Origin of the sequence: Halomonas sp. KM072 (assembly GCF_050710315.1) — a bacterium.
In the GTDB taxonomy this organism is placed as follows: Bacteria; Pseudomonadota; Gammaproteobacteria; order Pseudomonadales; family Halomonadaceae; genus Vreelandella; species Vreelandella hamiltonii.
On sequence record NZ_CP136132.1, the window covers coordinates 1930937 to 2043160 of the forward strand.

The window sequence follows — 112224 nt, forward strand, 5'->3', positions numbered from 1 at the left end:
CCGATGCCCTGAATGCGCTGGGCTATACCCTGGCCGACCTGAACATCACCGAGCGCCTGGAAGAAGCCCGGGACCTGATCGAGCGCGCCTATGAAGTCGATCCCGACAACCCGGCCATCATGGATAGCCTGGGCTGGGTATACTTCCGACTGGGCAAACTGGATGACGCCCTGGCGTGGCTGGAAAGCGCCTATTCGCGACTCCCCGATCAGGAAGTATCCGCCCACTTGGCCGAAGTGCTGCATGCCTTGGGGCGCAGCGACGAAGCGCGTCAAGCCATCGCCCGAGCCATGCGGCGTGCCGACCATCACCCCCAAATAGACGAACTGCTGGAACGGCATCCTGAACTAACGCCCGCCAGCACGCCCTAATAGTGCACTCTTCTGGATCCAGACCCTACTGACATGGAGCTTCTAATGTTGACTACGTCATTTCCCTCTGCTCGTCCGACACGCCGCCGCTTGCCTGGTGTACTGCCCACTACTCGCCTATGGGTGGCCGCCCTCGCCCTCTTGACCCTGGCAGGCTGTGCCAGCCAGGCGCCAGTCGACGAAAGCGGTCGCCAGGCAGGCCAGTGGGAACGCCAGCAGGCGCAGGTCGAAGACTTCGACAGCTGGACGCTGGTGGGCAAAGCGGGCTTGCGCACCCCCCAGGAAAACATCAGTGCCAACCTCGACTGGAACCAGACACCGTTCTACTTCCGGATGCTGATCAGCGGTCCCTTTGGCGGCGGACGCAGCGTACTGGAAGGCCGCGAGGGTCGCTTCTCACTGACCACCAGTGAAGGCCGTTTTGAAGCAGAAACCCCGGAAGCCTTAATGGAAGAGCAGCTTGGCTGGTCGTTGCCAGTGCGCGCCATGCCTGACTGGGTGCGCGGCCTGCCCGGCGACCACGCCAGCTACCAGCTCGAAACTGACGAACTCGGCTTCCCGAGCCACCTTCAACAAGACGGCTGGGAAATTGACTACCGTGACTGGGAGCAGGCTGAAGGTATGTGGCTACCGCGCCGCTTGGTCATGAACTACGGCGATGTACGCATTACCCTGGTAGTTAATCAGTGGCAGGCCTCCGAATAGAGCGCTCGGGCTGGCAAGCGCCGGCCCTCTTTCATACGTTTAGCCAATAGAGAACCGGCATGCCCGCAACACCCCGCACACTCACTCTACCCGCCCCAGCCAAGTTAAACCGCATGCTGCATATTGTGGGCCGCCGTCAAGACGGCTACCACGAACTGCAGACGCTGTTTCAGATTATCGACCTCTGCGATTATCTAAGCTTCAACCTGCGCCAAGACGGCGTTATCGAACTGACCACATCGATGGATGGTGTAGCGCACGATGACAACCTTATTGTGCGTGCAGCAAAGCGGTTGCAGCAGGCCAGCGGCACCCACCTTGGTGCTTCTATATCAATTGAGAAGCACCTGCCCATGGGCGGCGGCCTGGGTGGCGGCAGCTCCAACGCGGCCACCGTACTTAAAGGACTCAATCAGCTCTGGCAGCTTGGGCTCAGCGATGCCACCCTAGCAGAGCTGGGCTTAGCGCTAGGTGCCGATGTACCCGTCTTCGTTTTAGGCAAAAGCGCCTGGGCCGAAGGCGTGGGCGAGAAATTAACGCCCGCGACCCTCGACACCCCGTGGTTTGTGGTCATCCACCCAGGCATTAGCGTCTCAACCCCCGCAATCTTCCAAGACCCGGAATTGACACGCGACAGCCTCCCCATTACTATGGCGCGCGCACTGCAGGGGGGAGTGGCCGAGTGGCGTAATGACTGCGAAGCTACCGTCAAAAAACGCTACCCGCGTATCGCGGAAGCACTTGACTGGCTCGCGCAGCACGCACCTAGTCGGCTGACGGGCACTGGCGCCTGTTTGTTTGCAGCTTTTGAGTCACAAGAGGCTGCGCAAACGGTGGCTGAACTGGCTAATCAGCGCTGGCAAGCATGGGTCGCGCGCGGACTTAACACCTCTCCCCTACAAGATGCTCTGGGCTGCTGAAAGCGCCCGGTCATCGCATTAGGTTATTGCTGGGGTATCGCCAAGTGGTAAGGCACCGGTTTTTGGTATCGGCATTCCCAGGTTCGAATCCTGGTACCCCAGCCAATTCTAATGTTGATCTGCGTTTTCTCCCCTGATCCCCAACACTGCAAAGGTGGCTGCGCGTGTCAAAATTGATGGTTTTCACCGGGAACGCCAATCCCGAACTCGCTCAAAAGATTGCCGAGAGCTTAGACAGCCGTATGGGTAACGCCACGGTGGGTCAATTTAGCGACGGCGAAATCGCGGTCGAGATCAATGAGAACGTGCGTGGTAAGGATGTCTTCATCCTGCAATCCACCTGTGCCCCCACGAACGACAACCTGATGGAACTGATCCTGATGGTCGACGCTCTGCGTCGCGCCTCGGCTGCCCGTATTACGGCAGTGGTTCCCTACTTTGGTTATGCCCGCCAGGACCGTCGTGTACGCTCCGCCCGCGTTCCCATCTCAGCAAAAGTTGTGGCGGATATGATGGTGAAAGCAGGCGTTGATCGCGTAATGACCATGGACCTGCACGCCGACCAAATTCAAGGTTTCTTCGACGTACCGGTTGATAACGTGTACGGCTCACCGATCCTGCTGGACGACATCGAGCGTCAAAACTACGACGATCTCGTGGTTGTTTCCCCCGATGTTGGCGGCGTTGTGCGTGCCCGTGCCATCGCCAAACAGCTGAATGCTGATTTGGCTATCATTGACAAGCGTCGCCCCCAGGCCAACCAGGCGCAGGTGATGCACATTATCGGTGAAATCGAAGGCCGCACTTGTGTGGTCGTCGATGACATGATTGATACCGCTGGCACACTGTGTAAAGCCGGTGAAGCGCTGAAAGACCACGGCGCTGCGCGCGTCGTCGCGTATGCTACGCATCCGATTTTGTCCGGCCCTGCGGTCGACAACATCACCAACTCTGTACTGGACGAGGTTGTCGTGACCGACACCATTCCGCTCGCCGACCATGCGCGTCGTAGCGGAAAGATTCGCCAGTTGAGCGTTGCTGGCTTGATTGCGGAAGCGATTCGCCGCGTCAGCAACGAAGAATCCGTCAGCGCGATGTTCCACTAACGCCTGACGTTATAAGCCCCCAACTGGGGCCCTGGAAACGTCGTCGTCTGGTCGCGGACGGCGGCGTTTCCTTACTTAAACCAAGAGGCAAATTCCATGTCTGATTTTATCCTGCAAGCCAGCGTTCGTAACGACCTGGGGAAAGGTGCGAGCCGCCGCCTGCGTCGTGCGAACCAACAAGTACCGGCCGTTGTATACGGTGGTGAGAAAGGCGCTCAGTCTATCTCTGTAGAAAAAACTGCGTTCTACAAAGCGATTGAAGACGAGGCCTTCTTCTCCTCTGTCATCAAACTGGTGATCGACGGTAAAGAAGAGCAAGTGGTTGTTCGTGACCTGCAACGTCACCCGTTCAAGCCGCTGCTGACCCACGCTGACTTCCTGCGTGTTGATGCTACTCACGAAATCACCATGAACGTGCCGCTGCACGTGGTGAACGAAGAGAAGTGTGTAGGTATCAAAGACCAAGGCGGCGAACTGCACGTCCTGGCTAACGAAGTCGCCATCAGCTGCTTGCCGAAAGACCTTCCGGACTTCCTGGAAGTGGACATCAGCAACGTTGAGCTGGGTACTACCCTGCACCTGTCTGACCTGACCCTGCCGGCTGGCGTCACTTCTGTTGACCTGGCCCACGGTGAAGAGCACGACAACGCCATTCTGAGCATCACCAAAGTGAAAGTACGTGGCGGTGACGAAGAAGAAGGCGAAGGCGACGCAGAAGCCAGCGCCGAGTAAGCCTTGCTAAAGGTGCTGCCAGCGTATGCTGACCAGTGCCGCCTGGGCCATGCCCGCATGGCCCAAGGATGTTAAAATCAAGCGCTTCGGCGCTTGATTTTTTTTTGCAGCGTGGCGCTACCCTGCTTATCTGCAAAGCAGCTGCCAGTGAGTCAACGACATATCTTCCAGAACCGTTGGAGGTGGGTAAATGAGCCAGGTAACGGCCATTATAGGACTGGGCAACCCAGGCGCAGAATACGACGCCACCCGCCATAATGCGGGCTTTTGGCTAGTGGACGCCATTGCACACAGCGCCCACACCGAACTGCGTCCTGAGAAAAAGTTTTTAGGGCTATACGCCAAAGCCCGCGTGGGTGACCATGAGCTGCACCTGCTCAACCCCACCACCTTCATGAACCGCAGCGGCGCTGCGGTGGCTGCGCTGACCCAGTTCTTCAAGCTCACTCCAGAGAACCTGCTGGTCGCTCACGATGAGCTTGACCTCCCCCCTGGGCAGTCACGCTATAAAACCGGCGGCGGGCACGGCGGCCACAACGGGCTGCGGGATATTATCAGCGCCCTTGGCAACCAAAATCAGTTTCATCGGCTGCGGATTGGCATCGGCCATCCCGGCGAGGCGCGCCAAGTAGTGAACTATGTACTAGGCCGCCCTGGCAAAGCCGAGCAAGAAGCCATTGAGCGCTCGTTGGATGAGTGCCTAGCCACGCTTCCGCTTGCGCTTTCCGGCGACTGGGCTAAAGCCATGAACCGCCTACATAGCGTAAAATAGCAGCACGTTTTCAGCACATATTCCCTACGCGTTACGCACGCGCTTTTTTTCACACTTGGCAGGCGCTTTATTGGTAGCGCCGCCCTAGCGGCCAGGAAGTTACTTATGGGCTTTAACTGCGGTATTGTCGGCCTACCCAACGTAGGCAAATCCACGCTGTTCAATGCGTTGACGAAGTCAGGGATTGATGCAGAGAACTTCCCGTTCTGCACCATCGAACCCAACGTTGGCATCGTCCCGATGCCAGACCCACGCCTGGATGCGCTAGCGGCCATCGTAAAGCCTGAGAAAGTGCTGCCCACCACCATGGAGTTTGTGGATATCGCAGGCCTCGTGGCGGGTGCCTCCAAAGGTGAAGGCCTGGGCAATAAGTTCCTGGCCAACATTCGTGAAACCCAAGCCATTGCCCACGTGGTGCGCTGCTTCGATAACGACAACGTGATCCACGTCGCCAACCAAGTAGATCCCCGCGCCGACATCGAGACCATCAATCTTGAGCTCGCCTTGGCCGACCTAGACACCGTCGAGAAAGCCAGCCAGCGCCTACTGCGCTCAGTGAAAGGCGGTGATAAAGACGCCATTGCCACCAAAGCCGTGCTGGACAAAATCCTGCCGCATCTTGCCGAAGGCCAGCCGCTGCGCAGCTTTGGCCTGGATGACGACGAAAAACGTCAGGTAAAAAGCTTTGGCTTTTTGACCCTCAAGCCCACTATGTACATTGCTAACGTCAATGAAGATGGCTTTGAGAACAACCCCTACCTGGATATCGTCAAAGAGATCGCCGCCGAAGAAGGTGCAGTCGTCGTACCGGTGTGCAACCAGTTAGAAGCCGAAATTGCCGAGCTCGAAGACGAAGAGCGCAGCATGTTCCTCTCCGAAATGGGCATGGAAGAGCCGGGCTTAGACCGCGTAATTCGCGCGGGCTACGCCCTGCTTGGCCTGCAAACCTACTTCACCGCCGGTGTGAAAGAGGTGCGCGCCTGGACCGTGAAACAGGGCGCTAGCGCACCCGAGGCCGCCGGTGTGATTCACACCGATTTCCAGAAAGGCTTTATCCGCGCTGAAGTCATCGCCTATGACGACTACATCACGCTGGGCGGCGAGCAAGGTGCCAAAGATAACGGCAAATGGCGCTTGGAAGGTAAAGACTACATCGTCAAAGATGGCGACGTGATCCACTTCCGCTTCAATGTATAAGCGAGAAAAGAAACAAATGCTTGACGGGCGGCGTACCCCTGGGTAATATTCGCACCCGTTGAACGGCTACGTAGCTCAGCTGGTTAGAGCACATCACTCATAATGATGGGGTCCCCTGTTCAAATCAGGGCGTAGCCACCAACACCGAATACCGCTAGCAATAGCAGAAGCCCGCTGACTCAGTCAGCGGGCTTTTTCGTTTCTAGACTTTTCTTGGTTAGCTCAGGAGAGCGTCGGGCGGTTCAGGAACACCGTCAGCGCCCGCGTCAGGTAATCCACATCTCGCGTACCGGACGTTTCACGAATCGAGTGCATCGCCCACTGGGGCAACCCGACGTCGATAGTCGGCACGCCCACTTCCGTGGCGGTAATCGGCCCTATGGTGCTGCCACAGCCCATATCCGCCCGTGTGACGAACGACTGTACGGGCACATCTGCTTCGCGACACACGTCCCGGAACAGCGCGCCGGTGACGCTATTGGTAGCGTAGCGCTGGCTGGCGTTCACCTTGATCACCGGGCCGCCGTTAATGGCCGGACCGTGGCGTTCATCGTGTTTGTCGCGGAAGTTTGGATGCAGCGCGTGGGCGTTATCGCAGGAAATCATCAGCGACGATTGAATCAGCTGGATCAACGACTCCTCGCTGCCACCGCCCACCTGGGCATTCAAGCGTTTCAGCACGTCGCTCAAGAACGGCCCCTGGGCACCGCACGCGCTGGCACTACCCACCTCCTCATGGTCATTCGCCACCAGCAGCGCGCCCTGGCTACCATCGCTTTCCAGCAGCGCTTCCAGGCCCACGAAGCACGACAGTAGGTTATCCAGCCGCGCGCTGGCCAGCAGCTCCTTGCGCAGCCCGACCAGTGATGGCGGCTGAACGTCGTAAAAACCCAACTCGAAATCCACCACCTCGACCGCGCGTAGGCCATGCTGCTCTTCCAGCCACTGCCCCAGCAGTTCGTGCAGCTTGGCGGTATCGCTCTGCATCAGCACCGGCGCCATCTGTGTTTGCGGATTGATCGAGCGCCCCGCATTTACATCGCGGTCCATATGGATCGCCAAGCTCGGAATCATCGCAATCGGACGCGCCACGTTGAGCAGCACGCTCTCCAAGCGACCATCGGCATGGCGCACGTGAACGCGGCCCGCCAAGCCCAAATCTCGGTCAAACCAGGGGGCCAACAGCACGCCGCCGTAAACCTGCACGCCCAACTGCAGCCAACCTGCTGAATATTGGGTGGCGTTGGGCTTCAAGCGCAGCCCTGGACTATCGGTGTGAGCACCCAGCATGCGCAGGCTGGTCACCTTGCCAGCGGGCAGCTGAAACGCGATCACCGACGAGTCGTTGCGCGTCACGTAGTAACGCTTTCCTGGCGACAACTGCCAGTTCGCGGTCTCTTCCAGGCGCGCAAAGCCCGCCTGCTCCAAACGCTCGACCATGCGTTGAGTCGCATGCCATGGCGTGGGCGACTGCTGCAGAAAATCGCACAGCCGCGTTAAACGTTCCGCGTTGAAAGCCTCGGACATGGAATTCCTCATAACAGTAATGATTGAGTCTCACAGGGGAAATGACCTGCTACAATGCTCCCTCGGCCTACGCAACTCATGGGCTAACTGCGTGTCTAGGGAAGAATGAGTGTACACAAATCCGGGAGAGCTTGACTGATGAGCTTGTTTGCAACGCTTTCGCGCTCGGTCGCCCTTGCTGTCATGCTGGTGATGACCAGCCCGGCAGCGATGGCGCAACTGGCGCCGACAGACGAACAACGCCAAGCGGCCGTAGAAATTGCGGATTCGCTCCGCTATGGCCACTACGCGAACATTAATTTTGACCAGCAGTGGTCCGAGGAGGCTTTCCAGCGCTACCTGGACATACTCGATGGTCAGCGTGCCTATTTGCTCAACCGTGATATTGAACCCTATCGTCATCTGGAAAACGATATGGCCGAGGCGCTGTTCGAAGGAGAACTCGACGATGCCTTTGCACTCTACAACCGCCTGAGCGAGCGCCACACTTCTCGCCTGGAGTGGCTGCTGGCACGCCTGGACGAAGGCCTCTCGCTGGAGTTCGAAAGCGACGAACGCCTGGAAGTGGATCGTGAAAGCGCCCCCTGGGCCAGTCGTGAAAGTGAACTCGATGAACTGTGGCGCAAGCGCCTCAAGAACGACGCCTTGACCCTGGCACTCACCGGTCAAGACGACGAGCAGATCGAGAATAACCTGCGCCAGCGCTACGAAGGCCAATTGACCCGCCTGGGCCAGACCGAATCGGAAGACGTTTTCGGCCTGCTGATGGCCGCAGTGTCCAGCACCATCGACCCGCACACAGGCTACCTGTCGCCCCGCCAGGGCGAGTCCTTCGACATTCAGATGAGCCTTTCGCTGGAAGGCATTGGTGCCCTGCTGCAAGCCGACGGTGAATACGTCAAGGTCTCCAGCCTGGTACCCGGCGGCCCCGCCGACCGCGCCGGAGTGCTGGAGCCCGCTGACCGCATCATTGCGGTAGGCCAGGAAGATGGCGAGATGGTCAACGTGGTGGGCATGCGCCTGGACAACGTGGTCGATTTGATTCGCGGCCCCAAAGGCTCGGTGGTTCGCCTGGACGTCGTGCCTGCTCAGGCGGTGGACATGACCCGCTCGCAAATCGTGGAAATCACCCGCGACACCGTTAGCCTGGAAGACCAGGCCGCCAAGGGCGAAGTTATTGAAGTCATGCGCGATGGCGAGCCGCACCGTATCGGCGTCATCACCGTACCGACCTTCTACGTCGACTTCGATGCCTGGCAGGCAGGAGAAGAAGAGTACCGCAGCACCACCCGTGACGTAGCCCGAGAGATCGACAACCTCAAGAAAGAGGGTGTGGAAGGCATCGTGCTCGACCTGCGCAATAACGGCGGCGGCGCCCTCCAGGAAGCCAACTCGCTGATCGGCCTGTTCATCGATCGCGGCCCCACGGTACAAGTGCGTGACGCCCAGGGCCGCATCCAGCTCTACGGCGACACCGAAGCAGGCACGGTCTACGACGGCCCCCTGACCGTTCTGGTCAACCGCCTGTCGGCATCGGCCTCCGAGATCTTCGCGGGCGCCATTCAGGACTATGGCCGCGGCATCGTGGTGGGCGCCTCTACCTTTGGCAAAGGCACGGTACAGACCCTCAACGACCTGAGCCACGGCCAGATCAAGCTGACACGCGCCAAGTTCTACCGCATCTCTGGCGACAGCACCCAGAATCGCGGCGTAGAGCCGGACATCGCCTTCCCCAGCCTGATCGACCCCGAGCGCATTGGGGAGAGCAGCCTGGACAACGCCCTTCCCTGGGACACCGTGCAGAACGTTCAGTATCGTCGCTACGGCTCGCCGGAAACGGTCCTGCCTACCCTCATCTCGCTACATGAGGAGCGCGCCAAGGGTAACCCCAATTTCCGCTACCTGGAGCGCCAGTCCACCCTGGCCCGCCAATTGCGTGAACAGCACACCAGCGTCAGCCTGAACCGGGAGCAGCGCCAACGCGAGCTAGAAGCCCAAGAAGCCGAACAGCTCTCACTGGAAAACCAGCGCCGCCGCGCACTGGGTCTCCCAGAGCTGGAAGAGTGGATGGATGCCCGCAGCGACGGCACACAGGATGACGAGGCCGACACCGAGAGCGACGAATCCGTTCCCGTCGACCGCGCTCATGTGCTGGAAGCTGCCGAAGTACTACTCGATTACGCACACCTGGAAAAAGCCCAGCGCATGGCCCGCCGCTGAGCAGCCCCTGCCCCGACGCCTGACGGCGATGGGGCTGCCTGTCCAAGCAAAACGACCCGCACAGAACGCTCCATGCAAAACGCCAGCCCTTGGGCTGGCGTTTTGCCATATGAACGAATCGATAACACCACCGTTGATGGAGCCACCCACCCCGTCAGCACAAGGCCGCACGCCGAGCTGGCCGATCGCCCATCTTCAACAGACGCTTCGTCAAGCCAGCCAGCTGCACTTCGCTGCCTTTTGCCCCCGCCTCGATGATGGCCATGGCCCATGCAGGCAGCCGTGGCGCAAGATGATAGTACACCCACTGCCCTTCACGCTGGTCGATCAGCAGACCACACTGGCGCAACTGGGCCAAGTGACGCGACACCTTGGGCTGCGACTCCTCGAGCGCATACGTCATTTCACATACGCACAGCGACCGCTCCTGGGCGATCATCAGTACCAGCATCAAGCGTGTCTCGTCGCTCAAACATTTAAAGACCTGCAGCGCCTGCAAGCCAGTTGCATCCTTCACGCACTTCTCCAACGTTCGTTATCGTTCTGATGCTCATGCTACCGAAAAAGCTGGCGACAGGGCATCATTAAACGCCCCGAGCCAACGCAACGGACGCAACAAGGCCTTGAATGCACTAGCGCTTGATAGGCATTAGAGATAGAGAAAGAGGGAATACTGCGGACTACGGAAGGGAGGAGAATTGATCGGCTAGATCGACAATACGCGAAGAAATGAAATGGCTCCCCGAGCAGGACTCGAACCTGCGACCCAATGATTAACAGTCATTTGCTCTACCAACTGAGCTATCGGGGAACGTTTACCTCAACGGCAATAATAGCAGAACAGCGATGTGGCTCCTCGAGCAGGACTCGAACCTGCGACCCAATGATTAACAGTCATTTGCTCTACCAACTGAGCTATCGAGGAACATCTGCATCGCTATTGCGCTTGAGCGAGAACCCTTGCCAACCTGTTAACTTTTCAGTCATTTGCCGAGAGTTCGGGTTGGTGTTTGGCTCCTCGAGCAGGACTCGAACCTGCGACCCAATGATTAACAGTCATTTGCTCTACCAACTGAGCTATCGAGGAACTGCTCAAACACGGTGCGTAGTATACTGATAGAAACGCGCGGGTCAAGTCTCGATTACAAGTGCAGTGCTAGCCGCTGGTTCGGTGTGTCCGTATAATGCAGCCATTCAGCGGCAGGCGACTGCCCAACGATTTTTTCATTCATCCCTCGTCTCTTCAGAAAGACGACCCATAGACGACAGGTACCGATGGCGAAGAAGCTCTTCATCAAAACGCACGGCTGCCAAATGAACGAGTACGACTCCTCTCGGATGGCAGACCTACTCGGCGAATCCCATCAGCTGGAACTCACCGACAACGAGAAGGAAGCGGACGTCATTCTGCTGAACACCTGCTCGATTCGTGAAAAGGCACAGGACAAGGTCTACCATCAACTGGGCCGTTGGAAGAAGCTCAAGGACGCCAACCCGGAACTGGTCATTGGCGTAGGTGGCTGCGTGGCCAGCCAGGAAGGCGAAGCGCTGCGCAAGCGCGCACCTTACGTGGACATGATCTTCGGGCCGCAAACCCTGCATCGTGTTCCCCAGATGCTCGACGCCCGCAAGAACAACCAGATTGCGGCAGTGGATGTCACCTTCCCGGAAATCGAGAAGTTCGACCACCTGCCCCAGCCCAAGTCGGATGGCGCCACGGCGTTCGTATCGGTGATGGAAGGCTGCTCCAAGTACTGCACTTTCTGCGTGGTGCCCTACACCCGCGGCGAAGAGGTCTCGCGCCCCTTCGAAGACGTCATGGATGAGGTCATCCACCTGGCCGACCAGGGCGTACGGGAAATCAACCTGCTGGGCCAGAACGTCAACGCCTATCGCGGCGACAATGAGGATGGCGACGAGATCGACCTGGCCGAACTGATCGCCTGCATTGCCGCCGTGGACGGTATCGACCGTATCCGCTTCACCACTTCGCACCCGGTGGAGTTCACCGATAGCCTGGTCGATGCCTTTGCCGACATCCCGGAGCTGGTGAGCCACCTGCACCTGCCGGTACAGTCTGGTTCCGACCGCATCCTGAGCGCCATGAAGCGCGGCCATACGGCGGAAGAGTACATCGAGAAGATGGAGCGCATCCGCGCCAACCGACCGGACATCAGCTTCTCCTCCGACTTCATCATCGGCTTCCCCGGCGAGACCGAAGAGGATTTCGAAGCCACCATGGACTTGATCCATCGCATTGGCTTCGACCACTCCTTCAGCTTCGTCTACTCGGCACGCCCTGGCACCCCCGCCTCGGGCCTGCCCGACGACACGCCGGAAAGCGTCAAGAAGCAGCGCCTGGCCATTCTGCAGGAGCGCATCCTGCAGCAGGCGGCGCAAATCAGCCGCCGTATGGTGGGCTCTACCCAGCGCATTCTGGTGACCGGGTTCTCGCCCAAGGACCCCGGCCAACTCTCCGGGCGCACCGAGAACAACCGGGTCGTCAATTTCCGTGCTGCCAACCCCACCGAGCTGATTGGCTACTTCGTCGATGTCGAGATCACCGAAGCGCTGCCCAACTCGCTGCGTGGTGAACTGGCCTCCGCCGAGCGTTATTGAGCCTTCTCTTATCCTGGGTAATTGCCCCGACCCCGTCGGGGCATTAAGCTGAAACGTACACACACCAACGAAAGGGTTTCCTACTCTTGAGCCAGCCATCACCTCAGGCCAATCGCATCATTACCCTAAGCCTTGAACCCAATGACCCGCAGCGCCTTGCCAGCCTCTGCGGCCAGCAGGACGAGCACCTAAAGCTGATCGAGAGCCGCCTGGACGTAACGTTGCGCAACCGTGGCAACGTTTTTCAGCTGGCCGGTGCAGCCAACCGCATCAAGGCGGCTGCCAATGTCCTTGAGCACCTGTACCGCGAAACGGCGGCCGCCGAGCTATCGGCAGATACCGTCCACCTGTTCTTGCAGGAGTCCGGACTAGAGGCTCTGGAGGAAGAGGAGGACGGTGAAGGCGGCAGCGACGAGGTGATCATGCGCACCCCCCGTGCCATGATCAAACCCCGCGGCCTGAACCAGCAGCGCTACGTGCAGAGCATCCGCGAACACGACATCAACTTCGGCATTGGGCCTGCGGGTACCGGCAAGACCTACCTGGCAGTGGCCGCGGCGGTCGAAGCGCTCAACCAGCAGGAAGTGCGCCGCATCCTGCTGGTGCGCCCGGCCGTCGAAGCAGGCGAGAAGCTGGGCTTCTTGCCCGGCGACCTGGCGCAGAAGATCGACCCTTACCTGCGCCCGCTGTACGACGCGCTCTATGAGATGATCGGCTTCGAGCAGGTGGCCAAGCTGATCGAGCGTCAGGTGATCGAAATCGCGCCGCTGGCGTACATGCGTGGCCGTACGCTGAACAACTCCTATATCATTCTCGATGAGAGCCAGAACACCACGCCGGAGCAGATGAAAATGTTCCTGACGCGGATCGGCTTTGGCTCGACGGCGGTGATTACCGGCGACATCACCCAGGTGGACCTGCCGCGCGGCCAGCGCTCGGGGCTTTCCCAGGTGCTGGACGTGCTCAAGGAGACCCCCGGCATCGGCGTGACCCACTTTGCCGCCAAGGACGTGGTGCGTCACCCGCTGGTGCAGCGCATCATCGAAGCCTATGACGAGTTCGAGTCGCAGCAGGAAGTGGCCGAACGCGCCCGCCGCGAGGCGCGTCAGCAAGAGCGCGAAGCGCGCATGCTGGCCCTCGAACGTCAGGGTCATCGCACTGGAGACGGCGACCAATGAACGAGCCGATGATCGATCGGCAAGCGGCCATCGACGAAACGCTGCTGCCCTCTCTCGACCAGCTCACCCAATGGGTGAGCTGCGTGTTTGCTCGCCATCCAGACGACGACCGCCAGGAGCTGACCATCCGGTTCGTGGATGAAGCCGAGAGCCAGGCGCTGAACCGCGACTACCGAGGCAAGGACAAGCCCACCAACGTGCTGTCGTTCCCTTTCGAGAACCCGCCTGGCATCACGCTGCCTCTGCTGGGTGATCTGGTCATCTGCCATGCGGTGGTGGCCCGAGAAGCCCAGGAGCAGCACAAACTGCTGGAGCACCATTACGCACACATGGTGGTTCACGGCACCCTGCACCTGATGGGCTATGACCATATCGAAGAGCAGGAAGCCGAAGAGATGGAGCAGCTCGAGCGGGAGCTGCTGGCGACCCTGAAGATCGATGACCCTTATCAGGCGTGAGCGGTTTTGTTGCAGAAAGCTGCCGCTAGCGGTGGTGTCTGCCGCCACTCAGTGATACAACGATGAGCGGTCATCATCCCCTTTATCGAACTACCTTGCCCGTAACTGAGAGAACTGACGCAATGAGCGAAGACCGATCGAGCAATCCCAATCAAAAATCATGGCTCGAGAAACTCTTTGGCGCCCTTTCCGGAGACAGCGACGAACCCAGCTCACGAGATGAGCTAATGACGTTTCTACGCCACACGGCCGGCAAGCTGAAACTGGATCAGGACGCTATCATGATCATTGAAGGCGCCCTCGACATCAGTGCCCAGCAGGTTCGCGAAATCCTCATCCCGCGCTCTCAGGTCACCGCCATCGCCCTGGACCAGACCAGTGACGACTACCTACCGCTGATCCAGGAGACCGGCCACTCCCGCTACCCGGTGGTGGGTGAAAATCTCGACGACGTCAAAGGCATTCTGCTGGTCAAGGACCTGCTGCCGCTGCTCTCCCAGACCCAGGCACAGCGCGACGCCTTCAAGCTGGAAGACGTGCTGCGTCCGGCCATGTTCATTCCCGAATCCAAGCGCCTCAACAGCCTGCTCAAGGAGTTCCGCGACACCCATAACCACATGGCCATCGTCGTGGACGAGTATGGCGGCACCGCGGGCATCATCACCATCGAAGATATCCTCGAACAGATCGTCGGGGATATCGAGGACGAGCACGATACCGACGAAGAGGACGATATCCGCACGCTGGAAAACGGCCACTTCGCCATCCGTGCCTTGACGCCCATCGAAGACTTCAATGAACGCTTTGGCACGGCCTTTTCCGATGATGAGTTCGACACCGTGGGGGGGCTGGTCATGCAGCAATTCGGCCACCTGCCCGGCCGTGGCGAGCACACTACGCTAGGCGGTTGGCGCTTTATCATTCTGAATGCCGATAACCGGCGCATCCGCCTGCTCGAGGCCTATCGTGAACGCGATGCCGACGACGAGACCGACGCTGACTAGCCGCCACTGGCGCTGCGTTACCGTTGCACCCTGCTGAGAGGATATTGCTATGGGGTTGACTCCCACATTACCACTTCAACTGCTGGCCGCCCTGGTGGCCGGTGGTTTTACCACGCTCACCGCCTCCCCTTTCGAACTCTGGTGGCTGGGGCCTGTCGCCATTGGCCTGCTCTTTCTGGGCCTGCATCAGCTGAGCCCGGCTCAGGCCGCGCTGAAGGGGTGGCTGTACGGGGTGGCACTGTTTGCCAGCGGCACCTCCTGGGTATACGTCTCGATCCATGATTACGGCTATACCGGCATGCCCTTGGCGGTCTTTCTCACCGCGCTGTTCGTGACCGTACTGGCGCTGTTTTTCGCGGGTACGTTCTGGCTCTATCGACGCTTCGTCGGCCCCCGTTGGGCAGTGGTAACCTTCGCCGGAGCCTGGGTGCTGGGTGAAGTACTGCGCACCTATCTGTTTACCGGGTTTCCCTGGCTGCTGGTCGGGTCGAGCTACGTCGACTCGCCCCTGGCCAGCTGGGCCCCCGTTGGCGGCGTCTATTGGCTCTCGTTGCTGGTCGTTCTGAGCGGCACCCTGGGTGTGGCCTTCCTGCGCCGCCAGTGGTGGGCAGCGCTGCCGCTGGCGGCCATCTGGCTCACGCCTCTGGCACTGCCCCAGCACTGGACCACGCCGGTGGACGAACCCACTCGCGTGGCCCTGCTGCAGGGCAACCTTCCGCAGCTCCTGAAATGGACACCGGAAGGCCAGCGCAGCGCTGCCAATATCTACAGCGACCTGACCCGTCAGGTCGCAGACGATGTCGACCTGATCCTGTGGCCAGAGACCGCCCTGCCCATGATCGACAGCCAGGCGCGCCCAGTACTGGAGCGCGTGCAAAGCAACCTGCCGCCTGAAACGGCGCTGCTCACCGGCATCGTGCAACTGGACGAGGCTAATCGCTACTTCAACAGTGTGATTGGTGTCGGCAACGTGGAAGGCAGCTACCAGAAAGAGCATCTGGTGCCGTTCGGTGAGTACTTGCCGCTGGAAAGCGTGCTGCGCGGGGCGATCAACTTCTTCGACCTGCCCATGTCCAGCTTTAGCAAGGGGGCATCTCATCAGGTGCCCATGCAGGCCGCCGGGGTCACCATCGGTAACGCGATCTGTTACGAGATCATCTATCCGCAGCTGGTGGCACGCCGCGCCATGGATAGCGATGTCATCGTCACGGTCTCCAACGACACCTGGTTCGGCGCCTCCATCGGCCCACACCAGCACCTGCAAATGGCGCGCCTGCGTGCGTTGGAAAATGGCCGCTACGTGGTGCGTGCCACCAGCAATGGCATTACCGCTATCATCGACCCCCGCGGCAGGCTCGTCGACCGTGCACCGCAGTTCGAAACCACCTACCTGACCGGCGAGTTCCACGCCATGCAGGGGCTCACGCCCTTCACCCGCATGGGTAGCTGGCCCACCTGGCTGCTGGCAGGCCTGCTGTTGCTGCCTGGGGTTGTACGTCGCCGCGCAGGATAACGCACCTTACCAGCCCTGCCTGCTGCCTGGCCCCCGCATTGACGCCGTTGACCGGCGAGCGGGGGCCTTGCTTTTAGCGGGCCGAGGGGGTTTCCCCCAGCACTTCTGGAATGGTCATTTTCACATAGCGGCCTGGGGCGGGCTCGATCACCTTTAACTGCCCCTCTCCGGGCTGACGGGCTGGCACCATTTTCTTCGGGTCGGCATCCGCGTAGCCGTTTTCCGTCACCCAGGCCTGCCAGTGCGGCCACCAGGAGCCTTCGTTGAAGGTCGCCCCTTGCTGCCATGCATCGTGGGAGTCCGGCAGCTCGTCGTTCGTCCAGTAGCCGTACTTGTTCTTGTGCGGCGGGTTAACGATCCCGGCGATATGCCCGGAGCCCCCTAACACGAAGGTCACTGGCCCCTTGGGCAGCAGCGCACCGTAGTAAGTACTGTTCCACTTGGCAATGTGGTCTTCCTTGGTCGAGACGAAATAGCTGGGCGCCGAGATCTTGCGCAGGTCGATCTTGACGTCGTCCAGCTCGATGCCACCGGGCTCTACCAGGCGATTTTCCAGATACATGTGGCGCAGGTACCAGGCGTGGGTACCTGCGGTCAGGTTGGTGCCATCGGTGTTCCAGTAGAGCAGATCGAACGCCGCAGGCTCGTCACCTTTCAGGTAGTTGTTGATGTAGAACGACCAGAACAGGTCGTTTTCCCGCAGCAGGTTGAAGGTGTACGCCATGGAGCGACCGTCCAGGTAGCCCTTGAGCTGCATGCTCTGCTCCAGCCCTTGAATGACGCGCTCGCTGAGAAAGACGCCAATGTCGCCCGGGTCGCGGAAGTCCTGCAGCGTCGCCATGTAGGTCACCGACTTGACCTTGCGGCCACGACGCGTACTGGTCAGGTAGGCCACCGTGGACGCCGTGAGCGTTCCTCCCACGCAGTAGCTGACCAGGTTGACCGACTTTTCGCCGCAGGCCTGCTCGATGGCCTCCATGGCACTGATCGGCCCCAGCTGCATGTAGTCGGCCCAGGTGATGTCGCGTTGAGCAGGGCCAGGGTTGCGCCAGGAGATCAGAAACACCGTGTGCCCCTGCTCTACCAGCCACTTGACCAGCGAGTTGTCATCGCGCAGGTCGAGAATGTAATACTTGTTGATCCATGGCGGCACGATCAACAGCGGCGTCTTGAAGGTTTTCTCGGTGGTCGGGGCGTACTGAATCAGCTGAATCAGCTCGTTTTCGTATACCACAGAGCCCGGCGTCACGGCGATGTTGTCGCCGACCCCGAAGGCGCTACGGTCGGTCATGCGTACGTTGATCCCTTCGGCCGAGTTGGCCAGGTCTTCGCGCAGGCGGGTCAGGCCGTCCACCAGGTTCTGCCCCTTGGTCTCCAGCGTACGCCGCATGACTTCCGGGTTGGTGGATACGAAGTTGGTGGGCGACATGGCGCTGACCAGCTGACGCGCATAGAACGCCAGGTTGCGCTTGTGGGTGGGGTCCAGCCCGTTCAGGCCGTCGATCAGCTCCTCGACCATCTGCGAAAACAGCAGGTACTGCTGCATGATCGCCATGTAGTAGGGGTCCTGGCGCCAGGCCTCGTCGCTGAAGCGGCGGTCATGCTTGGGGGGCGTGATCAGCGGCGTGACCTGCTCGCCCGCCATGGCGCGAAGGCCCTGCTGCCACAGCAGCCACTGGTCCTGGATCAGCCGCGATTGGGTTTGCCACAGCAGGTTGGGGTTGCTCATCAGCGACTGGGCTGCCGCCTCGAAGCTTTCACGCATGTCACGGTAGACCGAGTCTGCGGCTTCACTGGGCACGATGCGCTGTAGCAGGTCTTCGAGCAGCCCCTTGTACTGCTCGGCGACGTCGTCCAATTGAGCTTTCCAGGCCTCCATTTCCGGCTGGGTTAGCGGTTGAGACGGTATTTTCCACCCTGACTGCATACGAGTTCCCCCTCGCGTGCCGAGCATTGTTCGCTCTGACAGCTCATCCAAAAGAACGCGGCGCCTCATCGGCGCCGCGAACAGTACGTGATATCAGCTCTTGCGTGACGACTGGCTGGAGGCCTTGGCCGAGGACTCGCCTTTCGCGGTTGCCGTGGCCTGTTCGCTCATTTTTTGCCCGGCTTCGCTGAACAGCTTCTCCATTTCTGTCTTGAACTGCAGGGTCATCTCGCCCATGGCGCGGGCATCTTCCTGCATCTGCTGGGAAAGCTCGTTCATCATTTCCGCTTGCCGGGTGCCGAAGTCACGCAGGCTTTCGGCATCGTTGATTTCGGTGGCGCTGCGAATACGCTCGGTCCCCATCTGGCTGTAGCGCTTCATGGCTTCCAGCTGATACTGGGTCATCTTTTCCATGTTGTTGAGCATCAGCGAGTTCATCTTGCGCATCGGCTCGAACATCTGGCGGGTCTGGGCGCTGAACGCCTCCATCATCTTGTCTTGCATTGTGGTAGCTCCTGTCTCTCATTCCCTGGCATGAGCCTGGAGTGGCTCATTCACATCGCAATTATTGTGCATCGCACAAAGAGTAATCGCTGGCTTGCCGCTTGACAACTCTGCTTTGGCGGCAGCCCTACCCTTTAGCGCGGGTTCGTGACGAGGCGGCTTTCGCCTTGGTGCCTCGACTGCTGGCCGTGCTGGGTGCCTCCTGCTCCTCGCGGGACTGACTGCTGCTGGTGGCACTGGAACCCGCCTGCCGCAGCATATCCAGCATCATCTGCTGGTAGGTACCGAAGTTGGCCAGCCCCTGCGATAGCCCTTGTTGCATCATCGGCTGCTGCAGGAACGGGCGCATCAGGCTCATGGGGTCGTAACCCTCCACCCCAGACTCCATCTGGCGCTGGATGTTGTCCAGCAGGCTTTGCTGAAACGCCTCGACATCCGGTAGCCCCAGCGAACGCCGAAACTCGTCCGGCGTCAGGTCAAACTCAACGTTGATCTTCATAGGCGACTCCTTGACCGTCATGCTTGAGTGTAGCAGCGAACCCCGAGGCGTACCGTGGCGTTATCGCTGGCCGATGGCCGGTGTATCAACGTTGACATCGGCATTCTGCCCACGGTGGCGCAGCCAGTGGTCCAACAGCGTCATGGCCATCATGGCTTCGGCAATCGGCGTGGCACGAATGCCCACACAGGGGTCATGACGCCCCTTGGTAATCACCTCCACCGGCTCGCCGTGCACGTCGATCGAGCGGCCCGGCGTGGTGATGCTGGAGGTCGGTTTCAGCGCCAGCCGTGCCACGATGGGCTGGCCACTGGAAATACCGCCCAGCACGCCTCCGGCATGGTTGGAGAGGAACCCCTCAGGGGTCAGCTCATCGCGGTGCTCGCTGCCCCGCTGTGCCACGCAGCCAAAACCGGCACCAATCTCGATGCCTTTTACCGCATTGATGCTCATCAGACCATGCGCCAGATCAGCATCCAGACGATCGAACACCGGTTCGCCAAGCCCCACCGGCACGCCTTCCGCAACCACGGTGATCTCTGCCCCCACCGAGTCCTGGTCACGGCGCAGCTGATCCATGTAGCTTTCCAGCTCAGGCACTTTGTCCGGATCGGGGCAGAAGAAGGCATTCTGCTCGACGCTGTCCCAGCCTTTGAAGTCGATCTTGATCGGCCCCAGCTGGCTCATGTAGCCACGAATCTGAATGCCCTGCGCCGCCAGCACCTTTTTGGCAATGGCTCCGGCCGCCACGCGCATGGCGGTTTCACGGGCGCTGGAGCGCCCACCGCCCCGGTAGTCACGATGCCCATACTTGTGATGGTAGGTGTAGTCGGCGTGGGCGGGCCGGAACTGATCCTTGATCTTCGAGTAGTCCTTGGAGCGCTGGTCGGTATTCTCGATCAGCAGGCCAATGGAGGTACCCGTGGTCTTGCCTTCGAACACGCCAGAGAGAATGCGGACCTGATCCGGCTCCTTGCGCTGGGTAGTATGCCGGGAGCTGCCGGGACGACGGCGATCCAGGTCACCCTGCAGGTCGGCTTCGCTAATCTCGATACCGGGCGGGCAGCCATCGACGATGGCTCCCAGCGCAGGGCCGTGGCTTTCGCCAAAGGTGGTCACGGTAAACAGTTTGCCAAAGGTGTTGCCAGACATGGGCGTTATTTCCTCACGCAAAAGACGCCGCATGGGCGTCGAGTTCAGCGGCGCTCAGGGCAAACACGCCCTGGCCGCCACGCTCGAAGTCAAGCCACATAAAGGGCACGTCGGGGAAAGCGGCCTCTACATGACGGTCGGAGTTGCCCACCTCGACGATCAGCCAGCCGTCGTCGCTCAAATGGCGGCGCGCGTCACGCAGAATACGCCGGACGATATCCAGCCCATCGCTGCCAGCGCCCAGCGCCAGGGCTGGCTCATGGCGAAATTCGGCGGGCATGGTGGCCAGGTCGCGGGCGTCCACGTAGGGCGGGTTCGAGACGATCAGGTCAAATGTCTGCCCCTGAAGGCCGCTGAACACGTCCGACTCCCAGGCACGCACTCGGTCACCGACATCGTGACGGGTGATGTTCTGACGCGCCACGGCCAGGGCATCCTGGCTGATATCCGCCAGCGCGACGTCACAGGTGGGCAGCACCAGCGCCGTGGCGATGCCGATACAGCCGGAGCCGGTACACAGATCCAGCACCCGAGCGGGGGGCTCTTCGGGGAACCAGGCAGCAAAGCCATCTTCGATCAGCTCGGCAATGGGCGAGCGCGGAATCAGCACGCGCTCATCTACCGAGAAGGGGTAACCCGCGAAAAAGGCCTCACCCAGCAGGTAGGGCAACGGACGACGAGTAGTGATACGCTCGCGGGCGAGCTTGATGATGCGCGAACGCTCCATGGGGAGCAGCCGCGCATCGAGCACGGCGGGGTCGACGTTCCAGGGCAAGTGCAGCGCGCCCAGGCTCAAGGCGACCGCTTCGTCCCAGGGGGACTGCGTGCCGTGGCCATAATGCAGGCCCGCCAGGTAGAACTCGCTGGAGACCCAGCGCAGGTAATCGCGCAGCGTTATCAGCTCGTGTGCCAGCGTCGAATCGGGCAGTGAAAGCGTAGAAGTGGACAGCTCTTCAGGGGAGTGCGTGGTCACAGGGGCTCCTGGCAACATGACATCATGGGAGGATTGTACCTTTGGCGCCGCTCGGTTCACAGCCACGAGGTTCACAGCGACGCCTGGCTCGCTATACTGTGCATCTTTATCACCGTGTACTTTCACCGATGCCGAGCCGACCATGACGCGACACCTGCCCAACGATGACGATATCAGTGCCTTTCGCCAAGCGCTGCAGGCGGCAGGCGTACGCCGTATTGCCACCAACCAGGCGAACCCCGGCAAACCCAAACGGCAACCCGACAATCGCGAGGCCCGCCGCCGCGCCGCCGTGGAAAGCAATACGCTGCAGGCCAGCGGCCGCACTTCCGACGGGCGTGTCGAAGCCGTGCGCCCCTCCGAGTATCTGGAGTTCAGCGTGCCGGACCTGCCCTGGCGCACCTTCAGCCAGCTCAAGCGGGGGCAAACCGCCTGGCAAGCAGGGCTCGACCTGCATGGCTACACGCTGGAAGAGGCCCGCCTGGAGCTGGAGAGTTTTCTGGGCGATGCCGCAGCCCAGGGGCTGCGCTGCGTGCTGGTGGTACACGGCAAGGCGTGGGGCAGCAGCGCGGATTTCCCTGTCTTGAAGAGCCACACCAACGCCTGGTTGCGAGAGTGGCCTGGCGTGCTGGCGTTTTGCTCCGCCACCGACGTGGATGGCGGCACAGGGGCGGTCTATATTTTGCTGCGCAAACGCAGCCAGTAGCTCACTCGGTAGCGTCCGAGGCAATACTGGGCATGCGCCGCTCCAGCGCCTGATCCGCCAGATGGCGCCCCAGGCGAATCAACTCGTTGGCGCGGTGGAACTCATAGGTACTGCAAACGGTTTTGGGCACTTCGATCAGCACATCCGGCGGATATCCGGCCACCTTGTACTTGGCCAGCGCCGCCTGGGTGATATCGAACGACTCCAGAATCATGTCCAGTTTGCCCCACTCCCGCTTGCCGCGCAGGTCGACGGTTTCATCGTCATCGTTCTCTTCTTCACCGCCGCCCAGGCCGCCCCACAGTCGGCGCGTGGTGGCGCGCACGTCGCGCATCCAACCGCCAATGTTGGCCTCTCGCTCGCGCTCCGAGGGGGTCTGCGGCGGGGCAGACTCGTCACGGGGCAGCAACTCTTCCAGGGTCACCGGCTGCGGGCTATGGGCCGTCACGTTCACCGCCACCACAAAATCCGCTTCATGGGCGGCCAGAATGGGCATCATCGGCAGCGGGTTGAGCAGCCCGCCATCCACCAGCACCTGCTCGCCCAGGTTCACCGGAGTAATCACGCCAGGCACCGCAATGGAGGCGCGTATGGCGCGTAGCAGCGGGCCGTTTTGAAACCACACTTCGCGCTGGCGTACCAGATCGGTGGCCACCGTGGTCACGGGGATCGGCAGATCCTCGATCAGTACGTCACCCACCAGCTCTTCCAGCTTGCTCATGACCTTGTTGGCCCGCATGGCCCCCATGGGGCTCCAGGTCACATCGACCAGCTTCAGCACGTCCAGATAGTCGAGATGGCACACCCAATCCCGGTACTGAGGCAGCTTGCCCGATGCGTAGATACCGCCAATCAGAGCGCCCATGGAACAGCCCGCTATCGAGATGATCTCGAAGCCCCGCGCTTCCAGCGCCTCGATCACACCGATATGCGCATAGCCTCTGGCCCCGCCGCTGCCCAGCACCAAGGCCACCTTGTTTCCCTCACCCAGCGCTCTCCCTGCCAACAGACTCACCAAGGCACACCCTCCTTTTTACTTTTCACCTCTTTATTTTTCACCGCTCTACTCTTCACCACTGGGGCTACGGCAAATCACCTCGGCGACCTGGGCTACGGCCTGCGGCTCCAGATGAAGATGGTGGCCCCCGGCCAGCACATGACGAGTGAGGCGGGGTACCGCCTGCCGAGCGGCCACCGCCCACTGGCGCTCGCCGAGAATACCGCGCTCTCCTTCTATCAATAGCACGGGGGCTTGAATCTCTGCCAGTATGGCCAGCACCTGCTGTGGCGTCAGGCGGACCAGGGAAGGCTTCAGCAGGCGGCTGTCGGTGCGCATGGCGACCTTGCCATCCGCCGTGGCCTGGGTGTTACGTTCGACCAGCGGCCTGGCCGTGATGGCATCCAGCGGCGTCACGCCGCCTGCCACCCGGGCGGCAACGGCCTGTTCGATATCCGCATACCGGGGCGTGCGCGAAGCGACGCGGCGGTGGGCGGTGAGGCCCTTGCGCAGCTGGCTGGCCGTCTCCTCTGCGGGCGTATTCAGTGCCCCCAGGCCATCCAGCAGCACCAGCCGTGCGACACGCTCGGGCAGCGCCGCTGCCAGCAGGCAGGAGACCGCCGCCCCCATCGAGTGCGCCAGCAACGTGGCCTGCTCGATCTCCAGCGCCTCCATGGCATCCAGCACATCGTGAAGGTAGTCCCACAGCGCATAGTCGCTGCCGAAGGGCGTATGGGCCGAGTGGCCGTGCCCGCGAAAATCGAGGGCAACGATACGAATGTTCAGTCGCTTGACCAACAAGGGGGCCAGCCGTGAGAAGCTCGCCGCGTTATCCAGCCAGCCGTGCAGGGCGACCCATACCGGGGCATCGTGGCGCCCCCAGCTCAGGGCCGCCAGGCGCCCATTGACCAACGACAGCGGCGTACTGCCGCTAAACTCGGAACCTTTCATCAGCCCTCTCTCTTCACGAAAAACCCTGCGCCGGATGACGCTTCGAGCACCAAACGTTACCATGCCTGGCGCAGCCTATGCGCTGCTTTCGAGCGGCCCATGGTGGGCCACCCTTGCCTATCTGCTGGAGACAACCCGATGAAACCTCGTCGCGACACCCGCGCTCGCAATCTCGTGTTCTGGATCACGGTCATCAGTGCGCTGGTGGTTGGCCTCTGGCTGGCCCGTTAGCCTCCTCGTACCCTTACCTTCGCCCCGGCACCTTGCATTTTTTTCCGCATGAATGAATACTGGCTACAAATACTGTATATAAACACACCATCCATTCGTGAGGAGCCCGACGATGCCGTCTCAACCCACTGCCGTTGCGACCGCCTTGCCGTCAACGCCCTTGCCTCTTCCGTTTGCCTCGCTGAGTGGTCGCGCGGGTTTTAGCGGCTTTCCTTCCCCCGCGCAGGATTACGAGCCGCGCACGCTGGACCTCAACACCCGGCTGATCAAGCACCCGACACAGACGTTCTACCTGACCGCCCGCGGCGACAGCATGGAGGGATGGGGCATCTTCGACGGCGACCTGCTGGTGGTAGACCGCAGCGTGCCGCCTCGGCTGGGCCACATCGTAGTCGCCCTGTTCGACCAGGAGCTGTTGATCAAGCGCTACGCGCTGTATCGCGGTACGCCGCATTTGTGCTCGTCTCATCCGCACTACCCTCCGCTGCCGCTGGAAGAGGCCGAGTGCCAGCTATGGGGGGTAGTGCGCGCCGTCATTCATGAGTATTTGCCATGATCGGTCTGGTGGATGCCAACAACTTTTACGTTTCCTGCGAGCGGGTATTCCAGCCCACGCTGGAAGGCAAGGCCGTGGGCGTCATGTCCAACAACGATGGCTGCGTGATTGCGCGCTCTGCCGAGCTGAAAGCCATGGGCATTGCCATGGGGACGCCAGCGTTCCAGCTGGAAGGGCTGCGGCGTCGGGGCCAGATCCATTTGTGCTCTTCCAACTACGAGCTGTACGGCGACATGTCGGCGCGGTTGGCACAGCTGCTGCGCGAAGCCTGCCCAGAGGTCGCCCCCTACTCCATCGATGAGATGTTCATTTACCTGGATGGCTTCGATGACGCCCAATGCCAAGCCATGGGCGTGGCGCTACGCCGCCGTGTTCGCCGTTACCTGGGATTGCCCGTCTGCGTTGGGCTGGCGGCCACGCATACGCTGGCCAAGCTGGCCAATCACGTGGCCAAGCAGCAGTCCCACTATCAAGGGGTATGCCTGCTGGCTGCCCACACCGCCACCACCCAGGCACTGCTCAAACAGCTTCCGGTGAGCGAGGTATGGGGAGTCGGCCGACGGCTTGCCGAGCAGCTCGCCGTGAGCGGTATTCGTACCGCCTGGCAGCTACGCGAGAGCGACCCCAGGCAGTTGCGCAAGCGCTTTTCGGTAGTGTTGGCGCGAACCGCCCTCGAGCTGCGCGGCACGCCTTGCCTGGAGATGAATGCCGTCGAACAGCCCCGCCAACGCATCATGACTTCGCGCTCTTTCGGGCGTGCCACGGGGCGCAAGGAGGAGCTGCACGATGCATTGCGCCAGCACGCCCAGCGCAGCGCCGAGAAACTGCGCCAGCAGGGTAGTCTGGCCCGTGCGGTGCTGATGTTTCTGACCACCAGCCGCCATCGCAAGGACCTGCCCCAGCTGGCCCCCCGCGCCATGATTCCCCTCGATGCTCCCACCGACGACACGCGGCTCATTCTGCAGGCCGTCAAGGAAGGGATGGAGCAGATGTACCGCCCCGGCTACGTGTTCATGAAAGCAGGCGTCATGCTGGTGGACCTGGTAGACGCCCAGCAGTACCAGCTCTCGCTGCTGGCACCGCCTGCCAAGGCGCACCCCCACGTGATGCGGGCGGTGGATGCCATCAACCAGCGGATGGGGCAAGGCACCATCCACTTTGGCATGCGCGACCCGGACGCCGCCTGGCAGCTGCGCTGCGGGCACCGTTCGCGCCGCTACACCACGCGTTGGAACGAGTTGCTGGAAGCCGGTACCCACCCGGGAGCCATCGCGGCGTTTACTTCTCACCGATAGCCGCTAGCGTTGAGGTGGCCGGCACAGCTGCCCTACTGGGCAGGCTACATGCTGTTTGCTGGCGTCGTCACCGTGCTGGAAATCGGCTTTCTCTACTGGAACTCTCTGCGCGGCGTGGCGCAGGTCAGCCGCCTGGCAGGCTTGCCCTACCCCAGCGCCTCCCCGACACCGCCCGCCGTGCAGCTGACCATCCACGGCGTAGATTGGCCGACGACCTTGCGTGCTTATGCGCAGTTGACCGGCCAGCCGCAACAGGCGGTGCTGGCGGCTCTGAGCCAGGCCACACTGTTGAGCGGCCCTTTGCGAGGCGCCCGCCAGCGCTTTCTTGACGACGTATTCGCTACCTGCCAGACGCCGCTACCCCACCGCCAGCTCAACGACCTTCAGCGCCGCTTGAACACCGGGCAGGATTGGCCTTCCTAGGCAGCTTTCAGGGCCTTGCGCAAGCGTGGGCTCAAGGTTTCACCCGCTGCCATCATGGCCACCAGAATCGCCAGCAGCCACGGCCAGTGCTGGGCAAATGAGACCTGATAGAGGCCCAGGGCATCGACGAAGATGACCAGGATGCCCAGCGGGCTGACATAACGCACCATGGTCAGCCACAGCGTATAGGGCAGCGGAGCCAGCCCCAGTTCGTCGCGGAACGTCTCGCTCTTGAGCACGAACCCGGCCAGCAGCACCATGCCCAACCCACCCAACGGCATCATCCAACGGGACGTCAGGTAGTCCAGCCAGTCGAAGAAGTGCCTGCCCGCCAGCGTCCAATCAGCGCCCAGGTTGAACGACAGCATCGCCAGCGTGCTGATCAGCCACAGCACAATACCGGTGGCCCACGAGGCGGATTTACGGCTCATGCCTTTGTTATCGCACAACCAAGAGACCGTTGCTTCCACCATGGAAATTGAGGAGGTTAGTGCGGCCATGGAGAGCATTAAGAAGAACAGCGCTCCGAACAGCGTGCCCAGCGGCATCGCCTGGAACGCTAACGGCAGGCTCATAAACAGTAACCCTGGGCCTTCACCGGGGTCCATGCCGTTGGCAAAAATCACTGGAAAAATTGCTAACCCTGCCATCAGTGCTACCACGGTATCCGCCACGGCCACGCTCAGCGTCGTGCGGCCAATGGAGGCATCTTTAGGCAAGTAGCTGCCGTAAGTCAGGATGGCACCCGACGCCAATGAGAGCGTAAAGAAAGCGTGACCCAAGGCCGCCAACATCCCTTCACTAGAGAGGCTGCCCGCCTTAAAAGAGAACAGGAAATCAACCGCGTCGCCGAAACCGCCGGAAAACATGCCGAATCCAATCAGCAACACCAGCATGAGCACCAGCCCCGGCATCATCCAGCTAACGCTTTTCTCGATGCCTTCCTGAACGCCTTTGCCGACAATGATCATGGTCAGCAGCGTGACCAGGGTACTCCAGCCACCCAGCGTGATGGGGTTAGCGTTATTGGCACCAAACACGGCCGCCATCTCGTCCACACTGGTGCCCGCCAAGCCGCCGGTGAGCATTTTCCATAAATAGGAGAAGGACCAGCCGGCCACCACGACGTAAAACGATAGCACCATAAAGCCACACAGCATGGCCATCCAGCCAATCAGCGACCACATAGAGGAGCGGCCAGACTCATTCACTACACGGCGAATAGCATCAATGGGGCTACCACGCCCCCGGCGACCAAACGCAATTTCGGTCATCATTACCGGTACGCCCACCGCTAAGATGCACGCTAAATAGACCAGTACGAAGGCGCCGCCGCCATACTCCCCAGTGATATAAGGGAATTTCCAAATATTGCCTAGCCCCACCGCCGAGCCGGTAGCTGCCAACATAAAGCCCCAGCGGCCTAGCCACTGAATGCGAGGTTGCCCAGAAGACGCCATGACCTTCCACCCTGTCAGAAAAAAGCGCCTATCCTAGAGGATTTTGCTGCGAAAGCCCACGTATCACGGCGTGGCATAGCTTGCTTTTGCCTCGGCATCTAGCCGCTGGGCGGTTTGATCCACTCTGCGCAACCACGCCAACAGCAGCGCCCCGGCCCCTACAAAGCCACCAGCCAGCCATAGGCCCACATAATAATGACCAGAGGCTTCCGCAAGCATGCCGGTGAGCGCAGGGGCCACAATCTGCGCTGCGCCGTAGGCCAACGTCATTTGTCCCATCAAGCGGGCGGGGCTGGCGGGGTACAGCCTACCCGCCATGGTCAGCACTAAACTGACGCAACCCAGGAACGTGCCGCCGTAGAGCACTGCGCTAATCAACACGCCCGGTAACGTTGGGCTGATCGCAGGCAGCACAATGCCTACTACCTGCACCAGCATGGCCACAATCAGCGCGCCTAAGTAACCAATCCGCCGCGCGATTAAATCCCACAGCATCACGGCGGGTGCTGCGGCCAGCCCCACCAACGCAAAGGCCCAGTTCCCGGCCCCGGCCAGCAGCGGTTCGCGCTCCACAATCGCGACCAAAAACGTTGCGCTGATCACATAGCCATAGCCCGCACAAAAGTAGGCGGGCAGCATAAGACGCATAAAGGTGCGGCTAGGCGGCGTTGCAGGTGCTTGATGACTGGCAGCGCTGCCTACCACCGGTTTTACCGGGCGCGGTAACCAGCACCAGGCAGGCACCAGCAGCACCGCCCCCAACGCGCTAAAGCCCCACCACTGGGCTTGCCAGTTCAATGCCAGCGCCAGCATCAATTCTACGGCTAAAGCCGCCACCACAATGCCAATGCCGACACCTGCAAAGTGGATGCCCAGCTCGCCCCGCTGACGGTGCTGAATCAGCCAGTGCAAAATCAGCCCTGACGCCAACAGCATCGAGCCACTGCTGGAGAGCCCCGCCAAAAAGCGCAGCCCCGCCCATACCCAAAAGTGTTCGGTCAGCGCCATACCGGCGGTGGTTAATACGGCCAGCACTAAGCCAATGCGAAACAGCGTGTCTTTGAGATAAATCGTGCGAATAGAGGCCGCCAGCACCGCTCCTAGCATATAGCCTGCGTAGTTCAACGCCGCTAGCCAGCCGCCATCGGCGTCGCTAACCCAGCTCTGTTGCTGCATCACCGGCAGTAGCGGCGTATAGGCAAACCGCGCAATGCCGATACATAAAATTTGGCTAAATACCCCCGCCAACAGCACTTTAAAGCGCTGGGCCTGAACGCTTGCAGTAGGCATGGACACTCCCTCGTCGTCACTATTTTTGTTGTGGTAGTGTGGCTTCAATGGATAGCCAGCTATCTTCCATCATACGCGGAAACCAGCGCCGTACTATCGGCTAAACGTGGCATGTGGAAGCAGCGCATTAGTGCTCGGAATCTGGCAGACTAACTCTCACGTTTCACCACCGTCATAAGCGAGTAAGCACGATGAGCGACACTGCAAAACCCTGGACGCAACCGATGCCCGACGCGCAGTTCAAACTGATGCGCGATATTTTGGCGGCCCCCAGCCCTGTTGGCCTGGAAGGCGCGATGACCTACGGCGTGCTGAAGCCCTACTTCGAGAGCTTCGCTCCCAGCGACTGGCATTTGCACCAGTTTAAAGGCAATGCGGGTGTGGTGCTGGATACCCACCCAGGCCGCGATGATATGTTCAAGCTGATGATCATCGGCCATGCGGACAAAATCCGCATGCAGGTTCGCTCGATTGGGGAAGACGGCAAGATCTGGATCAATACCGACTCTTTCCTGCCGGGCGTGCTGATCGGCCATGAAGTCACCCTGTTCAGTGAAGACCCAGAGGCCCCAGGCAGCTACCGCCGCATCGACGGCGGCACGGTGGAAGCCCTGGGCGCAATTCACTTCTCCGACCCGGCCCAGCGTGATGGCAGCAAGGGCATCAAGAAAGAGCAGATTTACCTGGACCTGCAAATTCACGGAGAGCACAAGAAGCAGCAGGTCCTCAACCTGGGCGTGCGCCCCGGCGACTCGATCATCTTCAATCGCCCCATCCGTCCGGGGTTCAGCCCGAATACCTTTTACGGCGCCTACCTGGATAACGGACTGGGCTGCTTTGTCGCCGCCGAAGCCGCTCGGCTCGTTGCCGAAGCCGGTGGCACCGACAAGGTTCGCGTCATGTTTGCGATTGCCAGCTACGAAGAGATCGGCCGCTTCGGCAGCCGCGTGATGGCGGGCGAGCTGAAGCCCGATGCCATCATCGGCGTGGACGTCAACCACGATTACGTGGGCGCACCCGGCATTGGCGACAAGCGCATGCAGCCGCTGGAAATGGGCAAGGGGTTCACGCTGTCAGTGGGCTCGATTGCCAGTGAGCAGTTGAATCGCATCATTGCCACCGCCGCCAGGGAGCACGACATTCCCATGCAGCGGGATATCGTCGGGGTAGATACCGGCACCGACGGCATGGCAGGCGTACTGGCCTCCATCGACAGCGCGGCCACCTCCATGGGCTTTCCCATCCGCAACATGCACACCATTTCGGAAACCGGCAATACCCAGGACGTATTGGCAGCCGTGCACGCCCTGACGCACACCATCCAGGCCATGGATGCCATGCCCGACCTGCATCAGGCTTTCAAGGACAACCACCCGCGCCTGGACGAAGCCAGCCCGCTTGCCCACCAGGGCAGCAGCAAACCGGAAAGCGATGCTGACAGCACCGACTGACCCCAGCACTTCCCCCGGCCTGCGCTGGCCGGGGGTTCTCTCTCCTCTCTCCTCTCTCCGGCCTTCTGCTGGCACTCGGTTTTCAAACCTCCCCCGTGGCTTATGCCGCGTCCATCGGCGGTCTGGCGACGATTATCGGCTCGGTGCCCAACGCCATCGTGGTCGCCATGATTCCGCAGTTCTTCGACATCGAAATCAGCTTTTTGCAGTGGATGATCTTTGCCCTACCGCTGACCCTGCTGCTGGTCGCGCTGTATGTCTATCTCACCCGTATCTATTCCCGGGTGCCCAATACGCGCCTGGAAGTCAACTTCGTGGCTCAGGAGCTGGAGAAGCTCGGCCCACAGTGAAAAACGCAGCCTGCTGATCTGGGACGACATGAAAAATCTGCCCTGGGGGCTATTCATATTGTGGGGCGGCGGCATGTCGCTGGCCGCAGCGTTCAGCGCCAGTGACCTGACGGGCTGGATCAGCCAGCAATTGCAGCTGCTGGATGGCGTCAATTACTTCTTGCTGCTGCTGTTCATGGTCCTGCTGATGCTGTTCCTGACCGAGATCATCTCCAATACGGCCACTGCCAACATGGCCCTGCCGATTACCGCAGGCCTGGCAGCCGCCATCACCACGGGCAACCCGCTGGGCCTGATGGTGGCCGTGGCACTCGCCACCACGTGTGCCTTCATGCTGCCCATTTCGACGCCGCCCAACGCGGCCGTGTTCTCTAGCGGTCGTATCACGATCAAGCAGATGGCCAAGGCGGGGATTGCCATGAATCTGGTCAGCGCCCTCGTGATTACCCTGTTCGTCTATTTCATCATGCCACTGTTGCTGCCCACGCCTTGAGCCACGATGGGCGAATAGGCAAAAAAAACCCCGGCCATGGCTGGCCGGGGTTGTACTGATTCCTCCCTGATCCTTCTTCATGAACCTCCTGTTCATGCGTCCCTGGTGCTCAAGCGCTCCTTGCCTGATAGTACTCCCTGAAGGCACGTTTCCTTATGCCACTGCCTACTCTGCAGCTTCTATGTGACAACTGCATTAACCTGAGATAAAAAAACCCCGACCATCGCTGGCCGAGGCTTTATCAGGTCCTCCCTGATCCCACTTCACGAACGTCCTGTCCATGCATCCTTGTGCGCCGCAAGCACTCCCTGCTTGCACTTCCTTGTAACGCTGTCCCTGCGTCATGGGCACACAGTGCGCCTTATAGACGTCGAGTTATCTAACCTGGGATATGAAAGGTCAAAAAGTTTTTATGGGCGGGCCGTGATAAATATCAAGCGCTGGCTTGCGATTGGTTTTAAACCAAACATACAATCATGCACGTTTCTCTCACATTCTGGATGCTCCCATGCCGACTCGCTCCCTGATTTCAAGCCGTTACTCTCGCTCCCACTTACGCCCCCTGGGCTGCCTGGTAACGCTCGCCTGCATGGCCCTGGCCCCCATGGCGCTGGCCGACCAATGGAGCGGCAGCGTGGGCGCGGGGGTTGCTTACGCCCCTGATTATGCCGGTAGCGACGACTACGAAGCCCGCGCACGGCCCGTACTGAACCTGGCCTATGGCGACCAGCTTTCCATCAATCTGCGCGATGGCATCGAGTGGCACGCCTTGCGCCAGGGCAACTGGAGCGCCTCGCCCTTTATCGGCTACACCTTCGGCCGCGATAACAAGGGTGACCTTGGCGCCTTCGAAAAAATCGATGGTGGCGCCACGCTGGGCTTGCGGGTCAGTTACCAGGATGGGCCCTGGCGCTACAGCGTGGCTGGCAGCCGCGCAGTGACCGGCGACATGGAAGGCGCCACGTTCTCGGCGAGCGCCACCCTGCGCACCCCGCTCAGCGAGCGTTTGCTGCTGGTGCTATCCCCCAGCGTCAACTACTCCAACGAGCGCTGGACTCAATCTCTGTATGGCGTTTCCGACCAGGATAGCGCCCGCAGCGGAGTGGCCACCTACGCACCGGATGGCGGCTATTGGCGGCTGGGCGCAAACGCCAGCCTGAGTTACGCCTTGACCCCTGAGTGGACAGCCACCGGCTTCGTCGGCGCTACCCGACTGACCGGCAACGCCGCCGACAGCCCGATCGTCGATGAGCTGGGAAGCCCCTGGCAGGCGCTGAGTGGGGTATCACTGACCTACCGTTTCTAATACGGTAGCGTCTGGAACCCACTCGCCAAATGGATTGCCCTCGAACCAGGCCATGAAAAACGTTATGGAAAACCGTCTCGAGCACTTTCGCATGAGGCCCTTGCTGAACCGCTTGTCGGGCACGGGTCTACTGCTTGCCACGCTCTTTTTTGCCTTTTCACTCACCCCAAGCCTGGTGCCCCGCCCCTTGCTGGCCCAAGGAATCGTCTCCGGGCTCAGCGTCACGGCGGGGTATGCCCTGGGCGTCATTGCGCGCACGCTGTGGCACTACCTGCACCTGCCAGAGCCCAAAGCCGCCCTGGAGCGCACGCTCAAGCAGCTGGCCGCCCTGGTCGCGTTGGTGGTGTCGGTGATTTTTCTATGGCGCGCGGCCGAGTGGCAAAACAGCATTCGCGAACTGATGGAGATGGAACCCACCAGCGGCACACGCCCGCTGGCCGTAGCACTGATCACCATGGGGGTCTTTCTGAGCCTGCTGCTGGTCGCGCGGCTGTTCAAGCGCACCTTCAAGCTGCTCTCGTACAAGCTTGCCCATGTGCTGCCCCATCGCACGGCCCAGGTGCTGGGCATCGTCTCCGCTGTGGCGCTGTTCTGGCTGATCATCGAGGGCGTCATCTTTTCTTACGCACTACAGGTGGCTGACCGCTCCTACCAGCAGGTGGACGAGCTGATGCAGGATGACCTGAGCCCCCCGCAAGCGGCCAATGTGCCCGGCAGCGCCGAGTCGCTGATCAGTTGGGAAGCGCTGGGCAGCCGGGGCAGGCGCTTCGTCACCCAGGGCCCTACGGCCGAGGATATGGAGGCGTTTTTGGGTGAGCCCGCGCTCGACCCCATTCGCGTCTATGTCGGGCTCAACGCCGCCGAAACCGCCACTCAGCGCGCCGAGCTGGCCCTCGAAGAGCTGATCAGAACCGGCGGGTTCGAACGCTCGGTCATGGTCATCGCGACCCCCACTGGCCGCGGCTGGATCGACCCTCGCTCCCAGCACAGCGTGGAGTATCTTCATCGCGGCGATATTGCCACGGTGGCCGCCCAGTACTCGTATCTACCCAGCCACCTGTCGCTGATCTCCGAAGCAGAGTACGGCGTCGAAAGTGCCCGCGCGCTGTTTTCGGCCATTTACCGCTACTGGAGCCAGCTGCCCAGCGATGAGCGACCGCAGCTTTACCTCTTTGGCCTGAGCCTGGGCGCGCTCAACTCGGATCTATCCTTCGATCTTTACGATATCATCGACGACCCCTTTCAAGGCGTGCTGTGGAGCGGCCCTCCCTTTCGCAGCGACACCTGGCGCGCCGTGACCGCCGACCGCGATCCGGGCTCCCCCGCATGGCTACCCACGTTTCGCGAGGGAGCGGTTGTAAGGTTCATGAACCAGACCCAAAGGCTGGAGGAAGCCGCTGCCCCATGGGGAGATTTCCGCATTGCGTTTCTGCAATATGCCAGCGACCCCATCACCTTTTTCGAGCCTGCGGCGTTCTGGCGAGAACCCGAGTGGATGCGCGCACCTCGTGGGCCAGATGTTTCTCCAGCGCTACGCTGGTACCCCGTGGTGACCATGCTACAGCTGCTGGTCGACCTGACCGTGGGCAGCGCCCCCGACGGCTATGGGCATGAAATCGCCGCCGAGCACTACATCGATGCCTGGGCAGCCCTCACCGAACCCGACGGCTGGGATGCTGAGCAATTGCAGCGCCTGCGCGATCATCTGGCGCGCTGACGATAACCCTTTTCACCGGCAGGCTATTTAGCCTGCTATTTTTCTTGCCAACTGTAAAACTATAAATATTTGTTAAATATGAACTTTATGATCGGACAGCAGCATTTATGTACTATTCAAGTACAATAAAAATACAATTTCATCTTGTACATTAATTGTCACTCACCTATAGTTCAAAACGTTCGCGGCAGGGATACCGCGTGACAAGGGAATATGCGCTTAGGATGAGCGAAGACGATTCAAGGACCGAGCAAGCTCAGGAAGAGCTTTCGACAATCAGGGAAGAAGAAGTACCGCAGTACACCGGCTGATCCTTCAGGACGCTCTGTACCGCGATGAAAAAAGCGTCCTCATTCGTGAGGGCGCTTTTTTTATGTATCCTCCCCATGCCCCTTTCAGCAGGTACCCGGGTGATGCTCGATACCAGACAGTTTTTTCGCCAAGGGCCCGTGCATCGGCCCGAAGGTAGCAGCGACTTTGTCGCGATCCGCCGCCAGTTCGACTTTCGCGCCATCGAAATTGGCCGCTGGGTCACCCCCGCCGAGCGCGACCACGCCGCTACGCTGTTTCATGATGCGCTCTGCGATCTCATGTTGATCCTGCACGGCAACGAAGCGCTCATTTCCCTGCGTGGCACGCTTGCTCTGCAGTACGGTACCGGCGGAAGACCCGGCGTCTCGGCGCATTACAGCCCCGCTGAGCGAAGCTTTGCCCTGGCCAAGAACGCTGGGCCTGGCAGCATTGCCCATGAATGGTTTCACGCCTTCGACCACTACATCGCCCGCAAATGTTTTCAGCAGTTACCTGCCAGTGCCTTTGCCTCCAGCGCCTGGCTGCAAAACGCCGTGCCCATCGCGCACCCGCTCAACCAGCGCCTGCTGGCCTGTTTTCAGGCCATCCTGCTGCAACCGAATGGTCAGCAGCCCAGCGAGCTGTTCCGCCACTCGGCCGAGGTCGACCGCGCCATGGGCCAGCTCTACTACAGCAAGCCAGAAGAGCTATGCGCACGAGCCTTCGAAGCCTTTGTACAAGATGCCCCCATCAAGAACCACTTTCTGGTCAAAGGCACACGCCGCTCTCCGGAAGCCGCACGCGGCCTGTACCCGCAAGGCGAACAGCGCGAACGCATCAACCAGCGCTTTCATGACTACTTCCTTGCGCTAGGCAGCGCCCTGGCGCGCTCGACGCCATGACAGCAGCCATCATCAGCAAAAAACCTCACAACGCAATTACATAACACCCAGGGTGCGCACTACGCTTGAAGAGACAACCCACAGGAGGTTCTACCATGTCTCAGCAACAGTGCGCATGCCCGAAGTGTCATTGCAAGGTGGACAGCCACTCCATCGAAAAAGAGGGGCAACTCTTCTGCTCGACGGCCTGTGCGACGGGCCATGCCGATGGCTCTACCGATTGTGGCCATGACTGCAAGTGCGGTTGAACCCATCCGATAACCGCCCACCCCACTGCGATGCCCGGCCAAACACCGGGCATCGGCCTATCAAAGCGTGCGAAACCGCCCATCACCGACTAGGCTTACTTTTCAACCATTCTCAAAGTAAGCGTTCATTCCAAGACGTAGTTGACCTACTTCACGTCACGGAGGGGCCTTAATAACTCCGGCGAGACCTTGTATTGCTTCCTGCCATCCTCCCCCAGCACGATCACACTCTTGCGGTTGATCTTGGTGACGATCCCCAATACCGGGCCTTCCCGGCCCTCGAAGGTCACTTTCAGACCAACCCGCAACCGACTCAAGGCTTGCAGGGTTTCCTGTTCTTGCAGTTCATCAATGCGCTGGCAGATATACTGGTTCAGTTCCAGCAACTGGTCGATGCTCATGTCTTCAATGCGCATGAACGGTGGCCTCCGGCTGTGGGTTCTGGCGATCAGGATGACGTGGATCGATCAGAGCCCGTAGCGGATTCTCGGCGAACCGGATTTTCCAGAGCCGCGGAGTCAGATTCGCCACTTCACTGGCGGGATGCTGACTGACACGCTGCAGCACGTCCACCAGATATGTGTACGGGGTAATATCGTGCAGCTTGCAGGTGCTGATCAGGCTCTGGATGATACCCAGGTGTTCCGCACCCAGTTCAGTCCAGCAGAACATCCAGTTTTTCTTGCCCATGGGAATGGGCCGCAAAGCCCGTTCCAGGTGGTTGGTGTCTGGCTGCACGTCCGGGTTTTCCAGGAACACGGTCAGGCTGGCTTCCCGGCTGAGAACGTAGTTCAGGGCCTTGGTCAGTGGGTCGCTGGGCACGAGGCCGCCTTGTGCCAACTGATCCCGGCACCACTGGAAGAAGTCGCTGACCACCGGCTTCGAGTGATCCAACCGGTACTGGCGTTTCTTCTCGCCAGTTAGCCCCTGAGCTTTGATGGCCTCTTCATTCCGATACAGCATCGCGATCCGTTGCAGGGCCTCGGTGACGGTCTCAGGATGATCTTTCTGTGCTTCGATAAAATAGCGGCGACCATGCACCCAACATTGGGCATGGGTGACGTTCTCCTGGGCCGCGGCATAACGGGCATAGGCCGCATAGCCGTCACTGATCAGGGTGCCGCTGAACGATTCGCTGAGTACCTGCTCAATGTGGGCGCGACCACGGCTGTTCGAGTAGGTGAACACCACCTCGTCGGCATCGCCGTATAACGGCCAGAACCAGCCAGTTTTCATCTTGCCCTTTTGCGGGCCGGCGCGCCCCTGGTGGCCGGCCTTGATGGGCGTTTCATCCATCGCCAGCACCCGGCTGCGCAACACGTTGTCGGTCTGGGCATCCACGATGGGTCGCAGCAGGTCGATGGCACGCTTGACCAGGTTGGTCAGGGTGCTGCGACTGACGGTGATACCGGCTTGCCGGATGCGTTGGTGCTGACGATACAGCGGCAAGTGGAACTGGAACTTGTCGACCAGCAGCCCGGCCAGCAGGCTGACATCGGCCAGGCTGTTATCCAGTACGTTGAACGGGGCTGGTGTGGTAATGGGCTTGTCGCTGCCCTTACGCCGGAACACCGGGCGTTCGCACTTGAGCACCACATAACTGGAGGCCCGCTGGGCCAGCCGGAAGGTAGTCTTGCTGCCAATCACTTCGTACTGATCGGCCTCCGGGCCGGTCAGCTCCGGTGGCAGGTGCTCAACCACTTCTACCGGCACATCGGCAGTAAAGCGCAGGCCGGTGTCGTTCAGGCAGTCGTCATCCCGCTGTTTCTTGCCAGTGCCGCGCTGATAGGCTTTAACCGTGCGCTTCTCATTTTTCGGCGGCTGCGCCGGAACCGGGGCGTCATCCGACGCGAACAGGCTATCCTGCCCAGGCAGGTCAAACACCTGCTTCTCGGACTTGGGACCGAACAGCTGCTTCTTGAACCAGTCCAACTGCCGCTGCATGACCTGAAGTTGTTCACGCAGCAATGCATTCTCCTCGGCCAGAGCCGAGTAAGAAGGCGTGTTGGAAGAGGTAGTGGAAGTCGTTGAACTCATGGCCGATATTATACCGGAAGTCCGTCTCCTATACCCCTCGAAAACGCTTGAACTGGCGGTATTTATGCACCTCAATGCCATCGATCAGCAGTTGCAGATCCGTCAGGGTCAGGGCTCGCTGCCCCGAGGCAGATAATGGCACCCGGAACTGCCCTTGTTCCAGGCGCTTGGCCCACAGGCAGTAACCGGTGGTCGTAAAATACAGCATCTTCATCTGGGTCTTGCGCCGATTGACGAAGACGAAATACTGACCGCTGAGCGGGTCGTGCTTCAACTGATTCCGAACCAGGGCACTCAGGCCCCGGAACGATTTGCGCATGTCGGTGGGCTCGGTGCACAGCCAGATGCGGGCCTGGCTATCGAGTCCGATCATCCGTGCTGGCTCAGCCGGAGTTCAACGCCGTTGCCCAGGCTGAGCACAATGTGCCAGCCTGGGCCGGAGGATGGGGAGTTGCCCATCAACGACGAGAGATCCAGAAAACCGGCTTGACTGGATCCTGCCGAATCATTGGTCGACGGATCGGACAGACGCTTGCGCCAGTTACAGAAACTGGCGTAACCAATGTTCTCTTGTTTGCAAAATTGCGAAGCCGAGAGGCCGCTGTCACGCTGCTGATCAACCAGGGCCTGCCACTGTTCGGGTGTGCGGTGCTTTCTCATGGGGGTAACCTCGTGTTGGAAAGTGTGAGGTTACTTTAGGGCGATTTTCAGCAGGTTGGCAGAACGTCGTGGAATGAACGCTTACTTCTCAAAGGAAGAGATCATGCCCTCTACTACTACCATCGTCGTCATTGTCGTCGTCATCGTAGCGATTTTCGGATTCAGCGGCGGCCTGCGTTTCTAGGATAGCGGCACGTCTCAACAGTGGTGTGTGATGGCCCTGCCCGGTCTACGCCTCACCAACGAAAACGCCCCGCCGTGAAAGGCGGGGCGTATCATGGAATCGTTGATCGTCTTACGATGATTCAGCATGTAACGTAAAGCCCAAGGCTTTTGTCACCTTCATAATCGTTGCAAAACTTGGGTTTCCATCAGCAGAAAGCGCTTTGTACAACCCTTCGCGAGTCAACCCCGTATCACGAGCAAGCTGTGCCATACCACGGGCGCGGGCAATATCGCCAAGCGCTGCCGCCACCAGGGCAGCGTCGCCCTCTTCAAGGCAGGCTTCAAAGTACAACACCATTTCCTCTTCGGTATTCAAGTGGTCAACGACATCCCATTTACGCAGTGTGCTCATGGTGCCTCCTTCAAATCGCGTGCCAATTGCTTCGCGATATCAATATCTTTTGCCTGGCTGGATTTATCACCGCCCGCCAACAAAATAATCAGCTCATACCTAGCACTCTAGAGAGCACTAGGGGCTAGTCCGTTAAAGGGCCTTCACTAACTCGCCATAATCTCCGTCCACGCGCAAGACAATGGTCACATCGTTGTCATTGCGGTTACGGAAGAACCAGCCATGATTGCCAGGAGGAACAGAGCGAGAAACCTGAATATTTTGGCGATCATGATTTAGTAACTGGCCGGTTGCTTGCTAGCTTATGCCCATGCAATTTGGGTAGTAGGGCAATGGTTATTTCCTTCCTGTTAAATTAAGTATTTGTTTTTATTTGTTTTTATTTTTTCTATCTATATTCAAATCCAGGATATTGAGTAGTACCTATGCTAGTCCAGCAAAATCTATATATTTAAATAGCAGGTGGTCACTACTTGGCCACCTGTCTCTTTAAGGAAGACTGAAGCTAGTACTGGCTATATTTGATGCCGAAGACATCGATTTCATGAACGCAATGACGCTGGCTCACTTCTCATCCTTATTTCTTTGATGATGACCGAAATGGCGATGCATGAGGAAATGCATGCCAAGACAGAGTGTCAGGGGAAGCAACAGCCAGGCCCCAGTGCCCAGTGACTGGCCGCGCCACATTAGAAAGAACATGGCCACGCCCATAATTACTAAGCAAGCAGTCATCATCCAGTGGTGAATGCGGTTCATTTGGCGTCTCCTTGTGGGTTGTTTGTGGCGAAGCGCCGCTTGAGTAGCAGCGAGTTGCCAATGACGGAGAGAGAGCTTGCGGTCATGGCGATGACGCCGATCATCGGGTGCAGCAGACCAATCGAGGCGATGGGAATGGCTGCCACGTTATAAGCGCTGGCCCAGATCAGGTTTTGGACGATTTTGCCGAAGGTGGCGCGAGATAGGTGCATGGCATCCACCACGGCGGTCAGTTCGCCGCGCACCAGGGTCACATCGGCGGCCTCAATGGCCACATCTGCCCCCGCGCCGATGGCTATGCCAACGTTGGCTTGCTTCAACGCCGCGGCATCATTGATGCCATCGCCGACCATGGCCACGTGGTTGCCATGTTTCTCCTGAAGTTTACGGATGGCATCGACCTTACCTTCCGGCAACACCCCGGCCTGAACCTCGTCGATGCCCACCTCGTCTGCTACGGCACAGGCGGCGCGCTCGTTGTCGCCGGTGATCATCACCACGTGCAGGCCCAGGTCATGCATGCCGCGGATGGCCTCTACGGATTTTTCCTTGAGGGTATCGGCCACTGCCACCAGGCCCAGGGCCTGACCGTCGGCGGCGACGATCACAACGGTGCGCCCCTTGCCCTCGAGCTCTGCCATGGCGTCATCAAGAGCCTCAAGGCCTGTCACGCCTTCCTCTTCCAGCAGTCGACGATTGCCGATCAGCACGGTTTCATCGCCCACCTTGCCCGAGACGCCCCGCGCTCCGGTGGAGCGAAAATCGCTGACTTCACCGGGCTTCACATCGCGTTCCTTGGCACCATCCACGATGGCCCGGGCGATGGGGTGCTCCGAGGCGTTCTCCACGCTCGCGGCGAGGGTCAGCAGGCGCGTTTCCTCGACTCCTTCGGCGGTGACGGCATCGGTGAGCTTCGGCTCGCCGCGGGTAATGGTGCCGGTCTTGTCGAGCACCATCACTTTGACGTCCTTGAAGGTCTGGATCGCTTCGCCGGAGCGGATCAGGATGCCGCGCTCGGCACCGATACCGGAGCCCACCATCAGCGCGGTGGGGGTGGCTAGGCCGAGGGCGCAGGGACAGGCGATGACAAGCACGGCGACGGCGGCAATCAGGGCTAGCGTTGGTGTGCTGGCATCTGGATTCACCCAAGGCAGGAAGGTCGCGCCCCAGTCCAGAATCGGCCGCAGGACGTCTGGAAACAGCGCCCATGCAATCAGGCTAGCCAGTGAAATAGCCAGTACCGCTGGCACGAAGCGGCCGGTCATACGGTCGGCGAATTCTTGGATTGGCACCCGTGAGCCCTGAGCCTGGTCGATCAGACGCACCACTTGGGAGAGAAAAGTATCGGCGCCGACGCGGGTCGCCTTGACCCGCAATCGGCCCTCCTTGTTGATGGTGGCGCCGATCACGCTGTCGCCGGTGCTCTTGTAGACCGGTATCGACTCGCCGGTAGCGAGGGACTCGTCGAGATGGCTCTCACCCTCGACCACTTCGCCGTCGGTGGGGATTTTATCGCCGGGGCGCACGATCATGATGTCACCGGGCGTGAGCTCTTTCACCGGCACTTCAATTTCCTCGCCGTCGCGCTCCACCCGCGCTGTCTTGGCGCCCAGCGTCATCAGGCGACGAATAGCCTGGGAGGCGCGCCCTTTGGCTAGTGCCTCCAAATAACGGCCCAGCAAGTGGAAGGTCATGATGGTGGCAGCCATCTCAATGAACGAGGTCATGGTGTAGAAAAAGCCGACCAGGCCAATCAGGTAGGGCGGCAGGCTGCCCATGGAGATCAGCACATCCATATTAAAGGTTCCGTTTTTCAACGAGCGCCAGGTCGACTTGTGGGTGGCTGCCCCGCCATAGAGGAATACCACCGGGAAGGCTAGCAGTGCCACGATGGCCAGATAGCCGGGAATTGGCTGCCAGAACATGTGCGGAATCATTAGCAGCATGATCAGGGTGGTGGGTATCGCGGCGATGATCAGTCGCCTGCGAGCCTGACTTAGATAGGCCTCCTCGATCTCGGTGTCACTCTCGGCTTCCTCATCGTTGGTTTGCACGGCGGCTACGTCATAGCCAGCGCCCTCAACGGCTTTCTTCAAGGTATCGCCATCGGGTCCGCTTGCTTCGATGGTCACACTGACATGGTGATTGGCGATATTGGTCTGGATCGTGCCCACGCCATCAAGGCGTTCGAGCGTTTTGCGCACGATGCCGGCGCAGTGGTCGCTGCCCATGCCGGGCACCGTCAGGGTGATTGTGTTCGGGGTCGAATCGGACATCGTGTACCTCCTGCTGGTGTTGATGAGAGAACGGCCAGGGTTGGCCGTCCGTCCTAATGCCTACGCAGTGACATCTCGGTCAGTGGTGGGCGTCATGGTCGTCAGGATCGACGCCGCCCTCGGGTGTGGCCTGCTCAAGCTGTTGGCGCTGCTCGTCGCTCATCAGGTCATGCATGGCATTTCGCATGCGCACCATCTCGGCCATCATCTCACCGTGCAACTCGGCCATCTGTCCGTGTAGCGCCTGAACCTCATCAGGGTCTGGGCGATCGCCGTGCATCTCCGCCATCAGGTCGTCGCGTAGGTTCATCATCCGCCCCATGCGTTCGAACTGGGCAGGTCGGTGCTCCTGCATCAGCTCACGCATCTCGCTGCGTTGATCATCATCGAGCATCAACATCATGTCCATGCCGGCGCCGCCCATCATCGGGCAGGGCATCATGCCGCCGCCCATCATTTCCCCCATCATGCCGGGCCCCATTCCGCCTTGGCCGCCGCCCATCATGCCGGAACCCATGCCGCCCTCCATCATGGAGCGTCCCTGGCCCGCTTGGTCACCCATCATTCCCTGGGCGAAAGCAATGCCGGTACCACTGGCTGCGAGGGCCAGGGTGAGTCCGAAGGCGAGAGTGTGCTTGCGAATATCCATGGTCGTTCTCCTTAGCGACAGGCCTATATCAAAGGCCGATGCCTGAAGTATTGAGGCTATGTGTCGCACCTAGGTCAATTCTCAATATGGCATTCAGGCATGCCTAAGGCATCTCAGGGCGTGAAAGTAGGCAGTTTGTTGACCTGTATCAATTTTGGTAATTCGGCAACCTGCCTGCTGCACTTGGGTTGCGTGTGTCTGTGAAGCCATGAAATACTCTTAATATCCTCCACTCGATAGTGATTACTTCTTTGTCATGAATTGCTCCACTTTTAAATGGCTGCTTTGTTTGCTGATAAGCCTTGCCTTGGCGCAGCCATTGATAGTCGTGGCGATGGATCATCATGAAGATGAACCTTGTCTGTTCACTGACATTGATCTAGCCAGTGGAGCGATCGAAGTTGTTGGGTCGGTCAGCATTGGCGACCACGATGCCTCCCATATGGCAGAGTGCTGTATGCCCTGTGCTCAGTGTGCGGTAAATCTTGCGTTGCTTATCGAAGACGCAACCTCCGCCACGTCGACCTTGCCTCGTTATCTGGTCAACTGGTCGCCAGCTCCGCGCGCGCTCTTTGATCGCCCTCCTCGCGTTTAAACCTTCATCGCTGAACGTTCAGCTCGCCTATGGCGGGCCAAGATGATGATTTTAATCACGAGGAATAGCCATGAAACGTCGCGAATTTCTTCGCTACACCACCCTGGGTGGTATTGCCCTATCTGGGTCTGGCCTATTGGTTCACGCTTTGGCCGGACGGCATACACAGGCGTCACCAACAGCTCTGCTAGATAACGCTAGCATCCCTGCAGGACAACCCCTTCAACCATTGCCTCGGATTGCAAACTTGAGTGATCAGGTTGGGCGCTTTCAAAGTGTGTTAACCCCCGCTGCCCATGCGCTGCCAGTGAGCGATGGGCTGGAGGCAAAGTTGTGGCTCTACAACGGTAAAGTGTTGCCATTGATTGAGGTGCGAGAGGGGGATGAGTTAGACATTACGCTGATAAATGAGCTTGAGCAGGAAACGACGCTGCACTGGCATGGGGTACCGGTGCCCCAGTCGCAAGATGGGGCACCCTGGGAAGCCGTATTACCAGGAGAGTCACGACATTATCGTTATGTTTTTCATAGGGGGAGTGCAGGGTTACACTGGTTTCACCCCCACCCACATGAAGGTACTGCGCGTCAGGTAGCTCATGGTTTAGCGGGTGCATTGTTGGTCAGGCCCCGATTAGGCGTGTTGCCCGCGGAGGTGGAAGAGCATTTGCTAGTGGTCAGCGACCTGCGCCTGAATATGAATGGCGAAGTGGCGCCCCATACCAGCGAAGATTGGATGAATGGACGCGAGGGGGAGCTTCTGTTGGTCAACGGCCAACGCGAGCCACGTCTTGATGTGGCGCCGGGCACTACTCTGCGGCTGCGGCTGGTCAACGCCTGTGCTGGCCGGTACTTGCGTTTACGCTTGGAAGATCACGAGTTGACCCTGATCGGTACCGATGGCGGGCTGATCGAGCGACCACAACCACTCGAAGAGTTGCTGCTCACCCCGGGTGAGCGGGTCGATCTGCTAGTACGCATCAGCGAGAAATCTGAAAGGAGTTTTGAGCTGGCGAGTCATCCCTATACACGTGGTTGGATGGGGGCTAAGCCGGCACATCTGGACGAGATTGCTTCGCTATTATCGATTCATACCCTAAATACTGGCGTATACCCCGCCGTCGCGTTACCTGACCCCTTGTCCCATATCGAACCCCTGGGCGAACCAGTGGTGAGACGTCAAGTGGAACTGACCGAGGTGATGCCAGACCATGACAATCACGGTGCGGTGAATGCCGATCCGCATGCCGGCCACGGCGGCAGTGACAGCCATCACGGAACCCATGGGCCGGGGCATGGGGCGAGTCACGCTAGCGACGATGATAGAGCGGTTCGACCCAAGGTGGATTTTCTGATCAACGGCCGTGCCTTTGCCATGAACGACGTCCTGTTTGAGGGGCAGGTTGGCGAGGTAGAGGAGTGGGAAGTCTTCAATAACTCCCATATGGATCACCCCTTCCATGTGCATGGCACCCACTTTCAGGTGATCGCTACCCGCGATGCTGACAGGGAATGGCGAGACGCGCCCTGGCTGGCCTGGAAGGACACCGTCAACCTGGCTCCTTATCAGCGTCTCAGGCTGCGCATGGTGTTCCTCAAGCCCGGCGATTGGCTGTTCCACTGCCACATCATCGAACACGAAGAGCTAGGCATGATGGCAACGATCCGTGTGAGTTGAGCTTGCCTTGCCTTGCCTTGCCTTGCCTTGCCTTGTTTTGTTTTGCTTTGGCGTTGCGCGTTGGCTTTGCGTGGTGCTTGTCCACCTGACGACTGATAAGGACGTGATGTCATGACCTATTATCGCTGGCCACTCGCCGTGGCCTTCCTGCTTACCTTGCTTTCAGGTTGCTCCCGAGAACCGAGTAGTATCAGTCTTGAGCAACTGCGAGAGCAGACCCATATTCACGGCCTGGCCGTCGATCGAGCGGATAGCGAACGACTATGGTTGGCCACCCATCATGGCTTCTATGCCGTTGGTAGTGATGGAATGGCCCGCCGGGTCTCGGAGGAGACCCATGACTTCATGGGTTTTGCTCCTCACCCGGAAGAAGCCGAGACCTTCTTTGCCAGCGGCCACCCGGCCAGGGGAGGCAACCTCGGCGTGGTTAAGTCCCGGGATTCAGGCCGCAGCTGGTCACAATTAGCTATCGGCGTTGATGGCCCGGTGGACTTTCATCAGATGACCATCAGTGAGGCCAGTCCCGACGTGCTCTATGGGGCTAACGGTGGCCAGCTCCAAGTCAGCCAGGATGGTGGAGCCAATTGGCAGATTCGCGCCCAGGCGCCGGCCGGGCTGATTTCACTGGCTGCCTCGAGCCGTGATCCCGAACAACTCTATGCCGCCACCCAAACCGGGCTATTGATGAGTCCTGACGGAGGCGAACGATGGCGACAAGTATACCCTGAGCGTCGCCCTACGAGCCTGGTGGTGGCCAGCCAAGGAGAGCTTTACGCCTTCATGATAGGGGTAGGCTTGCTGAGAGTTGGGGAGGGCAGCCGGGATTGGGAAGTAGTCAAGCGTGGCTGGGAAGAGCGCTATCTGATGCATCTGGCGCTGGATCCGCACGACTCCCAGCGTTTGGTGGCGGTTGATGACCTCAATCAACTGCTGATCAGTAATAACGGTGGGCGCGATTGGTCGCACCTCTAATGAATTGGGAGATACCACATGTTGCAATATCCCCAGATTGATCCAGTGGCCATCAGCCTCGGCCCGTTCGCGATTCACTGGTATGGCCTGATGTATGTGGTGGGCTTCGGCGCCGCCTGGTGGCTTGGGCGCCTTAGAGCTAATCGGCTTAAGCTAACCCACGATGACATTAGCGACCTGATCTTTTACTCCGCGGTAGGCGTAGTGGTTGGTGGCCGGTTGGGCTATGTCCTGTTCTATGGAATAGAACAGTTTATGGCCAACCCCTTATGGCTGTTCAAAGTTTGGGAAGGCGGTATGAGCTTTCATGGTGGACTGCTCGGGGTGCTGGCGGCGACGCTATGGTTTGCGCGAAAGCATCGGCTCGGCTTCTTTGCCCTAACCGACTTCATCGCACCACTGGTGCCGATCGGTCTTGGTGCAGGGCGAATCGGCAATTTCATCAATCACGAGCTGCCGGGGCGCGTCAGCAACCTGCCCTGGGCGATGCCGTTTCCCCACATGGGCCCAGAGCCACGACACCCCTCTGCGCTTTATGAATTCGCCCTGGAAGGGGTGGTGCTGTTCGTGCTGCTGTGGTGGCTTTCCGCTGAACCGAGGCGGCGAGGTCTGATCTCTGGTCTTTTTTTGCTGCTGTACGGCGTGTTTCGCTTCACAGTTGAATTCGTGAGGTTGCCGGATGAACACATCGGCTTCCTCGCGTTTGGCTGGGTCACCATGGGAATGCTGCTGACTGCCCCTATGATACTGGTCGGCATGGCGCTGATCACCTGGTCGCGCCAACAACCGGTGGATAATCATAGCCAACCCGGTTTATATCTGCGCCGCCGAGAGAGGAGGACACAATGATACTATCGCTTGGGCACTCCAACACCATTACTGCCATTATTATTAAAACGGGGCTAGGGGCGTTGCTTATCGCTACGCTGCTGAGCACTTCGCCTGTGCTTGCTGAAGACGTGGGGGAGTGGCCGCAGGGCCACTACAGGTTGCCTGAGTACGGTGACCTGATTGGTGAGGCCTATAAGGTAGTGGTAGACAACGAGGCGGATACGCTCCTCGATATCGCCCGTACCCATAACCTGGGCTACGAGGAAATCCGTCGGGCTAATCCGAACGTCAGTCTTTGGGTGCCGGGCGTCGGAACAGAAGTGCTCGTGCCAGCCCAGTATATCCTGCCCGATGCCGAGAGGACTGGCATTGTAATTAACATCGCCGAGTTACGTCTCTACTATTTTCCGGAGATAGGCGAAGGTGAGGTGCCGCGAGTCGAGACCTATCCGATCGGTATCGGTCGAGATGGCTATAACACCCCACTGGGAATTACCACCACTACCATGCGGCTTGAGGATCCTGCCTGGTATCCGCCACGTTCCATGCGTGAAGAAGCGGCGGCGCGAGGCGAACCGGCACCCTCAGTGGTGCCGCCGGGTCCCGATAACCCGCTCGGCAAGCATGCCATCCTGCTCGATATTCCTGGTTATCTAATTCACGGTACCAATGATCCGGACGGCATTGGCATGCGCGCCAGCCGTGGCTGCATACGCATGTTTCCGGAAGATGTTAAAGCAATATTCGGTGCTGTGCCTTTAGGCACTCAGGTTAATATCGTCGATCAGCCCGTCAAGATCGGCTGGGACGATGGCACTGCGTTCGTGCAGGTATATCAGTTTCTTGAAAATCAGAACCACGGCAGACAAGCACTGCTTGAGATGCAGCCGAAGCTCAATCAGTACATCTTGGATCAATCGGTAAATTATGCACAACTCCAAGAACTGCTGGAGAGATCCGACGGTCAAGTAGTGCCCATCGATACGCCAACTCAGGATGAGCTTCTAGAAGAACAAGCACAACCCTTGATATTGCTTTATGAGGTGGGTCTTTAACGCTTTCATAAGGGTGTTTGGGATGCTGAGAAAAGTCAGCCAAGCTTCCCAGGCACCCGAATAAAGTCGATATTAATCATATGTGAAATAGGGTTAGCCTTGCGATGAAGTGGTGTCTAGGTATGAAAAAATATGAACCATCACGTTATAGCTAAAAAAGTCAGTATGTCGACTAGGCGTCATAGAATTGGAAGACATTTCGTTGTTGTACTGATTGGTGCCATGACAGCTTATCTTTTTTGGTTGAGCCGAATGGAGTGGGACGCTGAGATGCGCACTTGGCGCGCTTTAGGGAAACACTGCATAAATACGACCGTTGCTGCCTAAGTGCCACCGGCAGGGCAAAATACAGTTTTCCACTACCCGCCAGAGTTCTCGATGAAACAGATCTCGTTTGCTCAGGCTGAGCACCAGAACAATAAGAAGGTCACCCGCCGGGAACGGTTCCTGGCCCAGATGTTGCGGATCTACTTCCTTCAGCAATGGTATGCACTGGTCGACGAAGCGCTTGAAGATGCCATCTATGACAGCCAGGCCATGCGCGACTTCATCTGTATCGATTTGGTCATCAAAAGTGTTCCCGACGCGACTGATCTTTCTTATTCAGTTTAGTGACAGTGGTATTGTGGGTCGCCTGTTCGATCAGGCCCCACATGAAGTGACGAAGAACCATAAAAAAGCTTGGGCATACGCCCAAGCAATCGATCAAAACAGCTTCTCTGCTATGCTACTAACTCACCCTAGAAACTATACTGGGCAGCCACCATCACACGGCTCGCATCTTCTTCACGGCCATCGGCCAACTCCGTTTCGAAATAGCCGTACTCAATTCCGTACATCAAGCGTTCGTTGGGAGTCCACATCAGATTAAGAAATGTATTCTTGTTCTTTCTACCTGCATTCCCACCTACGGTAGGGTCGCCCAATTCGACATCGGTATAGCCATGGGACGCGTTCAGTGAATACTGTGGTGATATTTGATAAGAAAGACCAAGGGCTCCGCCATCGCCAGATAGCGTTTGCAGCTTACCGTTGGTATCGACGTAGGCATCGGCACCGTTGAAGTAATCGCCAGACAGATAGAGGTAACTGTTCGCCCCCTCGCTGGCGTTCACGATCGCTCTCAAGGTCACCGGTCCGGCATGGTAGGCACCTGCGGCGAAGGCCCCATAGCCCATTTCCGTATCCTTTTCGCTTCCGGTATCGTACTTCAGCTGCCGGGCGATGCCGGCGATTGAGTAGGAAAAGTCACCCATACTATCTTCATAGCGCAGGCTCAACGCGGGCATCGATGATACGGCATCGTCATTATCCGGTAGCAAATCCTCTTCTGGCACGGAGCCATCGATGTTCTCCGCCAGCTGTGCCTTTGGATCCTCCGCAGCTATCGAGAATCCTCCCATGGTGTAGCGCAACTGGGCTAGGCGCGACCCATAGCCATTGCTTCCCGCCGTGCCGAGGAAATCCAGTGTGGGCGTGGCGGCGACGAAGGTGTTATAATTCGACCAGGTTTGCCCTGCCAGAATGCCATTCCAGGACCCATAGGCATGCCGTAGTCTGAAGCGCGTATTATCATCGTTGTAGGACCAGAAATCCCCTTCGATAACGGTGTCTAGCGTGCCCCCCTCGACAGGCGTACTGGTCCGAAAGCCGATGCGGCTTTGTGTCGCGGTGACTTGAAACTGATCCCCGACATCCCTCTCATCTTCCGATCCTGCGACTTCAGCAAAGTAACCTTCGTTAGCTGATCCGGCATCCCGGATCGAAGTTGTAAGCCATGTTCAGCCTGGCGTAGCCATAAAGCCCCACGGTGGTCTCTCCCACTTGGGTTTCCAGGGCCGAAACATACGTCGAGCCGATTGCCAAGGCCATAACCGTCATGCTGACCAAGGGAATCTTCTTGTTATTCCACATGATGACACCTCTTTATGAATTGTCTTGTTTTTACGCCGATTGCGGCACTATAAAGTTAGCGAAAATTCCTGAATTAAAGCTGAATTTGTTTGCCGAGATACTAGTTTTTCATAAAAAAGGTCAGCTCATGGCTGACCTTCTTAATTCATGTCAAGACTAAAGGATATCAATAGGCGACATGTAGTTCATAACGGTTACTGTCACTTTGGTTATTACCTCCCAATGAGCTACCACTCACCTCAAGCTGATAATTTCCAGGTTGCAGCTGACGAATAAGTTCGAAGTGCCCCCGTGGGCTGGAAGCTTCTGCTACCTGCTGTCCCGCCTCATTATAAAGAACAGCTGAAATGCGGTTGCCAGTGCTTGTAATGCCCGGAAAATGTTCACTTGTCACTTGGAGGGTAGTCGCTTGTTCAATATTAATATTGAAACGCTTCGAGTGCCCTTGTGCAAGAATCAGCGTAGAAGATACGCCTCTTTCAAGCGTCGGAGCGCCTTGAGAGGTGTTACCTAAGCTAGCCAAGACAGGTGTAGATAGTATAGTTGCTACCGTTGCGCCAAAAATAATTGCTTTAAATTTCATGGTGGTTTACTCCGCTGGTTATTTACAATTTAATAATAACCTTAGAGTATGAATTGAAGCTGAATTTAGTGGTTTTTTAGCAAAAAAAACGCCACCTTCCGGTGGCGCAAGTTATAGAGTGCTTAACGATTTAAAACATTAACCTGACACCTGCCACCACGCCGGTATCTTCGGTATTATTCCCACCAGCACGAGATAGGTCGGCGGTATCGCCATACTCTTTTACCCAGTAAGCGCCCACGTAAGGCGCAAAGCGTCTGGTCACTTCGTAGCCCAGGCGCATGCCGACACGCACTGAGTTAAGGCCCTCACCCACACCAAACTCCTCGACTTCGCTAGCAGCAACGGCAATTTCGGTGCGCGGCTGTAGGTAGAGCCGCTGAGTCAGGCGCAGATCGTATTCGCCTTCAAAACTGGCGGCCACGTCGCCATCTTCACTCACTCGTAATGCCACGTCGGTTTCAATGCCGTAGGGCATTATGCCTTGCAGGCCGACAACCCCATAGGTGCGTTCGGCGTGATCATCGGAGAAAACACCGCCTTGATAACCGATCCCCCCCTGTAACTCCCAAAAATCAGCCACTAAACGACTATAGAGTAGTTCCAAAGACTCAAACTCAGCATCTTCGCCGTCGCCCTGGACATTTTCGCCTTCTGACTTTAGGTAAATGCGGTTGATATCGCCGCCGTACCAACCTTGAAAGTCCCATACCACGGCTTCTGGGCCTTTATCAGGCACGCTATATTCGAGCCGATCAAACAGTGCCATACCCATATTATGTTCCTCAGTGGGCGCTGGCCAACTGTCTGGTGCCGCATAGCCATCTTCGGCTTGAGCGGTCGTGGCGGCGGCCATGCCAAGGGCGGCGCTGGCAAGGGTTAAGTAGCGCTTAATTTTCATACTGTCTCCTTAAGAAACTTGAACAACGCGGAACATGCCAGCATCCATGTGATAGAGAAGGTGGCAGTGGAACGCCCAACTGCCCTCTGCATCTGCGGTGATCAACGCAGATACGCGCTCACCGGGCTTCACATCTATGGTGTGTTTGCGTGGTATCAATTCCCCTTGGCCGTTTTCTAGCTCCATCCACATACCGTGGAGGTGAATGGGGTGTTCCATCATGGTGTCGTTGACGAGGATGAGGCGCAGCCGCTCGTCTTTCACAAAATGAATGGGGCCGGTTACTTCGCTGAATTTCTTGCCGTCGAACGACCACATGTAACGTTCCATGTTGCCTGTCAGGTGCAGTTCAAGCTCACGGCCTGGTTCGCGGCGGTCGGGCCATGGAGTGATCGCTTTGAGATCCCGGTAAACCAATACGCGTCTTTCGTCAGGATCAATGCCGATTCCCGCCTGGTTATAGCGAGAGCCCGGCTGGGCTTCACCAGCGAGAAGCAAACCGTTTGCGCCTATTTTGGCCTGCTCGGCTGCCATGCCTCCCATAGTAGAGTGATCCATGCCTTGCATGTTGGACATGCCGGAGTGGTCCATCCCCGCCATGCTGGAATGATCCATGCCTTCCATATTCGACATGCCTGAATGATCCATGCCCTCCATATTCGACATGCCTGAGTGGTCCATCCCCGACATGTTGGAATGATCCATGCCGCCCATACCGTGGGCACCCATGGCTTCCATACCGCGGTCGGCAATTTGGCGGCGCTTGGGAATCTCCGCCTGCATGCCTTCACGCGGGGCTAGAGTCGCGCGAGCATAGCCGCTCCGATCCATGGCTTCGGCGAAGATGGTATAAGCTCGATCATCTTCCGGTGAAACAAGCACATCGTAGGTTTCAGCCACGCCAATACGGAACTCATCAACGGGAACAGGTTGCACTGGCTGGCCATCAGCGGCCACCACGGTCATCTTCAGGCCGGGTATACGGACATCGAAGTATGACATGGCCGAACCGTTAATCACGCGTAGCCGTACCCGCTCACCGGCCTTGAACAGCGCGTTCCAGTTTTCCTGGGGGGAGTGGCCGTTGAGCAGGTAGGTATAAGTACTGCCGGTAACATCGGCGATATCCCGCGAACTCATGCGCATTTTGGCCCACATGCCGCGCATCTCGGCGGTTTGAGAGAAACCGTTATTACGAACATCGGCAAAGAAGTCAGCAATCGTGCGCTCTTGGAAGTTGTAGTACCCTTCCATCGTTTTCAGATTACGGAACACCGACATGGGATCTTCAAAGGTCCAGTCGGTGAGCAGCAATACGTGCTCACGGTCGTAGCGGATAGGCTCACGCTCGGCAGCGTCGATAATCAGCGGCCCGGCATGGCCTAGCTGCTCCTGCATACCGGAGTGGCTGTGATACCAGTAGGTGCCGTTCTGCCTGACAGGGAAACGATAGGTAAAAGTTTCACCAGGGGCGATACCGGCAAAGCTGACACCAGGCACACCATCCATTTCCGGCGGTAGAATGAGACCATGCCAGTGGATGGAGGTGGACTCGTCCAGCAGGTTGGTGACACGCAGTACGGCGTCTTGACCTTCTTTCAAACGAATCAGCGGGCCAGGACTGGTACCGTTAATGGTAATTGGTTGGGCTTCTTGTCCGTCAATAGGCAACGATTCACGGCGGATCGCCAGCGATACCTCGGGCCCTTCTTCAACGCCCTGCGCGTAGACATTGCTGCGGCCCCAGGGGTTTGCCCAGGCGGGGGTTAATCCCATTGCGGCAGCGGAACCTATTCCTAGGGCAGCGCCGCCTTTTAGGACCTGCCGGCGAGAAAGCGGGTGAGAAATGATGCTTGAGCGTGCCATGTGTAACTCCCATCAATGATGAATGGCACCATCTTGATGGAAGAAGCTGAATCAAAGCTGAATAGTGATTAATTAATCACTTCAACTGCAAGAGGCAACGTAACCGTAACGCGCAGTCCACCCAGTGGACTACGCTCAAAGCGCGAGTGCCCTGAGTAGCGGGCAATTAACTGCGCAAGAATCGACAGGCCTAAGCCGTAGCCGGGACGGCGTTCATCCAATCGTGTGCCACGCTCTCCCAAGCGCGAAAGATCTTCTTCTGCAACGCCGAAACCGTCATCATCAGTGGTGAGCGTGAGTGTGGTAGTGGAGACGGCAATATCGCAATTAATGCACCTATTCGACCATTTGCCAGCGTTATCGAGCACGATGCCTAATATTTCAGAAAAGTCGTGAGCCTCAATAGGCACTTGGTCTTTCTCGTGTGCCGAGTGGGTAAGGTTGAAAATGCGCTCAGGGTAAAGACTACGGAACATCTCGATGAGCCGTGAACTATCTCGCGTGACGTTCGCCATTCGACCCGCGTTAGGCCCTGCAATACGCGAACGACGCAGCTCTGCAGCTAACTGAGCGTTAATATCTTCAATACGACTGAGCAGTTTATGCCGTCGGTTTTCATCAATGGGCCGATTGCCGCGCAGTACTTGGGTAATTGCTGCCAGCGGGGTTTTTAATGCGTGTGATAGGTTGGCGACCGATTCTCGCGAGCGCTTCAGACGAAGATCAATGTCGTCCATGAACCAGTTCAACTGGTCGACTAATTCATCTAGCTCCGAAGGGGCTACTAATGACAAGCGATCACGTTTGCCTGATCGCAATGCTTCAAGTTGTTGGCGCAGTTGCCAGAGTGGTATGAGTCCACGGTTAACCGCTAGCATGTTGAGTATGATGAGCATCCCTAAAAGCACGGCGGCGATCCCACCAACCCACCAGTGCAAAGCTGCAAGCCCTGCTTCTACTTGGGAAAAATCCTCGCCCACCAATAGCACACCCTGCGTGCCCTGCCACTCAAAATGGCGGCGATAGACGAGCATGTGCTGTGTTCCGCGATTCACATCTATTAGGGCATCGCCGCTCTCATCTAGCAACGGAGCCAGCTGTTGCTGCCATTGCGGGTCAGAAGCGCTGACCGAGCCATTGAAACGGAGTACGTAGAGATGATGAAAGACTTGATAGCCTTGGCTAACCGAGTCGAGCGCAATCGGTACAGCCGTTTGGTCTTGCTCTAGCTGCGCGACCGCGTGGTTTGCTTCACGTTGTAAGCGTTCACCTAAAAAATCCCTTGCCAGGCTCTGTAAAAAGATCCCGTGCAATAGCCACGTGGTGACCACCACCAGTAGCGCGACGCCGCCTAGCCATGCGAGTAGCCGAATGCGTAAACTACGTCTATCAATGTGAAGCAAAGAAATACCCCTGACCGCGTCGCGTTTGAATGACTGATTTACCGAGATAACGGCGCAGACGAGCGATGTAGACTTCCACCAAGTTAGGCGCGGCGGCATCCTGATCCAATGCATAGAGCTGCTCTAGTAGCTGCTCTTTCGAGTGAATGCGATCAGGATGCAGCATTAAGTAGCGCAGTAATCGAAACTCCGTTGCTGTTAGCGAACGCCACGTTTCTCCTTCTAAGCACACGCGTTGACCCGCCTCATCCAACGAGACACCGTTAAGCGTAATCACCGGAGATAACTGACCAGACTGCCTACGCAACAAGGCCTTCAGGCGAGCCATAAGTTCGGCTTCGTGGAAAGGCTTGGTGAGATAGTCATCGGCTCCGGTTTCAAGTCCGATAACTTTATCTTCCCAGGTATCGCGCGCCGTCAGGATCAAAATAGGCGTGTCGCGTTTTTGCCTGCGCCACTGGGCGAGCAGATCCAGCCCTGAGCCGTCGGGCAAACCGACATCTAAGATCGCCAGTTCATAATGCTCGGTTGCCATCAGCGACTTGGCCGCTTTCAATGAAGCGGCCAAGTCGACAAGGTAACCGTTGTCCTTGAGACTCTCTGCCAAGCTTTCTGCCAGCAAATCATCATCTTCGAGTAGCAACAGTTTCATGGGTCTGCGTCAGATTAGAGAGAAAAATTACCGTACATGCCGGATTCATAATGGCCGGGAATGTTACAGGCATACTCTAGCTCGTTAACATTATCAGGAACACGCCATAATAGAGACCCAGTCTCGCCAGGTGCAATGGTCACCCCTGCCATGCTCATATTGGCCATATCGTGACCATCGCCGTTTGACATATTGGACATATCGTGGCCTTCACCGTGTGCCATATTTGACATGTCATGGCCTCCGCCATTGGCCATGTTTAGCATCATCTGGCGATGTTCTTCTTGGGCTTCTTTGCTACCAATCACAAATTCATGCTCTAAATTGCCGGTGTTGGTGATTTCAAATTTAACCACCTCCCCAGCCGCCAGTTCTAGCTCTTCAGGGTCGAACCACATATCGCCAGCCTCAAGGCTGATCGTGCGGTCAACGTCAGCCTCGGTTAGGTTATTGCCACCACCGCCGTGGCCGGGTGCAGCCCATGCCGCGCTTGTTACTAGGCTTAGTGAAAGAGCAAGCAAAGGAGTTGTTAAAATGGTGTTGCGCATGGTCATTTACCTCAAAAGGGTTGTTGTCACTGCTTATTTATACGGTGTTAGCCTGAAACGAGTCTGAACCTAACGTAAAAATATGGCCTGCTACCCAAAAGCATTTCTAACATGATGATGGATCCTGCCCCCCTGATTAGAGTCAACGCTGCAGCAATGACTTTTCGTCTTGTTGGTGCAATTGCCTATGGCAGCCTCCGCCTAAACCTCAGCAAAAACCCGCGTGAACCCTCGCCCACTCGGGCGGGGAGGTAAGCGGGGGCCGCACAAGCGGCCCTATTCTGGTGTCTTCTGTCCCTGCACATAAGCCTTGAGCGTCTCGATAGTGGCTCCGCCTGCGCTACAAGCGAAATACGATCTCGACCACAGCACGGCGCTCTTGCTGAGGCGCGGAATATGGGCATTCAAGAACCGCACCCGTCGGGACGACGTGGATTTCAAATTGTTGACCAGCACACTGATCGACAGCTTCGGCGGATACTCCACGAGCAGGTGAACATGGTCTTCTTCACCATCGAACTCAAGGATGCGGCAGTCGAGTTTTTCGCAAGCTGATTCAAATGCCTCTCGGAGCTGCCCTATCATGTAGCCGTCGAACACTTTGCGCCGATACTTCGTCGTAAAAACAAGGTGGACGACTAGCCGAGTGACGCTATGCCGCCCTCGCCGATAACTTTCATACACACTCACTTTACATTCCTCGTTATAGTCCTTAATCTCTGGCTATTATAGCAGTGAGCACTGACATGCTGAAGGCCACCAAGGTACGCATCTATCCCACGACCGAGCAGGCGGAGTTCCTGAACCGCCAGTTCGGTGCGGTACGTTTCTGCTACAACACCGGCCTTCGCATCATGTCGCATCGCTACAAGCGTCACGGGCAGTCGCTGAGCGCCAAGCACGACATCAAGAAGCTGCTGCCGGTGGCCAAGAAATCGCGCAAGTACGGCTGGCTGAAAGAGGCGGATTCCATGGCGCTCCAGCAGTCTTGCATCAACCTTGATCATGCCTTCCAGCGCTTCTTCGACCCCAAGCAGAAGGCCGGCTATCCGCGCTTCAAGAGCAAGCGGGGCAAGCAGTCCAGCTATCACTGCGTCGGCGTCAAGGCCGGCGACAACTGGATCAAGGTGCCCAAACTGGGGCCGATCAAGGCCAAAGTTCACCGGCCTGTTGACGGCAAGCTCAAGAGCATCACGCTGTCGCGCACGGTCACCGGCAAGCACTACGCCTCGCTGCTCTTTGATACCGACCAGGCGACCCCCGTGCCGACCATGGACGTTGATACCTCTCGCGTCGTCGGACTGGACATGGGGCTATCCCATCTTGCTATCGACTCAAATGGCCGCAAGGTCGCCAATCCGCGCTTCCTCAAGCAGGCGCAGAAGAACCTCAAGCGCAAACAGCAGGCATTGTCACGCACGAAGAAGGGCAGCGCCCGCCGGGCCAAGGCACGGTTACTCGTCGCCAAGGCGTATGAGCGGGTCGCCAATGCCCGCAACGACTTCCAGCACAAGCTCTCTCGACAGATCGTTGACGATAATCAAGCGGTGATCGTCGAGACGCTGAAGGTCCGCAACATGATGAAAAACACCTGCCTCGCCAAGCACATCGGCGATGCGTCCTGGCATGCCTTGATGACCAAGCTGGACTACAAGGCCAGGGAGCAGGGCAAGCATCTGGTCAAGATTGACCCGTGGTTTGCCAGCTCCAAGACCTGCCATGTCTGCCAGCACAAGATGGACGCCATGCCGTTGAACGTCCGGTCGTGGGAGTGCCCCGCCTGCCACACACAGCACGACCGGGACATCAACGCGGCGCTGAACATCAAGCATCAAGGCATTATCGAGCTGAAGGCGGAAGGGCTGTCCGTCTCTGCCCATGGAGGCTTGCGTAAGTCCGGCACATCGTCGGCAGCTGCCTGAGAAGTGGGAAGCCTCGCCCGTGGCGCGTCAGCGCTTAGGGCGGGGAGCAGTCACCGTAAGGCCCATAAGAAGGAGACCGTTAATTTCGAGCTCTGGAACGGCTCAACAAGGTGGTTGACCTGTTAGTCACCCATTCGGTGATGACACTCTTGTCAGCACTGCCGTGATCAACAAGATAACCGCGACCAGCACCATCTCCAGTGCAATACTTCTCTGTAACCGTCCTGGGGCTGTTGCGTCGCCGCTCTCAAAGGCCGGCACAAGCCGCCACTTGTTCGCGGCAGCAAATAACAGTAGCGCCGCCACAATCAATACCTTGCCGATCAAGAACTGTCCATATGCCGTGGTGAGCAGGGGTGTGAGACCGCCTGTTAGCAGCGTGGCCAAAGTGACGCCCGCCAGTACCAACACGCCAACTCCGCCCATGGCGATTTTCCCGAAACGGGTCAGAATGTGGGCGGTATTGTCCTGTTTGTGACCCCGTCCTACTAAATGGAACAGCGGCCAAAGCGAGGCCACCCAAAATGCTGCCGCCATCAGGTGAACGATCAGCAAGCCAGCCAGAACGAGGCGTGGGGTGTTTACTGTATGCCCCACCTGCACGAATGCCAGCATCACCAATAAAACGCCTACTAGGCTCACGCTGTTGGCTGTTTTCGAGAGCGCTAAGTTATTAAGCTGAATCGCCTGAACCAGCAGCAAGCCAGCTACCGCCAGCATTAGCCGGCCCCCGGACGCACCCTCAAACACGATTCCGAGCAGCATTGGGTTGGTTGCAGCAGATATATTGCCGCCCCCAAGGTAACCAGCTTCTAAAGGCCACTGGAACAGAATCAGAATGACCCCCGCCCAGGCAGCAAAGACGCCCATGCGGGCGACGCGCCTCCGGTCGTGATCAGGGAGTCGGGGAAACGCTAGACGAAACAACACGGCCCCCGTCGCGACTAGGGCACTAAGGTAAACCCCAGCCGCCACGAGAATCATCGCGACGGTCCAGACGTCGAGGCTATTTACGGAGAACCACCAGGCCACTGGTCAGGGCTCGACCGAGAAGTTAAAACCGTCAGACATCATGTGCCCGTCATCCGATAGGCCACGCCAGCGCACCTGGTAATCCCCAGCCGAAAGAGTGTCACTGGGCTTTACGAAGTAGCGATCGACCTGTTCACTGCCTGGCTGACCATCAAGAGGAACGGGGCCGTCCGGGCCTGCCACTTCAAACTGGGTGATGCGCATCATGCCACCAAACTCGATGCCAATCTCTGCTGGGGAATCCTGAATGGTGACGCCATCCTTAGGCGAAGTGCTTACGGCCCCTTCATGGGCCAGCACTGGGATTGCTAGCGACAGCAACAGCGTTGCTAAGGAAGCGTGAATGATAGGGAGCGAACTCGTCTTCTTTTGCATACCGTATCCTTATGTTTTTCAGGGTTGAATGGATATTGTTACTTCATCGCGGAGGCGCTAAAACTGATTCGGTTGAGCCTTCTTACATCGTTCATTTTCCCTGTTTGGCGAACAAGGCGCATGGCGTCGTATGAATCTTCAAAGAAATGTGTAGGTGTTATAGCGTGCCAACCTGAAGCAGGGCTGAAAATGGCGGAAAAAATGATCTGTGACAACACTTAGGTATTGGGATCGGTTTCTCCTTTACCTTTGGGCCACCTATAGGTTGTAGGCTTATAACGAAAGCTAACTCCGCCTTCTTCCATTTTTAATGGATAAGGCGATGTCTCGACCAGCAACATGATAAGAGGAAATATCATGGTTAAGCACAAGATGATCTTTGCCATTGGTCTGGCTGCAAGCCTCAGTGTCCCCAGCAGCGCCATCTTCGCTCAAGGTATGAGCCAAGGCGCCCAAGGTCAGGGCAATATGATGGACGGCCAAGTCGGTATGGGTTCGGGCATGATGATGGGCAGTCAAGAAGGCATGTACCCAGGAATGATGATGGGAGGGCAAAGCGGGATGATGCCTTGTCCAATGATGGAAGGCATGGGGAGTATGTTCGGCATTGGCGGTATGCTCGACGAGCAGCAGATGAGTACCATGCGTGAGATGCGCCAAGAACACCGCGCGGCCCAGCTTGAGCGGATGGGCGAATTGATGAACCTGCGCGACGACATGATGCAAACCATGCAGACTGAACGCCCTGAACCAGAGGAAATAAAGGCGCTGCATGCTCAAATGGCCAACCTTCATGGCGATATGATGGCTGATAACGTGCGCATGCATAATCAGATGCAGGACTTACTGACCGATGAGCAGCGTGAACAGATGAGAGGAAGCATGCCCAGCCACCATGGCCCGCAATAAGCCTTGGCGATTGCCTCTTTTTTTAGGAGTGATGGCATGATGAACGCGGAATGTTTTGCTTTTATGGGGTCAATGGGGTGGCTAGGCTGGTTGATGCCCCTGGCCATGCTGTTATTAATTGGCTTGGCGATCGCTTCGCTGGCCAAATACCTCTTCAGTCGTTCACGCTAAGGAGTTGAAAATAATGCAACATATGAGCACCAAGCTTTTACTCTCTGGTTCCATGCTGCTTGGGGCGGTCTCCGCCCAGGCGGCGTTACCGCCAGAGGCAACATTGTATAAAAACCCCCAGTGCGGCTGCTGTGACGCTTATGCACGCCATCTTGAAGAGCTCGGCGTAGAAGTGACGATTATTGACGATGTAGAGCTGGGTGATATTAAGCAGCAGGCAGGCGTGCCCTATGGCCTGGGTTCATGCCATACCATTGAGATGGGCGAGTATTGGATCGAAGGCCACGTTCCAATGGAAGCCGTGCAGGCGCTGTTTGAGGAACAACCCGATATTGACGGTATCGGTTTGGCGGGTATGCCCATTGGCACACCGGGTATGCCGGGGCCACAAGAAAGCCCTTACAATGTGTACACGTTTACAGGCCAGGAAGATGAGCCATTTATGACCCTTTAGTAGGGTGATAAAAGCTCGCCTGCTGTCTGCACGCCGTTCTAACGGACTCTTGTAGTACAGCAGGCGCATTCAAGTCATACATTACTAAAACGAAAGCGCTGTATTAAACTTAGGATTTACTTTGCTAGTGCGTTACGGGTCGATTCGTTACGGTAAGCTAAAAATAAGATTGCGTCGTTTTCTTTACACCTACACATTGCCACACTAGCAAGCCTGTTAAAGCTTACTTTGCGCAAAAACCTCCTATTAATATTACGCCTTAATAAAAGGTGAGCATGTTGTATACCCGCGTTAGTAAGATTGGCAGTTCGCATCCCACGTTTATTTCCCAAGCCCGCGTCCTTACTCGTTTTACGATGGCCAATGGGAATGGTGGTCATCGATAACAAAGACGTGCCCGTGTGAGCCTGGGGAATGATGGTGGGAATGGCGATGAGGTTCCGGCCCCTCCCATCCCTCATGTTCGTGCTGATGATGTTCATCGTGGTAGTGCAGGTGGGTGTGACTTTGGGCAGCGTGCTCGTGCTCAAGAGCCATCGGGTCATGTGCGTGCCAGATAAGGGCCGCGAGCCCCGTTGCCGCCAGGGCCACCGTTCCCAGCAAAGCGATCGTACCCGTCAGTCCCAGGTTCACTCCCAGCCAGCCTGCCAACGGATAGGTGACTAGCCAACAGCTGTGTGACAACGAGAACTGGGCAGCAAACAGCGCTGGACGCTCCTCCGGCTGGCATGAACGTTTGAGCAGGCGCCCGGTGGGGGTCATGACCAACGAGGCCCCAGCGCCCAGCAGTAACCATAGCCCGACAAGCCCCGCAAACGATGGGCCCAGCCAGCCCAGGTAGAGGCTGAGTGCCATCATAACGCCACCCAGCAGCATGACTGGCCGCTCGGACACCCGTTCCAGCACCTTGGGCAGCAGTAAGGCTATTAGCATGGAGCCCCCGCCTGCGGCGGCAAAGGCCAGTGCGACTTCTTTCTCGCCCAAATTCAACACCGAGCGTACGAGTACCACCGTGTTGACGATCTGCATGGTCCCGGCGGCTGAAACAGCCAGGTTCAACGCCAGTAGCCCGCGCAACCGGGGCGTCTTCAGGTAAATCCGCATACCATGAGTAACGCGACGCCAGACGCCGGGGGCTTCCTCTAGGGGGTGAGACGCAGGCAGGATCACCGATATAACCAGGGCGGTTCAGGACGCCCTGGAGCAAGCTCTGTGGGCACGCAAACACAGACAAGGGTTGATCCATCATAGTGATAGGGGAAGCCAATATCTCTCGATCCGCTACACCGAGCGTATGGCTGACGAGGGTATCAATGCCTCAGTCGGCACCACCGGCGACTCCTACGACAATGCGCTGGCTGAAACCACCATCGGCTTGTTCAAAACGGAGGTGATCCATCATCGTGGCCCATGGAGGGGACTGGATGCCGTTGAGTATGCCACGCTGGAGTGGGTTGACTGGTTCAACAACCGCCGACTGCTGGAACCCATCGGAAACGTTCCACCAGCAGAACGAGAAAGGACGTATTATCATCAACTGGAAGAGTCGGGTGAAGCTGCCTGACTCAAACAAACCGGTCTCCGGAATAACCGGGGCGGTTCAAGTTTTCCAGAGTGGGGTGTCTGGGCCCAATTGGTTTCGGTTCTGGTTTGTAGGGCTCGTGAGTATTGTCTTTACCGTTCAGGTTGCGGCAATGATAAAACTGATTTTACAGCGAAGAAAAGGTGGTTTAGGGGGAGCATGAGCGATGAAAGGGAAAAGCCGGGGGCAGTAACGCTGCCCTCCAGGCGACGTCGATTCTGGCGTCGTTTACTGCTCGTGGTGGGAGTTGCTCATCTGGTTGGGTTTGTGTCGTCACTGGATGCGATGATGTCGAGCCGTACCTCTCAGGGAGCTGTGGCCTGGATCGTTTCACTAAACACATTGCCCTATGTGGCGGTGCCAGCCTACTGGGTGTTCGGCCGCACGAAATTCCAGGGCTATGTCTCTGCACGACGCGACGAGAACTCGGTGTTGGGGCAGGCGCTTGCTGAAAAACTGGCCGAGCTGCGGGCTCATGGGGTTTCGGATGAACACGCTGACAAGCATCTGGTGGGTGTCGAACAGCTGGCCAAGCTGCCGTTTCTAGGTGGCAACCGGGTGGAACTGCTGATCGACGGTGAGCAGACCTTCGAGAGCTTGTTTGCCGGTATTGATGCTGCTGAGCGCTATCTGCTTGTGCAGTTTTATATCGTTCGGGCTGATGCAGTGGGATTGGCGCTGCAGGCACGGCTGATTGAGAAGGCTAGGCAGGGCGTGGAGGTCTTCTTTCTATACGATGAAATTGGAAGTTATGCGTTGCCGAGCCACTATCTCCAGACGCTGGAAGAGGCGGGTGTTCGAGTACATCGCTTTCATTCTACGCGGGGGACAGGTAATCGCTTCCAGCTCAACTTTCGCAACCATCGCAAGATAATGGTGGCCGATGGGGAAAGAGCTTGGGTCGGTGGATTCAATGTTGGCGATGAATACTTGGAAGGCCACCCACGAATTGGCCCGTGGCGTGATACCCACCTAATGATTGAGGGGCCTGCGGCCTTGGCGCTGCAGCTGGTGTTTCTTGAAGATTGGCACTGGGCGACTGAGGAAATCCCCGAGCTTCCCTGGTCACCGCTAATTCCAAGCGGCCATGGTACACCGGTGCTCATTCTTCCGAGTGGGCCCGCAGACCGATTTGAGACGGCTAGTCTGATGATTCAACAGGCAATTCACGCCGCGCAAGAGCGTATCTGGATATCCAGTCCCTACTTTGTGCCAGATGAGGGGGTGCTGGCGATGCTTAAACTAGCCTCGTTAAGCGGAGTAGAGGTGAAAATCCTGATTCCCGAACGTCCAGATAACCTTCTAACCTACTTTGCGGCCTATGCCTTTCTCGATTCGCTTCTCGAGGCGGGGGTCGAGGTCTATCGCTACGAGGGGGGCTTCTTACATGGCAAAGCCTTTTTGGTTGACGAAATCGGTGCGGCAGTGGGTACCGTTAACCTCGACAACCGCTCCTTTCGACTCAACTTCGAGGTGACGGCGATGGTGATGGACGCCGACTTTGCCGCCGAGGTTGATGCGATGTTCAAGGCGGATTTCGCGCGGGCACGGCAGATGCAGCCAGAAGAGATCAGCGATAAGCCGCTTTGGCATCGGGTGGCGGCTCGAGCGGCCTATTTGTTTGCGCCGGTCTTATGAGTGTGCTTGATCACTCTATTGCCCGCTGGCCTGTGATTTTGCATTCAAGTCTTCGCTTTGGAGTTTCAGGCCATGATGAAAGCCCCTCGTGCAATACTCAATCCAGATAGTAAACTTCAGGCAACCTCTCGGTTTTAAGCTGAAATAAAATGAACAGTTGAAGAAAAGGTAATGCGATTCACCGAGTTGGCTCGGGCTGGTGTGGTAACTGTACGCCATTAAACTCGTTAGGGTCTGGTACAACCGTAACGAGATCTGTGCAACGGCTGTTGACTCTGTGACGAGCAGGCTATTGGACGCCTCCGATTCGTTGACTGCGCAGATTCCCTAGGAGAGGGTCTTAGTTAATGAAGAAGATATTGTTGCGCAGACCAAGACAAACTTACGGTGGTTGACAGTAGTATGTAGCTGGCTGAACAAGGCCATTGCATTCGCATGCGGATTCAAGGGCTTCAGGTGATGGCGCAATTTTTCCGGGAGTGCGCGTCTAAGAATGCGCTTTTCACACTCACGTCAAATTACCATTATTCTTATCCCGGCTTATTCATGAGTATGCTGATTGAGCATCGCGAAGCCCCAGGTTGCTGGCACCGACTCCCAGCAGCCGTATTTGCGGTGTGAATACCTGCCGATATATACCCAAACAGTACGGTTTCTTTGTTGCTATATAACCTTCAGTAATCGATTCCGGCCATCAGGGCAGCCGTGATCGCCAGCCATCGTGATGGCCGCCTTGCGCTTGGATCGGTTGTGATATCAACCGTGTATCAGCTCAGTGCGGTCAGCTTCGGTAGCCCCTTAAGCAAGGTGGGCCACCATTTGTCAGCGGCATCGCCAAGGTGAACAGTGATGCGCCGGGCGTGTAGCGAGATAGTGGACGCGATCTTGAGGACTTGCTCGCGCATCCGGCTCAGGCTCCAGCCCTGGTGGGTTTGCCGCTCCAGGAGGCAGCGCAGTCCATGCAAGACCTGGTAGGCGTAGAGACTCAGTAGCAGGCTCACTTCGTTGCGGGCCATCACCTCTTGAACGGTGGAAGCGCCGCGGTCGGTCGAGGAGAGATGCACGTCGAGTGCTGATTTCACCTCGCCCATGTGCGCCTCGGCACTGCCGCGCTTACGGTAGAGCGCCAGAACCTTCTCCGGCGGCCAGTCGAACTTGCCGAGGTTGGTGACCAGGAAGAAGGCATGCAGCAGCAGGTCATCGGGGCGTTCCTGCACCACCAGCACCACGCGACGCGGTGCCGACCAGGAGCCCGCTTGATACTCCAGATCGTGGCACCATTCACGAGGCTGCTCAGGTGGTCGGCCACTCGGTCGCTTGAGATAGGGCGCTGCCAGCTTCTGCAGACCTGTATGGCTACGCAGCCGACCCAGGTACTCGATGTCGCGCTCTTCCAAGGCCTCCAATGTCGCATTGTCAGTGAAGCCAGCGTCGATGCGCACTCGCACCTGGGCACCGGTGCTCTCGTTGAGTCGCCGTACTAGATGCGGGATCCAGGTGTCGGCATCCTCGGCTGGGCCGGCATTGCCCTCCCGCAGCAAGCCGCCCACCATGTCGCCGGTCTCCGCCAACGATGCGACCAGCGGCGAGTAGATGCGGGCCCCGTAAAGGCCATGATAGGCCGAGCCGCCCTGGTGACCGTGAGCCTCAATCGGCAGACCATCGATGTCCAGTGTCAGCTGATGAGGGCGTTTGCCCTTTTCCAGCGAGGTCAGACGCCAGACTACCAGTCGCAGCAGGCCTTCGTGTACGGCATCGATGTTGTCGCTACGCCCGAGACATGCCAGCAGCCGCGATAATGTGGCTTGAGAGGGCCGATCTTGAGCCAATGGCGTCATGCCGCGCGCATCGCTGCAGGCCAGTTGCCAGAGCGGGTCACGGCGCAGCGTGTCGGTATCGCTGAGGTCGATCCAGCCCATCGCGCGCTGCAGCACCAGCGTTCGCAGCTGACTGGCCAGGGAGTGACGGATACGTAGTGGGTTGCGTCTATCGACCAAGTTATCCTCCAGCGCGTCGATCAGGCCGCTGTTGTCGAGGGCTTCACGCAGCAGCAAAGCGCCGCTGTCGCTGGTGGTGCGTTGGCCGTCGAGCTCAACGCGTATAGATCCGTTGCAGGTCGGAATCCAGGGAGATATGCTTTCACCCATAGCGGATGGTCCTCTTGAATCAGATTCTTGGCGAAATGCACTGATTTTTATAGAGAATACCATCCGCTATCTTCGTTTTCAGGCCTGCCTCATGAATAAGCCGGGCTTATGTCAGGAAAGTAGGTGTTAGTGTGAAGCAATTTCATTGAAAAAGTCTGGGTTATTCCGAATCGTCGCCAGTACCTTAGCGGCTAGCCCCGTAGGATTATTACGTTTGCCTTCCCAGCTTTTGATCGTATCCACGCTGGTTCCCATTGCGCTGGCAAATTCCGCCTGAGAAACATTGAGCTTGGTACGAATGGCTTTTTACATCGGCTACTTCATGGCGTGCTGTGCGGCTAGCCTCAGTGTTGCCCTGATTAATCTCAACGGCTTCCTGCAGCGATGTTTGGAGTTCGTCAAAAATGCTCATCCAGAAACTTCCTCCTTTAATTGGTGGGTCAGTGTTTTCAATGCGGCCTTTTCAGCAAGTGTTATGTTGTCCTTCATGTTCTTAGGGTAGGCCAATATCACAGATATATGGTCGCCGCCTGGTTGTCATCTGGCTGCTAACAGGATGAAAGACATGTGAGTAATGTAATCCCTGGAAAAGATAACGTATTGATAATTCTTGGTTTCCGCATTGCAGGCGCGGGTAAGCGGATTAAATGGTTGATCTTACCTTTGCATGAGAGTGAGACAGACCGGCATCTCATCGGATTATCTGGTTGATGCTTCACCTACTGCTGGTGCATGTTTCCTTCGCTAATTCCAGCAAGAACCCCACACGCCTCAACTTCCCGGTCATCGTTGCAACTCGCTCTCAGTGAAACGAGTTGTTTCTCAAGCGCTTGCAGAGCGGTTATCTGCGACCGCACATGAGAGATGTGATCATCGAGCAAGGCGTTGACGGCGGTACAAGGCTGATGAGGGTCGTCCTGATAGCGCTGTAGTTCGTGAATCTCAGCCAGTGACAGGCCCAGGATTCTGCAGCGACGGATGAAGGCCAGCCCCTCACCATGCTTCTCGGTATAGACACGGTAACCGTTGTCCTGCCGATCAGGCGGCGGCAACAAGCCCTGCTGTTCATAGAAGCGGATCGTCTGTGTTTCGACCCCTACCAACTGCGCCAACTGACCAATGCGCATCAGCCTCCTCCCCAACGGATTCTTTACTCTATTGACCTTATAGTAGCTTTATAGTTTTAAATGGTACCACAACATTGTTCAAGTGGAGTCGTATCATGAGCAAATCCTGTGGTGGCGCCTGTGGCGGTGATGCAACGTCCGCAGCGGATACCGATATACAGGCCTCCTCCGAGGCGCCAGGGAGATGGGTCAGTGTTTATGCCGTGCCGAAGATGGACTGTCCATCAGAAGAGCGCATGATTCGCCTGGCCCTGAACGGCGTTGAGGGGATTCGGGCACTGTCCTTCGACTTGTCGAACCGCCGGTTGAAGGTCGTGCATGACGGTGAGGTCGAGCCCGTCACCTCGAAACTGAAGACCTTGGGGCTAGGCGCCTCGCTTCAGGAAACCGTCGCTGCAAATCCGGAGACCATCAAGGCCGCCGAGTTTTCGGCAGCTTCTGCTAAGCAAGAATCCGGGACCCTGCGCTGGTTGCTCGGCATCAATGCACTTCTGTTCGTGGTGGAAATGACTGCCGGTCTGATGGCTCAGTCAACTGGCCTCATTGCAGAGTCCCTGGACAATTTTGCCGATGCGGCGGTGTACGGGCTTGCCCTTTATGCGGTTGGACATAGCGTGAAAAGGCAGGTACGTGCCGCGCATCTTGCTGGTGTACTGCAACTGATCTTGGCTGTGGGCGTACTCATAGAGGTGGTGAGACGCTTTGTATTCGGTAGTGAGCCTGAATCGCTGGTGATGATGGCTATCGCATTCGTCGCATTGATTGCCAATACCAGTTGTCTGCTGCTCATATCCAAACATCGGGAGGGCGGGGCGCACATGAAGGCAAGCTGGATATTCTCGGCCAACGACGTGGTGATCAACCTGGGGGTCATCACCGCCGGCGCCCTGGTCGCGTGGACCGGGTCCAATTATCCGGATCTGATTATCGGCACCATCGCGGGGGTCATTGTACTTAACGGTGCCAGACGCATTCTGGCGTTGAAGGGTTAAATAATGCTCATTATTGGCAAAAAGCTCTCGCCGTATGCCCTGTTGTCCATATCGGGCCTGCTGGCAGCGTCTGATCAGGCCGTAAAATGGCTGGTGCAGCAATCAATGGCCTATGGCGAGTCTATTTCAGTGACCCCGTTCTTTAACTGGGTGCACCTATGGAACACCGGTGCCGCATTCAGTCTTTTTGCGAATGGTGGAGGCTGGCAGCGCTACTTTTTTATCGGAATCGCGGTGGTGGTCTCGATTTTTCTGATCAAGCTGATCCTTGAAAATCGTCATAAAGGAGAAGCCATCGCTTACAGTCTTATCCTCGGTGGCGCCATGGGCAACCTGATTGACCGGGTCTTTCGCGGCTATGTTGTGGATTCCTTTGATTTCTATTGGCGAGACTGGCATTGGCCGGCCTTCAACCTGGCTGATATTGCAATTGTCCTCGGTGCCTTACTTTTCGTTTCCAGCAGCTTGTTGGGTAAAAAAGCAAACACCAATGCCGAGCCGGATGGATCTGACTGACACCTACGCCTATACAATTCCGCGCCTTCCGGGGTGAAGGCGGCATCGAGCGGAATTTCTTTGCAGCATACGCAGCAGGTGGTGCAACTGGCAGTGTTCGGGGCGTTTGCGTTCATGGTGGTACTCCTCCAGATTGGTAGCGAAGCTCAAAGCTGCCCACTCTCGGCTGGCTGGGAAGCGGTCATGATCTTCCCTTGAAGGCCCGCAGCAGCCGCGTCACAGACAGGACAAACAAGCCGGTCAGCGTGAGGGCTGCAATACCCCAGTGCTCCCCGATGAACGCGCCGGCCGTCGTGCCGGCTAGCACAATGGCGAGAATCGGCAAATGGCAGGGACAGGTGAGCACGGCCAGCGCGCCCCACAAGTAGCCGGTGATCGGTTTGTGCGTCTCAGACGGCAAGTGCTCTGGGCTGTTCATGGCAGACTCTCCGCGTGCTGTGCCGGTTCGGTTGGCATGGCGGCCAGTTGCATTTCGAGGCTGGCCAGGGCCTCGCGCCGACGCTCGACGAGTTGCCGCAACACGGCAAGCTGCGCAGACGCACCGTCACCGTCCGCAGCATCCAGCGCCCGGCACAGCCGCGCCAGTGCGTCCAGGCCGATACCCGCTTCGAAGGCAGCCCGTACAAAGCGCAGCCGTTGCAACGCGGTGTCATCGAACAAGCCGTAGCCGCCCGTGGTGCACGCGACCGGCCGTAGCAACCCGCGCAGCAGGTAGTCGCGCACGATATGCACGCTCACCCCGGCATCAAGGGCCAGCCGGGACACTGTGTAGGCGCTCATTGAACACCTCCTTTTCCTCATCCGGCGCAGCACGAAAGCTGCTTCACGTCCTTGCTGAAGGTCTGCGCCGCGAGCTTCAGCCCTTCGACCATGGTCAGGTAGGGGAACAATTGGTCGGCCAGTTCCTGCACGGTCATACGGTTGCGAATGGCGAGCACCGCCGTCTGGATCAGTTCACCCGCTTCCGGGGCCACCGCTTGCACGCCGATGAGCCGTCCGCTACCTTCCTCGATGACCAGCTTGATGAAGCCGCGTGTGTCGAAGTTGGCAAGCGCACGCGGCACGTTGTCCAAGGTCAAGGTGCGACTGTCGGTCTCGATCCCGTCGTGATGTGCTTCCGCCTCGCTGTAGCCCACGGTGGCGACCTGCGGGTCGGTGAACACCACGGCCGGCATTGCGGTCAGGTCCAGGGCCGCATCGCCGCCAGTCATGTTGATCGCAGCACGGGTGCCGGCCGCTGCCGCCACATAGACGAACTGAGGCTGGTCGGTGCAGTCGCCAGCCGCATAAATGTGTGGCGTACTGGTGCGCATGCCCTTGTCGATGACGATGGCCCCCTGCGCATTGGCAGCGACTCCCGCCGCTTCCAATGCCAGGCTGCGCGTGTTCGGTGCCCTGCCAGTGGCGACCAGCAGCTGGTCGGCGCGTATTTCACCGTACCCGGTGGTCAGCACGAATTCGCCGTCCACATGCGCGACCTGGCTGGCTTGCGTGTGTTCCAATACCTTGATCCCTTCGGCACGGAACGCGGCTGTAACGGCCTCGCCGATGGCCGGGTCTTCGCGGAAGAACAGCGTGCTGCGTGCCAGGATCGTCACTTTGCTGCCCAGCCGGGCAAAGGCTTGCGCCAGTTCCAGCGCCACCACAGACGAGCCGATCACGGCCAGGCGCTCGGGAATGGTGTCGCTGACCAGGGCCTCGGTGGAAGTCCAGTAGGGTGACTCTTTCAGGCCCGGAATCGGCGGCACGGCCGGGCTGGCACCCGTGGCGACCAGGCAGCGGTCGAACGCCACCACACGCTCGCCGCCATCGTTTAAACGGACGGCAAGGCTCTGGTCGTCCTTGAAACGCGCTTCACCATGCAGCACGGTGATGGCCGGGTTGCTGTCCAGGATGCCTTCGTACTTGGCGTGGCGCAGCTCATCGACGCGCGCCTGCTGCTGGGCCAGTAGTTTGCTGCGATCAATCGCAGGCACAGTCGCCGCGATGCCACTGTCGAATGGGCTTTCACGGCGCAAATGGGCGATATGGGCAGCGCGGATCATGATCTTGGACGGCACGCAGCCGACATTGACGCAAGTACCGCCGATGGTGCCGCGCTCGATCAGCGTGACGTTCGCACCTTGCTCGACGGCCTTCAGCGCCGCCGCCATCGCGGCTCCGCCGCTGCCAATAACGGCGACGTGCAGTCCGTCCCCATCACCACCAGCCTTGTCGCCACCGCCCAGCCATCCCAGCGCCTTGCCAAGCAGTCTGCCCCGCGCTGAAGTGGATGGGGCATCGGCGGGTGTGGCCTTGTAGCCGAGGCCGGCCACAGCGGCGGTCAGCGCCTCTGGCGAGGTGCCGGGATCGGTGGCGAGTTGCGCGGAGCCTTTCGGGTAGGACACGAGCGCCGACAGCACGCCCGGCACTTTCTCCAGGGCGTCCTTGACATGTGTCGCGCACGAGTCGCAGGTCATTCCGGTGATATTCAAATACATTGCATCGTTCCTTGTCGTTTCGGCAACTGCCAATGCAGTTAGCCGTGTTTGGGTGGTAGTTCGCAGCGGCGGTTGGCCGGTGAGAGCAGATCCCAGATCGACACCCCGATCATCAAGGCCAGACCGACATAGAGGAGGTTCGCCGTCCACCAATTGCCAAAAAACAAGAGCATGGCCGCCAGCACGATGGCTGGGCCGACCATCCCGAGCAGGCTGCGGTACCATTGCCGATGACTCAGCCAGCCCAGTGCATTCGCCAGCAAAGCCACGACTGCGAACAGCGGCAGCAGCTTGGAGATAAACAACCCTTCGTATTCCTGTAGAAAGCCAAGGCCGATGGCCGCGCCCAGGCTGGCGATAGCCGGGAAACAGGCAGCGCATCCCATCGCGGAAACAACGCTGCCAAGCGCGCCAGCCTTGTCGGCAATGCGTGTAATCAGTCCCATGATCGCCCCAGGTTCGGGTTCAGTGGCTCACTGCTTGACGCTGGACGGATAGCCCGCATCGCCAGTGGCCTTGATCAACTCATGCACACTGGTCTTGGTATCATCGAAGGTGACAACCGCTTCGCGTGGTTCGAAGGTAACGTCAACTTTATCAACGCCTTCAATCCTGGAAATCGCCATTTTGACGGTGATCGGGCAGGTGGAGCAGGTCATGCCCGGTACGGACAGCGTGACGGTCTGGGTGGCGGCCCACACGGGGGCAACAACGGCAGCGAGGGCGAGGGCGGCAAACAGTTTTTTCATGATGAACTCCTGTGATTAATAGAAAAATGGCATGACGTAGGGAAATCCGAGCGCGACCAGGACCAGCGCGGCCACGATCCAGAAAATGAGCTTGTAAGTAGCTCGCACTTGGGGAATCGCGCAGACCTCACCCGGTTTGCAGGCTTGCGCCGGGCGGTAGATGCGCCGCCAGGCGAAAAACAGCGCGACCAGCGCTGCGCCGATGAAGATCGGGCGATAGGGTTCCAGCACCGTCAGGTTGCCGATCCATGCCCCGCTGAACCCCAAGGCGATCAAAACCAGCGGCCCCAGGCAGCAGGCCGACGCAAGAATGGCGGCCAGCCCACCGGCGAAGAGCGCGCCGCGCCCGTTTTGTGGTTCAGACATACGCTTGTCCTTTCAAATTTGGTTTGGATAGCTTAAGCTTACTTCCGTAGTTATGTACGGAGTCAAGCGATATGCAAATTAATTTTGAGAATCTGACCATTGGCGTTTTTGCCAAGGCGGCCGGGGTCAATGTGGAGACCATCCGGTTCTACCAGCGCAAGGGCCTGCTGCCGGAGCCAGACAAGCCCTATGGCAGCATTCGCCGCTATGGCGAGGCGGATGTAACACGAGTGCGGTTCGTGAAATCGGCCCAGCGGCTGGGCTTTAGCCTGGACGAAATCGCCGAGCTACTGCGGCTGGAGGATGGCACCCATTGCGAGGAAGCCAGCGGCCTGGCCGAGCACAAGCTCAAGGATGTGCGCGAGAAGATGGCCGACTTGGCACGCATGGAGGCCGTGCTGTCTGAACTGGTGTGCGCCTGCCATGCGCGGAAAGGGAACGTTTCCTGCCCGCTGATTGTGTCACTGCAAGACGGAACGAAGCTCGCTGCATCGGCGCGGGGGAGTCACGGGGTGACTACGCCTTAGCGTGCTTTATTTTCCGAATTCTGAGACGACCCCTACCTGAACAAGCGCTACCGCTGCATTCTGACCAACATTGAGGAGCGAACCCTGCTCGACCTGCTGGCCACCCGCCGCCAGGACGTGGTGACCAACTACCTGATGAAGCTGAAAGACCGGCAGAAGGTCGAGATCGTCAGCATGGACATGTGGAACCCCTACCGGGCAGCGGTCAAGGCTGTGCTGTCCCAGGCCCGTATCGTGGTCGATAAGTTCCATGTGGTGCGCATGGCCAACGATGCCCTAGAGAGAGTGCGCAAGGGCCTCAGAAAGGAGCTGAAACCGTCCCAGAGCCGGACTCTCAAGGGAGACCGAAAAATCCTGCTGAAACGCGCTCACGAAGTCTCAGACCGGGAGCGCCTCATCATGGAGACCTGGACAGGCGCGTTCCCGCAACTGCTGGCCGCCTACGAGCACAAGGAGCGCTTCTACGGCATCTGGGACGCCACCACACGGCTCCAGGCAGAAGCCGCCCTGGACGAGTGGATAGCCACCATCCCGAAGGGCCAAAAGGAAGTCTGGAGCGATCTGGTCAGGGCAGTGGGAAACTGGCGCGAAGAGACCATGACCTACTTCGAGACGGACATGCCCGTCACCAACGCTTACACGGAGTCCATCAACCGACTGGCCAAGGACAAGAACCGTGAAGGGCGCGGTTACTCCTTCGAGGTGATGCGGGCACGAATGCTCTACACCACGAAGCACAAGAAGAAGGCACCGACTGCGAAGGTCTCTCCTTTCTACAAGAAAACCATCGGTTACGGACTGCCGGACTTCGCAGAGGAACTCAACTACGGAGTCGATCTATCAACCATCTGAGGGTGGTATCAGATTGATGGGGTGAAGGTGCCCCATCAACCATTAAATCCGTATACCCGAAGAGATTTAGCGTCCAGAGAAGCTTGATACCGTTCAGTAAGAGCCAAAACCAAAGTATGGGCTGTAGTATGGGCTAAGTAAATTACAAACACAAAAAAGCCGATGAAATCAGCGGCTTATCTATATTCGGTGGCGGAGAGGGAGGGATTCGAACCCTCGAAGCCTTTCGACTTACACACTTTCCAGGCGTGCTCCTTCGACCACTCGGACACCTCTCCACATTGTGTGCTCTGCTGCAGGGCGTTGCCTTTCTCAACAGAACGGCGCATATACTATGCGTTAAGCTGTGAAATAGCAAGCCTTTTTCACGTCAGGGCTTTTTCACATCACGGGCTGGGCAGCACGGCATAGCGGCTGCTGGCTTCCAGACATAGCGTGTCGCCGCAGTAGAGCTGCTGGCTGAGCGCGATGCTGCCTTTGCCGCGTTCGTGCAGCCGTTCTGCCAGCGCTGCAGGGCCGTCGCTGCTGCTGGGCGTACAGATGAGGTGGTAGTCGCCGGTCACCGGGGCAACGAAGCGCTGGTTGGCCTCCGCCACGACCACGTCTTGTGCCCTTCCCTGCTGGCGCAGCCACAGGGTCACCCAGCACCATCCTTGCAGGGTGGCTTGTGCCGCCAGGGCACCGCCGAAGCCGGTGCCTTTATCATTGAGGTTAGGCGCCAGCGCCAGGTGCCAGGTCAACGCGTCGTTGGCGTGACTCACGTCACTGATGCCCAAGGCTTCCACCATAGGAATCGCCTCGCCCAGCCAGCGGTGGAAGGCGTGCAGGTCTTCCTTGCCCTCTGGCAGCGGTAGACGCGGGTGCGGTAGGCCTGGCTGGCGTGACGGGCTCATGGAGGGGCTCCTCGGCGGTTAAGCGCTCAATCCCAGCGTTCGACGAAATCGGCGGCGTTATGCTCGGGCACCGGCTTGTGACGACCAGCCAGGCTGCCCAGGTAGATGAACGCGACCACTTCATCCTCCTTGTCCAGCCCCATTCCCTTGCGCACCACCGGGTCGAAGGCATACTTGCCGCTGCGCCACATGGCGCCCAAGCCCAGGGCGTGTGCGGCCAACAGAACCCCGTGGGCAGCACAGCCCGCTGAAATGACCTGTTCGACCTTGGGCACCTTGGCAATATCTGGCGTCACCTTGGCAATCACGGCGATCACCATGGGCGCGCGCAGGGGCTTTTTGCGGGCAGCGTTCAGGGTGTCATCGCTGGCGTGCGGGTCTTCCTGGAACTCCGCTTCGGCGAACAGTTCTCCCAGGCGCTCGCGCCCTTCTCCGACGAACTCGATAAACCGCCACGGGCGTAGCTCCTTGTGGTCGGGGGCACGCAGGGCGGCGCGGTAGATGGCGCTGAGCTGTTCCGGGCTGGGGGCAGGCTCGGTGAGCTTGCCCATGGAGCTACGTTCGTGCAGCAGCGTAAGAGCGTCCATTGGCGTCTCCTTGTCCTGGGTCGGTATCACTGGCGCGCCAGGCGTAGCGGGCTGGGCGGCGCCATGCCCGGCGTGGCACGCCAGGGGCTGATGTCCAGCCCACCACGGCGCACGTAACGCGCCAGCACCAGCAGTGATTCTGGCTGGGCGTACTGCATGAGATCCGTGAAGATATGCTCGACGCAGTGCTCGTGAAAATCCTGATGCTGGCGGTAGCCAATCAGGTAGCGCAGCAGCCCTTCGCGGTCGAGGCGCGGGCCTTTATAGCGAATCAGCACGCTCCCCCAGTCGGGCTGCCCGGTCACAGGGCAGTTCGATTTGAGCAGATGCGAATGCAGCGTCTCTTCCACGATATCATCGTGGGTGGTCAGGTGCTCGGCGCTGGGGGTGTAGTGGCTGACCTCGATATCCAGGTCGTCCAGGCACTCCCCTGGCAAGCGTCGCGGGGCCAGCGCTTCGTCATCCACCGGCAACAGCTCGACGCTGACCGGGGCACCCGCCGCACCGCTCAGGTCGCGCACCAGGATGGCTTCTACCTCGGCCTGGCTGGCAAAGCGCGTCTGGTTGAGGCTGTTGAGGTAGAGCTTCCAGGATTTGGACTCGATCAACTGCGGCGAGCTTGCCGGCAGCCGAAAGCGCGCCACCGCCACCACCGGCTTGCCGCGTCCATTCAGCCAGGAGACTTCGAAGGCGTGCCACTCGTCTTCACCCACGAAGGGCAACGCGCTTTCTTCGATCCCCAGCGGCGCGCGATTGGCCGCCCGAGGAATGGGGTACAGCAGTGCCGCATCGTACTGCTCGGGGTAGGCAGAATCGCGCCCCAGCGGCGCGTGTTCCAGAGTATCAGGGCGGTGTGCCATGCAAAACGTCTCCATCAAACCAGGGGCCCTTGGGGCACTTAACTGCGAATACCTTTGCCACGCTCCAGCATGGTCAGCGCCACCATGAACAGCACCACGATGAACGCCATGATCGCCGTCAGCGCCCAGCCGACGGGAATGTCAGACACCCCCAGAAAGCCATAGCGGAAGACGTTGACCATGTACAGAATCGGGTTGAGCATCGAGACGCCCTGCCAGAAGTCCGGCAGCATCGAAATGGAGTAGAACACGCCGCCCAGGTAGGTCAGCGGGGTCAGGATGAACGTCGGCACGATGGAAATGTCATCGAACTTGTTCGCCAGCAGGGCATTGATGAAGCCACCTATGGAGAACAGCGCCGAGGTCAGCACCACGACCAGTATCGTGAGCAGCGGATGCTCCACCGTCAAGCGGGTGAAGAACAGCGATACCAGCGTCACGATGAGCCCAACGCCCAGGCCTCGGGCCATGCCGCCCAGAATGAAGCCAGAAAGAATCACGCTATTGGGCATGGGCGAGACCATCATCTCTTCCACCGAGCGCTGAAACTTGTTGGAAAAGAAGCTGGAGGCCACGTTGGAGTAGCTGTTGGTGATCACCGACATCATGATCAACCCGGGCACGATGAAATCCATATAGCTGAAGCCATCCATCTCACCAATGCGCGAGCCGATCAGGCTGCCGAAAATGATGAAGTACATGGCCATGGTGATCGACGGTGGCAGCAGGGTTTGCGGCCAGATACGGGTAAACCGCTTGATCTCCTTGAGCACCAGTGTCCACAGCGCGACCAGGGTTTGTGTGGCATTCATGCGTTGGCCTCCTGCTGCTCACGTTGATCCAGAGCCGCCTGGCTGCTCTCTACCATGGAAACGAACATCTCTTCCAGACGATTGGCGCGGTTGCGCATGGAAACCACTTGAATGCCCTGCTCACTGAGCGATGAGAACACGTCGTTCAGCTGCTGGCCTCGGTGAATGACCACCGAAAGCTGAGAGGGCTCCACCTGGTGGACCTCGAAACCCGGCACCTGCGGCGCTTGCGCGACGGGAGCCGCCAGGTCCAGCAGGAAGGTTTCCGTATCCAGCTCGGCCAGCAGCTCGCGCACGCTGGTGTTACGCACGATCTCGCCGTGATTGATGATGGCGATATTGCGGCACAGGCTTTCGGCTTCTTCCAGATAGTGGGTCGTCAGAATGATCGTCGTGCCTTCGTCGCGGTTGATGCGCCGCATGTACTCCCACATGCTGCGACGCAGCTCGATATCCACCCCCGCCGTGGGCTCATCGAGAATCAGCAGCTTGGGGCGATGCATCAGCGCACGCGCAATCATCAGGCGGCGCTTCATGCCGCCGGAGAGCATCCGCGCGCTGCCGTTGCGTTTTTCCCACAACCCCAGGTCGGTCAGCAGCTGCTGGGCACGGGGCAGCGCTTCACTACGCCGCATGCCGTAATAGCCCGCCTGGGCCAATACGATATCCAGCACTTTCTCGAACTGGTTGAAGTTGAACTCCTGCGGCACCACGCCCAACTGGTACTTCGCTTTGGCAAAATCCTTGTCGATGTCGATACCAAAAATCGACACCTTGCCCGCGGTTTTCTGCACCAGGGAACATACCACGCCCAGAGTGGTGGATTTACCTGCCCCATTGGGGCCCAGCAGTGCAAAGAAGTCGCCCTGCTGAACGTCCAGATCAATCCCTTTTAACGCTTGAAAGCCGTTGCCGTACACCTTGGTAAGGCCACGGATCGACAATGCCGGTTCGGCCATGAACATGTCCTGTCAGCAAAATGAGAGCTTATGAAGCTAGATGGGAAGATATCGGGGCGAACGCATATTTTTTCAAGCTAACGAACTCGATGCCCTCACGGCGAGCCAGATGACTGTTTTACAAAGGTTAAGACTACATTAGGCGACACTTTGCCACGCTATTGCAGCAGAACCCAGGCAATTAATACTTTAGTATGAAGCGCGCACCGGGCGCTGCGTCAGCACCGGTGCCAAGGGAACAATCGAACATAACAGAGAGCTTGCCTGATAATGAGCACTGCCATTACCTCTTCCAGCATTGCGCCGCCATCGACGGAGCACGCGACGACCTCACCTGCGCGCCATCGACTCTCCACGCTGCCCCTGCGTCGTCAGCGCCTGATCGGCGTCGGCGTACTGTGGCTGATCCTGGCCGTCATGATCGCCATCAATGCCTGGCAAAGCCGTAACTTGCTCTATAGCGAACGCGAACAGCGCATGGTGACGGCAGTCGACATCGGCATTTCCACGCTGGAACACTACCACCACCTGGCCGAGCAAGGTCAGCTGTCCGTTCCCGATGCCCAGCGCCTCGCCTTCAACATGCTGCGCGACATACGCTTTGGCGAAGATGACAACTACCTCTTCGCCTTCAACGGCAGCCTGCGTATGCTTGCTCATCCGCGCAGAGAAGTAGGCGAAGACATCTCTCAGGTGAGCGACCCCGAAGGCACGCTGATTTTCCAGAGCATGCTGGATAACACACGGGCCAATGGCAGCGGCTTCACCGAATATTACTCCAACTTCGCGCGCGGCAACGATGGCAGCCCGCTAGTACGCACTTACTCCGAAGCTTTTGCACCTTGGGATGTGTACGTGGCCAGTGGCGTCTTTGTAGGTGACGTCAACAGCACCATCGTCAGCCAACTCATTGAAACCATCGTGGTGGGCATTGTGGCCGGTGCGCTGGTGACCCTGGCTTTCTGGGGCATGATAACGCTGATCCTGCGCCGCCTGGGCGGGGAGCCCAACTACGCCGCTGGCGTGGTGTCATGCATTGCCCAGGGCGATCTGACCGCCCCCGTGGTCCTGCATGCCAACGACACCAGTAGCCTGCTCTACGACATCCGCTCGATGCGCGACAAGCTGCGTGAAGCCATGATCGACATCTACACCACCAGCGAGGCGGTGGATGGCAATGCCGGTGATATTGCTGCGGGCAACCAGGAGCTGTCATCACGCACCGAGCAGCAGGCCGCCGCCCTTCAGCAGACCTCATCCAGCATGGAAGAAGTCACGGCGACCGTTCGCCAAACCGCCGACAGCGTGGCACAGGCCAAAGAGCTGGTACGCAGCGCAGGCGAAACCTCGCAGGCAGGCCAGCAGGCCATCGGCAATGCCGTCAACTCGATGCAGGAGATCAGCGCCGAGGCTGACAAGATCACCGATATCGTCACACTGATCGACAGCATTGCCTTCCAGACCAATATTCTGGCGCTCAACGCCTCGGTGGAAGCGGCCCGCGCCGGCGAACATGGCCGCGGTTTTGCCGTCGTGGCCGGTGAAGTTCGCCAACTGGCCAACCGCTCCGCCACGGCCGCCCACGAGATCAAAGGGCTGATCAACGCTTCCAACGCCCAGGTCAGCAACGGCGCCGGGCTGGTCGATACGGCCAAACAACGGATGCAGGACATCGACCTGCAAATTCAGAAGGTCAACGACCTGTTCGAGGAGATCACCGCCGCCACCTACGAGCAGACCCGCGGTATCGAACAGATCAACGTGGCCATCGCCCAGCTAGACCAGGCCACCCAGGACAATGCCTCGATGGTGCAGCAGACCGCCACCTCTGCCCAGGACCTCAAACAGCGCTCACAGTCGCTCAACAGCGTGGTCGGCCACTTCACTCTGGTGGATTGAACCACTTGGCCCGGGCGCATGCGCCCGGGCATTCCGCTTACTCTCTTCCGAACGGCGCCCACGACAAAGCGCTGCTCAAGGCAGTTATCGAACGGACAACAGAAACGAAGAGGATCTGGCAAAGCAGAATCAGAAAAAACGATGGAAAAGCAAAGACGAATACACAGGAGGGAGGACCGTTGAACTGGAGCGGGAAAGGAGATTCGAACTCCCGACCCTCGCCTTGGCAAGGCGATGCTCTACCACTGAGCTATTCCCGCAACATGAACGGCATTACTTATGGAAACCGGTTACAGCAACCGATGACGACAACCAAGTGTCAGCGTCATGCGAGTGGCGTCCCATAGGGGGTTCGAACCCCTGTTCCCGCCGTGAAAGGGCGGTGTCCTGGACCACTAGACGAATGGGACACATGTACACGCAGACGACTGGAGCGGGAAAGGAGATTCGAACTCCCGACCCTCGCCTTGGCAAGGCGATGCTCTACCACTGAGCTATTCCCGCTTGATGTCGCTAAAAATCGGATTGGCGTCCCATAGGGGGTTCGAACCCCTGTTCCCGCCGTGAAAGGGCGGTGTCCTAGACCACTAGACGAATGGGACGTATAAACACGTATGATTCATTACATACGCGTTATGGAGCGGGAAAGGAGATTCGAACTCCCGACCCTCGCCTTGGCAAGGCGATGCTCTACCACTGAGCTATTCCCGCAACTCCGATGACCTAAACGATACGATGGCGTCCCATAGGGGGTTCGAACCCCTGTTCCCGCCGTGAAAGGGCGGTGTCCTAGACCACTAGACGAATGGGACGTTTCATTGCCTCGTCGAGGTGGCGCGTATATTAATCAGCGCACCTCTTACTGTCAAGCCCTCTGATATCGAAACGTTTTATGCCTGCGCAACGAAGGTGCCTGACGGCAATAACCTGCGCGATAACGGTGCACGAAACTTGCCCATGCACACCACGCCACCCGTTCAGCGCATCCTACAAAGCCCTAAAAATCTTTCATTTAAAATAAAATCGATTTTTTGGCATATCCCTTGCTTTGTACACAGCGTCCCTCGGCGATTGGTGCTCCCCTACCACTGCCGTCTTTCCTTACTGCATGAGGTGCTGTATGTCCTTTACCCGTCGCAAGTTTCTTACCAGCGCTGCTCTGACATCCACTGCGGGGCTGGTGTTGGGCGCCCCTTCCTTGGCCAAGGCGCAGTCGAGCGAACAGTTCAACTGGCGAATGACCAATGCCTACAGCCCAGGCTCTCCGTTCTATGTAGAAGGGCCCGGCAGCCCGCGGGACGTGATTGCCAAGATCAACGCCATGTCGGGCGGACGGCTCAATATTCAGCACTTTGCAGCAGGAGAACTGATCCCGGCCTTCGAAGGCTTCGAGGCCGTGCAGAGCGGCACCATCGAAATGAACGCCGCCAACAGCTACTTCTGGTCGGGCACCACGTTCGCCGCACAATACTTCACCACCGTGCCCTTCGGCATGAGCTTCATGGGCCATATGGCCTGGCTGTATCACGGCGGTGGCCTGGAGCTATGGGAAGAAGTGTATGAGCCTTACGGCATGATCGCCCTGCCGTTGAACAATACAGGCGTGCAGATGACCGGCTGGTTCCGTGAGCCCATCGAGGACATCGGCCAGTTGAACGGGCTGCGCATGCGTATTCCGGGCCTGGCCGGGAAAGTCTATGCCGCGCTGGGGGTCGATGCCCGTGTACTGCCCGGCGGTGAAATCTTCCCGGCGCTGGAGCGGGGCGTCATCGATGCAGCAGAGTTCGTGGGCCCTTACCAGGATCGCCGCATGGGGCTGCAGAATGCCGCGAAGTTTTATCACACCACCGGCTGGCACGAGCCTGCCACCACCGGTGAGCTGCTGATTTCCAAACAGCATTGGGATGCCCTGCCCGACGACCTCAAGATGATCGTGAAAAGTGCCTGCATGGCGGCGTGTCTGGAAAGCGTCACCTGGTCGGAAGCCGTCAACGGCGAGGCCATGGCCGACCTGGTGGACAACCACGGCGTTACCGCAAGCCCCCTGCCAGCCCCGGTGGTCGAAGCGCTGCGTGAAGCCACGATGGATACCCTGGCCACCGAAGCCAACGCCGACCCGCTGGTACGCAAGGTCCACGACAGCTACATGGCCTTCAAGGCCAACCATGACCGCTGGGCAGGCCCCAGCGAACGCGCCTGGTTAAACGACATCATCGGGGTGTGATATGCAAGCCGTGGAACGTCTTGTCCACGGAATCGAGGCGGTGGTCCGGCTGTTTGGCTTGATCGCTGCCTGGATTTGCGTGGTGCTGGTTGCCCTGGTCGCGGGCGATGTGGTCATGCGCTACCTGTTCAGCATTGGCGCCGTCTGGCTCCAGGAGCTGCAGTGGCACTTGATTTCCCCCATCGCCCTGTTCGGCATGTCGTACCTGCTGTTCGTGGGCGAACAGGTGCGGGTGGATGTGTTTTACGAGCGCTTCCCGGTCGCGGTACAGCGCACCATCGAAGTGATCGGCGGCCTGCTGCTATTGGTCATGGGGCTCTACATCGCCTGGCTGACCCTGCCTTGGGTAGAGCAATCATATCTGCGTAACGAAACCTCACCCAACCCAGGCGGCCTGCCCTTCCGCTGGCTGCTCAAATCGCTCATCCCTCTGGGGTTTCTTCTGTTGGCACTGCAAGGCCTGGCCCACGCACTGCGCCAGGGGTTGGCCCTTCCAAGCCGAGGTGAATAACGCATGTCTCCTAATGAGTGGCTAGCGATCGGCATGATCGTCGCCTTTTTCGTACTGCTGCTGATCGGTATTCCGGTGGCCATCAGCATCGCCGTCACGGCCTTCGTGTTTGGCTACCTGGGGTTTGGCCCCATGCTGTTCAACCTGCTGCCCTCGCGCATCTACGGCGTGGTCACCAACTACACCTTCATGGCCATCCCCCTGTTCGTGTTCATGGGGGTCATGCTGGAGAAGTCGAAGCTGGCCGAAGAGCTGATCGACGTGGTCGGTCACCTGTTCGGGGGACTCTCCGGCGGCATGGGGGTGGCCATCATCTTCGTGGGCGTACTGCTGGGCGCTGCCACGGGTATCGTCGGGGCGACCATCGTCACGCTGGGCCTGTTGACACTCCCCACCCTGCTGCGCCGTGGCTACCCTAAAACCCTGGCCACCGGCATGATTTGTGCGTCGGGCACGCTGGGTCAAATCATCCCCCCGAGCCTGGTGCTGATTCTGCTGGCGGAGATCCTCGGTGAATCCGTGGGCACCATGTTCGCAGCGGCCATGGTGCCGGGGCTGGCCCTGGCCGGGATCTATATTCTGGCGATTCTGGTGCTGGCCAGGCTCTACCCCAACATGATGCCGCCCATTCCCGCCGAAGAGCGTGCGCTGCTCAGCAAAAAGCAGCTATTGTTCAAGGTGGCTACCGTGGTGGGGCCGCCGGTGGGGCTGGTGTTTGCCGTGCTGGGTTCGATCATCGGCGGAATTGCCGCCCCCACCGAAGCCGCTGCCATGGGGGCACTCGGGGCGCTGGTCTTCGTCGCGTGCTCTGGGCGGCTCACGGTGGCTCTGCTGAGCGAGGTCGCCAAGGCCACGCTGGTCATTTCTGCCATGGTCTTCTTCATTCTGATCAGCGCTCAGGTCTTTGGCCTGGCCTTCCGTGGGCTGGGTGGCGAGCATCTCGTGGGCCGCATGTTCGACTGGGTCCCCGGGGGCGAGCTCGGCGCGCTGCTGTTCATGCTGCTGCTGATGTTCGTGCTTGGTTTCTTCCTGGAATGGATAGAAATTACCTATATTGCCCTGCCGCTGTTTTTGCCCTTCTTCGTGCAAATGGGCATCGATATGGTATGGCTGGGCATTCTGGTGGGCCTGGTGTTGCAAACCTCGTTTCTCACGCCACCGTTTGGCTGGTCGCTGTTTTTCCTCAAGGGCGTGGCCCCCAAGGAGGTTTCGACCCTCGATATCTACAAAGGCGCGCTGCCCTTCATTGGCCTGCAATTCCTGGCCGTGGCGCTGGTCTTCGCCTTCCCGGCCATTGCCACCTGGCTACCCGACGCCATTGGCTGGTAGCCCTTGATAACAGTACCCCTTGATAACAGTAGCTCTTAATAACAGTAGTCCTTAATAACAAAGGATAACGTCATGCTTCATACACAACGTAGTTACGGCGGCAGCTGTGTTGCCCCCCACCACCTGGCTGCCAGTGCCGGTCGCGATGTGCTCAAACAAGGCGGCAATGCGGTAGAAGCCATGGTGGCCGCCGCAGCGGCCATCGCCGTGGTCTACCCGCACATGAACGCGCTGGGTGGCGACGGTTTCTGGCTGATTCACGAACCAGGCAAGCCGCCCATTGCCATCGATGCCTGCGGGCCAGCCGCCGCGCTGGCCAGCGCCGATTTTTACGCTGGCGAATCACACATCCCGGAACGCGGCCCCCAGGCAGCCCTGACCATGGCGGGCACCATCGGCGGTTGGCAGGAAGCGCTCAACGTGGCCGCCCAGTGGGGCTCGGCGCTGCCGCTGACGACCCTGCTGGCCGATGCCATTCGCCATGCCGACGACGGCGTGGCGGTTTCCCAAAGCCAGGAGGCGCTGACCGCCAAGCACCTTGCCCGGCTCGGCCAAAGCCCCGGCTTCAACGAAGCCTTCCTGCTCGATGGCAAGGTCCCCCGAGAAGGCGAGCGGCTGCGCCAGCCGCGCCTGGCCCGAACCCTCGAACGTCTGGCCAGTGCAGGGCTGGATGACTTCTACCGTGGCGAACTGGCCGCCAGCATGGCCCAGGACCTGGCCGCGCTGGGCAGCCCGCTGCGGTTGGAGGATTTCCACGCCTATCGCGCCCAGCAGGTCACGCCGCTGCAGGTACAGCTGCAGGACGCGACGCTCTACAACCTGCCCGCCCCGACCCAGGGCATGGCCTCGCTGATGATTCTGGGCATCTACGAACGCCTCAAGGCTGCCGAGCCCAACCGCTTCGAGCATCTGCACGGCTTGATCGAGGCCACCAAACGCGCCTTCATGCTGCGCGATAGCCACGTCACCGACCCCCAGCGGGTGCCTGCCCCCCTCCAGTCGCTGCTAAGCGCCGAACGCCTGGCCGAAGAAGCCGCCGCCATTGACCCGGCCAGCGCCCTGCCCTGGCCCCATGAGCCCGCGCCGGGCGACACCATCTGGATGGGCACCGTGGATAGCCAGGGCCGCTCGGTGAGCTTCATTCAGAGCATCTACTGGGAGTTCGGCAGTGGCGTCGTGCTGCCGGAAAGCGGCGTGCTCTGGCAAAACCGAGGCATCAGTTTTTCACTCGACCCCAATCATCTGCGCGGCCTGGCCCCGGGGCGCAAGCCGTTTCACACCCTCAATCCGGCGTTGGCCCTGTTCGAAGACGGGCGCACCATGGTGTACGGCACCATGGGCGGCGAAGGCCAGCCACAAACCCAGGCCGCGGTGTTCTCCCGCTACGCACTACATGGCATGCCACTGCAGCAGGCGGTTACCGCGCCACGCTGGCTATTGGGGCGCACCTGGGGCGAGACCAGCACCAACTTGAAGCTGGAAGCGCGTTTCGACGATGCCCTGGTGACCGCCCTCGCCACGGCGGGCCACGATGTAGAAGTACTGCCCGAGGCCTTCAGCGACACCATGGGCCATGCCGGTGGCATCGTACGCCACCCGGATGGCCTGATCGAAAGCGCCCATGACCCCCGCAGCAACGGCGGTGCCGCCAGCGTTTAGGCCGGGTACTGGCGCTATCGCCCACTTTCGCACATGCTGAACCTGAGCAGGGCTACCGTTGTCACTGGCATAGCGTCAGGCACAACGGTGGTATACTGCCTGCCCAATAAGCCTCTGCTTATCAGCAACCGGAGGGAGAGGAGAGCCCCATGGCGAAAATAGCGAAATCCCCTGAAGAGTGGCGCCAACAGTTGACCCCGGAGCAGTACCGCGTCGCCCGGGAGAAGGGTACCGAGCGTCCGTTTACCGGTGACTATCAAGTGAGCGATGCCCAAGGCATCTACCACTGCGTCTGCTGTCATGCGCCGCTGTTCGAGAACGAACACAAGTTCGATGCAGGCTGTGGCTGGCCAAGCTTCGACAGACCACTGGGCATCCGCTGCGTGGAAGAGCATCGCGATACTTCCCACGGCATGATTCGCACCGAAGTAGTGTGTTCCCACTGCGATGCCCACCTGGGACACGTGTTTCCCGACGGCCCCCCGCAAACGACGGGCCTGCGCTACTGCATCAACTCGGTCTCTTTGGAGTTTCACCCCGACGAATAATTGATCCCAAACGAAGCGCAGCAAGGCGGGCACCATCTGTTAGAATGGCGGCCCGCTTTTTTTATGCCGAATGTTAGTGCTTGCAGGAGATCCCCATGCTCGGCTGGTTCCCAGGACATATGAACAAGGCCCGCCGCCAGATCAAGGACGCGCTGCCGGAAATCGACGTCGTGATCGAAGTGCTCGATGCGCGGCTCCCCTACTCCAGCGCCAACCCGATGCTGGCCGAGCTGACCCGCCACAAGCCGGTCCTCAAGATTCTGTCGCGTGCCGACCTGGCCGACCCCGCGCGTACCGACGAGTGGGTCGCGTTTTTCGATGCCCAGGCCGACACACGGGCGCTGGCCATCACCACCACCAACACCCGGGAACTGAAGCGCATTCCCCGGCTTTGCCATGAGCTGGCCGGTGCGGTGCGTGCAGACCGTGATGTTCGCGTGATGGTCATGGGGATTCCCAACGTCGGCAAATCGACGCTGATCAACGGCCTGGCAGGACGCAAGATCGCCAAGACCGGTAACGAGCCCGCCGTGACCAAGCGCCAGCAAAAGGTACGCATCGATGGCCGCGTGGCGCTGATCGACACCCCAGGCGTGCTGTGGCCCAAAATCGAGGATCAGGCCAGTGCCTACCGGCTGGCGGCCAGCGGTGCCATTCGCGACACGGCCATCGAGTATACCGATGTGGCCATGGTGGCCTGTGCCGAACTCGCCAGACGCTACCCCGACGAGCTGACGGCCCGCTACAAGCTCAAGGCGCTGCCCCGCTATGAAGCCCCTGCCACCCCTCAAACAGAAGTCGATGCCGATGGCCCCCAAAAGCCCGACTTTCTGGCCATTGCCGGGTTCGATGGCCACGCCATCCTCACCGAGATTGCCAGCAAGCGCGGTGGTTTGCGCCCTGGCGGCTCCGTGGACCTGCACCGGGGCGCCGAAGTGCTGCTGCATGAACTGCGCGACGGCAAGGTGGGCAGGCTGACGCTGGAAACCCCCGAGGACATTCCACCGCCCGTGGAGCAAATCGACCAAGACAGCTCGCCATCAAGCAACGCATAATGGGCGAATAATCAGTCACTCCCACGGCAATGGACACTTTTGGATAACGCACCCCATGGACACCGCGCAGCCTAACGAATCACACACGCTCAAGAAGTCCCATAAACTGCACAATGTCTGCTACGACATTCGCGGCCCGGTTCTCGACCATGCCAAGCGCCTGGAAGAGGAAGGCCAGCGGATTCTCAAGCTCAACATTGGCAATCCGGCCCCCTTTGGTTTCGAGGCACCGGAAGAGATTCTCCAGGACGTCATGCGCAATCTGCCCACCGCCCAGGGCTACTGTGATTCGAAAGGGCTCTACTCTGCGCGCAAGGCCATCATGCAGGAGTGCCAGCGCAAGCAGATCCCCGGCGTCGGTATCGAGGATATCTATATCGGCAACGGCGTGTCCGAGCTGATCGTCATGGCCATGCAGGCGCTGCTCAACGATGGCGATGAAGTACTGATCCCGGCACCGGACTACCCGCTCTGGACCGCCGCTGCCCACCTGTCGGGCGGCCACGGCGTTCACTATCTGTGCGACGAGCAGGCCGACTGGGCGCCGGACATGGCCGACATTCGTGCCAAGGTCACCAGCCGTACCCGGGCCATCGTCATCATCAACCCCAACAACCCCACCGGGGCGGTGTACTCTCCGGAAGTGGTGCGGGAAGTCCTCGAGATCGCCAGACAGCACAATCTGGTGGTGTTCTCCGACGAGATCTACGACAAGATTCTCTACGACGGGGTCGAGCACACCGCCACGGGCGCGCTGGCCGACGACGATCAGCTGGTCATCACCATGAACGGGCTTTCCAAAAGCTACCGCTGCGCTGGCTTTCGCTCCGGCTGGATGACCATTTCCGGCACGCTGGCCAAACAGCGGGCCAAGGACTTCATTCAGGGCCTGACCATGCTGGCCTCCATGCGGCTGTGCGCCAACGTACCTGCCCAGCATGCCATTCAAACGGCGCTGGGCGGCTACCAGTCCATCAATGACCTGATCCTGCCTGGCGGTCGACTGCTGGCGCAGCGGGACATCACCATCGAGAAGCTCAACGCCATTCCCGGTGTCTCCTGCGTGACACCCAAAGGGGCGCTCTACGCGTTTCCGCGCCTGGACCCCAAGGTCTTCAATATCAAGGATGACCAGCAGCTGGTGCTGGACCTGTTATTGCAAGAAAAGATCCTGCTGGTGCAAGGTACGGCCTTCAACTGGCCAGACCCGGACCACGTGCGCATCGTGACGCTGCCCTGGGCCGACCAGCTGGGCGACGCGCTGGATCGCTTTGCCAATTTCCTGTCACGCTATCGGCAGTAGTTATTTCAGTCTTCATGTCCGTCGCTACAGCATTAAAAACAGCTACTTGAAACTGTAGCGACGGGCACGCATCTAAGCCATATTCCAGCAAGACCCCGTTATAAACCTGAAGGGAGAAACCCACCCATGATGCGAATTATGCTGTTTCTGGCGACCAACCTCGCCGTCGTACTGGTGGCCAGCTTTACGCTGCGCCTGTTCGGCGTCGAGGGCTATCTGCGCAGCCAGGGAATCAACTTCACTGGCCTGCTGCTGTTCTGCTTCATCGTCGGCATGGCGGGCTCGATCATCTCGCTGTTCATGTCCAAATGGCTGGCCAAGCGCTCCACGGGCACGGTGATCATCGAAACGCCCTCCAATGCCACCGAAAAGTGGCTGGTGGACACCGTGGCCGAGCTTTCCCGTGAAGCCGGGATCAAGACCCCCGAAGTGGGCATTTTCCCGGCCCAGCAGTCCAATGCGTTTGCTACCGGCTGGAACAAGAACGACTCGCTGGTAGCCGTCTCGGCGGGCCTGCTCAACCGCATGCGCCCCGAAGAGGTCCGCGCGGTACTGGCCCACGAGATTGGCCACGTGGCCAACGGTGACATGGTCACCCTGGCGCTGATCCAGGGCGTGGTGAACACCTTCGTGATGTTCTTTGCCCGTGCCGTCGCCCACCTGATCGACACCTTCCTGAAAAGCCGCAGCGACGGTGAAGGCGGTCTGGGCTTCATGGGTTATTTTGCGGTGGTCATGATTGCCGAGATCGTGTTTGGCATCATTGCGTCGGCCATCGTGGCGTGGTTCTCGCGCTACCGCGAATACCGCGCCGACGAAGCGGGTGCACGCCTGGCGGGCACCGGCGCCATGGTCAACGCCCTGGCACGCCTGAAGGCCGAAACCGAAATGCCCGACCAGATGCCCGACCAGATGCGCGCCATGGCCATCACCAAAGGCCAGACCCGCTCGCTGATGGAGCGCATGTTCGCCAGCCACCCACCGCTGGACGACCGCATTCGCGCCCTGAAAGAAGCCGCCTACCGTCAGTGATGCTAACCGTCACTTAACGGCAGACGCCACCATAAGGCCCGCATCGCGGGCCTTATGCGTTTTGTGTCCAGCTCTTTTCAGCCGAGCTGCACCTGAAAACCGGCAGCTTCCAAAGGCGCACACAGTGGCCGAGCATCTTCTTTCAACAGCACACTCAGCGTGGCAAACTCGCGACGCAGCGGGTAATGGGCGCGGCAGTGATCGAACCCCTTGGCAACCCCTTGCTGCATCACGTTACGCTGCAGCGTGTCGTGGTCACGGCGCACGTCATACACCGCTCGGATACATAGCCGCAGCGCCTCTTCAACGGGCAGTGCCTGTGAGAGGGTCAGCGAGGCCAGCGCCGGGGGCGGACACAAGTCACTGAATGCCAGGTCTGAGGGGCGGCCTTCATGTGCCGCCAGCGCCTGCTGAATCATCCAGGTGCCGCGCAGCTTACCGTCCAGGCTATGGCCGGCAATGTGCGGGGTTGCCAGGGCCACCAGATCCCTCAGGCTGGCATCGATGCCCGGCTCGTCTTCCCACACATCGAGAATGGCGGTGATGTCGCCCTTGCCTGCCAGGCGGCTGCGCAGTGCCAGTCCATCGATGCAGTCCCCGCGCCCGGCGTTGACCAGTACCGTTTGCGGGGCCAGTTCCTGGAGCCGCTCGGCGTTCAACACATGGTGCGTCGCGTGGGGGCCGTGCTTGACCAGCGGTGTATGCAGGCAAATGACATCGCATTGCTCGATCAAGGTATCCAGGGCCACGAAGCCCTCAGGCCCTTCCTGCTCGGCGCGGGGCGGGTCACATACCAGCACTTCCATGCCCAGCGCACTCAGCCGCGTCAGCAAGCGGCTGCCGACGTTACCGGCCCCGACGACTCCCACACGGCGCGACAGCAGCGGCCACCCTTCCCGCTCGCTCACGGTCAACAGGCTGCTCAGCACATAGTCCACCACAGCGTCGGCATTGCAGCCAGGCGCACTGGCAAACCCGATGCCCTGGGCTGAGAGGTAGTTCAAGTCGATATGATCGGTGCCGATGGTGCAGGTGCCGACGAAGGCAACACGGCTGTTGGCCAGCAAGGCCTCATCGACCCGGGTGATGGAGCGCACGATGAGCGCGTCGGCATCGGCCACGTCGGCCGTGCGAATCTCGCGCCCGGGCAGGCGGTGCAAGGTGCCCAGCCCACCAAAGCACGCGTCGGCGGCGGGAATGTTGGCATCGATGACAAGTTTCATAGGCGTTTTGATTTCCGGGCTTTACAATACGCCCGCAACGGCTTGCTGTGCAGGCGTGAACATGATGGCGTTAAGGAGATGGGTGTGATCGTACGCTGGGAAACCGACCATGACTATGTGTTGGTGCACATTCACCAGGATATGTTCGGCGACTGGATTTTCAGCCGCGCCTGGGGGCAGATCGGCACCCAGTTTGGCGGGCTGAAACACCAGTTGGCCGACACCTTGGCGCAGGCACAGATGTGGCTGGAGGACGAGTCCACCATCCAGACCTCCCGAGGCTTTCGCAAGGTACTGGAAGCCGCCGACCACACCCCCGAAGGCCAGGAGGCCATGCGCCAGCTGTCGCTGCTGGATGTGCTGTAGGCACGCCTACCCAAGAAACCGACGCCCATTACGCTGGTGCGCCCCTACCGGGGGCGTCGGGGCTGGCGGGTTGGTCAGGGCCGCCAGCGCCGCTTCGTCCAGCCAGCCTCGCTGCTCCAGCCATTGGCTCAGCCGCGCCAGGTCGAAGCCACGGTCCAGCTCTTCCCCCTGCTCATCCAGCAACACCGGTATACGCACGCCGTAGCGCTCGACCAGCGCGTCGTCTTCGCTGATTTCGATGCGCCGCAAGTCCACTGGCTGGTTGGCCAGGGTGGTCACCAGCGCTTCGAGTTGAGCGCACAGGTGGCAGCCCAGAGTGGTGTAGATGGAGAGTTTAATCATCGGCTCGGCTCTTGATCAAAAAGACGTGATGCAGGTTGGTACGACGCTGGAAATCCGGGTCGAAGGTGCGCGCGGTGATCTCCTCCACTGCGTAGCGCTGCACCAGCGCGTCGTCCAGTTTGAAACGCCGCTGGTTATTCGAGAACACCAGCACGCCACCCGGCGCCAGACGCGCCATGGCCAGCTCGACCAGCCTTGGGTGATCCCGCTGGATATCCAGCGTATCGCGCATCTTCTTGGAGTTCGAGAACGTCGGCGGGTCCATGAAGATCAGGTCGAAATCGGCATTGGCCGTTTCCAGCCAGCGGAAGCAGTCGTCCCTGACCACCCGGTGCCGCCGGTGATCCAGCAGGTTCAGGCTGAAGTTGTCTCTGGCCCACTCCAGGTAGGTGTTGGACATGTCGACGCTGACGCTGTCGCTGGCCCCGCCTAACGCGGCCTGTACGGTGGCCGTGGCGGTGTAGCAGAACAGGTTCAGGAAGCGCTTGCCGCTGGCCATGTCGCCCAGCATACGCCGCACGGGGCGGTGGTCGAGAAACAGCCCGGTGTCCAGGTAGTCGCGCAGGTTGACCCACAGCCGCGCACTCCCCTCACGCACTTCGAAACGCTCGCCGCTGGCATCGCGCTTCTGGTACTGGGCGGCGCCGGTTTGCCGCTCACGACGCTTCACGTAAATCTTGCCGGGGTCCACGTCCAGCGCCTCAGGCAGCACTTCCAGCGCGTCGAACAGCCGCTTTTGTGCCTGAGCAGGGTTCACGGAGCCCGGCGCGGCATACTCCTGCACGTGAACGCGGTCGCCATAGCGGTCGATGGCCAGGGCATACTCCGGCATATCGGCATCGTAGAGGCGATAGCAGGTTTCACTGCTCTGCTTGAGCCACTTTTTCAGGCGTTTCTGATTCTTTGCCAAGCGGTTGGCAAACATCTGGGCATTTTCCGACACCGCTGGCTTGGCAGGCCGTTCCGGCGCCGGGGCCTCTGTCGTGGCGGAATCGCTGGGCACGGCAGACTCCCTGGCTGCGCCGATCTGCATCATCAGCAGCTTGGCATCCAGCGCACCATTCTTTAGCGCATACTGCTTATGGGCGCGCAGCCCCAGGCGATGCCCCAGGTCGGGATTGCCGGTGAACAGCGCCAGCATCCAGCCGGGGAACAACGCCTTGGCCTTTTCCCCAAGCTGGGCATAAAGCCTGACCAGTTCCGGCAATTCGCCCAAACGCTCGCCGTAGGGCGGGTTGGTGATCAACAGGCCCTGCTCGGCGGTGAGGTCGACGGGGCGAGTGAGCTGAGCCAGACTTTGGCCATGCAGGCTGATCAGCGCAGGAATGCCCGCGCGCATAGCGTTCGACTTGGCGGCACTCAGCGCTGCAGGGCTTTGGTCAAAGCCGATCAGTGGGTTCCTGCAGCGCTTGCGGCCAATCGACGCCCGCGCTTCGGCTTCGCGCTTGAGCTCACTCCAGAGCGCAGGCTCATGCCCCGCCCAGCCATGAAAGCCGAAACGCTCACGGTTGAGGTTGGGGGCCTGGTCGGCGGCCATCAATGCGGCCTCGATCAGCAGGGTGCCAGCCCCGCACAAAGGGTCCAGCAAAGGCTCGCCAGCCTTGGCGCGCTCGGGCCAGCCTGCACGTACCAGCAAGGCAGCGGCCAGGTTCTCCTTGAGCGGCGCATGCCCGACGTCACGCCGGTAGCCGCGCCGATGAAGGCTCTCGCCGGAGAGGTCGATACCCAGGCTCAGGTTGGCGCGATGCAGGTGCGCATAAAGGCGCAGGTCTGGCGTTTTGGTATCCACATTGGGGCGCTCCTGCCCCGAGAGCTGTAGCGAGTCCACCACCCCGTCCTTGACGGTTTGCGCGCCAAACCGGGTGTGGCGAATGTGCTCACTGCGGCCATGAAAATCCACCGCCAGGGTGCGTCCTGGTGCCAAATGCTGACGCCAGGCAATGCGTGCCACCACATCGCGCACCTGCTCGGCGGTCTCGATCATGCTTTCCCGGGCCAGCAGCAGAATGACGCGGTTGGCTAGTCGCGACCACAGGCAGACCCGGTAGGCCGTGGTCTGGTCGGCAGTGAAATAGACACCGGCCACGGTGGTTTTACCAGGCTCGGCGCCCAGCGCTTGCAGCTCGTCTGCCAGCAGGCCTTCGATGCCTTTGGGGCAGGTGGCCAGCAGATTCAAAGAGGGTGTTTGGCTCAGCTCGGTCATGTTCTTCGCCGCGCGTCACCGCGCGATATTCCTGTATATGTCAAATGAGTTTACGTCTTATGACAATTTGATGGTCGACAAGTGACCCCATGATGGTCTATCAATAAAAGGGTAGCTACTAAAAACGCATGCGTTGCTTGTCTGGGTCATTACTGTGCACTTCCGCAAGGAGACTCCTGTAACGACCCACGGCTTGTCGAGTCGGCGGCTTTACCTGTTCAGCACGTGAGTGCTAGACACCAAGGTACTGGCGAAGACTCACTCTTGGACTTGAAGTCACCTCTCGAAGCAGAGTTGGCAGCAATGGTCGGCGTCGTGATGACGCTTGAAAGGAGCTCGGTAGACAATGAGCTGCCCGTTTGCTGGCCATTTGCTTCTTATCAAAGGTTTTCGTGAAAAGAGGTTAGCCAATGAAACGACAAAAACGTGATCGCTTCCAGCGGGCTTATGTTCACGGCTATAAAGCGGGTATTACGGGTCGCTCCCGTGATGATTGCCCCAGTCAAGATGTCAATTTACGCGAATACTGGATGAGCGGTTGGCGTGAAGGTCGCGGAGACCAGTGGGATGGTATGGTCGGCGTTTCCGGCATCCATAAAAACCCCATGGTCATGACCTGATTTATTTACCTTTTACACGGACATTTGGAGTACGGAGCCCGCTCGCCAGCGGGCTTTTTATTGCCTACCCCTTTATTGCCCACCCCTCCCCCGCGCCTACCCTATTAGTGGGCAGAAGCCTGCTCCTTGAGCGCCTCGGCACACTGTTTCACCAGCGTCGGCCCCTTATAAATCAAGCCTGAATAGAGCTGCACCAGGTCGGCACCTGCCTCGATTTTCGCTTGCGCTGCCGCCGCACTGTCGATGCCGCCCACGCCGATGATCGGCAGGTCAGGCAGTTCGGCACGCAGCAGCCGGATGACCGCATTGGAAGCCTCGAACACCGGTCGGCCCGATAACCCACCGGCTTCCTGCGCCTGGGGGTCCTGCTGAACGGCCTCACGAGACACCGTGGTATTGGTGGCGATCACGCCATCCAACCCATTGCGAGAAATACTGCCCGCCACCAGCGCCACTTCCTCTGCGTTCATGTCGGGGGCAATCTTCACCAGCAGCGGCACCTTGCGACCCAGCGCGTCATCCAGCGATTGGCTGCGGGCACGAATCGGCCCCAGCAGGGCATCCAACTGCTCGCCGAACTGCAGCGTGCGCAGCCCCGGCGTGTTGGGCGACGAGATATTCACCGCGATATAATCGGCCACCCCATGCACGGCGTCGAGACACAGCAGGTAATCATCCAGCGCCTGCTCCACCGAGGTGGTCAAATTCTTGCCGATGTTGATGCCTACGATACCGCCATAGTGGCGCTTCTTGACCTGTGCCACCAGGTGCTCGACGCCTTTGTTGTTGAAGCCGAAGCGGTTGATGATGGCCCCGTGTTCAGCCAGGCGAAACAGACGCGGCCTGGGGTTTCCCGGCTGCGCTTTCGGCGTGACGGTGCCCACTTCCACGAACCCAAAGCCCAGCTCACCCAGGGCATCCAGGTGATCGGCATTCTTGTCCAGCCCGGCGGCCAGGCCGACGCGATTGGCAAAGCGCAGCCCCATCAGCTCGACCGGGTCGCTGACCGGCTCGCCATACAGCCGCTTCACGCCACCGACTCGGTGCAGCGTATCCAGCGCGCCAAGCGCCAGACCGTGGGACGTTTCCGCATCCAGGCGGAACATGAGCGAGCGGGCAAGGGTATACATCAGCGAGACACTCCTGGGCGATGGGCTGTTGGCGAGGCGGCCGCAGTATAACGCACTTGGCCCAGCGAGGCAGAATGAAAAGGCCGCGCCCTGGTGAACCAGGGCGCGGCCTTGAGTGGGCCTTTCGTCAGGCGTCAGGCTTCGCTATCGCTCTCGGCCAGGTCCACCAGCTCACGGACGGCGACCGCAAACAGGGCAAAACCGCCTTCGCTGCCGCTACGTACCTCTTCGATCAAGCGGCACCAGCGACGATGCAGCTCGGCGTGCTGCTCCAGCCACTGAGCCACGCGCTCCTGGGTGTCGCGGCTGCCCGCTTCCAGTTTCAATACGCTGGTGGTCAGCGCCAGCTGTTGGCGATCGATATCGTCACGGAAGGTTTCACGGGCCTGTGCCTGCCAGGCATCGCGCACTTCCAGTTGGGTGACCTGCTGGATCATCCACGGTAGCTCCAGACGGCTGCCAATCTCGTGGAAGACTTCCGCCACCCGCTGGGGCTTCTCGTTGGTCAAGCGGGCAGCCTGAATGATCCCCAGGCTGGCGTACAGGCGCGGTGCCGCAGCCACCGTGGCGGCCAGGGACTCCGGCACGCCGGCTTGCTGAAGTTCGTCACAGCGTGCCTGCCACTCCTGCTGCTCATCACCGCTGAGCAGCTCACCGATGCTCTCCTGCAGCTGGGCCAGACGCGGCCCGAAGTACTCGATGGTGTCCTGAGTCGACAGCCCCAGGTGCTGACGCAGGAACCAGCGGGTGGCACGACGCACCAGACGCATCAGGTCCAGCATCATGGAGTACTGCACCCGGCTGGAGACCTGGTTGTCCAGCGCTTCGATTTGCGCCCACAGGTCCGCCAGGTTGAAGGCATCGCGGGCAACCACGTAGGCCCGGGCAATATCGGCCCGGCCAGCGCCGGTGGAGTCCATCAAGCGGCGCACGAAGACGATGCCCATGTGGTCGACCAGATCGTTGGCGACCTGAGTGGCCACGATCTCACGCTTCAAACGGTGCTCGTACATCTCGCCCTGGTAGCGCTCGGTGAGCACCGCCGGGAAGAGCCGCTCGAGATGGCGATGGATGTAGGGGTCGTCGGGCACCTCGGAATTGATCAAATCCCCCTTCAAGGTGCTCTTGGCGTAGGAGATCAGCACCGAGAGTTCCGGCAAACGCATGCCCTGGTCGCTGCTGGCACGCTCCTTGAGCACCTCGTCGGTGGGCAGGAACTCCAGCTCGCGGTCGATCTGACCAGCGGCTTCCAGTTCGCTGATGAAGCGGCGATACGGCCTCATGCCCTGATGGGAAAGAATTTCCGACAGGTCCAGCGCCTGGGTCTGGCGATAGTTGTCCAGAATGACCAGGTTGGCCACTTCGTCGGTCATGTCGGCCAGCAGCTGATTGCGCTGCTTGTCGGTCATGTCGCCACGCTTGACCACTTCGTCGATCAATATCTTGATATTGACCTCATGGTCGGAGCAGTTGACGCCCCCGGCATTGTCGATGAAGTCGGTGTAAACCCGCACGCCGTTGGCGGCTGCTTCCATTCGGCCACGCTGGGTGAGACCCAGGTTACCGCCCTCCCCCACGACTCGACAGTTCAGCTCCTTGCCATTGATACGCAGCGCATCGTTGGCCTTGTCGCCCACGTCGGCATCGGTTTCTTCGGAGCTTTTCACGTAGGTGCCGATACCGCCGTTCCAGATCAGGTCGACCTGGGCCTTGAGCATGGCGCGAATCAGATCATTGGGCGACAGACGCGCCTCGGTGATTCCGAACACCTGCTGCATTTCCGGGCTGATGGCGATGGATTTGGCGCTGCGGCTGAACACCCCGCCTCCTTGAGAGATCAGCTCGACGCTGTAATCTTCCCAACTGGAGCGCGGCAGGTCGAACAGCCGCTGGCGCTCGGCAAACGCCGCTGCCGCATCAGGGTTGGGGTCGACGAAGATATGCAGGTGGTTGAACGCCCCCACCAGCTGGATCTTGTCCGACAGCAGCATGCCGTTGCCGAACACGTCCCCGGCCATGTCACCGATACCTACCACGGTAAACAGGTCCTGCTGGGTGTTCACGCCCAGGTTGCGGAAGTGGCGCTTGACCGACTCCCAGGCGCCCCGTGCGGTGATCGCCATTTTCTTGTGGTCGTAGCCATTGGCGCCACCAGAGGCGAACGCATCCCCCAGCCAGTGGCCATACTCGACGGAAATGGCGTTGGCGATATCCGAGAACGTTGCGGTGCCTTTGTCGGCAGCCACCACCAGGTAGGTGTCGTCGTCATCGTGGCGCACCACGTTCTTCGGCGGCACGACCTCTCCTCCGACCAGATTATCGGTGACGTCCAGCAGCGCCCGAATGAAGATCTGGTAGCAGGCAATGCCCTCTTTCTGCTGGGTTTCACGGTCGGCATTTTCAGGCATGCGTTTGCACACGAAGCCGCCCTTGGCGCCTACCGGCACGATGACCGCGTTCTTCACCTGCTGCGCCTTGACCAACCCCAGCACTTCGGTACGGAAATCTTCCAGGCGATCCGACCAGCGCAGGCCACCGCGCGCCACCTTGCCACCTCGCAGGTGCACGCCTTCGACACGGGGCGAGCAGACGAAAATCTCGTAGGCCGGACGCGGCTTGGGCATACCGGTCACTTTCGACGGTTCCAGCTTGTAGGCAATGTAATCCTTGAAGCGGCCCGCGTCGGTCTTCTGGTAATAGTTGGTGCGCAGCGTGGCCTGGATCAGCTCCATGAAACGGCGCAGCAGCTGGTCGTCATTGAGGCTGGCAACGCCTTCCAGGTGCTCGTTCAGACGCGCCAGGCAGTCGTCGGTCTGGCCGGGCTGCTGTTGGGCCGGGTCGAAGCGCAGGCGGAACAGCTCTACCAGCGTCTGGGTGATCACCGGGTAGTTGGCCAGCGTGGCGGCAATGTAATCCTGGGACATGCCAAAGCGAATCTGCTTCAGGTAACGCGCGTAGCCGCGCAGCATGGCCACTTCCCGCCAGTCCAGACCGACCCCGACGATCAGGCGATTGAAGGCATCGTTATCGGCTTCGCCGGCCCAGATACGCTTGAACGCTTCGCTGAACGTGTCGCGCATGTCGCCCAGATTGGCGCCCTGACTATGCTCCAGCTCGAAGTCGTGTATCCAGTAGCGCTGCTGAGGCGCGTTGATATCGTAGGGGCGCTCACCGATCACGCGCAGGCCGAGATTCTCCATCATCGGCAGCACGTCCGAGAGCGGGATCTGCGATTCGCGATGGAACAGCTTCAGGTTCATGCCCCCTGCCTGCTCTTCCAGCGGACGATACAGGGAGAGCGAAAGCGTGTCGCCATTGTCCAGATTCAGCAGGTGCTGAATGTCGAATACCGCCGTGCGGGCGTTGAAGTCTTCGCGGTAGCTGGCCGAGAAGGCATCGTGGAAATTATCCAGCAGGTGGTTGGCGCGCTCTTCTCCAAACCCTTCGATCATGGCCGCGTGCAGGTCGTCACGCCAGCTGCGCGACAGCCGTGCCACTTTACCCTCCAGACGCTTCAGGTCGTACTGGCTGGGCGTGTCGCCATTGAAGCGCAGGATCAGCTGAATACGCGCCAGCACCGACTCGGAGAGGTAGGTGTTGAAATCGCCAAAGTGTGCATCCAGCTCGTCGCACAGCATGTTCTGAATACGCTGGCGCAGGTCGGTCGAGAACACGTCGCGGGGCACGAAGACCAGGCAGGAGTAGAACTTGCCGCTGACATCGGCGCGGATGAACAGGCGTACCTGACGACGCTCACGGATGTTCAAGATGCCCAGCGAGGTAGTGGCCAGCTCGTCGGTGCCGATCTGGAACAGATCATCCCGCGGGTACACTTCCAGCACCTGCAGCAGCTGCTTGCCATTGTGGCCCTGAGGGTTGAACCCGGCGATGTCGGTCACGGCTTTCAGCTTGCGACGCAGCAGCGGAATGTTGCGCGGCGACTCGTTATAGACGGTCGCGGTGAACAGGCCAAAGAAGCGACGCTCGCCGATCACGTTGCCATCATCATCGTAGCGGTCCACGGTGATGTAGTCGGGGTACGTAGGACGATGCACGCGAGAGTGATGGGCGCTCTTGGCAAACGAGAGCAGCTGCGGCACCAGCACGTAGTCATTGTGCTCATCCACCCCCTCTTTGGTGCGGATACGCTCCCGGTAGCGGGGCTGGTCCAGGCGGAACACGCCCAACACGCTGTTGGGATCACGCTGCAGCTCGCTGCCTTCCAGCAGATACTCGTCATACCCCAGGAACGTGAAGTTGTCCTTCAGCAACCACTCGAGAAACGCAATCGCTTCTTCGTGGTCGTCGGGGTCGATCTGCGGCGGGCAGTTCTTTTCCAGCTCCTGAATGGCGGAGGTGATCTGCCCGCACATGGCGTCGTAATCACCCACTGCCGTGCGCACGTCGCGCAGCACTTCGTGCAAGTTGCGCTCGATGTTGGCCAAGGATTCAGGATCGGTATGACGATCCACCTCGATGACGATCAAGGATTCGCGGGCCTCGGGGGCATGCTCATCCTTGGGCGAGGTCAGTGCCTTGAGCTGGTGCTGGCCATCGCGGGCAACCGCAAATACTGCGTTCTGAATGGCATGTACGGTCAATCCGCGCCGATTGAGCTCGATACGTACCGAGTCGACCAGAAACGGCATGTCTTCATGCAGCACGGCCACGAAGGTGTGGTTGGACTGCCAGCCGTGCTCTTCGAAATCGGGGTTGAAGATACGCACTTTAGGGTGTTGACGGTCATGATGCTGGAGAAACTGCCAGATCGAGAGCGTGGCCCCATAGAGGTCGTCAAGACGACGGTCGATCAGGTCCTCGACCGGCACCGTCGCGTAGAAATGGCGCGCGAAGGCTTCGACATCCGCCGCTCGCGCAGGCTCCAGTCGCGCTTCCAGGCGCTCTTGTAGCTGCTTCAAAAGATCCCGCCGACTCTCTTCAATCGCAACGTAATGCATCCATCACCTCGACTGCCTGGGGCCACAACCTGGGCCAAAAAAACGAAGGACAATAGGCCTTTAGGCCACGCTACCAGATAGCTTACGCTACCCTCGTCCAGCACCCTAACCATCTGGCATGTTATTCATGGTGTATGCCGCTTGTGCATCATAAGCACTATTGACAAGCGGCCCATGACACTTGCGCTCAAGCGCTACGCCGTGTCAACAGCACTCCGCACTCACAGTGATGGGTAAACGGAAACTGGTCGAACAAGGCAAAACGCTCGATCTGATGGGTTTTGGTGAGCTGCGCCAAATTGTCGGCAAGCGTGACCGGGTTGCATGAAATATAGACGATTTGCGCGTACTCGCTGAGCTGTTCGCAGCTCTGCTCGTCCAACCCGGCTCTGGGCGGGTCGACCAGCACGGTGGAGAAACGGTAATCGTCCAGCCCCATCTCCGCCACTCGCCGTCCGGCTTTTTCGCCTTTCAGCGCCAGCGCAAACTCCTCTGCCGACATGCGCGCCACGTGCGCGTTGTTGATCCCGTTGGCTTTCAGGTTGACATTGGCACTGGCCACCGAGGTACGCGAGATTTCCGTGGCCAGCACGCGTCGGAAATTCTCCGCCAGCGCAATGGTGAAGTTGCCGTTTCCGCAATAAAGCTCGACCAGGTCTTCCTGCTGACGTCCGGCCGTCACTTCACGGGCCCAGCTCAACATCGTTTGGCAGATATGCGCATTGGGCTGGGTAAAACTGTTTTCGACCTGCTGATAGTGCAGCGTACGACCATCCACCTCCAGACGCTCCCAGACGTGGTCACGGCTGAGCACCAGGCGCTGTTTGCGCGAACGGCCAATGATCATGATGCCCAGCTCGGCTTCCAGGGCGCGCGCCTGCTCTTCCCAGGCGTCGTCCAGCGGACGATGGTAAATCAGCGTGACCAGCGCTTCTCCTGACAGCGTGGTCAGAAACTCCACCTGAAACAGCCGACGGCGCAGCACATCGCTGGCCAGAAAGGCATCCCGCAACTGCGGCATCAGCTCGTTTATGCGTTCGCTGGCTACGGCAAACTGGTCCAGACGAATGACCCGCTTCTGTTTGGGGTTGTCAGGATCGACCTCGAACATGGCATAGAACAGATCATCGTCTTCATGCCAGATACGAAACTCGCAGCGCTGCCGGTAATGGCTGGCGGGCGAGGGATACACTTCGAGCCCAGGCGGCGCAAAGTCCGCGAACATCTGTTCTACGTAGGCTTGTTTGTCAGCCAGCTGTTCGGCGTAGCGTGCCGGATCGACGGAGGGGATGGCCAAGGTGGCTCCTATTGACTGGAAAATTGAACTTAGCGGCAGCGGTTCGCCGTTAATCAGCGTCGGGCAGCGCGAGCAGCTGGGGGGCACTGAAACCGTACCGCGCCATGCCATCGGCCAGGGCAGCGGCGGGCGCCGTGGTAAAGCAACGGCCATCCGGCACGCTACTGATCAGCGTGGCGGCTACCTGCCCAACGCGCCGCGCGATGGCGTCCCCGGAGTCCACCCAGGCCAGCGGCACGGGGGAGAGCGACACCAGCAGCGGCTGCAGCAACGGAAAGTGCGTACACCCCAATACCACGGTATCGAGGGCAGGGGGCGCCTGGGCCGCCTCCCAAAGCGGGGCCAGCGCCTGCTGAATGCGGGCGGCGTTCAGCGGCTTGCCTGCCAACCAGGCTTCGGCTTCCACCACCAACGGGTCTGCCGCCAGCCGCGTGACGCGGCAGTCGCTGGCGAAGCTTTCGATCAATCCTTGGGTGTAGGGGCGGTTGACCGTAGCCGAGGTGGCCAGCAGGCCAATATGGCGCGTCGTGCTGACCTGCGCGGCGGGTTTGATGGCAGGCACCGTACCAATGACCGGCACCGACAGCGCCTGACGCAACGCTTCCAGCGCCAGCGTGCTGGCCGTGTTACACGCCACCACCAGCACGCTGGCCTGGCAGGCGGCCACGGCGGCCTGGCAAACGGTCACGATGCGTTTGGCCAGCACGACGTCATCGCGCAGACCGTAAGGAAGCCAGGCATTATCGCAGGCGTAACACAGCGAGGCATGGGGATAGTGCTGACGCAGCGACTGAGCCACGGACAGCCCGCCCACACCAGAGTCGAATACCAGTACGGGGCCTGGCATCAGCGGTTATCCGGCCGATCAATCGATATTGGGGATACGTTGCCCACCCTGCACTACCCTCTTTGCATGAACGTTTGCATAGATATTGACCTCCTCCCCTCCCTCAGCTTGCGCTGCCGTCTGACGACGGAAAGGAAGGGGATTCCCTGGTTGTTGCCTTCCAGGTTCCTGCTTCGCAGCCCGTTGCCCCTGGTGATAGCACCTCAGGTCTTACACACGCTCCACAGGCTTAACCTCCCGTGAGCCCCACGGTAGTTTTCTCATGCTGGCGAAGCTTGTCAGCCCCGGCCAGAATGGCTTTGCCCGATTGCAGTATGTTGCGGGCAGCGTTTACGTCGCGGTCAATGCCTTGGGTGCCACAGCCAGGGCAGCCCCAGGTGCGGACGTTCAGTGGCATCTTCTCGGTGATATGACCACAGTGAAAACAACGCTTCGAGCTGGGATACCACTTGTCGATCTGGACGAAATCACGCCCGTATCGTTCGGCCTTGTACGTCAGTTGTTGGGTGAGCTGATGCCAGCCCACGTCGCTGATGGCCCTGGCCAGTGAGCGGTTTTTGACCATGTTCTTAATTTGCAAACTCTCGGCAGCAATGACTTGGTTCTCGTGAATAAGCTGCGTGGAAAGTTTGTGGGTGGCGTCACGGCGCTGGTCGGCCAGCCTGGCATGCACCCTGGCGACCCGATGACGCGCTTTGGCGCGGTTCTGCGACCCTTTCTGTTTACGCGACAGGTTCCGTTGCGCCCGTGCCAGCTTGCGCTCAGTGCGCCGCAAAAAACGCGGGTTGGGGATTTTGTCGCCGTCACTGGTGATGACGCGGTGCGTCAGCCCCAGATCAATGCCGACCATTTTGGGGGTGACCGGCAGCGGTGTGGCCGCTTCCTCCACCAAAAAACTGACATGGTAACGGCCAGCAGTGTCACAGCTCACCGTGATACTGCTCGGCGTGCCGGAAAAAGACCGGCTCCAGCGGATAGCCAGCGGATCTTTTTGCTTGGCCAGCCACAGTTTGCCGTCGCGCCAGCGAAAGCCGTTGGCCATGTAAGTGGCCGATTGCTTGCGCTGCTTCTTCTTGAAGGTGGGATACCGCGCCTGGCCTTTGAAGAAGTTGCTGAAGGCCCGATCCAGATGCCGGAGCGACTGTTGCAAGCAGACGTTGGACACCTCGGCCAGGAAGGCGGTGTCCGGCTCTTTCTTGAGGCTGGTGAGCGCTTTGGCCGTGGCGTTGTAGCCCATGCGCTCCTGGCGCTTGAACCAGGCATCGGTGCGCTGGCGCAGGAAGTGGTTGTAGACGTACCGCACACAGCCAAACGTCCGGGCAAGCTGATCGGCTTGCTCAGGCGTAGGATAAAAACGATAACGGTAGGCGCGGTGTACGGTCATCATGACTTTAATCTAGCGCGGTAAATATAGCCTGTCAACCAAGAGGCGCTGCACGCCTCGCGCTATCCTTCCCCGGCCTGGAAGGCCGAGGTTTGACGCGCAATTTGATCAAAACGGGGCGCTAGTTTAACACGCCCCGTCCAGCGCTGAAGGGGGCAACGCAGGAATTACAGCGAGGGCACCTCGGCACCGCGCAACTCGGCGTAAAGGTCAGGGTAGGCCAATTGGAGACGTTCCAGCTCCTGCTCCGCGCCATCCGGCAGTGCTTGGCGCAGCTCTTCCAGCTCGTCGGAGGTGAAGTGCTGGTCGATCAGCGGGAACAGCCCTTCCCGCTCGTGGCGCAGATAGGCGCGGTGCGCTTCCAGATACGCCTTCAGGTCGTCTGCGAAACGGTCCATGGGTAGAATGTTGTCCATGAGGATCATGTCGATATCATGGGACAGGCGCATCAACCGAGGCTTGAGCTCACGGTAGTCATCGGCCATTTGGGTCATCAGCGGCTGATGCTCCGGCGCTTGAACCTGTAGCCGCTCGACACAGATCCGCTCCAGAGGTGCGGCAAAACCATCCATGTAAGACAAGATGTAGTCGACTACTTCACGCATCAGTTGAAAATCCGGGCGCTCTCCGTCAGCCAGCGTTTTATGCCTGAGCTGAAGCACATGCAGCATGCGCGCCATATTGGCATGATCCAGACGCAGTTGGTTTAACATCGTGCCGTCTCCTTTGATAAGTGTCATACCTCATGCCTCCCCTACAGAAGCCAAGGTACGCGACCATGAGCAGGGTTCTACTACACTAGCGTTAATCCTTGTCTTGCGCCTGGGGATTTGACCAACCAACGCCGAACGTCCCAGTCACGCCAAAAGGTAGCCTGACGCAGCGCTCTTTACCACAGACACTTGTTAAGCGTTGAATGTTCAACGTAACGATTTACAACGGAAGTTGCCATGGATCTTTTTGATACTCACTCCACCGAAGAGGCACCGCTTGCTTACCGCATGCGCCCCCTGACGCTGGACGAATACGTTGGCCAGCAGGCATTGGTGGGGCCAGACAAGCCGCTGCGCCGCATGGCCGAATCGGGTGTCGTTCGCTCGATGATTCTCTGGGGGCCACCCGGCGTGGGCAAGACCACCCTGGCCGAACTGCTGGCCCGCGCCTCCGACACGCACCTGGAGCATTTGAGTGCCGTGATGGCCGGGGTCAAGGAGATTCGGCTGGTGGTCGACGGCGCCCGCCAGCGGCAAACACCCACGTTGCTGTTTCTGGACGAGATTCATCGGCTCAACAAGAGCCAGCAGGACGCGCTGCTGCCCCACGTGGAGTCAGGGCTGCTGACCCTGATCGGCGCGACCACGGAAAACCCCTCCTTCGAAGTGAATTCGGCGCTGCTTTCTCGTGCTCGGGTCTACGTGCTCAAATCGCTCTCTCAGCAAGAGCTGATACAGGTGATGCAGCAGGCTCTCGACAGCGACAGCCGAGGGCTCGGCAAACGGCGCATTCAGGTGGAATCGGGGGTGCTGGAAGCGCTGGCCCACGCCAGCGCTGGCGATGCCCGGCGGGCTCTGGGGCTACTGGAGACGGCCTGCGACTTCACCGACACCGTCGAAGACCATGAAGTGCTGCGTAAAGCGGTATTGGCCGACGTGGTGGGCCATCAGGCCAGCGCCTTCGACAAACAGGGGGATGCCTACTACGACCTGCTCTCGGCCATTCACAAGTCAGTTCGCTCATCGCGCCCGGACGCCGCCCTGCTGTACATGGCGCGCTTTCTTCAGGGAGGCGGTGACCCGCTGGATATCGTGCGCCGTTTGACGGCCATTGCCTCGGAAGATGTGGGCAATGCCGACCCACGGGCGCTGCCACTGGTGATCGCCGCCTGGGATGCCTACCTGCGGCTGGGTGATTACGAAGGCCAGCGCGCCATTGCCCATGCCGCCATTCACCTGGCGGTGGCCCCCAAGAGCAACCGGATCGACCAAGCCTGGAAAAGTGCTCGACAGTTCGTGGCACAGCAGCCTCAGCTGGAAGTCCCCAGCTATCTGCGTAACGCCCCGACCAAGCTCATGGAGCAATTGGGCCATGGGCAAGGCTACCGTTACGCCCATCACGAGCCCCACGGCTACCCGGCCGGTAGCGCACACGACTGCTGGCCAGACGAGATACCGGCCGCCCGCTTTTACGAACCCAGTGAGCTGGGTCAGGAGAAGCGCTTTGCCGAGATCATGGCGTGGCGAGCACAGCAGGACCAACAAGCAGATCAGGCACCCGAGGGTGCCTGATCAAGATACGCTCATCGAGATACGCTGAGCGAAAAGAGCGTTTTAAACAGAAAGCACGCTGCCTACCACTCTTCACGGATGACATCGGTGCCGTCCGGGATGTCGAAGTCGAACAGGCTGCGGTCGATGCTGCCATTGCGGGTGATATCGCTGAAGGTGATCGAAGTACGCTGCCCGGTGCTGTCCATCATCCACAGCTCGGTCAGGGTTTGCTGGTCGAACACCATGCTGAGCTCTTCGAACAGCGTATCGGCAGAGGTGGGAATCAGCGTAAAGACGTCATCGCCATCCTGCTGCTCGTAGAACACGTCGTAGCTGGCCGTCAGCTCGGTGGCACTTCCGGAAAGCAGTAACGCCGGCGTGTGCGTGACACGGTCATCCATGGCCTGAACGGTGACCTGCTCCAGGTCCGGGTCGTACAGGTAAACGTCTTCCCCATCGGACACGACGGTTTGCGAATAGGGAGCGTCGACTTCCCAGCGCAGCAAGCCAGGACGTGACAGCCACATTTCGCCATGAGCACTTTGCAGGCGCTGGCCGCTGCCATCGAGAATCCGCTGCTCGAAGCTGGCATGGTAGTTCTCGAGAGGGTCGAGACGCTCGGTGAGACGCTCGGCCGCTTCGTTGGCCCAGGCCATGGGTGCGGCAAAGGTAAGCCCCAGTGCGCTAGCAGCCAATGCCAATGCAGGCGAGCGACGTTGAGTAGGTTCGCGCATAGTGATTCTCCCTAGGCAGTCATTGCCAAAAGCGGATGAGGCACGGAGCAAGCGCTGCTCCTGATGCCATTCAGACGCGAAAGACGCCGCAGGGTTGCACCTGCGGCGCGACTTTCACGCTTGTTGCATGATTGACGAATACCGATGGCTCAATGGCCCACCGGCGGCGGCGCCAGCACCTCGCGGGAACCGTTGCCCCCCATGGAGGAGACCACGCCCGCCCCTTCCATGGCTTCCACCAGGCGTGCCGCGCGGTTGTAGCCAATCTTGAAACGGCGCTGAACCGCCGAGATGGACGCCTTGCGCGTTTCCGTGACGAACTGGACCGCCTCATCGTACAGCGCATCCTGCTCGGCATCGTCGCCCTCCACGCCTTCGGCTTCGAGGCCCGTCAGCGCGTCGGCAGAGACACCGCCCGAGAGAATCTCGTCGATGTACTCCGGCTCACCGCGTCGCTTCCAGTCATCGACGACCCGGTGCACCTCGTCGTCATCCACGAACGCGCCATGGACACGATTGGGCGGGCCAGACCCGGCCGGCAGGTAGAGCATGTCGCCATGCCCCAGCAGGCTCTCTGCACCGCCCTGGTCGAGAATGGTGCGAGAGTCGATTCGTGACGATACCTGGAACGCCATCCGCGAGGGAATATTGGCCTTGATCAAGCCCGTCACCACATCCACCGAGGGGCGCTGGGTGGCCAGAATCAGGTGGATACCGGCCGCCCGTGCTTTCTGGGCCAGTCGGGCAATCAGCTCCTCCACCTTCTTGCCCACGATCATGAACATGTCGGCGAATTCGTCGATGACCACCACGATATAGGGCAGTTTTTCCAGTATCGGGGGCGTCTGGTGCATCTCCCAGGGCTCCGGCTCCCACAGGGGGTCCGCCACCTGGGCACCGGCGCGAGCGGCCTCGTCCAGCCGACCATTGAAGCCCGCAATGTTGCGCACTCCCATGGCAGCCATCAGCTTGTAACGACGCTCCATTTCCGCCACGCACCAGCGCAGGCTGTTGGCGGCCTCTTTCATGTCCGTCACCACGGGGGCCAGCAGATGCGGTATGCCATCGTATACCGACAGCTCCAGCATCTTGGGGTCGACCATGATCAGCTTCAGCTCGTCAGGCTTGGCCTTCAGCAGCATCGAGATCAGCATCGCATTGACCCCGACCGACTTACCCGACCCCGTGGTACCGGCCACCAGCAGATGCGGCATCTTGCCCAGATTGGCGACCACGGGACCGCCACCGATGTCCTGGCCAAGGGCCATGGTCAGCGGTGAGCTCTCCTGCTGGTAGCGGTCGGAGTCGATCACTTCGCGCAATCGAATCATGGCCCGATGAGGGTTGGGTATTTCGATACCGACCGTAGGACGACCCGGGATGACCTCGACCACGCGCACGCTTTTCACCATCAGCGAGCGTGCCAGATCCTTGGCCAGGTTACTGATCTTGGAGACCTTCACCCCAGCGGCGGGTTTGATTTCGAAACGCGTGATGACCGGCCCGGGCCAAGTGTCCACCACTTCTGCCTTGACCCCGTATTCACGCAGCCGGACTTCCAGCAGCTCGGCCATGTCCGCCAACTGCTCGTCGGTATAGTTGGGCTGATGGGGCTCGGGCGGGGTCAGCAGTTGCAGGCTGGGCACCTCCCCCTCGGGCTCATCTTGGGTCTCGAAACTGGGTCGCTGACTCTGCAGATGCTCGACGGTCCACAGCGTAGGGCCATGATCGGGCTCTGCATCCGGCGGCGTATCTGCCGCCAGAGTTGGCTCATGGCGTGGCCCTGTGGCTATCGGCGCCGGGCTGACGGGCAGCTCTTCGTCATCTTCGTCCCATATCGGCTCGGGCACGACTTCGGGCACCCGCTCGCGGCGTGGCTCCGCCGCCAGGGGCACCGGGACCGATTCAACCGATGTCGAAGCAGCCACCTGTTCGGGAACGACGGCCAGAGGCGCCTTTTGACGTGTCTCATCGTCCGGGTCGCGGGCGCTCAGCGACGTGGGCGCGGCCATCGCGGCATCGTCTTCTCGGGAAGCTCTCAGCGGCGTCCCTTCAGAAACGGGTTCATCGACTGTCGGCTCGTCAACCTCTGAGCTGGGTGCTGAGGTGTCAGCCTCTTCCGGCTCTGCAAAGCGCAAACTCGGCTCTCGCGGCGCCTTGACGGGCTCGGAAGAAGCCGATGGCTGCTGAGCGGGCGCTGTCGGCTGCGGCGCGGCAGACGGCTTCTCCGTGGCGGAAAACGACATCACTGGTTCACGAGGCGGCTCGATCGGCTCCTTGACGAGCTCCTTGGCAGGCACTGTGGCCTCGGGAGCGGCCTCTTCCTGCACGGGCGCAACAGGCGCCTGGGAAGCAGGCTCGGGGCTCGGTGCCGATGGGGCGCTCGACGGTGCAGCATGGCGCTCGCTCAACACGGCCGCTGCTTCCCAAGGAATGGAGGTATCGCTATCGGGAGCCGTTGCCGTAAAACTGGGTTCGCGGCGCTCACGACGCGGAGCAGGTGAGCGCTCGCTTACTTCGTCATCGCCACGGCGGGCTGAAATGGGTGCACTGCTTCCCTGTGGTTCAGGCGTGGCATAGAAGGCATCGTCCGGGTCGGGTTCTGGGTCGGTACTGGTATCGCTAGGCTCGACCCAGGAGCGCTGTTTCACTTTGCTGGCCGCGGCTTTTCCTGCCGCGCGAACGGCAGCACGCTCGGCACGCTTTTCGCGGCTTTTGGCACGACGCGCACCGAACCAGCCACCCACTCGGCAAAGCCTGCGCCCTACTTCATCGGCCACCTGCAGCCAGGAAGTACCGCTGAACAGGGGAAAGCCGATCAGGATCAGCGCCGCAGCAATCAAGCCCACGCCACCGCTGCCCACCAGCGGTTTCAGCGTACCCACCAGCCCTTCTCCCAGAATGCCACCAGAGGCGTAGGGCAAAATGCTGTTCGGATGATAAAAATGCAGTGCGCCCAGCGTGGTGGTGCCAAACATCAGCAACACGAGGCCACCCGCGCGCACGGCAATGGCCACCGGATCCAGCTCGAAACGCACCTGGCGCGAGCGCATCAACCACCAGGCCGAATAACCGAACATGCCTGGCCACCACAGAGCGCTGGCCCCCAACAGTGAATAGAGCACATCGGCCAGCCAGGCGCCAACCGGGCCCATCCAGTTACGCACCTGTGTTTCAGGGCCCTGGTAGGACCAACCCGGATCGGCCGGGTGATAGCTAAACAGTGATAACAGCAAGAAGACGCAGATGGCCAGCATCACCACCACCACGCCTTCGCGTACCGAGCCCTGCAGGCGCAAGCCGAACCGGCGCGCCTTATCCTTTGCAGCCGTGACACGCGTCGATGAACGAGATGGTGACTGGCGCGCGTTACGCTGCGTTCGCTTGTCTACCGCCTTATTTACTTTCAAGCGATTCTCCCTTTACACCACATTGGTGTCTTTAATCCACTTGCGAGTTTGCATCATACCGAGCATCCTTCCGCCGTCACAGCGCTTCTAATCAAGCTACTTGTCACAGGAGCAAGCGATGCTACCCTGGCTCTCCTCGCCAACCCCCTTTTTCCCGTCGACCGAGCAGGCATTGGCGTCACCCAACGGCCTGCTGGCTGCCGGTGGAGAGCTTACACCAGCGTGGCTGGTCGAGGCTTACCGAAAGGGTATTTTTCCCTGGTACAGCGATGACGACCCCATTTTGTGGTGGAGCCCGGACCCACGCATGGTGCTGTTGCCTGCACAGTTTAAGCTACGTCGCAGCTTAGCTAAACGCCTGCGCCATGGTGGCTTCAGTGTGACGCGGGATCAACACTTTTTAGCCGTGCTGGATGCCTGCACGGCGCCGCGCCGGGGCAAACCCGGCACCTGGATCAACGCCGAGATGCGCCATGCGTATCACACCCTGCATACTCTGGGCATCGCCCATAGCATCGAGGTACATCAGGACGGGCATTTGGTGGGTGGCCTGTATGGCCTGGCCATGGGGCCGGTGTTCTTCGGCGAATCCATGTTCTCACGCATGCCCGATGGCTCCAAGATCGCTCTCGCCCACCTGGCATATGCCATGCAGTCCCATGGCGGCCAGCTGATCGATTGCCAGATGCACACCCCCCACTTGGCCAGCCTGGGCGCAACAACAGTCGCTCGCCGCACGTTCATCAACTATCTTGAACAGTGGTTACCGGAAAAAACATTCTGCTTACCCTCAACCCCTGATCAGACGCCTGTCGTGCCCGCCTCGCCCTGGCTTGATGCGCTGCCGAATGCCATCGAGGCGAGATGACGGCGTCACTGTCCACTCAAGGAGGCAAGCCGTGAGTAGTAACGCTCCTCGCCGCCCCGTGCGGGATCTGCGCTTCTTCCTGACCGTTCCTCATGCCTGCAGCTACCTTCCCGACAAGGAAGCGACCACGCTGTTTCTCGACCCACAGGAGTCGCCTGTACCCGGGGTATACGACTCGCTATCTCTGCTAGGGTTTCGTCGCAGCGGGCGACATTTGTACCGCCCACACTGCGAAGGCTGCAATGCATGTCGTTCGGTGCGCATTCCCGTCAACGGCTTCAAGCCCAACCGCACCCAGCGCAAGGTTTGGCAACGTAATACGGATATCACGGTGCGCGTCATGCCCGCCCACTTCGACCCCGGCCACTACGCGCTGTACGCCGATTACATTCGGTTGCGCCATGCCGACGGCGACATGTACCCACCCAGTCGTGACCAGTACCGTACTTTCCTGACGCTGCAGGAGCCCTACGCCCATCTGATGGAGCTGCGCCTCGAGGATGAGCTGGTGGCCGTGGCCGCGTTCGATCAGCTGGAGCACGGCTTGTCGGCCATTTACACGTTTTTCAAAGTGGATGACGCGTTGGAGAAACGCTCGCTGGGTACCTACGCCATCCTGCAGCTCATCGCGCTTTGTGAAAGCAGACAGTTGCCGCACCTTTACCTGGGCTACTGGATCGAGGAGTGCCGCAAAATGCGCTACAAGCAGGCATTCTCACCCATCGAGGTGCTGGACGGGCGTCATTGGCGGCCTTTGATTCGCTAAACAGGCCAGCTTTTTTGCCTTGACGCCAGGCTTACGGCACAATATAGCGCTGTTCCTGAGCGCCTCGGCGTTTGCCGATGCGCGATGAGTGTATTTCTGACCAACCACGACGTAAAAAAGTGAGGATCTGCCTAATATGGCACGCGAAGATCATATTGAAATGGAAGGCGTTATTGTCGATACCCTTCCCAACACCATGTTCCGTGTAGAGCTGGAAAACGGCCATGTGGTCACTGCCCACATCTCTGGCAAGATGCGTAAAAACTACATCCGCATCCTGACCGGCGACAAGGTCAAGGTTG

General features: G+C 59.3%; 109 protein-coding genes, 12 tRNA genes and 4 pseudogenes (2 of these 125 only partly in view). 56 read left to right on the top strand and 69 right to left on the bottom strand.

Going from position 1 to position 112224, the window contains the following annotated elements; translation table 11 throughout:
* From RVM26_RS09065 to RVM26_RS09105, 9 genes are all read left to right on the top strand, one after another.
* A protein-coding gene (locus RVM26_RS09065) for a tetratricopeptide repeat protein (RefSeq protein ID WP_498941686.1) crosses the window boundary here: on the top strand, nt 1-371 show its 3' end. 1297 nt of this gene lie to the left of the window's left edge; 371 of the gene's 1668 nt are visible here — the last part of the coding sequence; the start codon falls outside the window, past its left edge; its stop codon occupies nt 369-371.
* A gap of 45 nt (nt 372-416) precedes the next feature.
* Nucleotides 417-1076: an outer membrane lipoprotein LolB gene (lolB, locus tag RVM26_RS09070; RefSeq protein ID WP_498941687.1), complete on the top strand. Its 660-nt coding sequence runs from the start codon at nt 417-419 to the stop codon at nt 1074-1076.
* Between the two features lie 59 nt (nt 1077-1135).
* Nucleotides 1136-1996, top strand: a complete 861-nt coding sequence (gene ispE / locus RVM26_RS09075) for a 4-(cytidine 5'-diphospho)-2-C-methyl-D-erythritol kinase (protein ID WP_058577614.1) — start codon at nt 1136-1138, stop codon at nt 1994-1996.
* A gap of 30 nt (nt 1997-2026) precedes the next feature.
* Nucleotides 2027-2101, top strand: a tRNA-Gln gene (locus RVM26_RS09080).
* 59 nt (nt 2102-2160) lie between these two features.
* A complete protein-coding gene (locus RVM26_RS09085) occupies nt 2161-3102 on the top strand; it encodes a ribose-phosphate pyrophosphokinase (protein WP_172416021.1) in 942 nt (313 codons plus the stop codon).
* A 96-nt stretch (nt 3103-3198) separates the two neighbouring features.
* The gene (locus tag RVM26_RS09090; RefSeq protein WP_498941688.1) at nt 3199-3834 is read left to right on the top strand and encodes a 50S ribosomal protein L25/general stress protein Ctc; all 636 of its coding nucleotides are present in this window, start codon (nt 3199-3201) and stop codon (nt 3832-3834) included.
* A 190-nt stretch (nt 3835-4024) separates the two neighbouring features.
* The gene (pth, locus tag RVM26_RS09095; protein ID WP_498941689.1) at nt 4025-4606 is read left to right on the top strand and encodes an aminoacyl-tRNA hydrolase; all 582 of its coding nucleotides are present in this window, start codon (nt 4025-4027) and stop codon (nt 4604-4606) included.
* 105 nt (nt 4607-4711) lie between these two features.
* Nucleotides 4712-5803, top strand: a complete 1092-nt coding sequence (gene ychF, locus RVM26_RS09100) for a redox-regulated ATPase YchF (protein ID WP_058577613.1) — start codon at nt 4712-4714, stop codon at nt 5801-5803.
* A gap of 64 nt (nt 5804-5867) precedes the next feature.
* A tRNA-Met gene (locus RVM26_RS09105) sits at nt 5868-5944 on the top strand.
* A gap of 81 nt (nt 5945-6025) precedes the next feature.
* On the opposite strand, the gene RVM26_RS09110 is transcribed toward RVM26_RS09105, so the two are convergent.
* Entirely contained in the window at nt 6026-7330 is a 1305-nt protein-coding gene (locus RVM26_RS09110) for a M18 family aminopeptidase (protein WP_286702145.1), read from the bottom strand.
* Nucleotides 7331-7468: 138 nt separating this feature from the next.
* Between RVM26_RS09110 and RVM26_RS09115 the strand changes: the two genes are divergently transcribed.
* A complete protein-coding gene (locus RVM26_RS09115) occupies nt 7469-9550 on the top strand; it encodes a carboxy terminal-processing peptidase (protein ID WP_498941690.1) in 2082 nt (693 codons plus the stop codon).
* Nucleotides 9551-9704: 154 nt separating this feature from the next.
* On the opposite strand, the gene RVM26_RS09120 is transcribed toward RVM26_RS09115, so the two are convergent.
* The 4 genes from RVM26_RS09120 to RVM26_RS09135 form a co-directional block, all read right to left on the bottom strand.
* A complete protein-coding gene (locus tag RVM26_RS09120; RefSeq protein ID WP_498941722.1) occupies nt 9705-10001 on the bottom strand; it encodes a metalloregulator ArsR/SmtB family transcription factor in 297 nt (98 codons plus the stop codon).
* A gap of 284 nt (nt 10002-10285) precedes the next feature.
* Nucleotides 10286-10361 (bottom strand) — tRNA-Asn (locus RVM26_RS09125).
* A gap of 38 nt (nt 10362-10399) precedes the next feature.
* Nucleotides 10400-10475, bottom strand: a tRNA-Asn gene (locus tag RVM26_RS09130).
* Between the two features lie 86 nt (nt 10476-10561).
* Nucleotides 10562-10637 (bottom strand) — tRNA-Asn (locus RVM26_RS09135).
* A gap of 188 nt (nt 10638-10825) precedes the next feature.
* On the opposite strand from RVM26_RS09135, the gene miaB reads away from it, so the two are divergent.
* The 5 genes from miaB (at nt 10826) to lnt (ending at nt 16322) form a co-directional block, all read left to right on the top strand.
* Nucleotides 10826-12169, top strand: a complete 1344-nt coding sequence (miaB, locus tag RVM26_RS09140) for a tRNA (N6-isopentenyl adenosine(37)-C2)-methylthiotransferase MiaB (RefSeq protein ID WP_039181090.1) — start codon at nt 10826-10828, stop codon at nt 12167-12169.
* An 86-nt stretch (nt 12170-12255) separates the two neighbouring features.
* Nucleotides 12256-13347, top strand: coding sequence for a PhoH family protein (locus RVM26_RS09145; RefSeq protein ID WP_039181092.1), 1092 nt, complete (start codon nt 12256-12258; stop codon nt 13345-13347).
* Entirely contained in the window at nt 13344-13805 is a 462-nt protein-coding gene (gene ybeY, locus RVM26_RS09150; protein ID WP_039181095.1) for an rRNA maturation RNase YbeY, read from the top strand. The genes RVM26_RS09145 and ybeY overlap by 4 nt, the downstream gene beginning before the upstream one ends.
* A 122-nt stretch (nt 13806-13927) precedes the next feature.
* Nucleotides 13928-14809 carry a CorC family transporter gene (locus RVM26_RS09155; protein WP_498938282.1) on the top strand — a complete coding sequence of 294 codons (882 nt, stop codon included), beginning with the start codon at nt 13928-13930 and terminating at the stop codon, nt 14807-14809.
* Nucleotides 14810-14858: 49 nt separating this feature from the next.
* Complete coding sequence (lnt, locus tag RVM26_RS09160; RefSeq protein WP_498938284.1) at nt 14859-16322, top strand: apolipoprotein N-acyltransferase; 1464 nt, start codon at nt 14859-14861, stop codon at nt 16320-16322.
* Nucleotides 16323-16395: 73 nt separating this feature from the next.
* On the opposite strand, the gene phaC is transcribed toward lnt, so the two are convergent.
* The 5 genes from phaC to prmB all read right to left on the bottom strand — a co-directional run bounded on the left by phaC (nt 16396) and on the right by prmB (nt 21395).
* The gene (gene phaC, locus RVM26_RS09165) at nt 16396-18249 is read right to left on the bottom strand and encodes a class I poly(R)-hydroxyalkanoic acid synthase (protein WP_498938286.1); all 1854 of its coding nucleotides are present in this window, start codon (nt 18247-18249) and stop codon (nt 16396-16398) included.
* Between the two features lie 93 nt (nt 18250-18342).
* Nucleotides 18343-18753, bottom strand: a complete 411-nt coding sequence (locus RVM26_RS09170; protein ID WP_498938288.1) for a phasin family protein — start codon at nt 18751-18753, stop codon at nt 18343-18345.
* A gap of 127 nt (nt 18754-18880) precedes the next feature.
* Nucleotides 18881-19252, bottom strand: coding sequence for a DUF6489 family protein (locus RVM26_RS09175; protein WP_081137535.1), 372 nt, complete (start codon nt 19250-19252; stop codon nt 18881-18883).
* A gap of 60 nt (nt 19253-19312) precedes the next feature.
* Nucleotides 19313-20404: a chorismate synthase gene (gene aroC / locus RVM26_RS09180; RefSeq protein WP_498938290.1), complete on the bottom strand. Its 1092-nt coding sequence runs from the start codon at nt 20402-20404 to the stop codon at nt 19313-19315.
* A gap of 13 nt (nt 20405-20417) precedes the next feature.
* Nucleotides 20418-21395 (bottom strand): ribosomal protein L3 N(5)-glutamine methyltransferase, encoded by a 978-nt coding sequence (prmB, locus tag RVM26_RS09185; protein WP_498941723.1) that lies wholly within the window; start codon nt 21393-21395, stop codon nt 20418-20420.
* A 124-nt stretch (nt 21396-21519) separates the two neighbouring features.
* On the opposite strand from prmB, the gene RVM26_RS09190 reads away from it, so the two are divergent.
* The gene (locus tag RVM26_RS09190) at nt 21520-22083 is read left to right on the top strand and encodes a Smr/MutS family protein (RefSeq protein ID WP_498938292.1); all 564 of its coding nucleotides are present in this window, start codon (nt 21520-21522) and stop codon (nt 22081-22083) included.
* Nucleotide 22084: 1 nt separating this feature from the next.
* Here the strand turns inward: RVM26_RS09190 and RVM26_RS09195 are convergent, their stop codons facing one another.
* Entirely contained in the window at nt 22085-23101 is a 1017-nt protein-coding gene (locus tag RVM26_RS09195) for a patatin-like phospholipase family protein (RefSeq protein ID WP_287806870.1), read from the bottom strand.
* A gap of 45 nt (nt 23102-23146) precedes the next feature.
* Nucleotides 23147-24031 (bottom strand): alpha/beta fold hydrolase, encoded by an 885-nt coding sequence (locus RVM26_RS09200; protein ID WP_498938294.1) that lies wholly within the window; start codon nt 24029-24031, stop codon nt 23147-23149.
* Between the two features lie 343 nt (nt 24032-24374).
* On the opposite strand from RVM26_RS09200, the gene RVM26_RS09205 reads away from it, so the two are divergent.
* The 3 genes from RVM26_RS09205 to RVM26_RS09215 are packed head-to-tail and all read left to right on the top strand — an operon-like array spanning nt 24375 to nt 26536.
* Nucleotides 24375-24818 (top strand): LexA family protein, encoded by a 444-nt coding sequence (locus RVM26_RS09205; protein WP_016914453.1) that lies wholly within the window; start codon nt 24375-24377, stop codon nt 24816-24818.
* On the top strand, nt 24815-26113 hold the full coding sequence (locus tag RVM26_RS09210; RefSeq protein ID WP_081137529.1) for a Y-family DNA polymerase: 1299 nt from the start codon (nt 24815-24817) through the stop codon (nt 26111-26113). Before RVM26_RS09205 ends, RVM26_RS09210 begins: the two co-directional genes overlap by 4 nt.
* Nucleotides 26114-26161: 48 nt before the next feature.
* Nucleotides 26162-26536: a hypothetical protein gene (locus tag RVM26_RS09215; protein ID WP_498938297.1), complete on the top strand. Its 375-nt coding sequence runs from the start codon at nt 26162-26164 to the stop codon at nt 26534-26536.
* Here the strand turns inward: RVM26_RS09215 and RVM26_RS09220 are convergent.
* Together RVM26_RS09220 and RVM26_RS09225 are read right to left on the bottom strand one after the other, a co-directional pair.
* The gene (locus RVM26_RS09220) at nt 26533-27996 is read right to left on the bottom strand and encodes a sodium-dependent transporter (protein ID WP_498938299.1); all 1464 of its coding nucleotides are present in this window, start codon (nt 27994-27996) and stop codon (nt 26533-26535) included. The two genes, RVM26_RS09215 and RVM26_RS09220, sit on opposite strands and share 4 nt — an antisense overlap.
* Nucleotides 27997-28059: 63 nt before the next feature.
* Nucleotides 28060-29286, bottom strand: coding sequence for a YbfB/YjiJ family MFS transporter (locus tag RVM26_RS09225; protein ID WP_287806881.1), 1227 nt, complete (start codon nt 29284-29286; stop codon nt 28060-28062).
* Between the two features lie 191 nt (nt 29287-29477).
* Here RVM26_RS09225 and RVM26_RS09230 point away from each other — a divergent pair, with 191 nt between their 5' ends.
* The 7 genes from RVM26_RS09230 (at nt 29478) to RVM26_RS09260 (ending at nt 36044) form a co-directional block, all read left to right on the top strand.
* Entirely contained in the window at nt 29478-30737 is a 1260-nt protein-coding gene (locus RVM26_RS09230; RefSeq protein WP_498938301.1) for a M20/M25/M40 family metallo-hydrolase, read from the top strand.
* Between the two features lie 95 nt (nt 30738-30832).
* Nucleotides 30833-31087, top strand: coding sequence for an SLC13 family permease (locus RVM26_RS09235; RefSeq protein WP_498938303.1), 255 nt, complete (start codon nt 30833-30835; stop codon nt 31085-31087).
* Between the two features lie 28 nt (nt 31088-31115).
* Nucleotides 31116-31580, top strand: a complete 465-nt coding sequence (locus RVM26_RS09240; RefSeq protein ID WP_498938305.1) for an SLC13 family permease — start codon at nt 31116-31118, stop codon at nt 31578-31580.
* Nucleotides 31581-32088: 508 nt separating this feature from the next.
* Nucleotides 32089-32886 carry a MipA/OmpV family protein gene (locus RVM26_RS09245; RefSeq protein WP_498938307.1) on the top strand — a complete coding sequence of 266 codons (798 nt, stop codon included), beginning with the start codon at nt 32089-32091 and terminating at the stop codon, nt 32884-32886.
* 64 nt (nt 32887-32950) lie between these two features.
* The gene (locus tag RVM26_RS09250; RefSeq protein ID WP_498938309.1) at nt 32951-34603 is read left to right on the top strand and encodes an alpha/beta hydrolase; all 1653 of its coding nucleotides are present in this window, start codon (nt 32951-32953) and stop codon (nt 34601-34603) included.
* Nucleotides 34604-35016: 413 nt separating this feature from the next.
* Nucleotides 35017-35796 carry a CLCA_X family protein gene (locus tag RVM26_RS09255; RefSeq protein ID WP_498938311.1) on the top strand — a complete coding sequence of 260 codons (780 nt, stop codon included), beginning with the start codon at nt 35017-35019 and terminating at the stop codon, nt 35794-35796.
* 95 nt (nt 35797-35891) lie between these two features.
* On the top strand, nt 35892-36044 hold the full coding sequence (locus RVM26_RS09260; RefSeq protein ID WP_081195643.1) for a metallothionein: 153 nt from the start codon (nt 35892-35894) through the stop codon (nt 36042-36044).
* A 146-nt stretch (nt 36045-36190) separates the two neighbouring features.
* Here the strand turns inward: RVM26_RS09260 and RVM26_RS09265 are convergent, their stop codons facing one another.
* The 9 genes from RVM26_RS09265 to RVM26_RS09305 form a co-directional block, all read right to left on the bottom strand.
* Nucleotides 36191-36460, bottom strand: coding sequence for a hypothetical protein (locus RVM26_RS09265; protein WP_229772301.1), 270 nt, complete (start codon nt 36458-36460; stop codon nt 36191-36193).
* The gene (tnpC, locus tag RVM26_RS09270; protein ID WP_498938314.1) at nt 36450-38156 is read right to left on the bottom strand and encodes an IS66 family transposase; all 1707 of its coding nucleotides are present in this window, start codon (nt 38154-38156) and stop codon (nt 36450-36452) included. Before tnpC ends, RVM26_RS09265 begins: the two co-directional genes overlap by 11 nt.
* Nucleotides 38110-38454, bottom strand: coding sequence for an IS66 family insertion sequence element accessory protein TnpB (tnpB, locus tag RVM26_RS09275; RefSeq protein WP_498938316.1), 345 nt, complete (start codon nt 38452-38454; stop codon nt 38110-38112). Before tnpB ends, tnpC begins: the two co-directional genes overlap by 47 nt.
* Complete coding sequence (gene tnpA, locus RVM26_RS09280; protein ID WP_498938318.1) at nt 38451-38741, bottom strand: IS66 family insertion sequence element accessory protein TnpA; 291 nt, start codon at nt 38739-38741, stop codon at nt 38451-38453. Before tnpA (RVM26_RS09280) ends, tnpB begins: the two co-directional genes overlap by 4 nt.
* A gap of 295 nt (nt 38742-39036) precedes the next feature.
* Entirely contained in the window at nt 39037-39318 is a 282-nt protein-coding gene (locus tag RVM26_RS09285; protein ID WP_039181142.1) for an addiction module antidote protein, read from the bottom strand.
* Nucleotides 39319-39882: 564 nt separating this feature from the next.
* Complete coding sequence (locus tag RVM26_RS09290; protein WP_016915536.1) at nt 39883-40077, bottom strand: DUF2933 domain-containing protein; 195 nt, start codon at nt 40075-40077, stop codon at nt 39883-39885.
* Nucleotides 40074-42353 (bottom strand): heavy metal translocating P-type ATPase, encoded by a 2280-nt coding sequence (locus RVM26_RS09295; RefSeq protein WP_498938320.1) that lies wholly within the window; start codon nt 42351-42353, stop codon nt 40074-40076. The genes RVM26_RS09290 and RVM26_RS09295 overlap by 4 nt, the downstream gene beginning before the upstream one ends.
* Nucleotides 42354-42432: 79 nt before the next feature.
* Nucleotides 42433-43002 carry a Spy/CpxP family protein refolding chaperone gene (locus RVM26_RS09300; RefSeq protein WP_096921764.1) on the bottom strand — a complete coding sequence of 190 codons (570 nt, stop codon included), beginning with the start codon at nt 43000-43002 and terminating at the stop codon, nt 42433-42435.
* A gap of 148 nt (nt 43003-43150) precedes the next feature.
* Nucleotides 43151-43348, bottom strand: a complete 198-nt coding sequence (locus RVM26_RS09305) for a hypothetical protein (RefSeq protein WP_144983648.1) — start codon at nt 43346-43348, stop codon at nt 43151-43153.
* 319 nt (nt 43349-43667) lie between these two features.
* Between RVM26_RS09305 and RVM26_RS09310 the strand changes: the two genes are divergently transcribed.
* The 5 genes and pseudogenes from RVM26_RS09310 to RVM26_RS09330 all read left to right on the top strand — a co-directional run.
* Nucleotides 43668-45272, top strand: coding sequence for a multicopper oxidase family protein (locus tag RVM26_RS09310; protein WP_498938323.1), 1605 nt, complete (start codon nt 43668-43670; stop codon nt 45270-45272).
* Between the two features lie 111 nt (nt 45273-45383).
* On the top strand, nt 45384-46244 hold the full coding sequence (locus tag RVM26_RS09315) for a F510_1955 family glycosylhydrolase (RefSeq protein WP_039181150.1): 861 nt from the start codon (nt 45384-45386) through the stop codon (nt 46242-46244).
* An 18-nt stretch (nt 46245-46262) separates the two neighbouring features.
* Complete coding sequence (lgt, locus tag RVM26_RS09320; protein WP_081195060.1) at nt 46263-47093, top strand: prolipoprotein diacylglyceryl transferase; 831 nt, start codon at nt 46263-46265, stop codon at nt 47091-47093.
* Complete coding sequence (locus RVM26_RS09325; RefSeq protein ID WP_081195058.1) at nt 47090-48130, top strand: L,D-transpeptidase family protein; 1041 nt, start codon at nt 47090-47092, stop codon at nt 48128-48130. Before lgt ends, RVM26_RS09325 begins: the two co-directional genes overlap by 4 nt.
* A 378-nt stretch (nt 48131-48508) precedes the next feature.
* Nucleotides 48509-48727, top strand: a pseudogene (locus RVM26_RS09330) (transposase); the annotation flags it as partial.
* Between the two features lie 143 nt (nt 48728-48870).
* Here RVM26_RS09330 and RVM26_RS09335 read toward each other — a convergent pair.
* The 9 genes from RVM26_RS09335 to tnpA (RVM26_RS09375) all read right to left on the bottom strand — a co-directional run bounded on the left by RVM26_RS09335 (nt 48871) and on the right by tnpA (RVM26_RS09375) (nt 56687).
* Nucleotides 48871-49893: a DcaP family trimeric outer membrane transporter gene (locus RVM26_RS09335; protein WP_498941724.1), complete on the bottom strand. Its 1023-nt coding sequence runs from the start codon at nt 49891-49893 to the stop codon at nt 48871-48873.
* The gene (locus RVM26_RS09340) at nt 49871-50044 is read right to left on the bottom strand and encodes a hypothetical protein (protein ID WP_157826517.1); all 174 of its coding nucleotides are present in this window, start codon (nt 50042-50044) and stop codon (nt 49871-49873) included. The genes RVM26_RS09335 and RVM26_RS09340 overlap by 23 nt, the downstream gene beginning before the upstream one ends.
* A 166-nt stretch (nt 50045-50210) precedes the next feature.
* Nucleotides 50211-50627: a hypothetical protein gene (locus RVM26_RS09345; RefSeq protein ID WP_045812317.1), complete on the bottom strand. Its 417-nt coding sequence runs from the start codon at nt 50625-50627 to the stop codon at nt 50211-50213.
* 130 nt (nt 50628-50757) lie between these two features.
* Nucleotides 50758-51528 (bottom strand): copper resistance protein B, encoded by a 771-nt coding sequence (locus RVM26_RS09350; protein ID WP_498938327.1) that lies wholly within the window; start codon nt 51526-51528, stop codon nt 50758-50760.
* 9 nt (nt 51529-51537) lie between these two features.
* Nucleotides 51538-53394 (bottom strand): copper resistance system multicopper oxidase, encoded by a 1857-nt coding sequence (locus tag RVM26_RS09355; RefSeq protein WP_498938329.1) that lies wholly within the window; start codon nt 53392-53394, stop codon nt 51538-51540.
* A 68-nt stretch (nt 53395-53462) separates the two neighbouring features.
* Nucleotides 53463-54797 carry an ATP-binding protein gene (locus RVM26_RS09360; RefSeq protein WP_498938331.1) on the bottom strand — a complete coding sequence of 445 codons (1335 nt, stop codon included), beginning with the start codon at nt 54795-54797 and terminating at the stop codon, nt 53463-53465.
* Complete coding sequence (locus RVM26_RS09365; RefSeq protein WP_475312825.1) at nt 54784-55449, bottom strand: response regulator transcription factor; 666 nt, start codon at nt 55447-55449, stop codon at nt 54784-54786. The genes RVM26_RS09360 and RVM26_RS09365 overlap by 14 nt, the downstream gene beginning before the upstream one ends.
* 14 nt (nt 55450-55463) lie before the next feature.
* Complete coding sequence (locus tag RVM26_RS09370; protein ID WP_485874026.1) at nt 55464-55997, bottom strand: cupredoxin domain-containing protein; 534 nt, start codon at nt 55995-55997, stop codon at nt 55464-55466.
* Nucleotides 55998-56273: 276 nt separating this feature from the next.
* A complete protein-coding gene (tnpA, locus tag RVM26_RS09375; protein ID WP_485874025.1) occupies nt 56274-56687 on the bottom strand; it encodes an IS200/IS605 family transposase in 414 nt (137 codons plus the stop codon).
* A gap of 56 nt (nt 56688-56743) precedes the next feature.
* Between tnpA (RVM26_RS09375) and RVM26_RS09380 the strand changes: the two genes are divergently transcribed.
* Nucleotides 56744-57919 carry an RNA-guided endonuclease InsQ/TnpB family protein gene (locus RVM26_RS09380; RefSeq protein WP_054641839.1) on the top strand — a complete coding sequence of 392 codons (1176 nt, stop codon included), beginning with the start codon at nt 56744-56746 and terminating at the stop codon, nt 57917-57919.
* 126 nt (nt 57920-58045) lie between these two features.
* Here the strand turns inward: RVM26_RS09380 and RVM26_RS09385 are convergent, their stop codons facing one another.
* Nucleotides 58046-58903 (bottom strand): CopD family protein, encoded by an 858-nt coding sequence (locus tag RVM26_RS09385; RefSeq protein WP_498938334.1) that lies wholly within the window; start codon nt 58901-58903, stop codon nt 58046-58048.
* Between the two features lie 51 nt (nt 58904-58954).
* Nucleotides 58955-59326 carry a copper resistance CopC family protein gene (locus tag RVM26_RS09390; protein ID WP_498938336.1) on the bottom strand — a complete coding sequence of 124 codons (372 nt, stop codon included), beginning with the start codon at nt 59324-59326 and terminating at the stop codon, nt 58955-58957.
* 357 nt (nt 59327-59683) lie between these two features.
* Between RVM26_RS09390 and RVM26_RS09395 the strand changes: the two genes are divergently transcribed.
* The 3 genes from RVM26_RS09395 to RVM26_RS09405 are packed head-to-tail and all read left to right on the top strand — an operon-like array spanning nt 59684 to nt 60860.
* The gene (locus RVM26_RS09395) at nt 59684-60235 is read left to right on the top strand and encodes a Spy/CpxP family protein refolding chaperone (RefSeq protein ID WP_227391415.1); all 552 of its coding nucleotides are present in this window, start codon (nt 59684-59686) and stop codon (nt 60233-60235) included.
* A gap of 36 nt (nt 60236-60271) precedes the next feature.
* Nucleotides 60272-60406, top strand: a complete 135-nt coding sequence (locus RVM26_RS09400; protein WP_008957443.1) for a hypothetical protein — start codon at nt 60272-60274, stop codon at nt 60404-60406.
* A 13-nt stretch (nt 60407-60419) separates the two neighbouring features.
* Entirely contained in the window at nt 60420-60860 is a 441-nt protein-coding gene (locus tag RVM26_RS09405) for a DUF411 domain-containing protein (protein ID WP_008957442.1), read from the top strand.
* 351 nt (nt 60861-61211) lie between these two features.
* Here the strand turns inward: RVM26_RS09405 and RVM26_RS09410 are convergent, their stop codons facing one another.
* Nucleotides 61212-61964 (bottom strand): MFS transporter, encoded by a 753-nt coding sequence (locus RVM26_RS09410; RefSeq protein WP_498938339.1) that lies wholly within the window; start codon nt 61962-61964, stop codon nt 61212-61214.
* Nucleotides 61965-62037: 73 nt separating this feature from the next.
* On the opposite strand from RVM26_RS09410, the pseudogene RVM26_RS09415 reads away from it, so the two are divergent.
* A pseudogene (locus tag RVM26_RS09415) lies at nt 62038-62424 on the top strand (DDE-type integrase/transposase/recombinase); the annotation flags it as partial.
* 177 nt (nt 62425-62601) lie between these two features.
* Nucleotides 62602-64080 (top strand): cardiolipin synthase, encoded by a 1479-nt coding sequence (cls, locus tag RVM26_RS09420; protein ID WP_050980320.1) that lies wholly within the window; start codon nt 62602-62604, stop codon nt 64078-64080.
* A 767-nt stretch (nt 64081-64847) separates the two neighbouring features.
* Here the strand turns inward: cls and RVM26_RS09425 are convergent.
* The 4 genes from RVM26_RS09425 to cadR form a co-directional block, all read right to left on the bottom strand.
* Nucleotides 64848-66227 carry an IS1380 family transposase gene (locus RVM26_RS09425; RefSeq protein ID WP_498938342.1) on the bottom strand — a complete coding sequence of 460 codons (1380 nt, stop codon included), beginning with the start codon at nt 66225-66227 and terminating at the stop codon, nt 64848-64850.
* 126 nt (nt 66228-66353) lie between these two features.
* Complete coding sequence (nadS, locus tag RVM26_RS09430; protein WP_229800903.1) at nt 66354-66482, bottom strand: NadS family protein; 129 nt, start codon at nt 66480-66482, stop codon at nt 66354-66356.
* Nucleotides 66436-66639, bottom strand: a complete 204-nt coding sequence (locus RVM26_RS09435) for a hypothetical protein (RefSeq protein ID WP_498941801.1) — start codon at nt 66637-66639, stop codon at nt 66436-66438. The genes nadS and RVM26_RS09435 overlap by 47 nt, the downstream gene beginning before the upstream one ends.
* A gap of 307 nt (nt 66640-66946) precedes the next feature.
* On the bottom strand, nt 66947-67354 hold the full coding sequence (cadR, locus tag RVM26_RS09440; RefSeq protein ID WP_144983645.1) for a Cd(II)/Pb(II)-responsive transcriptional regulator: 408 nt from the start codon (nt 67352-67354) through the stop codon (nt 66947-66949).
* 95 nt (nt 67355-67449) lie between these two features.
* Here cadR and RVM26_RS09445 point away from each other — a divergent pair, with 95 nt between their 5' ends.
* On the top strand, nt 67450-68346 hold the full coding sequence (locus RVM26_RS09445; protein WP_498938344.1) for a cation efflux transmembrane domain-containing protein: 897 nt from the start codon (nt 67450-67452) through the stop codon (nt 68344-68346).
* Nucleotides 68347-68349: 3 nt separating this feature from the next.
* Nucleotides 68350-68862 (top strand): signal peptidase II, encoded by a 513-nt coding sequence (gene lspA / locus RVM26_RS09450; RefSeq protein ID WP_046961709.1) that lies wholly within the window; start codon nt 68350-68352, stop codon nt 68860-68862.
* Nucleotides 68863-68873: 11 nt separating this feature from the next.
* On the opposite strand, the pseudogene RVM26_RS09455 reads toward lspA, so the two are convergent.
* The 7 genes and pseudogenes from RVM26_RS09455 to RVM26_RS09485 form a co-directional block, all read right to left on the bottom strand.
* Nucleotides 68874-68978 (bottom strand): annotated as a pseudogene (locus tag RVM26_RS09455) (DUF3330 domain-containing protein); the annotation flags it as partial.
* A gap of 65 nt (nt 68979-69043) precedes the next feature.
* On the bottom strand, nt 69044-69280 hold the full coding sequence (gene merE, locus RVM26_RS09460; RefSeq protein ID WP_001087807.1) for a broad-spectrum mercury transporter MerE: 237 nt from the start codon (nt 69278-69280) through the stop codon (nt 69044-69046).
* The gene (gene merD / locus RVM26_RS09465; protein WP_001277463.1) at nt 69277-69642 is read right to left on the bottom strand and encodes a mercury resistance co-regulator MerD; all 366 of its coding nucleotides are present in this window, start codon (nt 69640-69642) and stop codon (nt 69277-69279) included. The genes merE and merD overlap by 4 nt, the downstream gene beginning before the upstream one ends.
* Nucleotides 69643-69659: 17 nt before the next feature.
* Entirely contained in the window at nt 69660-71342 is a 1683-nt protein-coding gene (gene merA / locus RVM26_RS09470; RefSeq protein ID WP_003055149.1) for a mercury(II) reductase, read from the bottom strand.
* A gap of 38 nt (nt 71343-71380) precedes the next feature.
* Nucleotides 71381-71788: an organomercurial transporter MerC gene (gene merC / locus RVM26_RS09475; RefSeq protein WP_000522993.1), complete on the bottom strand. Its 408-nt coding sequence runs from the start codon at nt 71786-71788 to the stop codon at nt 71381-71383.
* Nucleotides 71789-71815: 27 nt separating this feature from the next.
* Nucleotides 71816-72091 (bottom strand): mercury resistance system periplasmic binding protein MerP, encoded by a 276-nt coding sequence (gene merP, locus RVM26_RS09480; RefSeq protein ID WP_133037973.1) that lies wholly within the window; start codon nt 72089-72091, stop codon nt 71816-71818.
* A gap of 15 nt (nt 72092-72106) precedes the next feature.
* The gene (locus tag RVM26_RS09485; protein WP_001294660.1) at nt 72107-72457 is read right to left on the bottom strand and encodes a mercuric transport protein MerT; all 351 of its coding nucleotides are present in this window, start codon (nt 72455-72457) and stop codon (nt 72107-72109) included.
* Between the two features lie 71 nt (nt 72458-72528).
* Between RVM26_RS09485 and merR the strand changes: the two genes are divergently transcribed.
* Complete coding sequence (merR, locus tag RVM26_RS09490) at nt 72529-72984, top strand: mercury resistance transcriptional regulator MerR (protein ID WP_008609174.1); 456 nt, start codon at nt 72529-72531, stop codon at nt 72982-72984.
* A 24-nt stretch (nt 72985-73008) separates the two neighbouring features.
* Nucleotides 73009-73836, top strand: a pseudogene (locus RVM26_RS09495) (ISL3-like element ISPst2 family transposase); the annotation flags it as partial.
* 190 nt (nt 73837-74026) lie between these two features.
* Here RVM26_RS09495 and RVM26_RS09500 read toward each other — a convergent pair.
* The 6 genes from RVM26_RS09500 to RVM26_RS09525 form a co-directional block, all read right to left on the bottom strand.
* Nucleotides 74027-74114 (bottom strand) — tRNA-Ser (locus tag RVM26_RS09500).
* A gap of 108 nt (nt 74115-74222) precedes the next feature.
* Nucleotides 74223-74729 carry a hotdog family protein gene (locus tag RVM26_RS09505; RefSeq protein ID WP_498938350.1) on the bottom strand — a complete coding sequence of 169 codons (507 nt, stop codon included), beginning with the start codon at nt 74727-74729 and terminating at the stop codon, nt 74223-74225.
* 26 nt (nt 74730-74755) lie between these two features.
* Nucleotides 74756-75316 (bottom strand): nitroreductase family protein, encoded by a 561-nt coding sequence (locus RVM26_RS09510; RefSeq protein WP_287807451.1) that lies wholly within the window; start codon nt 75314-75316, stop codon nt 74756-74758.
* 26 nt (nt 75317-75342) lie between these two features.
* The gene (gene queF, locus RVM26_RS09515) at nt 75343-76176 is read right to left on the bottom strand and encodes an NADPH-dependent 7-cyano-7-deazaguanine reductase QueF (RefSeq protein ID WP_039181225.1); all 834 of its coding nucleotides are present in this window, start codon (nt 76174-76176) and stop codon (nt 75343-75345) included.
* Between the two features lie 38 nt (nt 76177-76214).
* A complete protein-coding gene (locus RVM26_RS09520) occupies nt 76215-76988 on the bottom strand; it encodes an ABC transporter permease (protein ID WP_016914465.1) in 774 nt (257 codons plus the stop codon).
* Nucleotides 76985-77947, bottom strand: coding sequence for an ABC transporter ATP-binding protein (locus RVM26_RS09525; protein WP_498938353.1), 963 nt, complete (start codon nt 77945-77947; stop codon nt 76985-76987). The genes RVM26_RS09520 and RVM26_RS09525 overlap by 4 nt, the downstream gene beginning before the upstream one ends.
* Before the next feature lie 270 nt (nt 77948-78217).
* On the opposite strand from RVM26_RS09525, the gene RVM26_RS09530 reads away from it, so the two are divergent.
* The gene (locus RVM26_RS09530) at nt 78218-79846 is read left to right on the top strand and encodes a methyl-accepting chemotaxis protein (protein ID WP_498938355.1); all 1629 of its coding nucleotides are present in this window, start codon (nt 78218-78220) and stop codon (nt 79844-79846) included.
* A 185-nt stretch (nt 79847-80031) separates the two neighbouring features.
* On the opposite strand, the gene RVM26_RS09535 is transcribed toward RVM26_RS09530, so the two are convergent.
* From RVM26_RS09535 to RVM26_RS09560, 6 genes are all read right to left on the bottom strand, one after another.
* Nucleotides 80032-80106 (bottom strand) — tRNA-Gly (locus tag RVM26_RS09535).
* Between the two features lie 74 nt (nt 80107-80180).
* Nucleotides 80181-80256, bottom strand: a tRNA-Glu gene (locus RVM26_RS09540).
* 19 nt (nt 80257-80275) lie between these two features.
* Nucleotides 80276-80350: transfer RNA gene (locus RVM26_RS09545), tRNA-Gly, on the bottom strand.
* Between the two features lie 22 nt (nt 80351-80372).
* Nucleotides 80373-80448, bottom strand: a tRNA-Glu gene (locus tag RVM26_RS09550).
* Nucleotides 80449-80482: 34 nt separating this feature from the next.
* Nucleotides 80483-80557, bottom strand: a tRNA-Gly gene (locus tag RVM26_RS09555).
* Between the two features lie 25 nt (nt 80558-80582).
* Nucleotides 80583-80658: transfer RNA gene (locus RVM26_RS09560), tRNA-Glu, on the bottom strand.
* 308 nt (nt 80659-80966) lie between these two features.
* Between RVM26_RS09560 and RVM26_RS09565 the strand changes: the two genes are divergently transcribed.
* The 8 genes from RVM26_RS09565 (at nt 80967) to htpX (ending at nt 89507) form a co-directional block, all read left to right on the top strand.
* Nucleotides 80967-82070, top strand: a complete 1104-nt coding sequence (locus RVM26_RS09565; RefSeq protein WP_016914467.1) for a TRAP transporter substrate-binding protein — start codon at nt 80967-80969, stop codon at nt 82068-82070.
* Between the two features lies 1 nt (nt 82071).
* Nucleotides 82072-82581, top strand: coding sequence for a TRAP transporter small permease subunit (locus RVM26_RS09570; protein WP_026001778.1), 510 nt, complete (start codon nt 82072-82074; stop codon nt 82579-82581).
* A gap of 3 nt (nt 82582-82584) precedes the next feature.
* A complete protein-coding gene (locus tag RVM26_RS09575) occupies nt 82585-83910 on the top strand; it encodes a TRAP transporter large permease (protein WP_039176169.1) in 1326 nt (441 codons plus the stop codon).
* A gap of 72 nt (nt 83911-83982) precedes the next feature.
* A complete protein-coding gene (locus RVM26_RS09580) occupies nt 83983-85569 on the top strand; it encodes a gamma-glutamyltransferase family protein (protein WP_498938358.1) in 1587 nt (528 codons plus the stop codon).
* Nucleotides 85570-85718: 149 nt separating this feature from the next.
* On the top strand, nt 85719-86117 hold the full coding sequence (gene msrB, locus RVM26_RS09585) for a peptide-methionine (R)-S-oxide reductase MsrB (RefSeq protein WP_016914471.1): 399 nt from the start codon (nt 85719-85721) through the stop codon (nt 86115-86117).
* A gap of 95 nt (nt 86118-86212) precedes the next feature.
* Entirely contained in the window at nt 86213-87172 is a 960-nt protein-coding gene (gene ylqF, locus RVM26_RS09590) for a YlqF/YawG family GTPase (protein ID WP_498938360.1), read from the top strand.
* Between the two features lie 55 nt (nt 87173-87227).
* Complete coding sequence (locus tag RVM26_RS09595) at nt 87228-88475, top strand: pyridoxal phosphate-dependent aminotransferase (RefSeq protein WP_039176178.1); 1248 nt, start codon at nt 87228-87230, stop codon at nt 88473-88475.
* A 126-nt stretch (nt 88476-88601) separates the two neighbouring features.
* Nucleotides 88602-89507, top strand: a complete 906-nt coding sequence (gene htpX, locus RVM26_RS09600) for a protease HtpX (protein ID WP_039176182.1) — start codon at nt 88602-88604, stop codon at nt 89505-89507.
* Nucleotides 89508-89584: 77 nt separating this feature from the next.
* Here the strand turns inward: htpX and pdxB are convergent, their stop codons facing one another.
* Nucleotides 89585-90730 (bottom strand): 4-phosphoerythronate dehydrogenase, encoded by a 1146-nt coding sequence (pdxB, locus tag RVM26_RS09605; RefSeq protein WP_498938363.1) that lies wholly within the window; start codon nt 90728-90730, stop codon nt 89585-89587.
* An 84-nt stretch (nt 90731-90814) separates the two neighbouring features.
* Here pdxB and RVM26_RS09610 point away from each other — a divergent pair, with 84 nt between their 5' ends.
* Nucleotides 90815-91096, top strand: coding sequence for a hypothetical protein (locus tag RVM26_RS09610; protein ID WP_039176935.1), 282 nt, complete (start codon nt 90815-90817; stop codon nt 91094-91096).
* A gap of 6 nt (nt 91097-91102) precedes the next feature.
* Here RVM26_RS09610 and RVM26_RS09615 read toward each other — a convergent pair whose 3' ends face one another.
* Complete coding sequence (locus RVM26_RS09615) at nt 91103-91438, bottom strand: glutaredoxin family protein (RefSeq protein ID WP_081195615.1); 336 nt, start codon at nt 91436-91438, stop codon at nt 91103-91105.
* The gene (gene rlmKL, locus RVM26_RS09620; protein ID WP_498938366.1) at nt 91431-93641 is read right to left on the bottom strand and encodes a 23S rRNA (guanine(2445)-N(2))/(guanine(2069)-N(7))-methyltransferase; all 2211 of its coding nucleotides are present in this window, start codon (nt 93639-93641) and stop codon (nt 91431-91433) included. The genes RVM26_RS09615 and rlmKL overlap by 8 nt, the downstream gene beginning before the upstream one ends.
* 410 nt (nt 93642-94051) lie before the next feature.
* Here rlmKL and rmf point away from each other — a divergent pair, with 410 nt between their 5' ends.
* Nucleotides 94052-94261, top strand: coding sequence for a ribosome modulation factor (gene rmf / locus RVM26_RS09625; RefSeq protein ID WP_039176196.1), 210 nt, complete (start codon nt 94052-94054; stop codon nt 94259-94261).
* A gap of 104 nt (nt 94262-94365) precedes the next feature.
* Here rmf and RVM26_RS09630 read toward each other — a convergent pair whose 3' ends face one another.
* The 6 genes from RVM26_RS09630 to RVM26_RS09655 form a co-directional block, all read right to left on the bottom strand.
* Nucleotides 94366-95391 carry a dihydroorotate dehydrogenase gene (locus tag RVM26_RS09630; RefSeq protein ID WP_498938368.1) on the bottom strand — a complete coding sequence of 342 codons (1026 nt, stop codon included), beginning with the start codon at nt 95389-95391 and terminating at the stop codon, nt 94366-94368.
* 134 nt (nt 95392-95525) lie between these two features.
* The gene (locus tag RVM26_RS09635; RefSeq protein ID WP_498938370.1) at nt 95526-100349 is read right to left on the bottom strand and encodes an NAD-glutamate dehydrogenase; all 4824 of its coding nucleotides are present in this window, start codon (nt 100347-100349) and stop codon (nt 95526-95528) included.
* Nucleotides 100350-100536: 187 nt separating this feature from the next.
* Nucleotides 100537-101646, bottom strand: a complete 1110-nt coding sequence (gene trmA / locus RVM26_RS09640) for a tRNA (uridine(54)-C5)-methyltransferase TrmA (protein WP_498938372.1) — start codon at nt 101644-101646, stop codon at nt 100537-100539.
* A 49-nt stretch (nt 101647-101695) separates the two neighbouring features.
* Nucleotides 101696-102493, bottom strand: coding sequence for a glutamate racemase (gene murI, locus RVM26_RS09645; protein ID WP_287807427.1), 798 nt, complete (start codon nt 102491-102493; stop codon nt 101696-101698).
* 229 nt (nt 102494-102722) lie between these two features.
* The gene (locus tag RVM26_RS09650; RefSeq protein ID WP_498938374.1) at nt 102723-103880 is read right to left on the bottom strand and encodes an RNA-guided endonuclease TnpB family protein; all 1158 of its coding nucleotides are present in this window, start codon (nt 103878-103880) and stop codon (nt 102723-102725) included.
* 164 nt (nt 103881-104044) lie between these two features.
* Complete coding sequence (locus tag RVM26_RS09655) at nt 104045-104590, bottom strand: hemerythrin domain-containing protein (protein ID WP_039176212.1); 546 nt, start codon at nt 104588-104590, stop codon at nt 104045-104047.
* 237 nt (nt 104591-104827) lie between these two features.
* On the opposite strand from RVM26_RS09655, the gene RVM26_RS09660 reads away from it, so the two are divergent.
* Nucleotides 104828-106162 carry a replication-associated recombination protein A gene (locus RVM26_RS09660; RefSeq protein ID WP_287807199.1) on the top strand — a complete coding sequence of 445 codons (1335 nt, stop codon included), beginning with the start codon at nt 104828-104830 and terminating at the stop codon, nt 106160-106162.
* Between the two features lie 62 nt (nt 106163-106224).
* Here the strand turns inward: RVM26_RS09660 and lolA are convergent, their stop codons facing one another.
* Both lolA and RVM26_RS09670 read right to left on the bottom strand, forming a co-directional pair.
* On the bottom strand, nt 106225-106878 hold the full coding sequence (gene lolA / locus RVM26_RS09665; RefSeq protein ID WP_016914486.1) for an outer membrane lipoprotein periplasmic chaperone LolA: 654 nt from the start codon (nt 106876-106878) through the stop codon (nt 106225-106227).
* 149 nt (nt 106879-107027) lie between these two features.
* Nucleotides 107028-110288, bottom strand: a complete 3261-nt coding sequence (locus tag RVM26_RS09670) for a DNA translocase FtsK (protein WP_498938377.1) — start codon at nt 110286-110288, stop codon at nt 107028-107030.
* Between the two features lie 118 nt (nt 110289-110406).
* On the opposite strand from RVM26_RS09670, the gene aat reads away from it, so the two are divergent.
* From aat to infA, 3 genes are all read left to right on the top strand, one after another.
* Complete coding sequence (gene aat / locus RVM26_RS09675) at nt 110407-111156, top strand: leucyl/phenylalanyl-tRNA--protein transferase (RefSeq protein ID WP_498938379.1); 750 nt, start codon at nt 110407-110409, stop codon at nt 111154-111156.
* 31 nt (nt 111157-111187) lie between these two features.
* Entirely contained in the window at nt 111188-111922 is a 735-nt protein-coding gene (locus tag RVM26_RS09680) for an arginyltransferase (RefSeq protein ID WP_039176223.1), read from the top strand.
* Nucleotides 111923-112058: 136 nt separating this feature from the next.
* Nucleotides 112059-112224: the 5' portion of a translation initiation factor IF-1 gene (infA, locus tag RVM26_RS09685; RefSeq protein ID WP_007111068.1), read on the top strand. The gene runs 53 nt beyond the window's last position; the window shows 166 of its 219 coding nt (coding positions 1-166); it begins with the start codon at nt 112059-112061; the stop codon falls past the right edge of the window.

What these genes read in the sequence shown, in the direction of transcription:
- lolB (WP_498941687.1), top strand. Translation starts at nt 417, where the DNA reads ATGTTGACTACGTCATTTCCCTCTGCTCGTCCGACACGCCGCCGCTTG.
- ispE (WP_058577614.1), top strand. Translation starts at nt 1,136, where the DNA reads ATGCCCGCAACACCCCGCACACTCACTCTACCCGCCCCAGCCAAGTTA.
- RVM26_RS09090 (WP_498941688.1), top strand. Translation starts at nt 3,199, where the DNA reads ATGTCTGATTTTATCCTGCAAGCCAGCGTTCGTAACGACCTGGGGAAA.
- pth (WP_498941689.1), top strand. Translation starts at nt 4,025, where the DNA reads ATGAGCCAGGTAACGGCCATTATAGGACTGGGCAACCCAGGCGCAGAA.
- ychF (WP_058577613.1), top strand. Translation starts at nt 4,712, where the DNA reads ATGGGCTTTAACTGCGGTATTGTCGGCCTACCCAACGTAGGCAAATCC.
- RVM26_RS09110 (WP_286702145.1), bottom strand. Translation starts at nt 7,330, where the DNA reads ATGTCCGAGGCTTTCAACGCGGAACGTTTAACGCGGCTGTGCGATTTT.
- RVM26_RS09115 (WP_498941690.1), top strand. Translation starts at nt 7,469, where the DNA reads ATGAGCTTGTTTGCAACGCTTTCGCGCTCGGTCGCCCTTGCTGTCATG.
- RVM26_RS09120 (WP_498941722.1), bottom strand. Translation starts at nt 10,001, where the DNA reads ATGCTGGTACTGATGATCGCCCAGGAGCGGTCGCTGTGCGTATGTGAA.
- miaB (WP_039181090.1), top strand. Translation starts at nt 10,826, where the DNA reads ATGGCGAAGAAGCTCTTCATCAAAACGCACGGCTGCCAAATGAACGAG.
- ybeY (WP_039181095.1), top strand. Translation starts at nt 13,344, where the DNA reads ATGAACGAGCCGATGATCGATCGGCAAGCGGCCATCGACGAAACGCTG.
- RVM26_RS09155 (WP_498938282.1), top strand. Translation starts at nt 13,928, where the DNA reads ATGAGCGAAGACCGATCGAGCAATCCCAATCAAAAATCATGGCTCGAG.
- lnt (WP_498938284.1), top strand. Translation starts at nt 14,859, where the DNA reads ATGGGGTTGACTCCCACATTACCACTTCAACTGCTGGCCGCCCTGGTG.
- phaC (WP_498938286.1), bottom strand. Translation starts at nt 18,249, where the DNA reads ATGCAGTCAGGGTGGAAAATACCGTCTCAACCGCTAACCCAGCCGGAA.
- RVM26_RS09170 (WP_498938288.1), bottom strand. Translation starts at nt 18,753, where the DNA reads ATGCAAGACAAGATGATGGAGGCGTTCAGCGCCCAGACCCGCCAGATG.
- RVM26_RS09175 (WP_081137535.1), bottom strand. Translation starts at nt 19,252, where the DNA reads ATGAAGATCAACGTTGAGTTTGACCTGACGCCGGACGAGTTTCGGCGT.
- aroC (WP_498938290.1), bottom strand. Translation starts at nt 20,404, where the DNA reads ATGTCTGGCAACACCTTTGGCAAACTGTTTACCGTGACCACCTTTGGC.
- prmB (WP_498941723.1), bottom strand. Translation starts at nt 21,395, where the DNA reads ATGTTGCCAGGAGCCCCTGTGACCACGCACTCCCCTGAAGAGCTGTCC.
- RVM26_RS09190 (WP_498938292.1), top strand. Translation starts at nt 21,520, where the DNA reads ATGACGCGACACCTGCCCAACGATGACGATATCAGTGCCTTTCGCCAA.
- RVM26_RS09200 (WP_498938294.1), bottom strand. Translation starts at nt 24,031, where the DNA reads ATGAAAGGTTCCGAGTTTAGCGGCAGTACGCCGCTGTCGTTGGTCAAT.
- RVM26_RS09205 (WP_016914453.1), top strand. Translation starts at nt 24,375, where the DNA reads ATGCCGTCTCAACCCACTGCCGTTGCGACCGCCTTGCCGTCAACGCCC.
- RVM26_RS09210 (WP_081137529.1), top strand. Translation starts at nt 24,815, where the DNA reads ATGATCGGTCTGGTGGATGCCAACAACTTTTACGTTTCCTGCGAGCGG.
- RVM26_RS09215 (WP_498938297.1), top strand. Translation starts at nt 26,162, where the DNA reads ATGCTGTTTGCTGGCGTCGTCACCGTGCTGGAAATCGGCTTTCTCTAC.
- RVM26_RS09220 (WP_498938299.1), bottom strand. Translation starts at nt 27,996, where the DNA reads ATGGCGTCTTCTGGGCAACCTCGCATTCAGTGGCTAGGCCGCTGGGGC.
- RVM26_RS09225 (WP_287806881.1), bottom strand. Translation starts at nt 29,286, where the DNA reads ATGCCTACTGCAAGCGTTCAGGCCCAGCGCTTTAAAGTGCTGTTGGCG.
- RVM26_RS09230 (WP_498938301.1), top strand. Translation starts at nt 29,478, where the DNA reads ATGAGCGACACTGCAAAACCCTGGACGCAACCGATGCCCGACGCGCAG.
- RVM26_RS09240 (WP_498938305.1), top strand. Translation starts at nt 31,116, where the DNA reads ATGAAAAATCTGCCCTGGGGGCTATTCATATTGTGGGGCGGCGGCATG.
- RVM26_RS09245 (WP_498938307.1), top strand. Translation starts at nt 32,089, where the DNA reads ATGCCGACTCGCTCCCTGATTTCAAGCCGTTACTCTCGCTCCCACTTA.
- RVM26_RS09250 (WP_498938309.1), top strand. Translation starts at nt 32,951, where the DNA reads ATGGAAAACCGTCTCGAGCACTTTCGCATGAGGCCCTTGCTGAACCGC.
- RVM26_RS09255 (WP_498938311.1), top strand. Translation starts at nt 35,017, where the DNA reads ATGCTCGATACCAGACAGTTTTTTCGCCAAGGGCCCGTGCATCGGCCC.
- RVM26_RS09260 (WP_081195643.1), top strand. Translation starts at nt 35,892, where the DNA reads ATGTCTCAGCAACAGTGCGCATGCCCGAAGTGTCATTGCAAGGTGGAC.
- RVM26_RS09265 (WP_229772301.1), bottom strand. Translation starts at nt 36,460, where the DNA reads ATGCGCATTGAAGACATGAGCATCGACCAGTTGCTGGAACTGAACCAG.
- tnpB (WP_498938316.1), bottom strand. Translation starts at nt 38,454, where the DNA reads ATGATCGGACTCGATAGCCAGGCCCGCATCTGGCTGTGCACCGAGCCC.
- tnpA (WP_498938318.1), bottom strand. Translation starts at nt 38,741, where the DNA reads ATGAGAAAGCACCGCACACCCGAACAGTGGCAGGCCCTGGTTGATCAG.
- RVM26_RS09285 (WP_039181142.1), bottom strand. Translation starts at nt 39,318, where the DNA reads ATGAGCACACTGCGTAAATGGGATGTCGTTGACCACTTGAATACCGAA.
- RVM26_RS09290 (WP_016915536.1), bottom strand. Translation starts at nt 40,077, where the DNA reads ATGAACCGCATTCACCACTGGATGATGACTGCTTGCTTAGTAATTATG.
- RVM26_RS09295 (WP_498938320.1), bottom strand. Translation starts at nt 42,353, where the DNA reads ATGTCCGATTCGACCCCGAACACAATCACCCTGACGGTGCCCGGCATG.
- RVM26_RS09300 (WP_096921764.1), bottom strand. Translation starts at nt 43,002, where the DNA reads ATGGATATTCGCAAGCACACTCTCGCCTTCGGACTCACCCTGGCCCTC.
- RVM26_RS09305 (WP_144983648.1), bottom strand. Translation starts at nt 43,348, where the DNA reads ATGATGATCCATCGCCACGACTATCAATGGCTGCGCCAAGGCAAGGCT.
- RVM26_RS09310 (WP_498938323.1), top strand. Translation starts at nt 43,668, where the DNA reads ATGAAACGTCGCGAATTTCTTCGCTACACCACCCTGGGTGGTATTGCC.
- RVM26_RS09315 (WP_039181150.1), top strand. Translation starts at nt 45,384, where the DNA reads ATGACCTATTATCGCTGGCCACTCGCCGTGGCCTTCCTGCTTACCTTG.
- lgt (WP_081195060.1), top strand. Translation starts at nt 46,263, where the DNA reads ATGTTGCAATATCCCCAGATTGATCCAGTGGCCATCAGCCTCGGCCCG.
- RVM26_RS09325 (WP_081195058.1), top strand. Translation starts at nt 47,090, where the DNA reads ATGATACTATCGCTTGGGCACTCCAACACCATTACTGCCATTATTATT.
- RVM26_RS09340 (WP_157826517.1), bottom strand. Translation starts at nt 50,044, where the DNA reads ATGTGGAATAACAAGAAGATTCCCTTGGTCAGCATGACGGTTATGGCC.
- RVM26_RS09345 (WP_045812317.1), bottom strand. Translation starts at nt 50,627, where the DNA reads ATGAAATTTAAAGCAATTATTTTTGGCGCAACGGTAGCAACTATACTA.
- RVM26_RS09350 (WP_498938327.1), bottom strand. Translation starts at nt 51,528, where the DNA reads ATGAAAATTAAGCGCTACTTAACCCTTGCCAGCGCCGCCCTTGGCATG.
- RVM26_RS09355 (WP_498938329.1), bottom strand. Translation starts at nt 53,394, where the DNA reads ATGGCACGCTCAAGCATCATTTCTCACCCGCTTTCTCGCCGGCAGGTC.
- RVM26_RS09365 (WP_475312825.1), bottom strand. Translation starts at nt 55,449, where the DNA reads ATGAAACTGTTGCTACTCGAAGATGATGATTTGCTGGCAGAAAGCTTG.
- RVM26_RS09370 (WP_485874026.1), bottom strand. Translation starts at nt 55,997, where the DNA reads ATGCGCAACACCATTTTAACAACTCCTTTGCTTGCTCTTTCACTAAGC.
- RVM26_RS09380 (WP_054641839.1), top strand. Translation starts at nt 56,744, where the DNA reads ATGCTGAAGGCCACCAAGGTACGCATCTATCCCACGACCGAGCAGGCG.
- RVM26_RS09385 (WP_498938334.1), bottom strand. Translation starts at nt 58,903, where the DNA reads ATGATTCTCGTGGCGGCTGGGGTTTACCTTAGTGCCCTAGTCGCGACG.
- RVM26_RS09390 (WP_498938336.1), bottom strand. Translation starts at nt 59,326, where the DNA reads ATGCAAAAGAAGACGAGTTCGCTCCCTATCATTCACGCTTCCTTAGCA.
- RVM26_RS09395 (WP_227391415.1), top strand. Translation starts at nt 59,684, where the DNA reads ATGGTTAAGCACAAGATGATCTTTGCCATTGGTCTGGCTGCAAGCCTC.
- RVM26_RS09400 (WP_008957443.1), top strand. Translation starts at nt 60,272, where the DNA reads ATGATGAACGCGGAATGTTTTGCTTTTATGGGGTCAATGGGGTGGCTA.
- RVM26_RS09405 (WP_008957442.1), top strand. Translation starts at nt 60,420, where the DNA reads ATGCAACATATGAGCACCAAGCTTTTACTCTCTGGTTCCATGCTGCTT.
- RVM26_RS09410 (WP_498938339.1), bottom strand. Translation starts at nt 61,964, where the DNA reads ATGCGGATTTACCTGAAGACGCCCCGGTTGCGCGGGCTACTGGCGTTG.
- cls (WP_050980320.1), top strand. Translation starts at nt 62,602, where the DNA reads ATGAGCGATGAAAGGGAAAAGCCGGGGGCAGTAACGCTGCCCTCCAGG.
- RVM26_RS09425 (WP_498938342.1), bottom strand. Translation starts at nt 66,227, where the DNA reads ATGGGTGAAAGCATATCTCCCTGGATTCCGACCTGCAACGGATCTATA.
- nadS (WP_229800903.1), bottom strand. Translation starts at nt 66,482, where the DNA reads ATGGGAACCAGCGTGGATACGATCAAAAGCTGGGAAGGCAAACGTAAT.
- RVM26_RS09435 (WP_498941801.1), bottom strand. Translation starts at nt 66,639, where the DNA reads ATGAGCATTTTTGACGAACTCCAAACATCGCTGCAGGAAGCCGTTGAG.
- cadR (WP_144983645.1), bottom strand. Translation starts at nt 67,354, where the DNA reads ATGCGCATTGGTCAGTTGGCGCAGTTGGTAGGGGTCGAAACACAGACG.
- RVM26_RS09445 (WP_498938344.1), top strand. Translation starts at nt 67,450, where the DNA reads ATGAGCAAATCCTGTGGTGGCGCCTGTGGCGGTGATGCAACGTCCGCA.
- lspA (WP_046961709.1), top strand. Translation starts at nt 68,350, where the DNA reads ATGCTCATTATTGGCAAAAAGCTCTCGCCGTATGCCCTGTTGTCCATA.
- merE (WP_001087807.1), bottom strand. Translation starts at nt 69,280, where the DNA reads ATGAACAGCCCAGAGCACTTGCCGTCTGAGACGCACAAACCGATCACC.
- merD (WP_001277463.1), bottom strand. Translation starts at nt 69,642, where the DNA reads ATGAGCGCCTACACAGTGTCCCGGCTGGCCCTTGATGCCGGGGTGAGC.
- merA (WP_003055149.1), bottom strand. Translation starts at nt 71,342, where the DNA reads ATGTATTTGAATATCACCGGAATGACCTGCGACTCGTGCGCGACACAT.
- merC (WP_000522993.1), bottom strand. Translation starts at nt 71,788, where the DNA reads ATGGGACTGATTACACGCATTGCCGACAAGGCTGGCGCGCTTGGCAGC.
- merP (WP_133037973.1), bottom strand. Translation starts at nt 72,091, where the DNA reads ATGAAAAAACTGTTTGCCGCCCTCGCCCTCGCTGCCGTTGTTGCCCCC.
- RVM26_RS09485 (WP_001294660.1), bottom strand. Translation starts at nt 72,457, where the DNA reads ATGTCTGAACCACAAAACGGGCGCGGCGCGCTCTTCGCCGGTGGGCTG.
- merR (WP_008609174.1), top strand. Translation starts at nt 72,529, where the DNA reads ATGCAAATTAATTTTGAGAATCTGACCATTGGCGTTTTTGCCAAGGCG.
- RVM26_RS09505 (WP_498938350.1), bottom strand. Translation starts at nt 74,729, where the DNA reads ATGAGCCCGTCACGCCAGCCAGGCCTACCGCACCCGCGTCTACCGCTG.
- RVM26_RS09510 (WP_287807451.1), bottom strand. Translation starts at nt 75,316, where the DNA reads ATGGACGCTCTTACGCTGCTGCACGAACGTAGCTCCATGGGCAAGCTC.
- queF (WP_039181225.1), bottom strand. Translation starts at nt 76,176, where the DNA reads ATGGCACACCGCCCTGATACTCTGGAACACGCGCCGCTGGGGCGCGAT.
- RVM26_RS09520 (WP_016914465.1), bottom strand. Translation starts at nt 76,988, where the DNA reads ATGAATGCCACACAAACCCTGGTCGCGCTGTGGACACTGGTGCTCAAG.
- RVM26_RS09525 (WP_498938353.1), bottom strand. Translation starts at nt 77,947, where the DNA reads ATGGCCGAACCGGCATTGTCGATCCGTGGCCTTACCAAGGTGTACGGC.
- RVM26_RS09530 (WP_498938355.1), top strand. Translation starts at nt 78,218, where the DNA reads ATGAGCACTGCCATTACCTCTTCCAGCATTGCGCCGCCATCGACGGAG.
- RVM26_RS09565 (WP_016914467.1), top strand. Translation starts at nt 80,967, where the DNA reads ATGTCCTTTACCCGTCGCAAGTTTCTTACCAGCGCTGCTCTGACATCC.
- RVM26_RS09570 (WP_026001778.1), top strand. Translation starts at nt 82,072, where the DNA reads ATGCAAGCCGTGGAACGTCTTGTCCACGGAATCGAGGCGGTGGTCCGG.
- RVM26_RS09575 (WP_039176169.1), top strand. Translation starts at nt 82,585, where the DNA reads ATGTCTCCTAATGAGTGGCTAGCGATCGGCATGATCGTCGCCTTTTTC.
- RVM26_RS09580 (WP_498938358.1), top strand. Translation starts at nt 83,983, where the DNA reads ATGCTTCATACACAACGTAGTTACGGCGGCAGCTGTGTTGCCCCCCAC.
- msrB (WP_016914471.1), top strand. Translation starts at nt 85,719, where the DNA reads ATGGCGAAAATAGCGAAATCCCCTGAAGAGTGGCGCCAACAGTTGACC.
- ylqF (WP_498938360.1), top strand. Translation starts at nt 86,213, where the DNA reads ATGCTCGGCTGGTTCCCAGGACATATGAACAAGGCCCGCCGCCAGATC.
- RVM26_RS09595 (WP_039176178.1), top strand. Translation starts at nt 87,228, where the DNA reads ATGGACACCGCGCAGCCTAACGAATCACACACGCTCAAGAAGTCCCAT.
- htpX (WP_039176182.1), top strand. Translation starts at nt 88,602, where the DNA reads ATGATGCGAATTATGCTGTTTCTGGCGACCAACCTCGCCGTCGTACTG.
- pdxB (WP_498938363.1), bottom strand. Translation starts at nt 90,730, where the DNA reads ATGAAACTTGTCATCGATGCCAACATTCCCGCCGCCGACGCGTGCTTT.
- RVM26_RS09615 (WP_081195615.1), bottom strand. Translation starts at nt 91,438, where the DNA reads ATGATTAAACTCTCCATCTACACCACTCTGGGCTGCCACCTGTGCGCT.
- rlmKL (WP_498938366.1), bottom strand. Translation starts at nt 93,641, where the DNA reads ATGACCGAGCTGAGCCAAACACCCTCTTTGAATCTGCTGGCCACCTGC.
- rmf (WP_039176196.1), top strand. Translation starts at nt 94,052, where the DNA reads ATGAAACGACAAAAACGTGATCGCTTCCAGCGGGCTTATGTTCACGGC.
- RVM26_RS09630 (WP_498938368.1), bottom strand. Translation starts at nt 95,391, where the DNA reads ATGTATACCCTTGCCCGCTCGCTCATGTTCCGCCTGGATGCGGAAACG.
- RVM26_RS09635 (WP_498938370.1), bottom strand. Translation starts at nt 100,349, where the DNA reads ATGCATTACGTTGCGATTGAAGAGAGTCGGCGGGATCTTTTGAAGCAG.
- murI (WP_287807427.1), bottom strand. Translation starts at nt 102,493, where the DNA reads ATGCCAGGCCCCGTACTGGTATTCGACTCTGGTGTGGGCGGGCTGTCC.
- RVM26_RS09650 (WP_498938374.1), bottom strand. Translation starts at nt 103,880, where the DNA reads ATGATGACCGTACACCGCGCCTACCGTTATCGTTTTTATCCTACGCCT.
- RVM26_RS09655 (WP_039176212.1), bottom strand. Translation starts at nt 104,590, where the DNA reads ATGTTAAACCAACTGCGTCTGGATCATGCCAATATGGCGCGCATGCTG.
- RVM26_RS09660 (WP_287807199.1), top strand. Translation starts at nt 104,828, where the DNA reads ATGGATCTTTTTGATACTCACTCCACCGAAGAGGCACCGCTTGCTTAC.
- lolA (WP_016914486.1), bottom strand. Translation starts at nt 106,878, where the DNA reads ATGCGCGAACCTACTCAACGTCGCTCGCCTGCATTGGCATTGGCTGCT.
- aat (WP_498938379.1), top strand. Translation starts at nt 110,407, where the DNA reads ATGCTACCCTGGCTCTCCTCGCCAACCCCCTTTTTCCCGTCGACCGAG.